Source organism: Streptomyces spiroverticillatus (genome assembly GCA_014650415.1).
GTDB lineage: Bacteria > Actinomycetota > Actinomycetes > Streptomycetales > Streptomycetaceae > Streptomyces > Streptomyces spiroverticillatus.
Map to the genome: position 1 here is coordinate 1 of BMUX01000026.1, position 86,715 is coordinate 86,715.

Consider the following 86,715-nt stretch of genomic DNA (forward strand, 5'->3'; position numbering starts at 1 on the left):
AGCAGTCGGGCGTAGGGCAGCAACTCGGCGTGGCGTTCGGCGGTGCCGGCCGGCAGGGGGCCGCCGGTGATGAGGACGGTGGCCGGTCGGTCTTCCGTGCCGCTTGCCGGTGGGACGTCCGTGAGCAGGGCTGCGTACTCGTCGGGTCCGTGTACGGAGGAAATGCCCGAGGAGCGTAGTTGCTTCGCGAACTCGGTTCCGCCTGTGGGGCGTGGTTCTTGGAGGCTGGTCCCGGCGGCGATCGCCCACCAGGCCGCCACCAGGTCCCGTGCGCTGCCGACTTGCGTGCCCGCGCTTATGCCGTGTCGGGCTCGGCCTGCACGACGCAGTCGGGCACCGGTTGCCAGCAGCCAGGCCCGGTGGTCTATGAGGTGTCCGGTCACGCTGCCGTCAGGGCTGAATTCCGGTAGCAGGTAGGCGACATCGGCTGCTCCAGACCGGGGCAGTGAACCGTCCGTCCGTAAGGGCGTGATCTTTGCCCATGTCCGTTCGTCGTCCAGTACGGCTGCGGGTAGCGACCAGTGTTCTCTTGTGGCGTTGCTGCACAGCACGAGCATGGCTCCGCTCAGCTCGGTGATCTGCCCGAGGAGTGCTGTGTCGGCATGGTGGGGCACCGGGACGCATACGCCGCCCAGCTTGAGCACGGCGACCTGGGCCACCAGCGCTTGGGCGTGGTCCGAGCAGTGGATGAGCACGGGGTCACCGAGTTGCACTCCGTGGCGCAGGAGTGCTGAGGCCAGGTGGTTGGAGCTGTTTTCCACGGATTGGTAGGTGAGTGTGCGTTGTGCGCTGTTGATGATGGTGTTGTGGGGGTGTTTGGTTGCCATCTGGCTGAACAGGTCGTTCAGGGTGCCCACTTGTGTGGTGCGTCCACTGTGTCCTGATGTGTCGGGCGTGCTTGTTCCGATCGTGTTGGCTGCGCTCATTCGGGCCCCCAGGAGTGATGTGCTCGCTCGGACAGGGGACCGGAATTTGGTGGAACGGTATTCCCTGGTCCGGACACCCCGTTNGGGACCGGAATTTGGTGGAACGGTATTCCCTGGTCCGGACACCCCGTTCAGTTTCGCCCGCCGGTTCTGGGCATCTTCTTAAGACGCTGTGGAGGTGGCGGTTACCAGCCACACGGCGCCTCGCAGGCGGATCCCTTCGGGGTACGTGTACGGCAGGAGTGATGCCCGCACTTGGTTGCGGGCCTGTTGGACGACCGTGTCCGGCAGTCCTTCGAGGTTGAAGCGGACTGGCCCCAGGGAGAAGTAGAAGTCGACGGCCTCGTCGATGTTTCGGCCCCAGACGATGGGCCCCTCGATCGATGTTGCGTGCGCCTCGCTGAATCCTGCGGCTGCCAGGATTGTCTGGGCGCGGGCGGGGTCGGAGAGGGACATCATGCCCCGCTGTGCGGGAGAGGGCTGTTTCATCAGCGTGTTGACGGGTGCGAAGACCTGGGTCGATTCGCCGTCGGGGGAAGGCTGTTGCGGGACGATGAAGGCGAGCCGGCCGCCGGGTCGCAGCGCGCTGCCGATGTTGCTGAACGCGGTGACGGGGTCGGCGAAGAACATGACTCCGCCACGGCTGACCACGGCGTCGTAGTGACGGCGGGGAAAGGTGTGGACCTGCGCGTCGCCCTGCTGGAAGTGTGCGTTGGTGATGCCTTCTTCGGCGGTGGCGGCGCGTGCCCGTTCCACCATGGGGGCGGCGATGTCGATCCCTGTCGTTTCCCCTGAGGTGGCAAGCTTCGCGGCGAGGCGGGTGATTTGGCCGGTGCCGCATCCGATGTCGAGCACGCGGTCGTGTGTGCCGATCGCTGCGGCGCGGAGCAGGTCGTCGTTGAAGCCGCTGTTGAGCCTGTCGAAGGCGTCGGCGTTGTCGGCCCAGTGCTTTCCTTCGTGACCGTTCCAGGCCTCTGCTTGCTGGGTGTTGGCGATCAGTTGCACGGGTGCTCCGCAATTCCGGTTTCGCTGGTGTGGGTCTCCCGTGTCCAACTCGACGCGCGGGGACGGGTAACGGTGCCACCGGAAGGTTGCGGAGCGTGCTGTGTGTGCTGTTGTCGTGCTGGGTGGTCAGACGCCGATCAGCTCGAAGGCGATGGCCGGGGTGCCGGCGAAGCGCTCGCCGAACATGCGCGCTTTTCGTTCCAGGAAGGTGCGTGCGTCGGCCATGGGGTGATCGGGTCCCAGGTGGTTCAGGTAGGTGCGGTGGGCTTCCAGGGCGGCGATTCCCTGGTCGAGGACGTCTGAGACGTCGACGGCGTGGTCGGCCAGCGGTGAGCCGCCGACGGCTACGTACCGGACGCCCTTCCACGGGTCCAGCCCTTGCTGGGCCAGTTCGGGGAATGTCCAGCGGTTACCGGCGTCGCCTGCAGCGTCCATGAGTGCCAGACCTGTGTTGCGGTGGTCGGGCGAGTTCCAGTCGCCGCTGCGCCAGCGTTCGTGGAAGTTGAGCGTGACGAGGATGTCCGGGCGGTGCCGGCGGATGGCTGCGGTGATGTCCCGTCGCAGGGGCAGTCCGTACTCGATGGCGCCGTCACGGTGGCCGTCGAGGAACTCGACTTCCTTCACGCCCACGAGGGCTGCGGCCTGGTGCTCTTCCTGTTCTCGGACGCGGGCTGCTTCCTGTGGGTCCATGGAGTCCATGCCGGCTTCGCCGCGGGTCACCATCAGGTAGGTCACGTCGCGTCCTGCGGCGGTCCAGGCAGCGATGGCGCATGCGGGGCCGTATTCCAGGTCGTCGGGGTGGGCGACCACGGCCAGTGCTCGCTGCCAGTCGTCGGGCATGGGGGCGTACGGTGCGGGCATGGGCGTCAGCCGTTTTCGGTGGCGGTGCGGGCCGGTGTGTAGTCGGCGTGGTCGATGCCGCGTTCCCAGGCGGCGTGGAATGCTTCGGTGCACATGCTGGCCACGTCGGCGTTGTCGGTGAGTTCGTGCGGACCCCATGAGCCGTCGCCTGCGAAGTGTGTGAAGCGGACGAGTTTGCCGTCGAACACCCAGAAGTCGTTGCCCGGGAGCAGCAGGTCGGAGGCCTGGCGGCGGGGCAGCCAGCGCACTTGTTCGCCGGCCGGGACGTTGACGATGGTCGTCGTCTCCCATTCGTACTGGATGAAGTCGGTGACCGGTTCCGACACGATGCGCAGTCGCCGCCAGTCGACGCCGCGGGCGACGGTTTCCTGGACGAGTTCGACCCAGTCGAGGTGCCGGTCGTATTCGATCGGTTTTCCGTCCAGCCAGTCCACGAAGACGGCGCCTTGTGGGGTGTACATGTCGCGCATTTCGAGGTGGATCGCCGAGTGCTTCGCCTGGGAGATCAGTTCTTTGAATGCGGGCAGATTGCTTGACATTGTGTGCTCCTCGGGTCGAGCCGAATTTCGTCGGCCGGGGCTGGGGTCATTTTCGTGGTGTCGTGGCGGGTGTTGCGCCTTGCAGATTGCTCTCTTCCGTGGCTGGGATGCGGGTGCGTGCGGCCCAGCGCACGGCGGGTCCGGCGACGGCCAGGGACACCGTGAAGAGGGCGGCGAGGGACAGCCAACCTGCGAGGCCGAAGCGGTCGGGGAGGGTCGTCACGAGTGCGGGGCCTGCGATGACCGCCAGGGCGTCGCCGGTGGCGAACACTCCGCCGTATTGGCCTTGGGCGTTGTCGGGTGCCAGCTCGTACCGCAGGCCCCAGCGGGCGGCTTCGCCCCAGATTTCGCCGAAGGTGAAGAAGACGGTGGCGATGACGAGTACGGAGGCGGCGGCCCATCCCGGGAGGCCGGCGGAGCAGCCTGCCACGATGCAGGCGACCGCGAGTACCAGGAAGGTCCAGCGTTGCAGGCGGCTGGCTCCGGGGACGGTGTCGGCGCCGCGGGCGACGTACACCTGGAGGAAGACCACCATGAGTGTGTTGACGAGCATCAGCCATGCGGCCAGCGCTCGTGGTGCTTCGGTGTGGGTCACCAGCCACAGTGGCAGGCCGAGTGCGAGTGCTGTCGGGCCGATTCTGGCCAGGCCTGAGACTTGGGCGACGGTGATGTACGGGAGGTCCCGTACTGCGGACGGGCTGCGCTTCGGGCGTGGTTGTCGGGGTTGTCGGGGTACGTGGGGCAGTCGCATGTACAGCGTGGCGACCAGGGCCATGGCGGCCGCGTTGCCCCAGAACAGGGAGAGGTAGAGGTCCGGTGAGTCGACGGCGATGACCAGGCCTGCCGCCAGTGAGGCGATGGCGAATCCTCCGTTGAACACGGATCGCATGTAGGCGGAGAGTTTCACTCTGCCTTCGCGGCCCATGACGCCTGACACGAGTGCTCCGCGCGCCACGTGGCCGCCTTGTTCGGCTGCGCCGAGCAGGGCGGCTATGACCAGGTAGGTGGTGAAGGACTGGACGAAGACCGCTGAGATCAGCATGGCGGCTTTGCACAGTGCGAGTGCTGCGGTCATGCCGCGTGGTCCGAAGCGGTCGGCGAGGTAGCCGATGGGGACGCCCAGCAGGAGGGCTATGACTCCGGCTGCCGAGAGGCCGATGCCGACTTGTCCGGGGGTCAGGTTCACCACGCGGACGAAGTAGACGGCGCCGCCTGTCATGTAGAGGCCGTTGCCGAGGCTCGCCACTGCCGTGCACAGCACGAGGAGGCGTCCCGGGCCGGGTTCCGGCAGGAGTTTGGAGAGGAGGGGTGTCCGGTTCGCTGTGTTTCGCTGCTCGGCATCGGTCATGTGCGAGCTCCTGCTTCTCCGGATGATTGACGTGTTGTCGGGGCGCGGGCATGATCGAAAATTCTCTGCCCTTTGCGTCGGGAGGAATTGCCGTGCAGCATGCGTTCGCCCCCATCGGTACTGTTCGCGGATCGCGGCAGGAGTCCGTTCAGGACAATTGGGGGGACACGGAATGCCGGATCGAACTCGACCCGGCGGAATTGGATGCGGACGCGACGCTCGGGCTGTCGGACTACTCGCATGTCGAGGTGGTCTTCGCTTTTGACCGAACCGATCGGAGCTGCCGGGGTGCGCAGCATCCGCGGGGAAATCCTTCGTGGCCGCGGGTGGGAATTCTCGCGCAGCGTGCGCCGAACCGGCCCAACCACATCGGTGTGACCGTGTGTGCCTTGGTGGCGGTCGACGGGCGGACGCTCACGGTGCGTGGGCTCGATGCCCTCGACGGAAGTCCGGTGCTCGACATCAAGCCGTATCTCCCCGAATTCGCTCCGCGCGGGGAGGTACGTGTGCCGCAGTGGTCGGTTGAGTTGATGCGTCACTATTTCTGAGCCACCATGTCGGCGCGTCCGGCCGCGATCAGTGTGTTGATCTCGTCCGTCGAGAGGTGCTCTGCGGCGAGCAGCACGACTGGGAGGGTCTGCTGGGTGGCGGTGAGCCGACCGGCCCTACGGGTGCGGGAGATGCGGCCTGTTCCGGGCTGTGCGGGTACGGCGAGGAAGTCGAAGCCCCGGGCTGCGGCGTCGGCCGCGTCGGTGTCCTCAGGCTCGGCTGCGGGCTCGTCCGGGTTCGGATCTTGTGGCAGGAGCAGTCCCACCGCACGTGCTCCGGCGGCGCGCAGTGCGTCCGGGTCGGCGGTGTTGTCGGCGACCGGGCAATGGATGATGCCGTGCGTGGTGCGCAGGGCCAGTTCGTGGGGGCGCAGTCTCGGCCCGTTGGTCTGCGCGATTCTGTCCGTCAGGGTCAGTGTGCCCAGGGCGAGTGGTACGTCGTGGGGTTCGGCTGTGGTCGGACCGCCTGCGAGTCGGGAAACCGTGTCCGCGACGAACTGCGGGTCGCGTTCGCGCAGTCGCTCGAAGGTGTTCAGTGTTCTGCGGCTGCGCAGGGCGAAGACCGTGCGGTGGCCGTCCGTGCGGTTGGCGCGGCAGAGTGTTTCGAACCACTCGGCGCTCTCTGCTGCCTCCGCCTGGGCGGCCTCGATCACTGGTTGCCGGGTTCGTGCGTACGTGTCGAACGCCTCGGGCACGGTTGCCGCTTCCGCGAGCGCTCCGGCGAGGCACAGTGCGTCGTCGATGGCGAGTGAGGTACCGGATCCGGTGGAGAAGTGCACGGTGTGCGCCGCGTCCCCGATCAGTACGGATCGCCCGTGGTGCCAGCGCTCGTTGACGATGGTGCGGAAGGGCTGCCATCCGGCGGTCTGGGCGTGCAGTGGGGTGCCGCGCAGGGTGTCGGTGAAGATCTCGGCGAGGGCTTTCTCGATCTCCGGGAGCGGTCGGTGGTCGAGGTCGTGGGTGGCCAGGACCGTGGGGTCCGCCTCGATGATGAAGGTGCTCTCGTCGGCGGCGTGAGGGTAGGAGTGCACGGTCAGCAGCCCTGGGTGGAGGTCCTTGAGTACGAAGGACGGTTCCAGCGCGATGGGTGTGGAGGCCCACAGGTATCTGCTTCGCCCGGCGGTGACACGGGTGCCGAACTCCTTGTGCCGGGAGCGCCGCAGTCGGCTGTTCGCCCCGTCGGCGAGGACGACCACGTCCGGTGCGTGTGGCCCGTCGGGCAGTTCGGTGACGGTCTGTCGCAGTGCGCGCACCCCGGGGGTGCTTTCTGCGAGTCGGCGTACGTGTGCGTGGAAGACGCGCCGTTGCAGGCCCACCGTGCCGTAGGCCCCGGACCAGATGTGTTCGTCGCCGCAGAGGGTGAGGGTGCGGTCCCACCGGCCGGCGGCCGTGTCCGGTACGGCGAAGGCGGTCGGGAAGGTGCGGCGCACCTGCTCCATGAAGTCCGTGGACATGACGATGCCGGCGCCCGGTCCTCGGCTGTCCTGGTCGTAGAGGTCGATGGTGATGTCCGGGCGCAGGCGGGCGAGTTCCAGGGTGAAGAACGCTCCTGCGGCTCCTGCCCCGACGACCGCGACCCGGTGGGGCGGTCGTCGGGTCATCGCGGTGTGCCGTCCCAGTGGAACCGTTCGCCGCGTGCCAGTGCCGCGCCCCGTGATGCGGCCATCATTTCGCCGCTGGCCACCTTCATGATCGTCATGAATTCGCCGAACTCGGGCTGTGCGGCGTCGAGGTCGTCTCCGGCCCGTCCCATCAGTTCCAGCCAGCGCAGGCGTTGCTCGCGGGTGATGAGGAAGTGGCAGTGGGCCTGGTGCAGGCCCGGTTCCCATGCCGCTGTCAGGTCGTTGTCGCCGTACATGCGGATGTAGTGGTCGGCGAGCCGTTGGGCGTGCTTCGTCCAGTCGGTCACGGCGAACAGCGGCCGCAGCACGTCGTCTTGGGCGACGAGTTCGTAGAACCGGTTGGTCAGGGCCGTGAAGAAGGGGGCGCCGCCGATCGCGGTGTAGAAGTCCTGGACCTTTTGGTCGACCTGTTCCGGGGTCATGCGGTCGCCGGTTTGGAGTCCTTTGTCGGCGACGAGCAGTATTTTGCCGTCGTGTTGCGGTGTCGGTTGTGGCGGCACGGACGTTTCTTCCTCTTCAGTCGAGCAGCAGTGCTGCTGCGGACAGCGGGCTGACGGTGCATCCGCGGAGCTTCTTCGCCTGGAGTGTGCCGAGGCCGTAGGCCATCGAGGTGATTCCGAGCCGGGGGGCGAGTTCGGCGGGCCGGTAGAACATGGTGGCGAAGTAGGTGAATGCGGCGTCCGGGTGGTCGTAGTCGGTGCCGCTCATCAGGATCGTCCACTGGGTTCCGTCGCGGACGAGAAGGCTGAAGGAGAGGAGGGCACCGTTTTGGCGTGCTTCCACGACCGTGACGTTCTCGGGGCCGAAGTGCTCGCGCAGGTGTCGCAGGGAGCCCGCTTCGCGTTGTGCGTCCGGGGTGCCGCCGTATTTGGTGACGATCTGTGCGCGCAGCCGGACCAGTTCGGGCTCGTCCTCGCGGACGCCGCGCTCGCTGATCTCGATTCCGCGCTGGGCGATGTCGCGCAGTTCTCGGCGTACGGCGAAGCGTCGTTTGCGTGGCAGGCCGGCGACGTAGCCTTCGAAGTCCTGCCAGGTGACGTCCATGTCGCAGCGGTCGACCATCGGTACGACGTCGAATCCGCGCTGGCGCAGTGCGTCGAGGAACTCGGGGAAGTCGGGCCTGAGGAAGAGGCCCGCGATGCTGCGCATGCCGTTGTCCCGGCACCAGCGGACCAGCGCGTCGACGTAGGTGAGTACGGCGGCGGGGTCATGGGCGTCCGGGCCGACGGGGGCCGTCTCGTAGTTGGGGAACATCAGCAGGCAGCAGGGGTAGACCGTGTCGGCGGAGAGCCCTTTCCAGGGGTGGGGGCCGTGTTCGGCCACGCCGTCTTCGGCGGATCCGCCGGAGAGGACCCGGAGCGGGTCGAAGCGCACGTGGCCGGTCGGTTCGTCGACGGGGCCGCCGACGAGGGCGACGGACGGCCCGGCGTCGCCGGTGAGTTCCAGGGTGCGCGCGCCGCCCGGGATGCGTCCTTCGGCGAGGGTGATCCAGCGTCGGCTGAGCGTCACCGGGGCGCCGGGGCCCAGGTAGGCGGCGTCCCAGTCGTCCGCCACACCGGTTCGTACGCCGAATCGGTTCTCGGGGGGCTGCACGGGGGCGGCAGCCGGTGGAACGTCCATCTGCGTCATGGGAGTGAATTCCTCACGGTTGTCGCTCGGCCTCCCGGTGTCCGGTGCAGGGCGCGGGGGTGCCGGGCCCTGCACCGGTCCGGAGCGGTCAGTCGCGCGGGGCGAGGTCAGACCTTCGGCCTGCGAGGTCGGATCTCGGCCGCGCGAGGTCAGGCGGTGGCCCGGTCCCAGACCTCGTGCTGCTCACCGGCCTCGTGGGCGTCCCAGACCTGGGTGATGTCCCAGACGGTGAGCGTGTCCCACACCTGGAGTTCGTCCCAGACGGTGAGTGCGTCCCACACCTGGAGTTCGTCCCAGACCGTGAGTGTGTCCCACACCTGAAGCTGTTCTCGAACCGGATGTGCTGGTACGTGCATGTCGTGTTCCTTCCGAAGAGTGCGACGGTCCGCTCACTCCAGGAGTCACCACCTCAGCCGTGGGCACCGCACGAGGGGCGAAAGCCGCTCGCAAGGAGAGGGGCCCTCCTGGCCGTGGTCGGCGGGGGCTTCGTCTTCCGCCCCCGGTCCGGTGAGTGTTGCAGAGCGGTTCGCCGCTCGTCTTCTCCCAGGTTGCTGAGCCTTCGCGCTGCTGTCCGACAACCGTACGATCCGGGAATACCGCAGGTCAGGGGCGTGGTGACGGTTCGTCTGGGCGTCAGGGGCGGGCCGCTTCGAAGGCGAGGACGACGTTGTGGCCGCCGAAGGCGAACGACGAGGACAGTGCGGTCGTCAGCGGCAGGGCGCGCGGTTGCGGGCCCACCACGTCGAGGCCGCAGTCCGGGTCCACCGCGTTGAGGTTGACGGTCGGTGGGACGTGTCCGTGCAGCAGCGCCTGGACGCACACCACCGCTTCCACCGCGCCGGCGGCGCCGAGGCTGTGGCCCGTCATCGACTTCGTCGCGGAGACGGGTGTGTGTGCGGCGTGGCTGCCGAGGGCCGAGCGGAGTGCCTTCGCCTCGGCGGCGTCGTTGTATCGCGTTCCTGTGCCGTGCGCGTTGATGTAGTCGACGTCGGCGGCGGACCATCCGGCGGAGCGCAGGGCCGCGCGGACCGCACGGGCGGCGCCGGCGCCTTCGGGGTGCGGGCTGGTGACGTGGTGGGCGTCGGAGGAACGTCCGTAGCCGCTGAGTGTGGCGAGCACGGTGGCGCCGCGGGCCCGCGCGTGCTCCTGCGATTCCAGGACCAGCACTGCGGCGGCCTCGGCGAGGACGAAGCCGGCCCGGTCGGCGGAGAAGGGGCGACTGGCGTGCCGGGGTTCCTCGTTGAGGGTGCACAGCGCCCCGGTCCTGGCGAAGCCGCCGACGAGCAGCGGGGTGACGGGGGCCTCGGCGCCGCCGGCCAGGACGACGTCGGCCTCGCCGCCGACGATCATCTGGTGGGCCGTCACCAGGGCTTCGGCGCCGGAGGCGCAGGCCGAGACGACGGAGGTGCTGGGGCCGGTGATGTGGAAGGTGAGGGCGATGTGGGAGGCGGAGCCGTTGGCCATCGACATGACGACGGACCGTGCCCCGATCCGGGTGGGGCCGGAGGTCTCCAGCAGGCGGGCGTTCCTCTCCCAGCTGGCTGCGCCGCCGGCTCCCGTTCCCAGTACCACGCCGACGCGGTCCCGGTCCTCGTCCGCCAGGTCCAGTGCGGCGTCGTCGAGGGCGAGGCGGGCTGCGGCGAGCGCGAGGTGGGTGCACCGGTCGGTGGTCCGTTCCTCCCGTCGTCCGGGGGCCAGTTCTGCGGGGAGGTCGACCTCCCCCGCGATGCGCACGGGGAGTCCGGTGGGGTCGAAGCGCGTGATCGGCCGGATTCCGCTGACGCCTTTGAGTTGTGCCTGCCAGAAGTCGTGTCCGCCGATGCCGATGGGGGTGACGGGTCCCAGTCCGGTGACGACCACCGTGCGGGCGGTCATTCCGTTTCCCCGGCTCCGTGCTCGACGAGGTAGGTGATGACGTCGCCGATGGTGTTCATCGCGTGGGCGGTGTCGTCCTCGACGGGGGAGCCGGTCTCGGCCTCCATGATCGTGAGTAGTTCCACCATGTCGAGGGAGTCGAGGCCGAGGTCGTTCGTGAACCGGGCCTCGGGGACGATCTCTTCGGGGAGCAGGCCGAGTTTGTCCTCCAGCATGGCCGCCACCCGTACGAGTATCGCGTCGGCCGACGTGGTTCCTGTGGTCACAGTGATCATCCTTCGTGGGGGGTCGGGTGCCTTCGCGTGCCGATTCCGACGGCGTCCGCGTGGAGGGCGAATTCGTGGCAGACCTCGCCGACCGCGGCGACGAACCTGTCCGCCTGTCCGGTGGTCAGCGAGAGGGGTGGCTGGATGCGCAGCACCCGGTTGTGGTTGGCGGTGAGGAAGGTGAGTATCCGGTGGTCCCGGGCGAGGCGGGCGGCGAAGCGCAGGCACAGCAGGTCGCCGAGTGAGGTTTCCAGTGCGGTGGCCGCTGAGCGGAACGCGGTACGGAGGTCGTCGGGCAGCCAGTCGACGAGGGTGTGCAGGTCGCCGGGGAGCCGGGTGAGGAGTTCGTCCGTCATGGCTGCGGAGGCGCCGGAGAAGTCGCCGTCGAATTCGATGGCGTTCATCAGGCCGATGCCGCGCACGTCACGGATGAAGGCGTACGGTTCGCACACCGCGCGCAGTGACGTCCGCAGGTGGGCGCCTGTGTCGCGGGCCCGTTCGGGCAGCTTCTCCGCCTGGAGGACGTCGAGTGTGGCGAGTGCCGCGGTCGCTGCGAAGTTTCCGCCGCCGAAGGTGGACGAGTGCAGGAGGGCGCGGTCGCTGCTGCCGTAGGCGGCGTCCCACAGTTCGGCGCGGACCAGGGTGGCGGCGACGGGCACCAGACCGCCGGAGAGCGATTTGGCCAGGCACAGCACGTCGGGCCGCAGGCCGTCGTGGTCGGCCGCGAACATGGCGCCGGTCCGCCCGAGGCCCGTCTGGATCTCGTCGAGGACGAAGACGGCTCCGGCCCGGGCGCACAGGCGTTGGGCCTCGCGCAGGTAGCCGGGCGGCGGCAGGACGACTCCGCCTTCGCCCTGTACCGGTTCGACGATGAAGGCGGCTGCCCCGTCGAGGGCGGCGGCGAGGGCTGCGGTGTCTCCGTAGGGCACTGCCACGACATCGGGCACCAGGGGTCCGAAGGGGGTGCGGTGCGTGTCGCGTCCGGTGACGGACAGGGCTCCCAGTGTCTTGCCGTGGTAGCTGTTGTCGGCGTGCACCAGGCGGGTGCGGCCGGTGGCTGCACGGGCGACCTTGAGTGCGGCCTCGACCGCTTCCGTACCGGAGTTGCTGAAGAAGACGCGCTCCAGGCCGCCGGGGGAGATCGCGCTGAGCCGTTCGGCCAGTTCGGCCGTCTGGACCGGCAGGGAGATGTACTGGGCGAAGGTGGGTGCGCCCAGGTCCAGGAAGTCGCGGAGGCGGGCGACGACGTCGGGGTGGTTGTGCCCGAGGCCGAGGGCCCCGTACCCGGCGACGAGATCCAGGTATTCGGTGCCGTCGGCGGTGGTGAGCACGCATCCTTGGGCGCGGGTGAACACCCGGTCCATGCCGTGGGCCGCGAACAGTTTCGCCATCGGTGGGTTGATGTGCTCGCGGAAGCGGCGCCGGGTGTCGGCGGTGGTGTCCTGCGGCGGTGTCGCGCGGTGTGCGGGACGGTGGTGGACGCCCAGCCGGGAGAGGTCGTCCTCGGGCAGGGTGCGGCCGAAGGAGGCGAGCGGTGTGGTGCGGAAGCCGTGGCGGGCGGCGAGCGTGCCGATCCGCCGGACTGCGTCCACGTCGAGGTCGCGGCCCAGGGACCAGCTCTCGGTGGTGCCCTCCAGGGCGAGCACGATGGTCTCGGCCAGGCAGCCGTTGAGCTGCTGGGTCGGTGCGGGCAGGTCGCCGTCGCCGAACACGACCCCGTCGACGGCGCTGACGAGGCCGCCGTCGACGACGGCCACGTCGCGGCGGAGCGGTGCTGACGGTGCGTCCTTCGGCAGGGCGACGTCCACGACCACCGAGCCGGGGTGCAGGCGGGCGGTGTCGATCACGCCTCCGGACGAGGATGCGGCGACGTACAGCCGGGGGCTCGCGTAGCACTGTGTGATGTCCTGGCACAGGGTGACCCGCTCGTGGTGGTCCGGCTCCAGGTGGGCGAGCAGGGCGGCGGCGGAGCGGCGGCTGGGGCGGGTGACCAGTTCCAGCCGGAAGCCGTCGGCCAGCAGCAGTCGGCTGACGGCGAGTGCGATCGAGCCGGGGTGGCCGACGACCACGACGGGGGTGTCCTCGACGGGCAGGGCGATGAGGCGTGCGACGGTGCGCAGTTGTTCGTGGGCCGCATAGGCGGTCAGGGAGTTGCCGCTGGTCACGGGGATGTCGACCTGTTGCGCGGTCCATATTCCGCGGTCGCCGACGATCGAGGTGGCGCCGCCCAGCCCGACGATGTCCGCGCCGGCCTCCCGCAGTGCCCGCACTTCGGCGACCACCGCTTCCCGTGCGGCGGTCGGGCGGCGCAGGAGCTGATCCGCGGTGTGGGCGAGGCTGCGGATCTCGCCCCGGCAGCGGCTGCCCGTGAGGGAGGTGACGGAACTGGGCATCGGCAGCGGGACGGAGAGGCGGGTGCCGGGGGCCCGTACGGTGGCGCGATGGTCGTCGAGGAGGCGGCCGAGGAGGTCGAGGCCCCGTATCTGGTTGCGGTGGGCCGGACTGACGGCGTGGGCCAGGAAGCCGAACTTCACCGGAGCTCTCTTTCCGTGGTAACGGGGCGCGGGTCAGCGTGCGGTGCGGGTGCGGGCCGGTGCGACGGGCCGGCCGGCCATGTCGAAGGTGAGCTCGGGGAGCCGGTCGCGCTGCCAGCCGAGGGAGGTCAGCAGGCTCAGCCCGTCGCCCTCGTTGTTGTGTGCCATCGGTACGGAGTAGAGGTCGACGGTGGAGGGCCTGCGCAGCCGGTTCACGAGATCGCCCGTGTCCACGTCGAGGAGGTGGCGGTGGCTGACGGTCAGCTCTCCGTAGGAGCGCTCCCACTCCGCGTCCAGCAGGTGCAGGACCTGTGTCTGGCGGCTCGCGCCGGTCGCCTGCCGGCCCTCCCGGTAGGTGCGGATCACCGAGTGCCCGCCGTCGATGAGCCGGAAGACGCTCAGGTTGCCCGGGATCCGGTGGCCGTTGACCGTCACCTCCTGCACCAGCGTCGGCAGGATGTCGGGGACCAGGGCGGCGGCTCCGTCCCCGACGAAGGCGAGGACATTGTCGTCCCTGGTGAGAGCCACTGCGGGCACCGCCTGGAGGGCGTCTCCCATCAGGGCGCGGCCGTACCAGCCGGAGAATCCCGGCCCGGTGCGCGGCAGGTTGCGGACGGCGGAGAGTCCGCCTCGGCCGACGTCGAAGATGCCGGTGTACGTGTACCCGTGGGTGGTGACGAGCTCGTCGAGGACGGCACCGAGGCGGTGGTAGAAGTAGGTGGGGCTCATCGGTGTCAGCGGCAGGGTGTGCACGACGTCGGACACGCTGTCGGCGCTCTGGGCGAGGGCCTGTCGCCGTCGTGCCAGCAGTGGTTGTTTGACGTCGAGGCGTCGGTGCACCTCGCGCAGGAACTCCAGGGCGTCGCAGCACAGGCGGTGGTCGGCGAAGGGCGCGAGGTGCTGTGCTTCCCGGCTGATCTGCACGATGTTCAGGCTGCGGGCCAACGCCCTGGGCGAGAAGGGCGTCGCGGCCTGCGTGATTCTGCTCTTGAGGAAGAACAGGCACTGTTCTTCGCGTGGGCGGAGCCGGCCGGCCCGGTGCAGGAAGTCGTGGACGCGGTCGGAGTAGCCGTACATGCCGAGGGTGCCGAGGTATTCCGGTACGAGGTGTCCGTCGCGGTAGCGGGCGACGGTTCCCGGGCGGGTGAGCGAGTCGGCGAGGGCGATGCCGGCGCGGGCGGCGATGTCGTGGACGAGGCCGCGTTCCTCGGTGCCGAGGCTGCCGCACTGCCACAGGATGCGGTCGGGGCCGTTGTTGACGAGGTCCATGACGGGCCCCATCGTGTCCTCGCGCACGGTGAGCCGGGGCCGGGGTGCGGTGTGGCGGCCCGCCCCTCGGGCGGGCACCACGGCGAAGTGTGCGGGGCGCGCCCCGGCCGGGGTGCGGGCGGGGGGTGCCGTGAGCGTGCGCAGGATCTCGGGTGTGGCGAGCAGTACGACGGGGCCGAGTGCGGCCTCGTACGCCTCGAATGCCCTGCTGAGGTCCTCCGGCAGTCGGGCGGGATCGTCGAGGTGGAAGAACACAACTCCCTTGGCCCGCAGGACTTCCCTGCTGTCCTCCGCCCCGTGCACGGTGCCCTGGAAGGGGAACCACGTGCCGTCGGCCGAGTCGGCGCAGAGGATGAATCCCTGTGCGCGGGCGTCGCGGAGGTTGGCCAGGGTGCCGCGGAACTCGTCGACCATCCCGCTGGTCACCACGATCAAGAACGGTGCCTCGTCCAGTTGCCAGCGGGCCAGCGCACCGCAGGCCAGGCTGTGTTCGCTGGGGCCGCGCAGCACGGGGTTGCCGCGGCGGGCCGCGTGGTCCTCCAGGTCGCCGATCAGCCCGGCGACGACGGAGCCGGTGTAGTAGTGCAGGCCCCAGCGGTCTCCGGCCCTTGCGTCCAGGAACCGGGCCAGTGCGTCGCCGAGGAGTGTGGCGGTGCCCGGGGCCGGGCTCCGCAGCGCCGCGCCGTGGTAGCCGAGCTGGACGAAGTCGGTGAATCCGCAGACGACGTCGCCCGCGAGCACCCAGGCCCGGTCGGGCAGGTGCCGGTGGGTGAAGGGGTGCGCGAGGAGGGCGGGGCCCAGGGGGGCTTCGTCGTACACGAAGACGGTGTACGGCGTGAACTCCTGGCGTACGTGGGGGCCCAGGGCGGCGCGCAGTGTGTCGAGGCCCGTGGCGAGGACGCCGCCGTCGTCCGGCGGTGCCGTCACGCCGACGGATGCGGCGTCGATGAGGACCAAGGCCAGCACGTCGTCGCCGTCGCGGTGTTCGCCGCCCGTCAGCCGGCGCAGTGCGCCGGCGGCGGCGGCGAAGGAGGCGGCGGTGACCAGCCGGAGTTCGGCGTCGGGCAGGGCCCGGTCGAGGAATCGGCGGGAGCGGGCCACGGCGTGGTGGTAGGCGGGGGTGCCCGGTTCGCCGGAAGGGGGGAAGGGGCAGTCGGTGACGAGTTGGCGCCCGGGTGCGGGCTCGTCGTGGGCGCTGCTCAGGTCCGCGAGCGCCGTGGCGATCGTCCAGTGGAACGCGGCGCGCCCGCCGACCGCGACCACGAGCAGTCGGGGCCGTTTGTCTTCCGTACCGGCACTGGCCACAGCCACCACTCCCCCGTCGCACGCGCAGGAACTGCCATGTCAGCAGTGTGCGGCGAGTGCGCTGAAGAGGATCTGCATATTGTCTGGAGACCCGTTGCCCTTCGGGACCTGTGCTTCGGCGGTGCGGCCGGAGGCGGTGCGGCCGGAGGCGATGGGCGACCGGGGGCCGGTCAGTGGCCGTTGTCGGTCAGGTGCCGGTACAGGCCTTCGTAGGCCCAGTCCTCCCACTGGTCCTGCGTCCAGTTCCGTTCGGAGACCAGGAGGTGGTAGAGCTCCGGTCCCAGCAGGGCGTAGCAGATGTCGACCGCCCGCTCGTGCGTGAGCCCGTCGGGGAGCGGGCCCTTGTCGGTGAGGGCGTCGACGAACCGGCTCTGGAGGAAGCGCCGTCGGTTCTTGTTGGACTGCCACATGTCCTGTCCGTCGTCCTGGGTGACTGCGGCGTTGCGCAGGACTTCCAGGAGCGGTGCGGCGCTCTCGTTGAGCGTGCGGGTGCGGTGGGCCAGGTGCCGGAGTTGTTGCCGCACGTCCCCTGCGGCGAGCACCTCGTTCGTCCAGTCGTCCGTGTCCCGGCTACCCAGGGCGTCGTCGCAGGGCAGGTAGAGGTTGATCAGGTCCGTGAGCAGGCGCTGCTTGTTGCCGAAGGCGAAGTAGACCGTTTGTGCGGCGACACCGGCTTCCCGGGCGATCGACGCGATGGTGGTGGCCTCGTAGCCGTGTTCGGCGAACAGCGTCATGGCGGCGTCGAGGATGCGCTGACGCGTCAGCTGTGCGCGCGCCCTCCTGGCGTCCGGCACTTTCGGGGTCAGCATCGCACCTCACTTGCTATAGTCAACGTCTAGAGTTGGCATATACTCACATCGACGGACAAGGAGTGCAAGCGTGTCGGTCGAACCGCGTGACGCAGCCCCGTCGGCTCCCGTCGCCTCCGCACCGCGCTCCCTCCTCCCGCTCGTCACCGGCGGCATGGGGCTGTCCATGTTCGTGCTCTATGCGCTCGGTGCGCTGGGGCCCTTCCTCATCGAGGACTTATCGCTGTCGGGCTCGCAGCTGGGGCTGTTGACCGCCGTGACCTTCGGCACGGCCACCGTGCTCTCGCTCTACGCCGGGCAGCTGACCGAACTGCTCGGCGCCCGCAGGGCGTTCACCCTGCTCCTGGTGCTCGTCGCCGCCGGGTTCACCGTGCTCGCCACCGCCGGTTCGTACGGGTTCCTGCTCGTCGGACTCGTCCTGGGCGGCGCCGCGCAGTCGCTCGCCAACCCCTCGACGAACAAGCTGATCGCCACGCACCTACCCATCGAGCGCAAAGCGTTCGCCGTCGGCGTCAAGCAGTCGGGGGTGCCGCTCGCCGCTTTCGTCGCCGGGTTGACGCTGCCCACGCTGGCCGGGGCGTTGTCCTGGAGCACCGCGCTCGCCCTGATGGTGCCGGTGGCGCTGGCGGCGGCGGCCGGGGCCGCGATGCTGCCCCGGGACGACCTGGTCCGGTCGGCGAAGCTCCGACCGGCCCTGCCCGCGGCGCCCAACCTGCCCACCCGGTGGCTGACGGCCGTGTCACTGTGCGTCGGCTGCGGGCTCGCCGCCCTCAACACCTATCTGCCGCTCTACGCGCACCAGCGGCTGTCCCTGGGCGAACGCGGCTCGGGTGCGCTGATCGCGGCCATCGGCGTGTCCGGCATCGCCAGCCGGCTCCTGTGGTCGCGGCTCAGCGACCGGCTCGACGTCACGCGGTCGCTGCTCATCCTGACCGCCGCCGCGGTGGTGTCCGCAGCACTCATCCCCGCCGCCACCGCCGCGAGTTGGCTGGTGTGGGTCGGGGCGGTGGGCCTGGGGTGCTCGGCGGCGGCGGCCAACGCCGTCTCCATGGTGGCGGTGACCAAGGGAAAGGGGTTCGGCACCACGGGCCACGCGTCGGCGATGGTCTCCATGGGGTTCTTCGCGGGGTTCGTGGTGGGTCCGCTGGCCTTCGGCCTGCTGGTCGACGCGACCGACGGGTTCACGGGCGGCTGGGTCCTGGTGACGGCCGTGTTCGCTCTGGCCGGCCTGTGTTCCTGGTTCGGGCGCAGGGCCGTACGGGACAGCATGTAGCGGACCCGCCCCACCGGGACGGGTCCGCCGTATGCCGCCCGCCGGGCGTCAGGACATGAAGTCGTAGTGCAGGTGGCTGTCCTCGGCGGCGTCGGCCCAGGAGCCGTAGCGCCGCATCCCGTACAGCAGGGGAAGCTGCAACTGCAGCTGGGTGATGGCCACTGCCCGTCCCATGACGACCGCGTGGTCCCCGACCGGCTGCACGTCCTTGACCTCACAATCGGCGATCGTGTGCGCCGCCTCGTGCAGGTGCGGGCCGCCGATCGGCCCCACCGTCCGCCAGGCCACCTTCTCGAACCGGTCCTTCGCGCCGGAGGCGAACAGCTCCGCCGTCGGACGGGCCTGGCTGTGCAGCAGGTTGACCGCGAAGCCCCTGCTGCCCTGCACCGCTTCCAGCGTGGGGCTGCCCTGGCGCAGGCAGACGAGCAGGGTCGGCGGGTCGAGCGCGACGCTGCACAGCGAGGTGCAGGTCATCCCCCAGGGGTGGCCGTCCGGCGCCAGCGTCGTGATGACCGCGACTCCGGTGGGGAATCCCGCCATGAGCGGACGGATGTCGGGCTGTACGGGTCCAGTGATCACGGTGTCGGCCTCCTGTGGGGCTCACGCTGACGTGCGTACGGAAGTGGACGTGCGGAGGGAAGAGGCCGAAGCCACGGACCACAGCGGCAGCGCGGCACTGACCTCGTCGACCAGGTCCGCCGCGAACGCCTCGAAAGCACTGCCGAGGAAGTGGAAGTGCCCTCCGTCGTAGGTACGTTCGGTGAACGGCCCCCGGGTCTGGCGGGCCCAGGCCGCCATCGACGCGATCGGGGCCCAGGAGTCGTGCGTCGCGCCGAAGGCGGTCAGCGACGCGGCCAGCGGCGGACGGTGCGCGTCGGGGCGGTAGTCCGCGACGGCCCTCAGGTCGCAGCGGACGAGCCGCAGGAAGCGGTCGCGGAACTCCGGTACCGCATCGAGCCGTTCGGGCATGCCGCCCATCTCCCGCAGCCGGGCGATCAGCTCGGCGTCCGGTCCTGCGTGGTCCGGGAGCCGTGTCAGCACCTCGTGCCCGGGCGCCCCGCGCCCCGAGACACCGACCCAGAAGGGCCCGTCGCCCCGGGCCTCCAGTGCCCTCGCCGTCTCGAAGGCGACGACGGCACCGAAGCTGTGCCCGAAGAAAGCCAGCGGCGTCCCGTCCGCCAGGGGCCGCACGTCGTCGGTCGCGGCGGCCACCACCTCGCGCATGTCCGCGAGGGCGGGCTGTGCATGGCGCTTGCCCCGTCCCGGCAGATCGAGCAGCAGCACGTCCCAGTCGGCGGGCAGGTACCGGGACAGCGGGAAGTAGGAGGCCGCCGATCCGCCGGCGTGGTGGAAGGCCACGAGCCGCACGGCGGGACGGGTGAGGTCTCGGGGGCGTACGAAGTGGCTCATGCGCCGTGCTCCTCACCCGGTGCGCCGGCCTGTCGGGCGATGTCCTCGGCCAGCTTGGCGAAGAGCTCTCCGAGCGGCATGTCCAGCGGCAGCTCCTCCGCGGTGAGCCCCAGGCGGTAGCTCTCCTCGACTTTTGTGATGAAGAGGACCGAGAGGAAGGAGTCGCCGCCGGCGTCGAGGAAGGACGCCTCCAGGTCCGGTTGTTCGGAAGCGTGCAGCGTCTCGACGAACTCGGCCATGAGGTACGCCCGGACCGCGTCCCGGTCCCCGGGCTCGGGTGCCCGCGACGCCCGCCGGACCGGTTCCTCACCGGCCTCCGTGCCGGTGCGCGGCTCCTCGATCCAGAAGCGCTTGCGCTGGAAGGGGTAGGTCGGCAGGTCGCCGAGCGACCTGGCGCCGGGCGCCGCCAGCTCCCCGAAGGAGAGATCCGCACCGGCCGCGAACAACGCGCCGACGGCGGCGAGGAAGGTCTGCGCGGCACTCCCCGGGGCGGCCCCGATCAGCGGCACAGTGGTCGTACCCGCGGCGGTCGTCCACTCCAGCACCGCCGGGTCCTTCGCGTCGGCGTCCCGCTCGGTACGGATCCGGACGCCGAGCCGGCCGACGAGGTGGGCCACCGTCTCGCCCGGACCCCGCGTTCCGCCGGCAGGCCCGACAACTGCGGCCGGGAAGGCGGCCCCCAGTTCGTCGAGGGCTTCGGCCAGCCGCGTGTCGGCCGCCGAGAGCCGTACGACGGCCGTACGGACCGCCGCCTCGCGCGGGACGGTGGTGCTGCGTTGGTTCAGCGCCGCCTCCAGTCCTTCCGCGAGGGTGTCGACGGTGGTCCCGGTGACGGCGATCCGATGCGCGAACGCCGCCCGCCCGGTGCGCAGGGTGTGGCACAGGGAGGGGAGCCGGGTCTCGTCCATCCGCTTGAGGTACCGGCCCGTCGCTCCGACGAGTTCGGCGAGCGCCACCGGGTCCTTGGCCGACAGCGTCAGCAGCTCGGGGCGGGCGTCGGCGGCCGGGGCGGGGGCGCCGTCCGGTTCGTAGGCCTCCAGGACGACATGGGCGTTGGTGCCGCTCATGCCGAAGGAGTTGACCCCGGCGACCTTGCGGGGCAGCGGCCAGGGCTGCGGGCGGCGCGGCACGGTGAGCGCCAGCCGGTCCCACGGAATGTGCGGGTTCAGCTCCGCGCCGTCGTCGGGCAGGGCGGCCGGTATCTCGCCGTGCTGGAGCATGAGTACGGTCTTCATGACAGCGGCGATCCCGGAAGCCGCCTCCAGGTGGCCCAGCCGGGCCTTGACGCTGCCGATCGGCAGCGGAATCCCGCGGGCGCGCACCTCCTCCCCCACCACCTCGTCGAGCGCGCCGACCTCGATGGGGTCGCCGAGCGCGGTGCCGGTGCCGTGCGCCTCGACGTACCCCAGCTGCCCGGCCTCGACGCGGGCGTCGGCGAGTGCGGCGCGGAACACCTCCTGCTGGGCGGGGCCGTTGGGGGCGGTGAGACCGGAGGCCGCTCCGTCGTGGTTGACCGCGGATCCCCGTACGACGGCCAGCACGGGGCGGCGTTCCGTCTCGGCGTCGTCCAGGCGCATCAGGACGAGGGCGCCGACCCCCTCGCCCCGCCCGTACCCGTCGGCCGTCGCGAGGAAGGACTTCGACCGGCCGTCGGGAGAGACCGCACGGGTCTGGGAGAGCGAGACCATCAGGCTGGCTGAGAGCAGCAGGTTGGAGCCGCAGACCAGCGCGTAACGGCACTCGCCGTTGCGCAGGGCCCGGACCGCGAGGTGCAGGGCGCTCAGCGACGAGGAGCACGCCGTGTCCACGCTCAGCACCGGTCCGCGGAAGCCCATCACGTGGCTGATGCGGCCGGCTCCGAAGCAGAGCCCTCCGCCGGTCGTGTAGTAGGGGTCGATACGGGTCATGTCGGAGCGGTCCTCCAGGCGCTCCCCGTACTCCGAGGCCATCATGCCCAGGTACACGCCGACGTCGAGCCGGTCGGAGCGGCGCACGGCGATCCCGGCCCGCTCCATGGCCTCCCAGGCGGTCTCCAGCAGCATCCGCTGCTGCGGGTCGAGGAGTTTGGCCTCGCGCTGGGAGATGCCGAAGAAGTCGGCGTCGAAGTGGGCGATGTCGGAGAGGAAGCCCGCCCGGTCGACGTACGAACGGCCGGGCCTGCCCGGGACCGGGTCGTAGACCGCGCGCAGGCCGGGGCGGTCCTCGGGTATCTCCGAGTCGGCCGTCCCCTCCCCGCGCAGGAAGTCCCAGTAGGCGTCGGGGGTGTCGAGCCCGCCGGGCAGCCGCAGGCTCATGCCTGCCACGGCGAGCGGTGCGTGGCGTGCGTCCTCCAGTTCCTGGATACGGGCCCGGAGGCGTCGGGAGTGCTTGAGCTGGTCCTGCATGAGCTGCCGGATCTGCTCGGGTTCCATGGACTGCGCCTTCATATCTCTGTCCCCACATCGGCTTGCACGGCAGTTAGGAGTTCTTCGAACGACAGCTCCTCCAGGGGCCGGCCGGCGTCGGCCGGTGCGTCCGGAGCCACGGGGCGGGCCGGTTGCCCAGGCTCGGCGAGAGCTTGTGGAGGCACGCCGGGTCCGTCCTGTCCATCGGGCCCGTCGGGTCCGTCCGGTCCGTCCGGGAAGAGGAGGCCGCCGGTGTGGGCCACCAGCCGGTCGACGGTGGGATGGTCGAGGGCCACCGTGGCTGCCAGGTCGACGCCGAGGTCGTGGGAGAGCCTGGTCCGCAGGTCGATCACCATGATCGAGTCGAGTCCCGTCTCGGTGAAGCCGAGGCCGTCGGCGATCGCTGCGGGGTCGCCGAGGACCTCGCCGGCCACGGTCCGTACGGCGTGGCGCAGCCGCTCGGTGCGCTCCTCGGGGTCGAGCCCTGCGAGTTGTTCCGCCAGCCAGCCCCGCGGGGCTGGCTGCGTTGCCGTTGCGCGCACCGGGCGGGTGGCCAGGGTGCGGACGAGAGCGGCGCGCGGGTGGTCCGCGAGGCGGCCCGCGTAGGTGTCCCGGTCCATGGCCACGGCGACCAGCCGGCCCGTGGGGGTGCCTGTCAGGACCGCGCGCAGCACCTCCTCCGCCTCCTGGTCGGCGAGGGAGCGCAGCCCCCGCTGTTCCATGGCCCGCTCGACGGCGGCGGACGCGGCCATGCCGCCGCGGGACTCCGGGGCCCAGGGCCCCCAGTTGACGCTGGTCGCGGGGAGGCCGGCGGCCCGCAGGGTCATGGCCAGGCCGTCCAGACAGCCGTTGGCCGCGGCGTAGTTGACCTGGCCTGCGGAGCCGAGGACGGCGGACGCCGACGAGAAGAACACGAGAGCGTCCAACTGGTGGCCTTCCAGGGCCTCGGCGAGGTGGGCCGCGCCCCGTGCCTTGGCGGCGAAGACGGTGTCGAAGGCGTCGGTGCCCATGCCGTCGAACGCCCGGTCGTCGTTGACGCCCGCCAGGTGCAGCACGGCGCGCAGCGGGGTCCGCTCGCCGGCCTGGGCGACGGCCTCCCGGCAGGCCTCGGGGTCGGTGACGTCGCCGCTGACGACGCTCACCCGTACGCCTCGGGCGGTGAGGTCGTCGATGGCCGCCCGTGCGGTGGCGTCGGGTGCGGAGCGGCCCATGAGGGTGAGTTCGGTGAACCCGCTGCGGGCGAGGATCGCGGCGGTGCTCAGGCCGAGTGCCCCGAGGCCGCCGGTGATCAGGGCCGCACCCCGCTCGGCGCCCGGCGTGTCGTCGGTCCGCCCGTCGTACGGGACCAGCCGGGCGACCCGCACACCGTCGGGGCCGACGGTGAACCGGGGCTCGGGGACGCCCTCGTCGAGGGACCGGGTCAACGCCCCGGCCACGGCGGCGGGTTCCCACCCTTCGAGGAGCCCGACCCGCAGCAGTCGACGCTCGTCCTGCTCCGCCTCCAGCGAGGTGAGCAGGGCCCACAGCGCCTCGCGGACCGGTGCGCCGGTTCCTCCCTCGGCGGGTCCGTCGCCGGTGGCGGCCAGGACGGCGTACGGGACGCTCCGGTCCGCGGTGTGCAGGGTGCCGTTCAGTTCCCGTACCGCGGCAAGCGCGTCCGCCGCGCCGCCGTCGAGGCCGGAGGCGAACCGGGCGTCCAGGATCAGGTCCGCGTCCGGCGTGCGGTGTTCTCCGTCCGCCCAGGTCGCCACCTCGTGTCCGTACGCCGCCAGGGCGTCCCGCACTGCCCGGCCGGTGTCGGTGGCGGCTCCCAGCAGGGTGATCCGGCGGCGTGGCACGGGGCCGGTGCCCGAGGCGGTGGCCGGTTTCTGTGCCGTCCAGGCGAGTTCGTACGTGTGGGGGGTGCCCTCGCGCAGCGAACGCTGGAGCAGTGCGCGGGGGGCGCGGCGGAAGCGGAAGTCGTCCACGGCGAGCACCGTGGCTCCGCTGCCGTCGAACATGTGCAGGTCGGCCGACTTCACCTGGAGGAGTCCCTCGCCGGTCCCTTCCTCGCGCAGGGCGCGGACGTGGCCCCAGAGGTCCTGGCCGGGGACGGGACGCCGCCGGAAGGACAGCCGGGCGATGGCGAAGGGGATGGCCAGCCCGTCCTCCTCGGAGACGGGGTCCCCCGTGACGGCGAACGCGACGGCGCTCTGCAGGCAGGAGTCGAGCAGCCCGGGGTGGATCTCGTAGCCGTCCGCGGACTCGTTCATCTCGGCGGGCTCGACGAAACGGACGAGTGCTTCGTCGCCGCGCAGGTACACCTCGCCGATCCAGCGGAAGGACGGCCCGAGGTGGTATCCGAGGGAGCGCAGGTGGGCGTAGAACGCCTCTCCGGTCAGGTGCCGGTCGGCGCTGCTCATGAACAGTGCGGGGTCGGGCGGTGTCCCCCCGCCCCGGATCTGGTCCGTCCGGGGATCCGTGGTCGCCACCCGGGCGGCCAGGTGTTCCTGCCAGCGTCCCCGCCCGCTGTCGAGGAGGCTGTGGACGGTGACGGCGGTCCGGTGGTCGCGGGTCTCCTCGACGATCTGGAGTTCGTAGTGCTCGCCGTCCCGCAGCACGAGGGCGCGGGGGAAGTGGAGGTCCTCCAGCACCACGGGGGCGCCGCCGGCGCCCAGGGCGGAGAGCACGGTGGCCGTCTGGGAGGCGCCGGGCACCGAGACCGTGCCGAAGAGCTTGTGGTCGGTGAGGTGCGCCGGGTAGTCGGAGCTGCGGACGGTGGCCCAGACCCGGCCGTTGAGGGCGGGCGAGCGCAGTGCGGTGCCCCAGGCGGGGCCCTGGGCCGGGGGCCGGAGGGCGGTGGCGGACGGCGTGGGGCCGGTGGTCCTGGCCCAGTGGCGGGTCCGGGCGAAGGGGTAGTTGGGTGCGTCGGTCCCGGGGCCGGGCCGGCGTGCGGCGACGCGTTGCCAGTCGATGTCGTGTCCGCCCAGGTACAGGGTCTGCGCGGCAGTGAGGAGGGCGACGCGGTCTCCGGTTCCCCGGCGGAGCGAGGAGGCGAGTTCGGGGGTACGGGCGAGTCCCGCGCCCTTGACGAGGTTGACCAGTGTGCGGTCGGGCCCGATCTCCAGGCAGATGTCGACGTCGAGGGCGCCGAGGGCGGCGGCCCCGTCGTGGAAGCGCACGGGGCGGCGTGCGTGGCGGCGCCAGTAGGCGGCGTCGTACTGGCCGGGCACGGCGAGCGCGCCCGTCACGTTGGAGACGAGGGGAAGGTCCGGTTCACGGAATTCCAGCGGGGCGAGGATCGTGTCGAACTCCGCCAGCGCCGGGTCCAGCAGCCGGGAGTGGAAGGCGTGCGAGACGCTGAGCCTGCGGGCGCGCACGCCCTGTTCCTTGAGTCGTGCGGCGAGGGCGTCGACCGCGTCGGGCGCACCGGACACCACGAGGGCTTCCGGGCCGTTGACCGCGGCGATGTCCAGCCCGGTCCCCTCGGTCCAGCGCTGGACGTCCTCCTCGGAGGCCATGACGGCGAGCATCGCCCCGCGTTCGGTGGCCTGCATGAGCCGGGCGCGGTGGGCGATCAGTTCGAGCCCGGTGGGCAGATCCATGACGTTGGCCGTCATGGCGGCCGCGATCTCGCCGACGCTGTGGCCCATCACGACGTCGGGCCGGACGCCCCAGGACTCCCAGAGGGCGACCAGTGACATTTCCAGGGTGACGAGGGCGGGCTGGGTCACCCGGGTCTCGTTGACGGCGGTCCGGTCGTCGCCGTAGTGCAGGAGGCCGACGAGGGACTCCCCCAGCAGTGGCGTGAGGATGCGGTCGCAGGTCTCGAACGTCTCCCGGAACACGGGCTCCGTCTCGTACAGGTGGCGGCCCATGCCGTAGTACTGGCTGCCCTGGCCGGAGAAGAGGAAGGCGACGCGGGGCGGGCGGGTGGCGTGCTGTACGGGGCTGTCCAGTTGGGCGGTGAGCTGTTCGGCGGTGGTGCCCAGGAGCGCGCGCCGGTGGGGGAAGTGGAAGCGGCCGGCTCCGGCGGTGGCGGCGAGGGCGTCGAGGTCGGGTTCGGCTGCGCTCGCCAGGCGGGTCGCCCACGCCTTCGTCAGGCGTTCCAGCCCTTCGTGGTCGGGGGCGGAGAGCGGGAGGAGGCGGGTGGCGGGCTTCGCCGGGGCCTCGGCGTCCGCCGTGGGTCCGGCAGGGTGGTCGGCGGGGGCGTCGCTGATCACGAGGTGTGCGTTCGTGCCCGTGAAGCCGAAGCCGGAGACCCCGGCGATCCTCGGTCCTTCGCCCCGCCGCCAGACGGTGGCGGTGTCGACGACACGTACGTTCATCGCGTCCCAGTCCACATGCGGATTGGGCTGTGTGAAATGGAGGTTGGCCGGTATCAGGTCGTGCTGGAGGGCGAGCACCGTCTTGAACAGGGCCGCCATGCCGGCCGCGGACTCGCAGTGGCCGATGTTGCTCTTGACCGATCCGACGTGCAGGGGCCTGCCCGGGCGCCGTCCCGGTCCCAGGGCCCGCCAGGCCGCGCCGAGTTCGACGGGGTCGCCGAGCGCGGTGCCGGTACCGTGCGCCTCCAGGTAGGAGACCTCGGAGCCGGCGACTCCGGCCTGGGCGAGAGCGGTGTGGAGCATGCTCTCCTGGGCCTTGCCGCTGGGCACGGTGAGCCCGGAGGAGGCACCGTCCTGGTTCACGGCGCTGCCGCGGATGACGGCGAGCACCCGGTCGCCGTCGCGACGGGCGTCGGACAGGCGCTTGAGGACGACGACACCGCAGCCCTCGGAACGCACGAACCCGTTCGCGTCCGCGGCGAAGGTGCGGCAGCGGCCGTCGGGCGAGAGCATGTGCGCCTGGCTGACCGCGGCCCAGGAGGCCGGGTCGAGCAGGACGTTCACGCCTCCGGCCAGGACGGCGTCGCTCTCGCCCGACCGCAGGGAGCCCACGGCCAGGTGCAGTGCGACGAGCGAGGAGGAGCAGGCGGTGTCCACCGCGACGGCGGGCCCGTTCAGTCCGAGCGTGTAGGCGATGCGGCCGGCGGCGGCGTTGAGCGCGGTACCGGTGCTGTAGTAGGCGTCGACCTCGTCGGGTCCGTTCTGTGCCAGCAGCCTCGCGTAGTCCCCGTAACTGATGCCGACGAAGACGGCTGTCCGGGTGTTGCGCAGCGACGTGGGGTCGATGCCGGCGTTCTCCATCGCGTGCCAGGCGGACTCGAGGAGCAGCCGTTGCTGGGGGTCGAGGTTCTCGGCCTCGCGGGCCGGTACGGAGAAGAAGCCGGCGTCGAACCGGTCGATGTCGTTGAGGAAGCCGCCCTGGTCGGTGGTGACCGTGCCGGGGCGGAGGGCTGCGGGGTCCCAGCGGTCGGGGGGCACCGTGGTGACGCCGTCGCGGCCGTCGCGCAGGAGTTCCCACAGGTCCTCGACGGAGTCGGCGCCCGGGAAGCGTCCGGCCATGCCGACGATGGCGACGGGCTCGCCCCCGGTGTCGGTGTCGGCGGGGGCTTGTTCGGCGGTACGGCTCGGTCGGGGTGCGGCGGTTCGTACCGGGGCCGGGTTCGGGCGTTCACCAGGGCGCGGGGCGGGTGCGGCGGTGGGCGCGGAGAGCAGGAAGGCGGCCAGTTCGGCGACCGTCGGGTGGTCGAAGACGTCCGCGACCTGAACGCCGGTGCCGAATGCTGCGGCGAGAGCCGCGGTCAGGTCGACCGCCATGATCGAGTCGAGCCCGAGGTCGAAGAAGCCGACGTCCTCGCGCACCGCACTGCTGTCGGCATGGCCGAGCTGGGCGGCGAGCAGGCGGGCCACTTCGGTGCGGGCCGCGGCGGGTTGCTCGCCCGGCGCCAGGCCGTCGAGGAAGGAGCGCACGGGGGTGTGCTGCGCGGCGGTGGCCGGGTCGTCGCCGAACAGCCCGCGCGGGCGGAGTCCGGACATCACCTCGCGCAGCCGGGGCAGGTCCAGGGGGCAGGCCACGATCCGGCCGTCCGCACCGGGCGCCCGGTCCGTCAGTGCCGCCCGTCCCTGTGCGGCGTCCAGGGTGCCGACGCCCATCCGTGCGGAGCGGTGGCGCAGTTCGTCGTCGGCCATGCCGTTTCCGCCCAGGGCCCACGGCCCGTAGGCGATGCTCACTGCGGGGAGGCCGAGGGTCCTGCGGTGTGCTGCGAGGGCGTCGAGGGCTCCGTTGGCGGCCGAGTAGGCCGCACAGCCCTCGGTGCCCCACAGTGCGGAGACCGAGGACGTCAGGACGAAGAAGTCCAGTGGCCAGGTGCGGCTCGCCAGGTGCAGCCACCAGGCGCCGGCGGCCTTGCCGCTCAGTGCCGCCTCGTACTCGCTGACGCCTGTTGCGGTGAGCGGGGTGCGGTGCAGTGTTCCGGCCGCGTGCAGCACGCCGCGTACGGGTGGCAGGTCGGCCAGTGCTTCGCAGGCGTTCTCCAGTGCCTGCGGGGTGTCGCAGCCGCCGCCCCGGTAGACGGTGCGGTCGGTGTTCCGGGCGAGGCCGTGCAGCAACTCGCGGTCTGCGGAGGTGAGTTGACTCTCCGGGCGGCGGCCGATGAGCAGCAGGTTGCGTGCGCCGCGTCGTACGAGGTCGCCGACGAGCTCCCGCCCGACCGCCCCGAGTCCGCCGGTGACGACGTACGTCGCGTCCTCGCGCACGGTCAGGTCGGCCGCGGGCAGGTCCTCCTCGGTCAGCCGGGCGACCAGGACGGAGCCGTCGCGTATCGCCGCGAGGTCCTCGGTGCCGGCTGCGGCCAGGGCGCACTGGCCGGTCACGAAGTCCACCAGGGCTCCGGTGTCGTGGTCCCCCGGCTCCGGCGGCAGGTCGACGATCCCGCCCCAGGAGGTGCCGAGTTCGAGTCCCAGGACGGGGGCGAGCCCGTGCAGCAGGCCGTGGCCGGTGCACCGGGCACGGTCCGCCTCCGAGGTGCGGACGGCGGCGCGGCTGACCGCGAAGGAGCGGGTGCCGTCCGGGGCGTGCCGGGCGGCGGTGCACACGGCGTCGGTCACTGCCGCGCAGAGCGCCGCGCCGTCGGCGAGCGGGCTGGGGTGCGGGCCGGGGTCCGGGAGGGCGTCGGCGGGAAGCCCCTCGCTCTTCATGGCCAGAAGGAGGGCTTGTGGTCCGCGGTCCTCGCGGGCCGACCAAAAACGTTCCCACTGGGGTACGTCGTCGGGCAGTTCGGCCGTATGCCAGCCGTCGGGCAGTGCGGCCCTCTCCCGGCCGTCCGGCAGTTCGGCCCTTTCCTGGCCGTCGGCCGGGCCCGGGGGTGCGGGGGTGAGCAGGGTCCCCCGCACCCCTCGGGTGGCCGCTTCGCGTGCGAGGTGCTCCAGGAGTTCCTGGTCGTCGCCCGCGAGGATGAGGGAAATTCCGGTCGGCGGCGGGGACTGCCGCAGGGAGTGCCACACCGTCCGGTGGGCCGTCGGCAGTGTGCCGGCGGGCACGTCGGTGGTGACGGGCCGCGTTGCGGACCCCGGTACGGCAGGCTCGGCCGCCGGTGGTGCGGGCAGGGTCTCGGGGGCGTGGCGGACGCGTTGCCAGGGGTAGGCGGGGAGGTCGACGACGTGCCGGGGCAGCGGGGCGGGCAGCGGTTCGGCGTCCATGGCGGCACCCTCGGACAGGGTCACGTCGGGGCTGGGCCGGCCGGCGGCCAGGGCCTGGAGGGCGCGGGCGGCCGCCGTGGGGTCGGCGCAGGCGATCCTGGCCCGGAACTCGTGCCGGGGGCGGCCGGCACCTGCGGTGTAGGCGAAGGCCGCGTACGTGTCGGGGCCGAGGGCCGTGAGGCGGTCGGCGTACCGGCCGGCGAGTGCGCGCAGGGCTTCGGGGGTCTTCGCCGAGACCTCGAACGCCTCGACGCCGACGGTGTCCTGGGGGCCGCTGGTGACGGGGGCGGGGGGATCGGGCGGCCCGAGGATGACGTGTGCGTTGGTACCGCTCATCCCGAAGGAGCTGACGCCGGCGTACTTTCCGCTGCCGGGGGCCCAGTCGGTGAGTTCGCCGGGCACGGTCATCCTGGTTCCCGACAGGTCGACCCGGGGGTTGAGCGTCCGGAAGTGGACGACCGGCGGAGCCTGCCGGTGCTTCAGGCACAGGATCGCCTTGAGCAGTCCGGCGACTCCGGCGGCCGCCTCCAGGTGCCCGAAGTTGCTCTTGACCGCGCCGACGGCGAGGGGGGCGCCTCCCGCACGGCCGAGCGCGGTCGCCAGGGCCTCCATTTCGATGGGGTCGCCGAGCGCGGTCCCGGTGCCGTGTGCCTCGACGTAGCCGATGTCCGAGGGCTGCAGGGCGCTGTCGCCGAGCGCCTTCTCGATGAGCGCCACCTGGGCGAGCACGTTGGGGGCGGTGAAGCCGCCGGAGCGGCCGTCCTGGTTGACGGCGGTGCCGTGGATGACGGCGTGCACCCGGTCGCCGTCGCGCACGGCGTGGTCCAGGCGTTTGAGGACCACCACGCCGCAGCCCTCGCCGCGGACGAAGCCGTTGGCGCGGGCGTCGAACGCCTTGCACAGGCCGTCGGGGGCCAGCGACCTGGTCTCCTGCACGAGCCGCGTGGACCGCGGCGACAGGATCAGGTTGGTGCCTGCGGCGAGTGCCACCTCGCAGTCCCCCCGGCGCAGTGCCTGGGCTGCGAGGTGGACGGCGACCAGCGAGGAGGAGCAGGCCGTGTCGACGGCCATCGTGGGCCCGTTGAGGCCGAGTGCGTGGGCGATGCGGCCGGCGGCGAAGTTGTGGCCGTTGCCGGTCGTCCAGTAGGCGTCGGGGTCGCCGGTGAGCCAGTCGCGGTAGTCCTGCCACATGATGCCGAGGTACATCCCGGTCTGGGTGCCGGCGAGTCCGCCGGCGGGCAGGCCGGCGTTTTCCACGGCCTCCCAGGCGACTTCGAGGAGGAGCCGCTGCTGGGGGTCGAGGTGGCGGGCCTCGCGGGGGCTGATGCCGAAGAACCCGGCGTCGAAGCCGAGTACGTCGTCCAGGAAGCCGCCGCGCCGGGGCAGTTTCTCCCATTCGTCGGCGAACGGCTCCTGGCGGTGGTGGGGCAGGGGGCGGATCAGGTCGCGTCCGGCCGTCAGCGCTTCCCAGTAGCCGTCGAGGTCGTCGATGCCGCCGGGCAGCCGCAGTCCGACGCCGACCACGGCGATGGGCTGGTTGCCCTCCTGCTCGTCGATGCGCTGCCGCAGGGTGCGGATCGTGGCGAGCGCACGGGTGAGCGGGGTCGTCCGGCTGTCGTCGGGTACAGGGGTCTCTTTCATGCGTCGGTATTCCTCGCTGTCGTACGACAGGACGTCGTGGGGAAGGGGCCGGGGGCCGGGCTGCGGGTCGGCCGGGGTCCGGGGCCGGGCTGCGGGGCGGCCGCTCAGGCGGGCGCGGACGGGTCGGACGTTTCGGCGAGCCGTTCGCACAGCGCGTCGGCGAGCGCTTTCGCCGTCCCGTAGGACCACAGGAGCGTCGGCGACAGCCTGAGCCCGAACGAGGCCTCCAGCCGGTTGCGCAGTTCCAGGCCCATCAGGGAGTCCAGTCCGAGCTGCTTGAAGGGGACTTCGCCGGTGACCTGTTCCTCCGCCAGCCGCAGGACACGGCCCGCGAGCCTGCGGACCTCGCCCTCGGCGAGGGCCGGCCGCTCCTCGGGCCCGGCGGCCAGCAGCTGGGCGAGGAAGTCGCCGCCCTGGGGGGCGAGGCTCCCGGAGCGTGCGGCGGCGTGCAGCCGTTCCCAGCTGCCGAGCGCCGCGGTGTCGGGATAGGCGTCGAACCATTGGCGGAGCTGGAGGGGGACGTATCCGGTGACGGGCTCGTCCCGTTCCAGCATCCGTACGAGCGCGGGCCAGGCCTCGTCGGGGCTGAAGCCGCCCATGCCGCGCTCCTCCAGGCGGGCCCCGCGCCGGTCGTCGCTCGCGGCGAGCCCCACCTCGGTGAACGGGCCCCACTGGACGCTGAGCGCGGCCAGACCGCGTCGCCGCCGGGCTTCGGCGAAGGCGTCCAGGTAGGAGTTGGCCGCGGCGTAGGCGGCTTGACCGGCGTTGCCGACCAGGGCTGCCGCCGACGAGAAGAGGACGAAGAAGTCCAACGGATCGTCCGTCGTCGCCGCCTGGAGGTGGTGGGCGCCCGCCGTCTTCGGGGCGAGTACGCGCTCCACCTGGTCCGGTGTCAGGTTGCGTACGGTGGCGTCCTCCAGCAGTCCCGCCGCGTGCACCACGCCGCGCAGCGGGGGCAGTTCGCCGCGCACCGCGGCCAGGACGGCGGTCACGGACCGGGCGTCGGTGAGGTCGCAGCGTTCGGTGCGGACCAGGGTGCCGGTGGCGCGCAGTGCGCCGATCCGGGCGGCTGCGGCGGGGGTGGGCTCGGAGCGTCCGAGCAGGACGAGCGAGCCCGCGCCGTGCGCGGCAAGGAATTCGGCCAGGCTCAGTCCCAGCGCGCCGAGGCCGCCGCTGATCAGGTAGCTGCCGTCGGCACGGAACCGGCCGTCGGCCGTCGGCCGGGGGGTCACCGCGTCGACCGAGGAGGCGTCGACCAGGACCGTGCGCCGTCCCCGGGCGCCCTGGGCCGCGGTCTCGCGGAGGGCGTCGATCACGTCGGCCATGGGGCGGGTGTGGACGTCGAGCGGCTCCAGTTTGCCGTCCGCGACGAGTTCCCAGACGGCCTTCAGGGCGGACGCGAACCGGCGTCCCTGGTCCTCAAGGAGTCCGGGCAGTGCGACGGTGGACAGGGCGATGCCCCGGCTGAAGGCCTCGGCGCCCAGTGCTCGGCCGCCGGTCCCGCCGAACGCGATGTAGCGGCCACCGGGGGCCAGGACGTCCAGCCGTCCGTCACCGGGCTGTCCGGAGGGGGGTGCGAGGACGAGGTCCACGCCCCGCCCGCCGGTCGCGGTGCGCACGGTCGCCGCCCAGTCGGCGTCCGTGGGTTCCACGACGGTCGTCTCCTGGCCGCTGCCGGCGGACGTGGCGATGATCCTGGCGCCCAGTACGCGGGAGACCTGTTCGACCGCGGTCCGGGCCGCCACGCCCGGCGGAAGGTCGATCAGGACCGCTTCTCCGGCTTGCAGCCGTCCGAGGTCGGACAGGGCGTACCAGGCTGCGGCCATGGGCAGCGGCAGGGCGGCCGCCTCCGCGTCGCCGAGGGCGTCGGGAACCCGTACGGCATGGTCGGCGCGGACCGTGAGGTGGCTGGCGAGAGCGCCGACGGCGCAGGCCGCCACCCGGTCGCCGGGCGCGACGGAGGTCACGTCCGGGCCGACCGCGACGACCCGGCCCGCGCATCCGGTGCCCAGGGACAGCGGGCCGCTCCCGGGCTGCGGCGTGCCGAGGGCCCGGAAGGCGTCGCCGTGGTCCAGGGCGACCGCGGTGATCTCGATCTCGATCTCGCCCGGCTGCGGTGAACGCCGCACGAGCGGCAGGTACTCCACCGGCTGCCGGGCTCCCGGCCGCCGGGCGGCGGCCCGAAACGGCTGCCGTGGCGTGCGTACGGGGGGCAGCAGGAGCGCGGAGTCCGCGTCCGGGGCGCCGCGGGTGAGCCGGGCGGCGAGCCGGCGGCCGGACCGCAGCGCCACCTGGTCCTCCGCGGTGTCGGTGAGGAGTTCGGCGGCCCAGTCGGCCGGTCCGTCCGCGTCGGCGGGGTCGATGTCGACGATCCGGGCGCGCAGTTCGGCGTGCTCGCGGCGCAGTACGCGGGTGAACCCCCAGAAGAGGGCGGCACCCGGGTCGGGGGTGTCGGTGGGGACGGCCGCCTGGGCGCGGGTGGTGACCACGGTCAGCAGGGGCGGGGCGGGCGCGTCGGAGCAGGCGCGGGCGAGCCCGGCGAGCCGGGTGAGGGCACGGCGCTGGGCCGGCTCTTCCGCGTCGGCGTCCGGGGCGACGAAGACCACCCGGTCGGGGAGGTCCTCGGGGATCCGGTCCGTGCTGGTCCGGGTGACGCGCGTCCCGGCGGCGGTCAGGGCGTCGGCCAGCCGGCCGGCCGCGCTGTCCCCGCGCTCCCTCGCGTCGTCGGCGTCCGCTGTGCAGACCAGCCAGTGGCCGGTCGCCGCGGCCGCTTCGCGGTCGGCGGTCAGGTCGGCCCACTCGATACGGTGCAGTCGCTCGGCGTCGGTGTTCTCGCCGATGTCCCCGCCCGGCAGCGGGGACAGTTCCAGTCCCTCCATCACCAGCAGGGGCCTGTGGTCGCCGTCGAAGATCTGGAGGTCGAAGCGGCCTTCCTCGCGCCGTACGACGTGCGACCAGACGCGGGTGACGGGCTCCTGGGGGGCCTCCAGCAGTTCGACGCGGGCGACGGCGGTGGGGACCAGTGCTGTTCCCGGCGCGTGGGAGTCGCTGAGGGCGAGGGAGGCCTGGAGCGCCCCGTCCCAGAGGGCGGGGTGCAGGGCGCGCCCGCGGTTGCCCGCGCGCAGCCGGTCGGCCAGGACGACCTCGGCCAGTGCGCGTTCGCCCGCCGGGTCCGTGAACAGGGTCCGGATTCCGCGGAAGGCGGGACCGTAGGCGATGCCCCGTGCGGCCCACGTCCGGTAGAAGTCCTCGGTGTCGGCCGGTTCGTGGCCGGCGTGCCACTCGGGGAAGCCGGGGGCCGGGCGCGGGGCGGTGCGTCGGTCGGCGCGGACGGTGGCGTTGACTTCCCAGCCAGTGCGGTCCCCGGTCAGTGTCAGCAGCCGGAAGGTGCTGCCCGCTCCGGTGCCCCGCCATTCGGCGGTGAGGCGGGTGATGTCCTCGGTCAGCGCCACCTCCTTGCGGAAGCGGAGCTTCTCCCACCGGTGCACGCCGGGGCCGGGGAGCGCCTGTGCCGTGTTGACGGCCACGGCGAGCATGCCCGCGCCGGGCAGTACGGGGGTGCCGTGCACCTGGTGGTCGGCCAGCCAGGGCAGGCTGTTGAGGGAGAGTTCCAGGGGTGCGTGCCATGCGTCGTCGTCCCCGGCAGCGGGCAGCAGCGGGGCGTCGAAGCCGCGTGCCGCGCCGGAGCCCCGGGGGCGTTCGGCGGTCCAGTGGCGGTCGTCGCGCAGCGGGTATCCGGGCACGGGGGCGTCGGCGGTGCGGGGCAGGTCGCCGAACGGTTCGAGGCCTGCCACGTAGGCCCGGCCGAGGGCCTCGGCGAGGTCGGCGGCGCTGCCGTGGTGGCGGCGCATAGTGGTGAGGACCGCCGCCGCACCGCTCCGGTCGGCGACCAGTTGTTCGACGGCCGGGGCGAGGACGGCGTGCGGGCTGATCTCGACGACGTGGGTGATGCCCTCGTCGAGCAGTGCGCCCATGGCGTCCGCGAACTGCACGGGGCTGCGCAGGTTCTCCACCCAGTAGGCGCCGTCCATCTCGGGCCCGTCCAGGCGCTGTCGCCGTACGGTCGACATCAGGCCGATGTCGGCGTTGCGCGGGCGTACGGGTTCCAGCGCGGCGAGCAGGTCCTCGCGCAGGGGGTCCATCTGCGGGCTGTGCGAGGCGTAGTCGACGTTGACCAGGCGGCAGTAGACGTCCTCGGCGTCGAGGAGTTCCCGGAGCGTCAGCACGGCCTCCTTCTCACCGGAGAGCACGCAGGAGTGGGGGCCGTTGTGCACGGCGAGGGAAACGCTGTCCTCGAAGCCTTCGAGTGCGGCCAGCGCGGCCTCCCGGTCCAGGTCCACGGCCAGCATCCGCCCGAGTCCGGACGTGCGGCGGGCGATGGCGCTGCGCCGGGCCATGACCAGGGCGGCGTCCTCGTAGCTGAGGACTCCGGCGAGTGTCGCCGCGGTGATCTCGCCCTGGCTGTGGCCCAGGACGACGTCCGGCTCGACGCCCGAAGCCCGCCAGAGTTCGGCGAGACCCAGCGACATGGCCCACAGGGTGGGCTGGAGCATGTCGATCCGGGTCGTCCACGCGTCGTCGGCCTCGCCGGTGAAGATCTTCAGCAGGTCCCAGTCGGTGTGGGGGCGCAGGGCCTCGGCGCAGCGGGTGACGACGGAGGCGAACAGCGGGCTGTCGCGGAAGAGTTCGACGCCCATGCCGTGCCACTGGGAGCCCTGCCCGGGGAAGACGAAGGCGGTGCCGCCGCGGGGCACCGCGGTTCCGGTCGTGAGGCCGGGCGCGGTGGGTGCGGCGTCGGGTGCGGCGGCGAGGGCGAGCAGGCCGGTCCGTAACTGTTCGGGGCCCTCGGGGGCGACCAGGGCGGCGCGGTGGGGGAAGTGGTCGCGGCGGTGGGCGAGGACACCGGCCCGGGCGGTGATCTTCTCGGTGGTCTCCGGCACCGGGTCCGCCAGTTCCGCGGCGCGCAGACCGAGGGTGTGGGTGTCCTTGGCCGACAGGGGCAGCACGGCGGGCAGCCCGGTGCCGGGGAGGGTGCGCGGGGTCGGGTCCGCAGTGGTCTGGGGCGGGTTCGTGATAACCACGTGGGCGTTGGTGCCGCCCCAGCCGAAGGAGTTGACCCCGAGGTAGAGGGGGCCGGTCGCAGGCAGGGGGGTCGCCTCGCGCACCACCTTCACGTGGAGGTCGTCGAAGGCGATGGCCGGGTTGAGTTCGGCGGAGTGCAGGCTGGGGGGCACCGTGCGGTGCTTGAGCGCGAGCAGGATCTTGAAGAGGCCGGCCAGGCCCGCGCCGGCTTCGAGGTGCCCGATGTTCGTCTTCACCGAGCCGATGAGCAGCGGGTCGCCGGCGCGGTCGGCGCCGAGGACGCGTCCGATGGCGGTGGCCTCGATCGGGTCGCCGCGCCCGGTACCGGTGCCGTGTGCCTCGATGTACGCGGGTGCGCCCTGCGGCACGACTCCGCCTCCGTAGGCGCGGCGCAGCAGGTCTTCCTGGCCCTCGGGGCTCGGGGTCACCAGGCTGTCGCCGCCGCCGTCGTTGTTGACGACGGTGTTGACGACCACGCCATGGATGCGGTCGCCGTCGGCGAGGGCGCGTTCCAGGGTCTTCACGAAGAGGGCGGCGACGCCCTCGCCGCGGACGAATCCGTTGGCCCGGGCGGAGAAGGCCTGGCACCGGCCGTCCGGCGAGAGCGCTCCGAAGTGGGTGAGTCCCACGGTCACGTGCGGATCGAGCAGAAGGTTGGTGCCGCCGACGACCGCGGCGTCGATCTCGCCGTCGCGCAGGGCCTGGCAGGCGAGGTGCAGTGCCACGAGCGAGGAGGAGCACCCGGTCTCCACCGCCATGCTGGGGCCGCGGACCTTGAGGAAGTAGGAGAGACGGGCGGCGATCACGTCGAGCGCGTTGCCGACGAGGCTGTGCGGGGTGGGCTGCGCGTCACGTTCCCTGCGCAGGAGTTCGTAGTCGTGCCAGGAGGCGCCCACGTACACACCGGTGCGGGTGCCGGCGAGGGAGGCGGCCGGCTGGCCGGCGTCCTCGAGGGCGCGCCAGCCCACTTCCAGCATCAGGCGTTGCTGCGGGTCGATGGCCTCGGCCTCCCGGGGGGAGATGCCGAAGAATCCGGCGTCGAAGCGGTCCACGCCGTCCAGGAAGCCGCCGACCGCCTGTATTTCCCTCTCGGGGTCGAGCTGTGCCGTGCTGTCCCAACGCTCGAGGGGCACGGGAACGATACCGTCCCCGCCTTCCATCATCAGATTCCAAAGGCTCTCGACATCGGGCGCTCCCGGGAATTTTCCGGCCATTCCCACAATGGCTACGAGGTCTCCCGGGGCACGTTCTGCATTCGCGTCCATTCGTTGTCCTCTTGCCTAGAATCCGAATTCTGAAGTGACTCCACGAATTTATATCAACCTGGAAAGGGGGAACACCCCTGATTCTCCAGGGGTGTTCCCCGTGCGCCCCCTAGACGCCCGGGGGCCGCGCTCCTGGGGCTACTTGAAGTCCCGCAGGCGCGTCCTGACGAGCCCCTTACTGGCGTTGATCATGCGCGGTCCGATCTCGGGCGGCGCCTCCCGGCGCGACCAGACGGCATTCACCGCCATCTTGCCCGGACTCATGGCGAAGCACCGCGTTCGCTCGTTCCCGAGCCGGAACGAAGGCGAGATGAAGTCGGCCTGCTCGATATGCCGGAGAATCTTTTTCGCCGCCTCCCCCGGCTCCATCTTTCCGTCCTCGACGGCTTCGCAGAGATCCCGGGTGAGAATTCCCATCTCATTGAATCCGGAACTGACCGGCAGCGGCGATCCGGGATGCTTGCTCTGTTCGAGGTCCAGGAACACCTGGGCGTCGCCCGTGGTGTCGTACCGGTAGTAGGCGTCCTCCAGCATCACGTTTCCGAGCATGGTGCCGAGCATCCAGGTCCGGTTGACCGCGTTCCACAGGTCGTAGTCGCGGAAGCCCACGAAAGAGCTGTAGACGAGGTTGTCGTGGAAGTCGAACAGCCCCTGCTGGAGGCTCTCCAGGTACGAGAAGCGCTCCAGCGACCAGTCGCCGTCGCGGGAGGCGGCGATCAGCCGCCAGCCGAGGGCGTTGACCAGTTCCATCGTGTTGGTCAGGCCGCGCGAGTAGAGCGCGTCGATGAACCCGGCGGCGTGCGAGGTGAGGCAGAAGCGCTCCCCCACGACCTGCTTGGCCGAGTACTGGAGCCGGCCGGTGGAGACCCACGGCCGGACCGCCTTGGCGCCCTGGAACTGCCAGGCGATCTCCGGGAACCGCTTCAGGAAGTCGTCGAACTCCTGCTCCGCCGTGGCCTCCCCCTTGGGGAACACGCGCGGGTCGAGGGTCAGGCCGACGCTGCACAGCGGATTGAGCGAGTCCTCGTGGTTGTCGAAGGGGATGACCCACAGCCAGCCGCCGTCGAAGACGTGGTGCAGGGTGCCGTTGTGCCACGGGTTGGGCTGCTTGTGCTTGCGGCCGTTGGGCGACTGGTCGTACGGGCGCACGCCGACCATGTGCGTGAAGAGGCTGCGCGAGTGGGTGCGTGCCCGGGTGGGCGTCTCCCGCAGGTCGAACTTCTCCGCCAGCGGGGAGCGGAAGCCGCTGCCGTCGACCACGTAGCTCGCGCGGAACTCCTTGCCCGCCTCGGTGCGCAGCACCGCGCCGGTGTCGGGGTCGATCTCGATGTCCGCGATGCGGGTGGCCAGTTGGGGTACGGCTCCGTACTTCACCGCGAGGTGGAAGAGGTAGGCGTCGATGTCCTGCCGGAACAGGTGCGTCTCGGTCCGCAGGAGCGAGGGGACGACCAGTTGGTTGACCTCCGCGGGATTCTGCGGCTGTCCCTCCCGGTGGTAGACGAAGCCGAAGTTCTGCTTCTGGCCGCAGTTGCGGGAGACTTCCTTGCGGATCCCCTTGAAGCTGGACAGGGCCTCCAGTTCGGGGACCTTGTAGCGGTCGGCGATCAGCCGGGTCATGCCCGAGGTGTAGGGAATGGTCGATTCACCGACGGCGAAGCGCGGGTGCGTGCCCGCGTCGAGCAGCAGGACCTTGACGCCGTTGCGGGCGAGTACCGCGCCCAGCATGCCGCCGGCCATTCCGCTGCCGAGTATCGCCACGTCGTACTGATCGCTCCGGGTGCTCTTCGAGTCCTTGCGCGGCAAGTCGCTCACCTGTCTCTCGTCGTTGTACGTGGTGCCTGCTCATCTCGCTGCCGCTTCCGGGAAGTGGGTCCTCGGCAGTTCCTTGCGGGTCCGGACGCCCAGCTTCCGGAAGGCCTTGGTGAGGTGCTGCTCGACTGTGCTCACCGTGACGGTGAGCAGGCCGGCGATCTCCCTGTTGGTCCGGCCGTGCGCGGCGAGGGCGACGACCCGCCGTTCGGCGCCGCTCAGCCGGCCCAGTTCCACGTCCCGCTCCGGGAATCCGGGGGCCCAGGACCCGGGGCAGGGAGCGGGCGCTCCGGTGCCGCACTCCCGCTCCAGGCGCGTCGACTCCTCCAGTACGGCGCGGGCCCGCGGGGCGTCCTTGGCGGCCGTGTACTCACGGCCCAGCTGGCCCAGGGCGCCCGCGAGCTGCAACCGGTCGCCGCTGTGGCGGAGGTTGGTCACCGCTTCCTCCAGCAGAGCCCTGCGGGCGCCGGGTTGGCGGGTGGCGGCGCAGACCCGCAGGGAGATTCCCCGCGCCCGGGAGAGCCCCGTCCCCGCGAGGGCGAGCTGTTCCTCCGCGAGCGCACGGGCCGCCCTTACGTCGGCGAGGGCGAGGTGGGCGCGGGCCGCGCTGCTGCGCCACGGCAGCAGGGTCGGCTGGTCGAATCCCCAGTCCTGCATCAGCTCGCCGCAGCGGGTGAAGTCGTCGAGGGCGGCGTAGGGGCGTCCCGTCTCCAGGTGGAAGCAGCCGCGGGCGTGCAGGTAGTAGAGACCGAACCGGCTGGAGAACATGCCGTCGGGTACGGGCTGCGCCACGTATTCGGCGGCGGAGGCGAAGTCGCGGGCGTCGACGGCGGCCTGGATCAGGTTGGCCAGCGGGCCCCCGATGCACACGCCCCAGCTGTCCGCGGGCACCTGGGTGAGCGCGGTCTCGGCCAGTGCCCGGGCCCGGGTCAGGTCTCCCTGCCGCAGCGCGATGCCGGCCCGCAGGGAGGCGAACTCGGCGGCCCACAGCGGGACTTTGCGGGCCCTGGCCTCCTCCAGCAGGTGGTCGCACCAGCGGCCGGCGCTGTCGAGCCGGTCACCGAAGGACAGCGCCGCCACCGCGCACATCAGCCACTCCTGTGTGTGCTTGCCGAGCCGCATGGCCCGCAGCGCCTTCTCCGCGTCGGCCACGGCGCTCTCGTCGGGCCCCTGTGCCAACACCCGAGAGAGCGCCAGGGCGCTCCGTGAGCGCGGTTCGTCGTACGAGGGCTCGCACCGGGCGGGGGCCAGCACCACCGGATAGGTGACGGACAGCAGTTCCCGGGTCGCGCGCACCTCTGCCGCGTACTCGGGGTCGGTGCACGCGTCCCGGTCGTCCATCGAGGCGACGGCCCGGACCGCCTCGTCGAAACGGCCGTGCCACAGCAGGTACTTGGCCAGCATCAGGGTGTGCCGGACGGACAGCCGCCCGTCACCGAGTGCGATCGCCAGCTCGCCCAGGTGCGGGGTGCTGATCGACGGGTTGAGCATCCAGGAGGTGGAGGCCAGCAGGGCGCGCAGGGCGACCCGTTCGCCGTCGTCGCCGCCGAAGCGCAGGGCGGCCTCCAGGCAGGAGTGGGCCTCTGCCACCTGGTTGCCGTTCAGGTGCCGCTCGGCCGCCTCCCGCAGCAGGGGGACCGCCCAGGGCAGCGTTTCCTCGTCGGTGGCGCAGTTGCGCAGGTGACGGGCGGTGCGGGTGGCGGCGACGCCGTCCGCGTAGCAGAGCGCGGCGGCCTCGCGGTGCAGCGCGCTGCGCTCCGTGGCGCTCAGGCCCTCCAGCACGGCCTGGGCGGCGACGGGGTGCCGCAGCCGGAACCCGTCCAGCAGTCCCGCGGACTCCAGTGCCCGGATGCCCCGGACGACGGCGGCCGGTTCGAGACCGCTCAGGCGTGCGAGCGGGCGGGGTGCGTGGATGTCGCCGTCCAGTGCGGCCAGCGTGCGGGCGATGCGCAGCAGGGCGGGCCGTCCACGGTGCAGGCAGCTCAGCAGCGTGTCGCCGAAGGTGTCGCCGACCACGACCGTGGTGGGGTCGCAGCCGGCGCGGGAGTCCTCCAGCAGTGCCCGTACGAGCAACGGGTTGCCCCCGCTGACCTGGTGGCACCGTTCGGCGAAGCCCGGGTCGGGTGCGGTGCCCCGGTGGGCGGCGAGGAGGGCCGTGGTCCCGGCGGGCGACAGCGTGCCCAGGGTGAGGCTGCGGTAGTGGGGTTGGCGCAGCAGTGCCGCGTGCAGTTGCGGATGGGTGGGGCGTGACAGCGGGCATTCGGTGAGCGCGAGCACCACCCGGGCCCGCCGCAGCCGGCGGATCAGGTGCAGCAGCCAGTGCAGCGAGAGGGAGTCGGTGAACTGGACGTCGTCCACGCACAGCAGGACGGGCACGCGTTCCGAGGCGCGGACCACCTCCTCGCACAGTTGGTGCAGGACATCGGTGGTGGCGGCGTCGAGGGGCCTCGACAGGTCGTCCGTCTCCTCCGCGGCCGCCTCGCCGGTTGTGCGGAGGCCGTCGAGGAGCGTGCCGGCCCCCGGCGGGGCGGAGGCGGAGCGGAGCAGTTGGCGCAGGACGCTGCCGGGCGACCGGCGCTCGGGCCACGAACCGACCGCGTCCAGGACCAGGAATCCCCGGTCCGCCGCCTCGGTCTTCAGTGCGGCGAGCAGTTCCGTCTTGCCGCAGCCCATGGCACCGCCGACGACGGTCGCGCCGCCCGCACCGTCGAGGCAGGTGCGGAGCAGTTCCACGAGCTCGGAGAGTTCCCGGTCGAGTCCGACCAGCCGCATGGTCTTCCCTCCTTTCCTGCGTGGGATTTCCTGCGTCGGATTTCCTGCGTCGATTTCCTACGTCGAAGAAGAGGTCATGAGCTCCGGCTTCGAGGAGCCCGGAGCCCGGGGAACCTCCACGGGTTTGCGGTAGACGAGCGACAGCAGCGGTCCGGTCATCGCCGTGGTGACCACGGCCATGACGACCATGAGGGAGTACAACCCGGTGTCGAGCAGGCCCAGTTGGAGCCCGACGCCGAGGATGACCAGTTCGGTCAGGCCCCGGGTGTTCATCAGCACACCGAGTGCGGTGGAGGGCCGTGGTGGCAGTCCCTGGCTGCGGGCCCCGAGGTAGGTCCCGCCGAATTTGCCGGCCACCGCGACCAGCAGGATTACGCCCAGTTCGGCCAGGTCCGCGGCGCGCAGCGAGCCGAGGTCCACCTTGAGGCCGGCCACCACGAAGTAGACGGGCAGCAGCAGGGTGGTGACCTGTGCCGTGCGGTCGTGGATCTCGGTCCGCAGGGCGAGGGTCTTCTCGCGGGGCATGACCGTGCCGAACAGGAAGGCGCCGAAGATGAAGTGCATGCCCATGGCCTCGGTCGCCGCGCCGGACAGCATGACGCCGATGAAGACCAGGGCCAGATGCCAGGGGGCGAAGGCGACGGCCTTGCCGTCCTTGACGAACAGCGCACGCAGCGCCGGTCGTACGAGGTACATCATCGCGACCAGGTAGGGCAGGGCGAGCATCGCCCTCCAGTGCTCGCCGCCACCGCCGACCGTCGCCTGGATGCCCGCGAGGGCGCTCCAGGCGACGACGTCCACGGAGGCCGCCGTGGCGAGGGCGATCCCGCCGACCGCGGTCTTGCTGAGACCGCGTTCGGTGAGGATCCTGGCCAGCACGGGGAACGCCGTCACCGAGACCGAGAGCCCCACGAACACCACGAACGCGGCGGTGTTGGTGACCTCGTGGGTGCGCATCAGATAGACGGCGAGCCCGATGCCCAGCATGAACGGCGCGACGGTGGAGCCGAGGATCGCACCGCCGGTGACCCGGCTGCGGCCCCTCAGGGTGGAGCCTTCGAGCTCCAGGCCGACGGCGAACATGAACAGAGCGACGCCGACGTCCGCCATGGCCGTGAGCATCGGGCGGACGGCGTCGGGGAAGAGCAGTTCGGAGATCGCTCCGTTGAAGAGTGTGGGGCCCAGAAGTACGCCCGCAACGATCTCCCCGACCACAGCCGGCTGATTGACCCGGGTCGCGAGGTGTCCGAGACCGCGTGCCAAGAAGAGGATCAACCCGAGATCGACGAAGAGTAGTTGCACCTGGTGGCTGCTCATGGGCGAGGCGTGCCTCTCATCCTTCTTCCGGAGGTGGTGGTCAGCCCTGTGCGGAGGCCGATTCGTCGCTCGGACCGACGAGGTCGTCGAGCGTGAGGGTGAGCATCGGGTGCTTTCCGCTGAGACCGGAGATCAGCTGCACGAAGTTGGCGGACGGGGTGCGCTCGCGGTCGGGGTCGACCATCTCCGTGGCGAGGCTGTGGTAGAACTCCTTGTACTTCGAGCGGTCGTAGAAGCGTTCGACGAAGGTGCGGATCTCGTCGAAGAAGGCGCGGTACGCCGTGACGTAGCGCTTGAGCGCCTGCTCCTCGATCTCCGGGTGCTGGATGATCTGGTCGACGATCCGCGCCAGGGTGCTGCCGGCCAGCGTCGCGAGCGCGACACCGGTGGAGAACAGCGGGTCCACGAAGGCGGCGGAGTCACCGACGCACACCCAGCCGTTGCCGGTGAAGCTGTTGCTCGTGTACGACCAGTCGCGCGCGGTGCGCCAGCCCGCGGCCTGGTTGGAGCTGGCGAGCATCTTCTTGAGCTTGGTGGACTTGTCCACCTCTTCCCAGAACAGGTCCTGGAGGGAGCGGCCCTCCTTGTTGGCCTCCTCGGAGCGCGTCACGTAGCCGACGCTGATGGTGCCCTTGTCGATCGGTATCGCCCAGAACCAGCCCTCGTCGAGGCCTTCGATGAGGATGTTGGTGTACTCGTCGCCGGGCAGGCGCTCGCAGTTGTCGAAGTACGTCCAGACCGCGACGTTGCGCAGTTCCTCGTGCCAGGTGACGTCCGCGTACTTGCGGCTGAGCAGGCGTGCCTGGCCCGAGGCGTCGATGACGAGCTTCGCCCGTGCCTCGTGCATGCCGTCCGCGCCCCGCAGCGTGTACCGGACCCCGGTGACGCGTCCGTCGGTCTCGATGGGCTCCTTGACGGTGGCCTCTTCGAGGATGAAGGCGCCCAGCTCGCGGGCCCGGTCCAGGATCAGCGAGTCCATGTCGGCACGCCGGGTGTGGTACGCGTACTCGTGGGCGGTGCCCTCGATGAAGGAGAAGTTCCACGGCACCTGTGCGTTGCCCCAGACCAGGGTGCCGCCGTACTTGCGTTCAAAGCCGCGGGCGTCCATGCGCTCGGTCAGGCCGAGTTCCTGCATGGGCCGCATGAAGGCGGGGATCAGTGACTCTCCGACGTGATAGCGGGGGAACCGGTCGCGGTCGAGCAGGAGGACGCGGTGGCCGCGCTTGGCGAGAAGTCCCGCCGTGGTGGAGCCGGCCGGACCGCCGCCGATGACGATGGCGTCGAATTCTTCCGGTACCCCGAAGAGAGTGGACGACATTAAGTTTCCTCTCCTTGCATGAACGAACGCTGCACCGCCTTGCGCGGAGCGCGCATGGGCATTCCTCAAAGTGTGAAGCCGGGGCCATGAACGTCTTCTGGAGTATTTCTGGATGTCCTTTTCGGACACGACTCCAGTGGCTTCCGACCATCCGCGGGAAGGCGCATATGCATGCCCGGCAACCCCCTGAACTGCCGTTTGGAAGCCGGGAGAACCGCCGCGCAGCACGCTCGCGGGCGCTGGGCGGCGACAGATTTTCACCGGTGCGGACTTCTTGTCCGGAATTTCATTCTTTTCGTCCCCGGAAATCCTGCCGTGCCCACCAAGTGTGGGACAGCGGCGCTGCCCGCGTCATCTCCCGTGTTGCTCTGAAGGACATCAACTAGACCGGTTGGCCGTGCTCCACCACTGGGGGTTCTCGCGGTACCAGGCGACTGTTTCCGCGAGTCCCTCGTCGAAGGGGACCTCGGGTTCGAAGCCGAGTTCTTCGCGGAGTTTGGACCCGTCCAGGGAGTACCGCCGGTCGTGCCCCTTCCGGTCGGGCGTCCGGCGCACCTGGTCCTGCGTTGCGCCGCACAGGGCCAGCAGACGTTCGGTGACCGCGCAGTTGGTCAGCGGCGTTCCTCCGCCGACGTTGTAGGTCTCGCCGCCCCGGCCCTTGGTGAGGATGAGCTGGAGGGCGCGGCAGTGGTCCGCCACGTGCATCCACTCGCGTACGTTCCTCCCGTCGCCGTACAGCGGCACGGACCGGCCCGCGAGCAGCCGGGTGGTGAAGAGCGGGATGAGCTTCTCCACGTGCTGGTGGGGCCCGTAGTTGTTGGAGCAGCGGCTCACCGACACGTCCAGGCCGTGGCTGTGCCAGTACGAGCCGACGAGCAGGTCGCTGCCGGCCTTGGTCGCGGCGTACGGCGAACTGGGGTCCAGTGCCCACCCCTCCGTCCACGAGCCCTCGTCGATCGACCCGTAGACCTCGTCCGTGGAGACGTGCAGGACTCGGGGCACCTCCGCGCGCAGGCACGCCTCCATCAGGGTCTGCGTGCCGGCCACATTCGTCCGCACGAATTCGGCGGGTGCTTCGAGCGAGCGGTCCACGTGCGACTCGGCGGCGAAGTGGACGACGGCGTCCTGTCCCGGCAGCAGTGCCAGGAGCGTCGCGGCGTCGCAGACATCGCCCTGTACGAAGGTGAGCCGAGGGTGGTCCAGGGGCAGGTTGGCCCGGTTGGCCGCGTAGGTCATCAGGTCCAGGACCGTGACGTGGGCGTCCTCGTAGCCCGCGTAGGCGCCGTCGAGCACTGCCCGTACGTAACACGATCCGATGAAGCCCGCCCCGCCCGTCACCAGGATTCTCATGGGGTCCGCCTCATCGGCTCGTCAGCATGTGCACGCTCGCGTGGTCGCCGACCATCAGCCGGTGGTGCCGGCCGCTGACCCCCGCGGACGCGATCTGGGCGGCTCTGCCGATGACCGAACCGTGCAGGTCCTCGACGTCGCTGATCGACGCCGCCTCCAGGACGATCGAGTAGGACACGCCTGCTCCGCTCAGCGTGCAGTGGTCGCCGACCGTGGTGTCCGGTCCCACGCAGCTGTCCTTGATGACGACGCCCCGGCCGATGCTCACGGGGCCGGTGATGCGCGAGTTGGTCACGCTGCTGCCCTCGCCGATCTCCACCGGTCCCACGAGCAGGCTGGCCCCGTCGACCCGGCCCTGCACCGAGGTGGTCAGGGAACGCAACAGTTCACGGTTGCACTCCAGTACGTCGTCGACCGTGCCCATGTCCCGCCAGTAGCCCTCGTAGCAAGAGGCCCGCACCTCGTGCCCCTGGGTGATCAGCCACTGGACCGCGTCGGTGATCTCCAGTTCGCCGCGTGCGCTGGGCGTGATCGCCGCGACCGCGTCGTGCACTTGTGGGGAGAAGACGTAGACGCCGATGAGCGCCAGGTCGCTGACGGGGCGGACGGGCTTCTCCACCACCCGCCGCACCCGTCGGCCCTCGCCCAGTTCGGCCACGCCGAAGGCCCTCGGGTCGGCCACGGACTGGACCGCGAGCTGGGCCGGGGCCCCTCCGGCACGGAAGTCGTCCACGACCGGCGCGATGCCCTGCGGCAGCATGTTGTCGCCGAGGTACATCACGAAGTCCGCGTCGCCCAGGAAGTCCCGGGCGACGACCACGCAGTGGGCCAGGCCCCGGGGAGCGTCCTGGTGGAGGTAGGTGATCCGCAGCCCGAGCGCGGAGCCGTCCCCGAGCGTCTCGGCCATGTCGGCGGCGTGTCCCCCGACGACGATGCCCACCTCGCTGATCCCCTGGGCCCGGATGTCCTCGAGGATGTGGACGAGTACGGGCTTGTTGGCGACCGGGATGAGCTGCTTGGGCATCGTGTGGCTGAAGGGCCGCAGTCGGGTGCCGGTGCCGCCGGCCAGGACGAGCGCCTTCACGACTCGACCCTCGTGGTCGGCTCCTGCTGCTCTGCGGGCCGGGCGTCCGAGGAGGCCGGGTCCGGTGGCACCGGCGCGGCCGCCCGCCCGCCGGGCCTGCCGTAGACGAGGCGGCGCATCAGCGCGTCCAACGGCCCGCGCAGGCCTGCCCGTTCCAGTACGACGGCCACGACGAGCACCGTGAGCCACGCGCCGATGCCGATGGCGGCCGCCCCGGTGGCCTCGATGCGGTCCCCGACGCCGAAGGCGACGCGTGCGAGGACCAGTGCCAGGAGGGAGGACTGGAGCAGATAGCACGTCAGCGACCGTCGGCCCACGGCCGCCAGGGCTGACGCCACCGCTCCCGGAGAGCGCCCCCGGTCCTGGAGCCGGGCGGCGAACAGCCCGAACGCGGCCGCGTAGGCGAGCCCGCCCGCGAAGCCGGTGATCACGTGCAGGGCGGTCATCGCCCCCTGGGCCAGGTCGCCCGCCTGCCAGGCACCGGCGCCGATCAGCGCCAGCGGTACGCCACCGGCCACCGAGACGGTCCCGCCGATCAGGACGGTGCGGCCGAGTACGGCGCGGTGGCGGGCCGGGTCGTCGAGGTAGCGCCTGCGCGCGGCCACGGCGCCGACCAGGATGGCGGCGGGGATGGGCCACGCCAGCAGGATGTGCAGCGAGGCGAGGGGCGCCTGGGACAGCCGTTCGACGACCGCGGCCCCGTAGTCCTGGGCCCAGACCGTCCCTCGGGGGTGCTCGCCGCTGCCACTGGCCTCCAGGGCGGTCGCCACCGCCATCAGGACCGTCAGGACGGTCGCCGCGACGGCAGTGATCACCACCCCCTTGTGCAGGGCCCGGTCGCTGCGGACGAACAGCCAGCCGAGGGCCAGCGCCGCGACACCGTAGGGCGCGAGGATGTCGGCCGGAAAGATCAGGACGAAGTGCACGAAGCCGAAGAGGAAGAGGAACACCCCGCGCCTGCGCAGCAGTCGGGCGGCGGCGGGCGCCGTGGTCCCGGCCGCCCGCTGGCGCATGACCAGCATCGCCATGCCGTAGCCGAACAGGGCGGCGAACATCGGGTACGCCCGGTTGTCGACCAGATCCAAGCTGAGGAAGGTGATCGTGCGGTCGAGGGCGTCGCCGCCCGTCGGGTGCGTCACCACGCCCGGGGCGCTGGTCGTCACGTACATCGGTGCGTGGGCCAGGGCGATGAGGAGCAGCATGAATCCCCGCGCGATGTCGGGTGCGGGAGAGCGCTCCGTGGCGGTCGCCTCTCGTCGTGCGATCGACGGACTCACCGTGTGGCGCGTCGACATGCCGGCCTCCTTCGTTGATGTCCTGCGGGTCCGGCCGGGCCGCCCCGTGCCGTCCGGCGGTGGTGTCCGGTCACCGGGTCCGCTCCCGGCACAGGGCGTAGTCGGGCAGCAGACCCGCTGCCTTCGCCTCGGCGAGCGTCGGCGCGGCGAGGTCGCGCGGCGACATGACCGGGTCGGCGCCCGCGGGGATCGGCAGGGCGAGCTCGGGATCGAGGGCGGAGAGGGCCAGTTCGTGCTCGGCCACGTATCCGCTCGTCAGCATGTAGGACATGACGGTGTCCTCCTCCAGTGCGACGAAGGCGTGCCCCACCCCGACCGGGAAGTACACGGCCCGGAAGTCGACCGGGTCGAGCCGCACGGCGTCCCACCTGCCGAACGTCGGTGAGCCGACCCGGATGTCGACCACGATGTCCAGGGCCGCGCCCCGGGCGCAGTAGACGTACTTCTCGGTCCCGGGGGGTGTCACGGTGTAGTGCACACCGCGCACCACTCCCCGGCGGGACCTGCTGTGGTTGGTCTGCGCCGTGCGGAAGCGCCGGTGCCCGACGGCCTTCTCGAAGGCCTCCTCCTGGAACGGCGAGACGAAGAGTCCGCGCTCGTCGGGGAAGATCCGCGGAGTGAACTCCACTGCTCCCTCGACGGCGAGTTCACGTATTTCCATGGCTCCTCCTGAACGGGTCCACTGGCGTGGGCGGGTGTCGGCGGTGCGCTACAACGTCGCCAGCACCTCGCGCAGCGCGCCGATCACCCGGTCCTGGGTGGCGGGAGACAGCGAGGGGTACATCGGCAGCGAGAAGATCTGTTCCGCGAGGGTCTCCGTCACGGGCAACGCCCCGGCCCGCAGGCCGAGATGGCGGAAGCCGGTCATGGTGTGGACGGGCCACGGGTAGCTGATGTTGAGCTCGATGCCGTGCTCCCGCAGCGCCCGCAGGATCGCGTCCCGCTCCGGGTGCCGTACCACGTAGACGTAGTAGACGTGTTCGTTGCCCGGTGCGACGGCGGGCAGGACGAGGCCGGTGCCGGCCAGGCCCTCGGCGTAGCGTGCGGCGATCGCCCGCCGGGCGGCGATGTAGCCGTCGAGCCGGGGCAGTTTCCGGCGCAGGATCTCCGCCTGCACCTCGTCGAGGCGGGCGTTGTGCCCCGGCGTCTCCACGACGTAGTAGCGCTCCTCCATGCCGTAGTAGCGCAGCCGGCGCATCCGGTCGGCGTGCTCGGCCTCGCGGAAGAGGGTGGCGCCTGCGTCGCCGTAGGCACCCAGCACCTTGGTCGGGTAGAAGGAGAAGGCCGCGGCGTCCCCGGTGGTCCCGGCCAGGACGCCGTCGCGGGTGGCACCGTGGGCCTGGGCGCAGTCCTCCAGCAGGCTCAGCCCGTGGATGTGCGCCAGCTCCCGCAGCGGCTCCACGTCCACGCACTGTCCGTACAGGTGGACGGGCAGCAGGCAGCGCGTGCGGTCGGTCAGTACGGCTTCGACCTGTGCGGTGTCCATGAGGTACGTGTCGGGGTGGACGTCGACGAAGACCGGGACGGCGCCCAGGGCGTCGATGGCCACGACGGTCGGCGCGGCCGTGTTCGACACGGTGACGACTTCGTCGCCGCGTCCGACGCCGAGGGCCTGGAGCCCGATCTTGATGGCGTTGGTGCCGTTGTCGACGCTGACGCAGTGCCGCACGCCGTGGTAGTCCGCGAACTCCCGCTCGAACCCCAGCATGCTGTCGCCCAGCACGAGGCGGCCGGAGCCGAAGACGGTGTCGACGGCGTCGAGGATGTCCTTGCGCTCCGCCGCGTACTCGTCCAGGTAGCCCCATACTCGGGTGGTCATGGACGCCACGCTCCTTCCTTCACACCGAGGAAGAGGCCCCGGCCCGACGGGACACCTTCGACGTACTGGGTGGTGAACCCCGCTGCGCGCAGGGTCTGTTCGTACAGGTCGCGCGGGAAGAGCCGGTGGACGTAGGACTCGACGAAGTGCCGGGCGCCCCGGGCGTCGGCGACGACGTAGTGGACGTCCATGTGGGAGGCGCCGTCCTCCAGCCGGGTGTGGGACACCCGGCTGATCGTGCGGTGGTCGGGCGTGAGGACGTCGGCGGCGACGTAGCCGTCGAGGAAGGTCTCGGGGAACCACCAGGGTTCGACGACGACCACGCCGCCGGGGCGCAGGTGGCGGGCGAAGCAGCGCAGGGTGCCGGCGAGTTCCTCGGCGCTCTGGTGCGCCACCGCGGCGAACAGGCAGACGACGGCGTCGAAGGTCCGGCCGACGTCGAAGGCGCGCATGTCCCCCTGGTGGAGCGGGATGCCGGGCATCCGGTCGCGGGCGACCTCCAGCATGGCCTCGGACAGCTCGACGCCTTCGACGTGCTCGAAGAGCCCGTCGAAGTGGCGCAGGTGCCCTCCGGTACCGCAGGCGACGTCGAGCAGCGACGCCGCTTCGGGCAGCCGTGCGCGGATCTCCTCGGTCACGTGCTTGGCCTCGGCCGGGTAGTCCTTGCCGCGCAAGGTGTACACGTGGTCGTAGATCTCGGCGAACTCCGGTCCGTACACGGCTCTCCCCCTCAGTTCGATGGCGTACGGGTCTGGGCCAGGGCGGCGACGGTCCGCTCCAGGGCCGTGTGCAGCGGGGTCCGGGGCCGCCATCCCGTGACCGACCGGAACGGCGAGGAATCGATGGTGACGCTCCGGAAGTCGGTGGCCGGCGCGTCCTTGGGCGGCGCGGTGGAGACCACCGGCACCGGCGGCTTCCCCAGCCGGTCGGCCACCAGGCGGGACACCGTGCGGCAGACGGCGCCGAGGGGGTCGCCCCGGCCCGCGCCGAGCAGCCAGTGGTTGCCGGACAGCTCGTCCGGGTGGTCGGCTGCCGCCGTGAACGCCTCGGCGATGTCGTCGACGTGCACCAGGTCCCGCGCGACCGTGCCGTCGTGCCACAGCGTGAGCGGCTCCCCGGCCAGGGCGCGGCGGATCATGAAGGCCACCACGCCGCGATCCGGGGCGTGCTCCCCGACGTGCCCGAAGACGGTCGGCAGCCGCAGGCTGACCCCCCGCATCACGCTGTCGGCCGTGGCCTCCTTCAACAGGCGTTCGGCCGCCAGCTTGTGGCGGTCGTACGCGGTCTCCGGGCGGTCGGGCTCGCTGCCGTCGACGGGGCGGTCCGGCGGCAGGCCGATCTGGGAGGCGGCGCCCGCGTACAGGACCAGCGGGCCCGGCCCGTCGCGCCGGCGATCGCTCAGGGCCTCGCACAGCATCTCCATGACCCCCACGTTGACGGCCCGGCTGGCGGGGTCGCTCTCGGCGGCCCGCCAGCCGCCGCTGTGCGTGACCAGGTGGATCACCACGTCCGCTCCGGCGACGGCGTCGGCGACCTGTCCGGCGCGGGTGAGGTCGGCGGTGCGCACCTGCGTGCGCGCGGCTCCCGTGGCGGGGACGTGGCTCGTGCGCCGCGCCACCGCCCTGAGCAGGACGGGCCGACGGGCGAACGCCGCCAGGACCGCCGATCCGACGAATCCGGATGCTCCGAGTACGGTCACCACCGGTAACGCGCCCGGTTCGCGCTCCTGCGAGGTCATGTCCGCGTGGCTCCTTGTCCGGGCGTCGGCACCGGCACGGCCGGGGCGCGGAGTGCGTGCAGGCAGGCCAGGAGGCTCCGGGCCTGCATGTTGACGTAGTGGCTGTGGCGCAGCAGTGCGGAGAGCTGGGCCGGTGTCATCCAGCGGAAGTCCGGGTGGTCGGGCCGCTGGTCGGTCTCGACGAGGAGGTGGCGGCTGCGGGTGCGGAAGAGCCGGCCGCCCTCGTCGGACAGGGTGACGTCGAGGAGGATCCGGTCCGCCGGGGCCTTCAGCACGTCGTCCAGGAACAAGGGGCGTGCGGCGGGCGGCAGTTGGTCGTAGTTGCGTTCCGTGCACTGGACCGTGGGGCCGAGTTCGACCACGTCCACGAATCCCGGCTCGACCCGCTGGTGCACCAGGACGTGGAGCTCGCCGTCGAAGCGGGTGGTGAGGAAGGCGACGACGCCGGTGCCGTGCGCGGCGATCATCGGTTGGGCCCACTCCCGCACCTCACGGCCGGACGCCCGGACGCGTACCCCGATGACGTCGAAGAACCGGCCGCTCTCGTGGGTGATCGCGGTGGGCCCGCGACGCCATCCCTCGAGTTCCGCGAGGGGTACCTGTTCGGTGCGCACCTCGATCTCGCTGCGCGCGGCGGTGAGCCAGCTCCGTATCTGTGCGGTCGTGACGGGTCCGCGGGGCACTCCCGTGCGCGTGATGGTGCGCGTGATGTTGCGCGTGCTGTGCTGTGCGTCGGCCACCGGCAGACAGGCCAGTACGCTGCGCAGGTCCATGCCGACCAGGTCGTCGATCCTCAGCAGCCCGAGCACTTCGGCGACGGGCAGCCAGCGGAAGCCCTCGGTCGCCGCGATGTCCTCATGGGTCTCCACGATCATGTTGCGGTTGCGCTTGCGCAGGAACCACGAGGCCTGCTCGGACTGCCGCACGTCGACGATCACGCGGTCGGCAGGGGCGTTCTGGAAGTACGCGAGATAGGGAACGGATTTCCCGCGGTGCACTCCGGTGAAGTTGCTCCGCGTCGCCTGCACGGTGGGCGAAAGCTGAATTCCGTTGATGTTTCCGGGTTCGGCCTTGGCCTGGACGAGGCAGTGCAGAACACCGTCGGTCCACCGGACGAGAATTCCGAGTATCCCCGTTTCGGGCTGATTGATGATGGGCTGGTCCCAACAGGGGACGGCGCCTCGAGAATGACTCGTACGGAGCCCTTCGACCGAGAAGAAACGTCCGCTGCGGTGGGTCAGCGCCGGCGCGTCGGGCCCGCAGTCCCACCCCTGTACGGAGTCCAGCGGGACCCGCTCCACCTGGGCGTACCCGGTCTTTCGGGCGGCCTCGAACCAGCGACGGAAGCCTTCTGGAACGTACGGCGAATCGGCGAGTAATTCCTTCATCGGCAACTCTCGGACTAGGTTGGCCTCCAGGCGACACTTTCGCTGGCAATTCATTTTCTCCCAGCGTGCCGCCCGTGGCGTCTCCCAGATTGCTCATCACACTCGCCGCGGGATGAGAAATTCAGAGCTCTGGCAATGTCAGGCCTTCTCGCCGATGAGGTGCTGGCAGTGGCTGTCGAACACCCACTGCTCCCACTCGTCCATGGACCAGCCGCGTTCGGTGACCAGGAGGTGGAAGAGCTCGGGGCCGAGCAGCACGTACGAGATGTCGACGGCGCGGTCCACTCCGAGCCCCTCCCGCAGCGCGCCCTTGCTCTCCAGCGACTCGACGAAGCGCCGCTGGACGACCAGCCGCTGGCTCTTGTTCGCCTCCCACAGCTCGGCCCCGTCGCCGCTGGTCGCCGCGGCGTTGCGCAGCACCTCCAGCAGCGGACCGACGCGTTCGAGGACGACGCGGGTCAAGTGCACCTGGAGCCGCAGCTGCTGACGCGGGTCCTCCGCCTCCAGCGCTTCGATCACCTGGGGGCGCTCCAGGGTCGGTACGGGGTTCTCGTCGCCCGCGATGTGGACGTCGATGAGCTCCTTCAGGATCCGCTGCTTGTTCCCGAACGAGAAGTAGATCGTCTGTACGGCGACGCCGGCCTTGCCGGCGATGGACTCGATGGTGGTCCCGCCGTACCCGTGCTCGACGAAGAGAGCCATCGCGGCCTCCAGCATCCGGTTGCGGGTCTGCTGCGCCTTCAGGCGGCGGCCGGGATTTTCCTTCGCCATTCTGGATCACTTCCTACTCACTGCTACGGCGTCTCGGGCCTGCTGAACGTATCGGTGTCCGTACGCCCGGCAGGCCTGGGCCAAGTATGACTGCCGCTCCCGTCAGCCGGGCACGCAGCCGTGCCGTACCGGCAGGTGCGGGCAGGTGCGCGAGCGCCCGTGCCGGTCAGGGGGCGGCCGCCGCCGGTCCGTCGTACGCCGGGTGGGCCGGGGAGCGGCGGGCGGCGATCAGTGCGCGGACCACCCGGTCGGGCCGGAGCACCGCCGGGGGCCTGGCCAGCAGGTGCTGCAGGTCGAGCATGACCCGGTGTGCGGGGACCGACACATGACTGGCCATCATCACCTGCCGCACATAGCGGTTCAGGAGGTCGGTGCCGAACCCCTTGGCGCCGACCGTTTCGGGATACATGAAGTCGCTGCTCGTGGACATCTGCCAGGGGATGTCGATCACGCGGGCCGCCGCCCGGTAGAAGCGGCGCGCCATGGCCTCGTCGGCCTTGCCGTGCCGGTCGAGGCAGCGGCCCAGTTCCACCGCCTCCAGCGTGGCCACGGTCATGCCCTGGCCGTAGAGGGGATTGAAACTGCAGATCGCATCGCCGAGGGCCACGTATCCGGCGGGGAGCTTGTCCAGCTTCTCGAACCACCGGCGCCTGGCCGCCGGATACAGGAAGCGCTCCGCGTTCTCCTCGCTCACCGGTTTGGTCCGGGCGAGCAGGTCGGCGACGTGCCGGTCGGGCAGGTCGTCGGCGAAGGCGGCGAAGCCCTCGGGGTCCACCGGTGCGTGCGAGCGGTGCCAGCCGCCCAGGGTGACCATCCAGCGGTTCCCCTCGACGGCGAACACCGCGGCGGCACGCTTGTCGTGCGGCGGCACCGCCGACATCAGGTAGAGCAGCGCGTCGTCGTGCAGTTCCCCGCCCTGCCGGTGCATGACACGTGTGGTGTATCCGACGTCGATCTTGACGGTCGTGGTCCTGGGCGCCGGGCAGTCGAGCAGCTCCAGCCATCGCTCCGTCCGTCCGGCGCTGCGTCCGGTGGCGTCGACGACGAGCTCCGCGCCGAGCCTGCGGCCGTCGTCCAGGTCGACCCCGAGCACCCTGCCGGACACGCCGAACAGCCCGCTCACGGCGGTACGGTCGAGGATGCGGACGTTGGGCAGCGCGGCGACCCTGCGCCGGACCGCGTGCTCCAGGTAGGCACGGGTGAGGCTGATGCCGAGCCGGCCGCTGCGGAACCTGACGCGCAGCGCCCCCATCTGATGGAAGAGCAGGTCCTGGCCCGGGTCGAAGGGAACGGCCCCGCCGGCTATCAGCTCCTCGGTGAGACCGGGGAAGAACTCCTCCAGCTGCTTGCGGCCGCTGATGAGCAGGGCGTGGGCATGGGGGCTCTGGGGCACGCCCTTCCGGTCGTACGGACCGTCGGGCAGAGCGTCCCTGTCGACGACGGTCACCGAGGTGAATCTGCGGGAGAGCGCCCGGGCCGCGACCAGTCCCCCGATCGAGCCCCCGACAATCACTGCGTGTCCGCCGACCACACCCACGTGCCCTCCTCATAAAGACAGCAATTGCGGTGCGGACCGCACCGTCGTGCCATTCTCGAGGGGGCCGGGATTCATGTCTTCTCCAAGATTGCTCAACCGGCCCGAGAGGCCTGCCTTCAGGAAAAGAGCTCAGGAAGTTTGGCACCGATAGTGGCGCGCTCCCTGTCGAACACCTGCGTCTGCGAAGGCGATTTCAGCACCAGATCCACGTCGACCGTGGAGCCCGCTGCGACATAGAAGGGCCCTGCGCTCGCAATCGCAATGGGCCGTTTCCCGCCACCGGTCCTCCGGGAAACCGCCTGAAGGTACCAGACGCCCTCGGGAACGAAGTCGATGTTCCAGAACCCTTTTCCGTTGCAGATGCGACGGCATCGCGACGGGTGCTCATTCCGGGTGAGCGGAGGAATCGCCGCGACAAAAACGGGTTCGTCGTCCTGCCCGTCGCTCCGGCGGAGCCGCCCGCAAAAGGATCCGTACGCGAACGGTGCGTCGTCCGTCCGGCCGGCCGTGAATTCGATGGCCGTCTGCCCGAGCAGTGCCAGCCGACGAAATCGCCCCGGTGACACACCGACGCTCTTGGTGAAACGTGTCGTAAAGCTGCCGAGGCTGGAATAGCCCACCTGAACGGAAATATCCGCGACCCGGTCCGAGGTGCAGAGCAACTTGCGCTTCGCCACCTCCTGCCGCACGGCGGAGAGGAATCGGGCCGGCGGCAGGCCGGTCTCCTGGTGGAAAAGCCGTGACATGTGAAAGGAACTCAACCGGGCCGTATCAGCAAGCACATGCAGAGAAAGATCTTCGTCGTACCGGTCACGCATGACCTCGACGACGCTCTCGATTTCCGACCGCATCAGCACTCCCCCGCGAAGTGGACGATCCCGACTCAGAGCAACCAGAGCACTTGACTCGTCAACGTAGTCTACATCTAGAGTACCACTTGAGATAGAGACTCTAGAGAGGGACTTGACATGACGACCGTCCGGATCACTCGCTTCAGGACCGAGCCCGCCAACGAGCAGGCGATGATCGAGAAGCGGGCCGTGCTGATCGCCGCCGTCCGGGAGTCGTACCCCGGTCTCACCGAGGCCCGCCTGGGCCGCTTGGACGACGGCAGCTGGGTCGACCACTGGTACTGGGAGAGCGCGGAGCACATGCAGAAGGCCCTCGCCGCGGCGCCCACGATCACGGAGGCGCACGCCGCCTTCGCCCTGACGACCGACTCGACGGCGGAGTCGGCGGAGATCGTCTCCGTGATCTGACCGCGCGGCCGAAGCACCACACGCACTCCCAGGGCCCCTGCTCGTACACGGCACCGGAATCCGGTTGCCGCCCGCGAGCAGGGGCCCTTTTCGCGTGCCCGGACGTACGTCACCGCCGGCCGGCCAGCCGAATTCCCGGCGCCCTCGTCCCGCCGGAGAAACCGCAAGAACGAAGAAGACAAGGGTGCACGCCGTCTGTAATTCTCCTGAAGACGTCGACCACCACCGGACAAAGGACACACCGAAGAGAATCCCGCACCGGCTCCCCACAGCCGTTGGATTCGTCCCGGAACACTCCACAACCGGCTGGCCGTACGGTGGCAAGTTGGCCGACCGTGCTTTGCTTCCGCCGTATCACGTCCCGAAAAATCTGCGATTCACCACCCAATGAACCGCGAGGTCTACGCGTGACACACGGACGTTTCGCCAGTGAAACCCTCACAGAGGGAAGCAGTATGGAGCACATTATCCGATGTGCCGTGAGAACGATACGCGAGCGATATCACGAACCTCTCACGCTCGACGAATTAGCCCACACCGCAATGGTCAGCAAATTTCACTTCCTGCGCACGTTCCGGCGTATTACGGGCGTCACGCCCGGCCGTTTCCTGAGCGCCGTGCGACTCCACGAGGCGAAGATCCTGCTGGCGTCCACCTCGCTGAACGTGAGCGACATAGGAGCACAGGTCGGATACAGCAGCACCGGCAGCTTCACACGCCGTTTCAGCGAGTCGGTGGGGTGTCCTCCCACGCAGTACCGACGCAGCTTTCCCGCAACCCCGCAGCCCGATTCCTGTGGAATCCCGATCGCACCGAAAGACACGCGGGCGGAGCGCAAGCCCTCGATCTCGGGCATCGTCAGGAATCCGTACGGCACGGACTCCATCATTCACATCGGCGTGTTCGAAAGCCCCATCCTGGAACGCTCTCCCGCCGCCCGCGCGACGATCGCGCGCTCCGGCAGGTTCCACATCACCGATGTCCCGCAGGGGACCTGGTACGTGCACGCGGTGACCGAGGAGGCCCACCCGCACGGCACAGCGGCGGGCGGTCCTCTGCTCGTCGGTACGGCGGGGCCCGTCACCGTCGGGCCGGAGGGCTGCCCGACGGTCCAGATGACGCTCCGCCCGCTCGGCTGGGCCAACCCGCCGATCCTCTTCACGCTGTCGGCCGGGTCGAGGGCCCTCGCCTGCTGACCGGCAGGGGCCGGCCCCCGGCAGCCCCCGCTCGCATCGGGCGTCAGAAGCTGTGGCGTCAGAAGCTGTACGGACCGAAGCGCCCCCAGGCGACGAAGGCGGCCAGGGCCAGCAGCACGACGTTGAGCCCGATGGCGGAGCCCTCCTTGCGGCGCGCGTGGACGACAGCCGCTCCCGCCATCGTGACGGCCAGCCCGGTGGCGGCGAGCGGCACGAGGACGGGGGCGATGTCGACCAGCGGGGGCAGCACGAGCCCGATGGCGGCGAGCACCTCGACCGCTCCGAGCGCCTTCACCACGCCCGACGAGAAGTCGCCGACCCACGGCATGCCGCCGCTCGCCAGCTCCTCCTTGGGCTTGGCGACCTTCATCAGGCCGACGAGGGCGAACGCGAGGGCGAGAACTCCCGCAACGATCCACAGGGCGACGTTCATGGTGTGACTTCCTTTGCTTTCCGAGAGGTGATCAGGGGTAAAACACCCGGGCGCCGGCAGCGCCCGGGAGACAGAAGGGGATCTTCAACCCGTCGACCTGGCAGCTGACGCGTAGTCATGTGGCCTACGTGGCAAGGAAGTTGACGCACAACCGGTGCGATCGGCCTGCGCCTGCCGGCCGATCGCACCGGCTTGCACACGCCGCGGTCATCCGCTCCCCGGGACCGGCGGCAGGCTCCTCACACCTTCCCGTCGATGGGGGCGCGGACGAAGGCGTAGGCGCGGTCCCCGACCCTGCGCCCCATGTCCCAGGACACCTCGACGGCCGCCACCACGGACGAGCCGGACGGGTACTCCGGGTGGTCAGGGGTGTTCAGGCAGCTCGGCCACGGGTCGGCGGGTATCCGTACGGTGCGGTGGTCGCGCGCCAGAGGGCCGAGGACTGCGGCAGGAGTGCGGCGTACATGCAGTAGGTGGTGTACATCAGCGCGATGTTGCGGTGCTTGGTGGTCGCCCGCTCGCTTACCGGACGGTGTCCGAGGCCCCCGTGGATGCCGGTCGCGGTCGGCGGCCGGGGCCGACTGTGCCGCCGGGCCCAGGGCATCGGCCGCGAGAAATCCGGCGCCTCCGGCAATTCCGAACAGCACCTGACGGCGCGGTGCCGTTTTTCTTCGTAAGCCTTTTCCTTGACTCATGTGAATCTCCTGAGTTGCCGCGGACGTCGGACGTACCGCTGTACTGCTGTACCGCCGTACTGCGCGACGACCTTCACGGGCGAGGCTCGGGATGTCTTCGCTTCCCTTGCTCAGGGCAGGCTGACAGTCGCCTTCCGGGATTTCCGCCCACGCCCGAATAACCGCGACCGAATATCTCCCTCCGCACCTCGCGCGTACGGATATTCCGGCTGCCGAGAGGGGGCGCGGGCGGCGAGGGGGCCGCCCGCACCCCCCTCGGGGCAGGCACTCGCCCACTCACAAGAGGGAGACACTAGAGCCATCATATAGTAACGTCTCCCCTCGCCGCAGGGGGCGGCGGCTGCACCACGCCCACGAGATGGACGTAGACCACGGACGAATTGACACCGTCGAGCGCCAGCGCCTCGTTCACGGTGTCGTCGTAGAACCCGCCGAGCCCTACCGAGGACTTGCCCAGCCACGTCGCGACGAGTGCCAGGTTCTGTGCGAGGTGGCCGCTCTCCTGCAGGACGAGACGATAGGAGCGCAGCCCGTAATGGAGACGCTGGAACGTCAGGTCCGCCACCGTGAAGATCCACAGCGGGCAGTCGTCGACGTGCAGGTTCCCGCCCGCCTTGGGCGGAAAGCTCACCCTGGGGTCCGTGGCGGGCGCCATCCGCATCAGATCGGCGCAGATGTCCCGGTCGCCGAGCTGTTCCAGGGCGTGGCCCTGCGGGTCGTACAGGTACGTCCCGCGCGGCAGCCCGGCGACGTCATGGCAGTAGAGCAGGACGCGCAAGGGGTAGCGCGTACCGCCACTGGGGTAGGGCCGCACCGGGTACGCCTCGTCCGCCCCCGGCATGGTCTTCTGCGCGGTGACGCCCGCCGCGTGGTGGAGCAGCGTGCCGAGTTCGCCGAGCGTGACCGGGCCGCCGTAGTAGCCGTACGCACTGCGTCGTTCGAGGAGCACCTGCTCGAACGGCAGGACGTCCGGGCCGGACGGAACGTGCCGCTCCAGTTCGATCCGCGCCAGCACCGGCCCGAGCTCCTGGCGTCCCACGTCCCTGGCGCCCGGCATGTCGGGGCGCTGGTCCATCAGCCGGGCGCCGAAGTACTTGCCGTACTCGTGGGTCAGCCGGTCGACCGCGGCCGGGGAGTCGGCGAAGTAGGGCTCGCGCGGCCCCGGCGAGACGAGGTCCATCGACACCAGCCAGGCCGCGTACGCCTCGTCGAGGGCGTCGAGGCCGAGCTGGCCGAAGAGCCGCCGGGCGAAGGCCCGCAGCACCTCGCCGGGAGGCAGCTCCAGCTCGCCCGCCTCCCGCAGCAGCCCCAACGGGGCCAGCAGCGCGCATTGTTGCTGGTACCACGCCCCCGTCGTGGTCGTGGGCCTGGCGGTCTCCTCGCGGGTGACGGCGTGCCGACGTCGCCACTCCGCCTCGTTGCGGAAGTGGTCCTGCTCGGCCCGGCCGCGGGCGTCCGCCACGTCCACGGTGCCGGCCAGCACGGACGCGTGGCCGCGCAGCCATGCGACGGCGGCGCGCGGCTCGGGCTCCGCCGCCAGGGCCGAGGCGAGCAGCAGTGCGGCGGCGGCGCGCAGCCTCTTCTCCCGCGAGGGCGCAGCCCGGATCACCTCGACGGCGACGCGCGTGGCAGCCCCGAAGTGCGGTGCGCAGAGCGCGAGTCCGGCGGCCCCGCCGAAGGGGGCCGCGTCCGGCTCGTAGGGGAACTCGGAGGACTCCGGGACCCGGCCTTCGGCGTCCGCGGCCGCGCGCACCGCCTCGGCAAGATCTGCCGCGCACTTCTCGTCCGTACTGAGGAGGTGTACGCACAGTCGGCCGCCGTCGAGGGCCGTGCGCTCGGGGAACCAGCCCGTCAGGTCGCCGGCGGCGGTCCGGGCGGCCGCCCAGGGGGCAACGACGGTGAGGAGCAGGCGTTCGGCACGCCCCGCCTCCTCACCGAGGTCCTTGCCGACGCCCACGTCGTCGTTCTTGTCGATGTCCTTGTCGAGGGCTATGTGCAGAGAACGCCAGGAAGTCGGTGCATTCTCCGGTCCGCGAATTCCGGCCACGGTTGTCATTCCGTCATCCATCCCTGGTGCACAGATACACGCGCAATGGATCGATTGCGCATCGGAATGGGTGACGATAGCCCCGTCCGCGACGGCACCACAAGGGCTCCGGACCTTCGACGAGAAAAGCAATCTGGGATATTCCCGCAAGAGTTCCGTCATGCAAAACTGCCCGTCAGGGCACATGGGGGGTGATGTTTCCTCGAAAAGGCCCGGGCTCGATTTCCGGAAGGTTTGCACTCGCCGAGTCCGGCGGCGATGAACGTGGCAGAAGACATCTTCCCTGGCTCTCCAGGAGAGGGCCCGGAACACCAGCTCGGGGAGAAACGCGGACATGAAGTCGATCAAAGTAATCATCGTCGGCGGAGGGATCGGCGGGCTCGCTCTCGCCGTCGCCCTGCGCGAGCGGGGCATCAGCTCCGAAGTGTTCGAGCGGGCGGGCGATTTCGGCAACACCGGCTCCGGCATCGAGCTCACACCCAACGGCGTCAAGTCGGTGGACTGCATCAGCCCCCGGCTCGGCGAAGAGGTACGGGCCTCGGGCTGGTCCAGCGAGCGGCACTGCCAGGACATGCCGATCATGTCCTGGGACGGCAAGCTCCTCAAAAGCCGGGAGGTCGCGAACTTCCCCGCGAAGTGGGGTGCGCCGATGATCGGCATCCGCCGTGCCGACCTGCACCGCATCCTGGCCGAGGCGGTGCAGCGGCCGGGCCGGGCCGAGGTGACGGTCCATCACCGGGCCAAGGTGTGCGAGGCGTACAACACGGGCGACACCGCCACCGTGCTGCTGTCCGACGGGCGCAAGGCCACCGGTGACCTGGTGGTCGGCGCGGACGGAGTGCGCTCCACCCTGCGGACGCTCGTCGCGGGTGATGTGCAGCCGCGCTACCTCGGGTTCACTTCGATCCGCGGCATATCCAAGCGGCCTGCCCAGCACGGCGACGGCTTCGTCTTCGTCGGACCGGGCGGGCACTTCTTCGCCGAGGCGTTCAGCGACACCCGGCTCTTCTGGACGGCCACCGTCAACGCCCCCGAACACTCCTGGCCCCGCAAGCCGATGGAGCAGGCCAGGGCGGATCTCCTGCGGCTGTGGGGCGACTGGTCGCCCCCGCTGGCGGAGACGGTCGAGTCCTGCGCCGTGGAGGACATGGTCGTCACCGATGTGCACGACTGTCCGCCCCTCAAGCGCTGGCACACGGGCAGGCTCGTCCTGCTCGGTGACGCCGCGCACCCGATCGGCCCGGTCCTGGGCCAGGGGGCCAACATGGCGCTGGAGGACGTCGCGAGCCTGGCGAGTCTGCTGGCCGAGCACCACGTGCCCGCCGCGCTGCGCCAGTACGGGCGCGTCCGCTCCCAGCGCGCCAACAAGATCGTCCAGCACTCCCGGCTGATCGCCCGGCTGGGGCACACGACCAATCCCCTGGTGGGGCGGGTCCGCGACGCGCTGATCAAGTCCATGAAGCGGCGCGAGGACACCTACCGGGACAAGGAACTCTTCAACTACAACCCGTGAGGTCCTCCGGGAGCCCCCGCACACCCCACCCCGACCACCCGCTCTGCGACCACGGAGGAAGACCATGACCAACCTCGCCGACTACGTGTTCCACAACGTGCCCGCCCAGCTGACTCCGCTCCAGGAGTTCCTCGACCCCTTCACCCGCGGCGAACTGGCCGAGATCCAGCCGGCTGCGGGCGGCCACTTCCTCGACGTCGGCGCCGGGGGCGGCTCGGTGACGCGGATGCTGTCGGAGCTCGCGGGCGAGTCCGGCCGTGTCGATGCGGTCGACCAGGACACGCACATGGTGCCCGAGGGCCCCAACATCACGATTCACACGCAGGACCTCAGCTCGGGCGAGCCGTTGGCGGCGCAGGGCCCGTTCGATCTCGTCCACGGCCGGCTGCTGACCCATCACCTGGAGAACCGGGTGGAGTTCGTGCACAGGCTGGCCGGTTCGCTGAAGCCGGGGGGCTGGCTGCTGCTGGGCGAGTTCGTCCGCTCGGCCCCCAAGGTGGTGTCCGCGCCGAGCGAGCACCACGCCGCCGTCTTCCAGCGGGTGCTGGACGGTCTGTACGACGTGATGACGGCCCGTCACACGCACGGCGGCTGGGGGCACGAGGTCCACCGGACCATGCTCGACGCGGGCCTCACCGAGGTGCGCACCCGCTGGCACTACGAGAGCTGGACGGGTGGCGGCTACGGCTGCCGGCTGTTCGAGAACAACGTCAGCCAGAAGCGCGACGCCATGATCGAGGCAGGCTTCGACGCGGCCGACATCGACCTGTTCCTCAAGGACCTGATGCACAACCCCGACATGGTCGTGCGCAGCCACGAGTTCGTCTCCATCCGCGGCCGGCGGGCCTGACATGGGCAGCCGAAGCCGTCACATCGCCTTCTTCAACATCCCCGCGCCCGGGCACCTGGCGCCCACCCTCGCGGTGGTGGAGGAGCTGGTCCGCCGGGGGCACCGGGTGAGTTATCCGGCGACCAAGGAGTTCGCCGAGGAGGTCGCGTCGGCGGGCGCGACCGTCGTTCCGTACGAGTCCACCATCGACGTGCAGCGCGATTTCCCGCCGGGTACGGACAACTGGCTGGCCAAGGTCCTGCTGGGCGGGGTGCGCGAGGGCATCGCCACCACCGCGCTGTTCGACGCCCACTTCGCGAACGACCGCCCGGACGCGGTCGTCTACGACGGCTTCGTACGGTGGATCGGCGAACTGCTCGGGGAGAAGTGGCGGGTGCCCGCGGTACGGCTCTTCCCGGTGGGGTGCGTCAGCCAGCACGTCACGCAGGCCGCCATCGGCGAGGCCGCCCACACCGAACTCCTGGGCGAGATGCAGCGGTACGCGGCCCTGAACGGGGTGGATCCGGACGTGGCCTTCCACCAGCTGAGGGGCGATCCCGAGGCCCTCAAGATCGTCTTCTATCCGCGCAGGTTCGGCTACGTCGATGCCGAGACCGACGACAAGTTCGTCTTCGTCGGACCCTGCCTGCGCACGGAGGCTCCGCAGGAGGCGTGGCAGCCGCCGTCGAGCGGGAAGCCGGTGGCCCTGGTCTCGTTGGGCACCAGTTTCAACCAGCAGCCCGAGCTGTTCCGGAGGTGCATCGCGGCCTTCGAGGGGCTGCCGTGGCATGTGGTCGTCGCGGTGGGACCCAGGGTCGACCCGGCCGACATCGGGACCTTGCCGCCGGACGTCGAGACACACACCTGGCTGCCGTTCCAGTCCGTGCTCGCACACGCGGCCCTCACCGTCTGCTCCGGCGGAACCGGGACCGTGATGCAGGCACTGCACGCGGGCACCCCGCTGGTGGTGCTCCCCCAGTTGGGCGCCGCGGACAAGCTCGCGCAGCAGCTCGCGGACTTCGGTGTCGCTCGCGTGGTCGGCCGGGACGAGACGTCCACCGCCGCGATACGCGCCGCGGTCCTGGACATCGCGGCCGATCCCGGCGTCCAGGCCGCGACCCGGGACCTTCAGGAGCACATCCGCGCGTCCGGCGGAGCCGTGCGGGCGGCCGACGAGATCCTTGCCCACGCCGGACGCGGGGTCGCCGCACGTCCGTGACGGCACCTGTCCGCAGCGGTTCCTGAGCCGGGCTCCACCCGGCTCAGGAACCGCTGTATTCGGCGCCCGAAAGCTGTTGGGCGAAGTTGATCAGCTCGGTCTCGAAGAGGGCGCCGCTGTCGGTCACCGCCCAGGCCATGTGCCCGAAGATCTCCATCGCGATGATGCCGTAGAGCCTCGCCCACACGGCGAGGAAGGCGAAGACGACCGGCAGGTCCAGCCCTTCCTGGCCGTCGAGGTAGTCGCGGAGTCCGGGTGCGAGCCGGCCCTCGATGAGCTCGACGGACGGGACCCGCAGGCCACCGCGGCGCTCCAGCTCCGCGATCTCCGCCAGGAAGGTGACGCCCACGCACGCGGGGGCGTAGTCGGGCTCGTCGGGGTCGGGGCCGTCTTCGCCGCTCTGCGGGGGTGGTCCGAGCATGAGGCCGAACTCCGCCCGGTGGTCCAGCCCCCAGGCCCGGAAGGCGCGCGCCATCGCCATGATCCGCAGCAGCGGATCCCCGTCGGGCACGCTGTCGCGCGCCTTGGTGGTGGCCTCCCCCAGCTCCTTGAAGAGGTCGCTGCGCAGGCCCGCCACCAGCGCCTCCAGGTTCGGGAAGTACCGGTAGAGCGCCGAGGGCGTCATCCCCACCTCCCGTGAGATGGCACGCAGGGAGATGGCTGCGGGGCCCCCCTTGACCAGGAGTTCCCGGGCAACTTCCTTGATCTCCGCCACGGCGGAGGCCCGCCGCTTCTCACGCCAGTTCGTTGCCATCCGTTGCCCACTCCATCGGGTCCGACCTTCGGCAAGCATTCCACGAGAACACCCTTGACACCAGAGTACACCGCATGCAAAGTGAACAGCGTTCTCGTTTAGGAGCGCTGTTTACCCGATGAAGGTGCGAATGTGAGTACGCAAACCCAGGCACCCGCCGGTTCCGGCCGGCCGGAAGCAGTCACGACAACGCCCGCAATCGAGATCAGCGGGCTCACCAAGACCTACGGCGGCGCGGACACTCCGTCCGTCGACAACGTCTCCCTGTCGGTCCCGGCCGGCACGGTCTTCGGCTTCTTAGGTCCCAACGGCGCCGGGAAGACGACGACCATCAAGATCCTGTCCGGGCTGCTCGCGGCCTCCTCGGGCAAGACCCTGCTCAACGGCTACGACGTCACCCGTCAGCGGGCGGCGGCCATGCAGCAGTTCGGTGCGGTCCTGGAGGGCTCGCGCAACGTCTACTGGACGCTCTCCGCCTGGCAGAACCTGCTGTACTTCGGCCGGCTGAAGGGCATGACCGCGGCCCACGCCGCCGCCCGCGCCGAGGAGCTCCTCAAGGGCCTCGACCTGTGGGAGCGCCGCGAGGAGAGCGTCGGCGGGTACTCGCGCGGCATGCAGCAGAAGGTCGCCGTGGCCGCCGCCCTGATCGCCGACCCGCCCATCGTGCTGCTGGACGAGCCGACCATCGGACTGGACGTCGAGGCGACCCGTACGGTCATGGAGTGGATCCGCACCCTGTCGCGGGAGCGCGGCAAGACGGTCCTGCTCACCACCCACCAGATGAACGTGGTCGAGGAACTCTGCGACCGGGTGGCCGTGATCCGCAAGGGCAAGGTCATCGCGGACATGTCGACCGACCAGCTGCTGTCCCAGTTCCGCGAACGGGACGCGTACGAGGTGCGCATCGAGGGCGACCTGCCCGAACTGTCGCTCCCGCCGAACTTCACCGCCCGCCGGGTCGACGACACCACGATCGTCTCGGGCCGCGTGAGCGACCCGCAGGAGGTCTACACCCTCGTCGACCGGCTGCGGGACCAGCGTGCCGTGGTGCAGTCGCTCGCCCAGGTCCAGCCGGACCTGGAGGACGTCTTCATGGGTCTCATCAAGGGGCCCGCCCATGACTAGCACCGCGTCCCCCGCCGTCGTACGGCCGGTCCAGCCCGTGCGTACGGACTGGAAACTGACCCCGCTCAGCGCGCTGCGCATCCTGCGGGCCGAGGTCCGCAAGGGGCTGCTGTCCCAACTGGCCCACCCCATGGGCCACATCATCATGCTGGTCATCAGTACGGTGCTCTACCTGGGCATGCAGTACGTGATGGGGCAGGGCACGCTCCGCAGGGAGCTGATCCCGCAGACGCTCGTGGCCATCAGCGGCTACTGGTTCCTGCACTACGGCAGCCTGGTGATGGTGGCGGACCTCGTCGAAGAGAAGCGGGGCGGCACGTACGCGCAGAGCCAGATGTCGCCCGCGCCGCCCTGGGTCTTCATGCTGGGCCGGCTGGTCACCGCATCCCTGGCGGGTCTCGCGGTGGCCGTGGTCGCCACGCTCGTACCGATGCTGGTGACGGGCGTGACGATTCCGCTGAACGCCGCCGCGCTGGTGCCGTACGCGCTGGTCGTCGTCAACGTGCTGGCGTTCACCTTCGTGCTGGCCGCCGTGGCCGTCAGCTCGCCCATGGTCGGTGCGCTGCACTCGCTGTTCACGTCGCTGGTCATCCTGCTGAACGGTTCGATGATGCCGCTCGCGCTCTACCCGGACTGGCTGGCGGTGGTGGCCCGGTTCCTGCCGACCACGCTGGGGGTCGAGGCGACCACGAAGGTGCTCTTCGACGGGAAGTCCCTCGGGGACATCTGGTCCGAGGGAACGCTGCCGTGGCTGCTCGCCTACACCCTTGCGCTCGTCCTCTTCGGAGGATGGCTCTTCTCCCGAAACCACCGCCGCGCCGTGCGTGACGGCCGGCTCGGCCAGTACTGAAACGAGCGGTGACCGATCATGACGACGCTCACTCCGACAGCCGACCGCGCAGCCCCGGCGAACATCGCGCAACGCCCGGGCGCCGCCACCTACTTCAACGGCTTCCGCAACGAAGTGCACAAGGGCCTGCTGAACTTCAGGGCCGGGTGGCGCGAGGTCGTCATCCAGATGATCACCTTCCCGGTCTTCTTCCTGCTGCTCGTCCTGTTCATGGGACGCGGGCAGTTGCGCGACGAGTTCCTCCTGCCGGGCCTGCTCGGCATGGTCTCGCTCACCTTCATCCACGAACAGGTGAACCGGGCCTTCTGGAGCTACCTCGGCGACATGCAGTCCGGCGTGCTGGAACAGACGTACCTCACCCCGTTGCCCTCCTGGACCCTCATCCTCGGACGGCAGGTGGCGGCCGTCGTCTCGGCGCTGCCGAGCGCGCTGGCCGTCCTGCTGGTGGGGGTGATCACCATCGAGGTGCGGGGCGGGGACACCCCCTTCGACGTACAGATCCTGCTGCCCGTCGCGTCCATCGTCCTGGGCACCTGCGGACTCGCGCTGATCCTCTGCGGCCTGACGCTGGTGTACAAGCGCATCCAGATCATCACGCAGTTCTCGATGGCCGTGTGGTTCATCGCGGGAGGCACCTTCGTCCCGCTGAGCAACATGCCGGACGTGACGGCGTTCCTCAGCCGGCTGCTCGTACCGATCGCGCCCGGCCTGGAGGCCATCCGCGACATCCTCGTGGGCGGTGACTCACTGCTCGGCCTGACCACCGGGTGGGGCCTGTGGTGGGTGATCCTCCAGCCCGTCGTGCTCATCGGGATCGGTGTGGTCCTCTTCGGCCGCCTGGAGCGGGTCGCCAAGCGCCGGGGAACCCTCGGCCGGTACTGACCGGCACGCCCTCGGCCGGTACCGACCGGCCGAGGGCCCCCAGACCTCCGGGCCTCGGAGCACGGTGCCCGTTGCCTCGGCCTCGCCGTTCAATCCCCCGCGACGGCAAGCCAGCGACCGACCCGTTCTCCGATGGTCCGGAGCCCGCCGTCTGACACGATCGAGTAGTGGTCCCCCTCCAGGACCTCCACCTCGGTCCGCGGGCACAGCGCCCGCCAGTCGGCGCCCGGCCCCTGCGAGTCCCCCTGCCCCGTCCCCGCGACGAACAGCAGGGCAGGCACTTCGCAGGGGCCGGGGCGATGTCCGCCCAGCACCGCGAGGTTGTGGGCGTGCGTACCGGCCAGCCTCGCGAATTCCTCGCCACCGATCTCCGGAGGGAGCAGCCCGTGCCTGATCGCCGCGTCCCTGGCCGCGCCCGCCTCGTCCCCCGCACCGGCCCGGCGCAGCTCCTGCGCCAGGCCGGCGGGGGGACGGCCGCCGGCCAGATCGGCCAGGAACTCGAAGTAACCCTCGGCCACGGTCCGCGGCGACCGGCCCTCCCCCACCAGGCTGTCGATCATGAACACCCGGCAGTCGTGGCCCTCGGCGCTCAGCCGACGGCCCACCTCGTACGCCAGCACACCGCCCATCGACCAGCCGCCCAGCAGGTAGGGCCCCTCGGGCACCAGGGCCAGCAGCTCCTCCCGGTAGGCGGCGGCCATCGACTCCAGGTCCGGTGCAGCCGACTCGGCTTCCCCCTCCACGAGTTGGCGGCTCTGGAACGCGAGCACCGGCCCCGGCCAGAAACGGGCCAGCGGGAGATAGCTGGTGACCGAGCCGCCCACCGGATGGAAGAGGACGAGCCCGGGCCCGCCGACCTCCCTTCCTTCGGAGAGGCGTACGGCGCAGGAGACCGGGCGGGCGTCGCCGTGCACGGCCCCGGTGAACTCCCGCAGGGTCGGGGACTCGAAGATCCGGCCGAACTGGATCTCCGCCCCGAGCTCCGCGCGGACCCGGGTGACCAGGCGCAGCGCCAGCAGGGAGTTGCCGCCCAGGGCGAAGAAGTCGCTGTCCGGGCCGACCGGGCCCGCCTCCAGCAGTTCCTCCCAGAGTTCGGCGACGCGGCGGGACACCTTGTCGTCCGGGACCGGCGTGCCCGGCAGCGGCACGTCCCGCACCGCCGCCTCTTCCACCCGTGCGGGATCGACCTTGCCGTTGGCGGTCAGCGGCAGCCGTTCCACGATCCGCAGGTCCCCCGGGACCATGTACGACGGCAGGTGTTCCCGCAGGTGCCGCCGGACGTCCGCGGCCCGTGCCACAGCGCCGTCGGCGGCGACCACCAGGGCCACGAGCCGGGGCCGGTCCGGCGCACCGGCCGTCGTGACGGCGCACTCCCCCACGGCCGGATGGCTGCGCAGCGCGGCCTCCACCTCGCCGGGTTCCACCCGGAAGCCCTGGATCTGGACCTGCCGGTCCTCGCGGCCCAGGAATTCGATGGTGCCGTCGGGCCAGTAGCGGCCCAAGTCGCCCGTCCAGTACAGGCGTTCACCCGTGCGCGGGTGCCGGACGAACCGCTCGGCGGTGCGCCCGGGGTCCTTGGCGTAGCCCTGCGCCACTCCCGCGCCGCCGATGTGGATGCGGCCGGTCGCCCACGGCTGCCTGACCTCCATGGCGTGGTCGAGCACCCGCATGGTCTGCCCGCTGAGCGGCCTCCCGTACGGAATGCTCCGCCAGGCGGGGTCGACGCGGTCGATTTCGAAGATGTTCGACCAGATGGACGCCTCCGTGGCGCCGCCCAGTCCCAGCACCCGCACGTCGGGCCAGAGCGCGCGCATCCGGTCCGGCAGCGACGTGGGGATCCAGTCCCCGCTGAGCAGGAAGGCCCGCAGGGGCGGCGGCTGGGTGCCCGGCCGGCCCGCGAAGACCTCGACCAGCATCTCGGCGAGGGCCGGCACGGAGTTCCAGACGGTGACGCGGTTCGCGCGTGCCGCATCGGCCCATGCCTCGGGGTCGGGGTGCTCGCCGGCCTGCGGCAGCACGAGTGCGGCACCGGCCGCCAGGGTGCCGAACACGTCCCAGACCGACAGGTCGAAGCTGAGGGAGGAGATGCCGAACACCCGGTCGTCGCAGACCAGACGCAGTCGCCGGTTGAGGTCGGCGACGGTGTTCAGGGCGGCGGCGTGGTCGATCATGACGCCCTTGGGGGTGCCGGTGGAACCCGAGGTGTGGATGACGTAGGCCAGTTCACCGACGTCGCCCCGCGGCGCCTCGGGGACCCGGTCGGTGGCCTCGACCTGGTCGACGTACAGCACGGGCAGTCGCCCGGCGAGGTCCCCCTCCGGTGTCCGGTGGGACTGGCACAGTGCGGCCCGGGCGTCCGTGGCGTCGAGCAGTTGCCCGATGCGTCCGGCGGGCAGGGCGGCGGACACGGGGCAGTACGCGGCGCCGCTGCGCAGTACGCCGAGCACGGCCGCGACCTGCTCCCAGCCCTTGTCCATGACGACGGGCACCACGTCGCCGCGGCCGATCCCCCGGTCGCCCAGCCACACCGCGACGGCCCGGGAGACCGCCTCCAGTTCGCCGTAGGTGACCGTGCGGTGCGCCGTCAGGATCGCCGGGCCGGACGGGCGTTGTGCGGCCCGCGCGAGGAAGCCGTCCTCCAGCCGTCCGCGGGGCGGGGCCTGCGTCGGCCGGTTCAGCGTCTCGACCAGCTCCCGGTGTGCCGCGCCCGGGAGTTCGGGTGCGGACTGCGCCGCGTTCGGCGACGTCAGGGACTCCAGCAGGGTGCGGTAGGCGTCGAACATCGCGTCGGGGAGCCCTGCGGGGAACGCGTCGTCGACGATGTCCCACACGCACTCGACTCCTCCGTCGGGGGCTCCCATGACCTGCTGGTCGATCAGGACCTGGGGGGTGCGCAGCGCGGTGTTCAGCTGTCGGCACACTCCTCGGCCCTTCGCGGGCCGCCGCGCCGGGCCCAGCATGCTGTTGAAGACGTACGGCAGCGAGGCCCGCGAGGTCCAGCCGCGGCGGGCCGCCAGCTCCCGGGTGACCCGGATCGCGCTGACGTCGGAGTGTTCCAGGTCCTTCCAGAGCCTCTTCTGGAGCCGGGCCGCGCGGGCGAAGAAGTCCTCGTCCTGCGCCAGGTCGACCTCCAGGGGCAGGGTGGCGCTGAACTGGCCGACGACGCCCGCCGCTTCGGAGTGCCGGAGCACCCAGTTCTGGTGCAGGACGTTGAGGCAGAACGCCGGGTCGGCCGCCCAGGACCCGAGGACCTCGGCGTACACGTGCAGCAGGCCGGTCGTGGGGAGCACCCGGTGGGCGCGCAGGGTGGCGCAGAACCGCTGCCACTGCTCACGGCTCAGCCGGACCGAACGCCGGGTGAGGCGGCCGGACTCGATGCTCCCGGCCGGGCGGGCGAGCGGCAGCCGGGGGGCGGGCGGCAGCGAGTCGAGCCGTGCCTCCCAGTAGTTCCACTGCGCCCGGCCGTCCTCGGTGTCCGTCCGTGCGTCACGGGCCCGCACACAGGTGCGGAACGTGCCGGGCACCGGCGCGAGGGCGGCGTCCGGGTCCTGCTGGAGCTGCCACCACTCGTCCTGGAGCAGGCGGGTGCTCGCCGCGTCGAGAAGCAGCAGGCTCATGGCGAAGTGGATGCGGGTGCGGTGCGGCCGGATGCGGTGGGCGGTGATCTCGAACAGTGGCCAGTCGGTGGGGGCCGGGCCCTGGTCCCGCATCCGTTCGCGGGTGCGGGACAGGTGCGCCTCCTGTTCGCGCGCCGGCAGTCCCGTGAGGTCCTCGAAGTGCAGGCGGAACGGGGGGAGTTCGCCGGTGTCGCAGACCCGTTGGACGCCCTCTTGCGTGATCACGGTCCGCAGGGGCTCGTGGCGGGCGATCAGGGCGTCGACGGCGCGTGCCGCCCGCTCGGGGTCGAACCCCACCAGGTCGATCTCGGTGTAGAGGACCGGCCGGAATCCGCCGAGTTCCATCAGCGGGCTGGAGCCGACCAGGTACGCCTCCTGGAGGTCGGTCAGCGGGAACTCCGTGTCGGCGGCGGGCCGGGCGTCGTCGGGGTCGGGTCGGTGCGCGTTCACGGTCGCCTCCCAGCGAATACGGGGCCCAGCAGCGGCAGTTCGGCGGCGAGTGCCGCCAGGACCTGCTCGTGGGCCTCCTCGTGCAGGTAGAAGTGGCCGCCGTCGAACATCCGGATCTCGCAGGTCCCGGCCGTACTCTCGCGCCAGCCCGCCAGTTCGGCCGGTGTCGTCAGGGCGTCGTCGCGTCCGCCGAGGACCGACACCGGGCAGTCCAGGGGGCGCCGGGCACGCCATTGGTACGTCTCCGACACGGCGAAGTCGGCCCGGACCATGGGCAGCAGTGCCGCGAGGGCCGCGGGGCTGTCCAGGACCGCGGCGGGAGTGCCGTTCAGCTCCCTCAGGTGGGCCACGAGGTCGGGCGTCGGTGCGTCGTGCACCCGTGGTTGGCGCGAGGGCAGGTGCGGGGCCCGGCGGCCGGACACCAGCAGCCGGCCGGGCTCGCGCAGCCCGCGCTCGCGCAGCGTGTGGCTCAGTTCGTGGGCGATCAGCGCGCCCATGCTGTGGCCGAACCAGGCGTGCGGCCGGTCCAGCAGGGGCTCCACCGCGTTGGCCAGTGCGTCGACGAGTGTGTCGAGCCGGCGGTGCGGGGTTTCGCGGAAGCGGTTCTCGCGGCCGGGCAGCCGGATCGCCACGACGTCGACGGCCGGGGCCAGTCGCTGTGCCCAGGCCCGGTACAGGGCCGCCCCGCCGCCCGTGTGCGGCAGGCAGAACAGCCGTACCGGAGCCTCTTCGCTGGCCGCCCACCGTACGCACCAGGCGTTGTGGGGAGCGGGCTGCGCTCCGGTGCGTCCGGTGCGGAGACCCGCTGCTAGGTGCTCCATGACGCCGCCCTCTCGCCGAGCATGATCGTGGTGAGGTTGGTGGGTGCGCTCGGCATGGTCGGCATCACGGAGGCGTCGACGACGCGCAGTCCGTTCAGCGAGTGAACGCCGAACCGTTCGTCGACGACCGCCGTGCGGCGGGCGGCCGGGCCCATCACGGCGGTCCCGGCCGGGTGCCAGGAGGGGCAGACGAAGCGGGAGACGGCGCGGCGCAGCATGGCCTCGTTCTCCACCGTCCGGTCGGTCCACAGGAACACCCGCTCCAGCAGCGGTGCGAGGTGGCTGCCGCGGACCATCCGCCACAGCATCCGCACGCCCGTCATGAGCCGTTCGACGTCCCACGGATCGGAGAGCAGCCCGAGTTCGATGACGGGCCGGGCGTCGGGTCCGGTGCCCCGCAGGGTGACGGAACCCCGGGAGCGGGGGGTCAGCAGGCAGGCGTGCAGGGCGCATCCGGTCCGTCCGCGCAGGACGCCCCGCATGACGGGGACGTCGAGGTCGCAGACGCTGTTGACCAGGGTCAGGTTGAGGTCGGGCGGGCCGCCGTCGCTCGACACCCGGGCCAGGGCCTGGTGCATCGGCTCCCCCGGGCGGCAGCAGCCGGCGTCGGGGATCCCCCACAGGGCGACGATGGGGTGCTCCATGAGGTTCGCGCCCACTCCGGGCAGGTCGGCGACCGGCCGGATGCCCAGCCGGCGCAGGGCGTCGGCCGGTCCCACACCGGAGCGCAGCAGGACGACGGGGGTGCCGATGGCCCCGGCCGACAGCGTCACCCGGTCGGCGCCGATGCGTACCGTCCGGCCGTCGGCGACGGCCTCCACGCCGATGGCCCGGTCGCCGTCGAACAGGACCCGGGTGACGGTGCGGTGGCCGGCCACCGTGAGGTTGCGGCGGTTGCGGGCGGGGCCCAGGTAGGCGTCGGCCGTCGAGATCCGCCGTCCCTGCCACTCGTTGCGCGGGACGGGTCCGGCTCCGGTGCGGCAGTCGGCCGCGTTGAGGTCGGCCACGCCTGCCACGCCGAGGCTGTGGCAGGCGCGCAGGAAGGCGGCGGTCAGCGGCCCGAACGCGTCCGGCGGCTGCCTGCGGATCGGGAGCGGTCCGTCGCCGCCGTGCTCGGGGCCCTTGACGTCGTGGTCGGTCTCCATCCGTACGAAGTGGGGCAGCACCTGCTCCCACGACCAGGCGGGGTTGCCTGCGGCCGCCCAGGCGTCGAAGTCGCCGGGCAGCCCGCGCAGGGCGAGGGCTCCGTTGACGGCGGAGGAGCCGCCGACGGTTCTGCCCACCACGTACGGGTAGCGGCGGCCGTCCTCGGACTCCTGGGCCACATAGGCGCTGTGGTCCCAATTGGCGCCCGAGAGAACGGGGTTGTCGGGCGAGCCGGGGACGGCGCCGCCCTCGTCCGGTCCGGCCTCCAGCAGCAGGACCCGGCGGCCGGGGTCCTCGGAGAGCCGCCCGGCGAGCGTCGCGCCCGCGGACCCGGCGCCGACGATCACCTCGTCCCAGTGCCCGTCGGTGTGCACCGTGTCGTGCGCGGCGCCGCTGCGATCGGTTCCCGTCATGGTGTCACTGCTTCCGTGGTCCCGTGAGCAGGCCGGCGAGTTCGGCGATGGTGGGGTGGTCGAAGAGCATCCCCAGGTCCTCCTCGGTGGCCTGTTCGAGGCCGGTCTCCTGGCGGATCATCGTCAGGATGCGTACGGCGTGCAGCGAGTCGCCGCCCAGTTCGAAGAAGTTGTCGTCGACGCCGAAGTCGTCGCGTTCGAGCACTTCCGTCCACATCGCCAGCAGGCGTTCTTCGAGTGCGTCACGCGGCGCGGTCTGCTGCTGGGGTGCCAACTCGGCCCAGGGGGTCGGCAGGGCGCTCCGGTCGACCTTGCCGTTGCTGCTCAAGGGGACCGCGTCGATGCGCAGGAAGTGGTGCGGAACCATGTAGCCGGGCAGGAGCCGCTCGACGACGTCGCGCACGCCCTCGACGGCGGTGGTGTTCGCGTGCTCGGGGTTCTCGGTGTGCTCGGGCACGAGGTGGGCGACCAGCTGGCGCCTGCCGGTCGACGGGTTGCTCTCGACTCCCACCAGGGCGTCGGCGACGCCGGGAGCGGTGCGCAGCGCCGCCTCGATCTCGCCGAGCTCGATGCGGTAGCCGTTGAGTTTCACCTGGAAGTCCGCACGCCCGAGGAAGTCGATGTCCCCGCCCGGCAGATAGCGGCCCAGGTCTCCGGTGCGGTAGAGCCGTTCACCGGTCCCGGGGTGGACGACGAAGCGCTCGGCGGTGAGTCCGGGATCCCCCCAGTACCCTCGGGCCACTCCGACCCCGCCGATGCAGATCTCGCCCGTGGTCCACACCGGGCAGGGTGCGAGGTTGCGGTCGAGCACGTGCAGCGTCTGGTTGGCCAGCGGCTTGCCGTACGGAATGCGGGTCCAGTGCGGCGGGACGTCCTCGATGGGGTGGTGCACGGACCAGATGGACGCCTCGGTGGCCCCGCCCAGGCTGATCACCCGGGCTCCGGGATGCTGGGTACGTACGGTCCCGGGCAGGGCCACGGGTATCCAGTCGCCGCTGAGCAGGACCAGCCGGACCGGGGAGTCGCCGCCGGGTTCCCGGTCGGCACGGGCCTCGGTCCACGCCTGCATCAGCGCGGGTACGGAGTTCCAGACGGTGACGCCGTGGCGGCGCACCAACTCGTCCCAGTGCAGGGGGTCGTGGCCGCGGTCCTGCGCGGGCACGACCACTGCCGCTCCGGCGGCGAGGGTGCCGAACACGTCGTAGACGGAGAGGTCGAAGCTCAGCGCGGACAGGGCGAGCACGCGGTCGGACGGGCCGACCGCGAAGCGGTCGTTGAGGTCCTGGAGGGTGTTGGCCGCGGCCCGGTGGTCGATCATCACGCCCTTGGGCTGCCCGGTCGACCCGGAGGTGAAGATGACGTAGGCCAGGTCCCGGGGGCGGACGTCGACCTGTGGCGGAGCGGTGTCCGCCGCCCGCACCTCGGGGTCGGCCTCGGTGACCGGGCGGACGCCGTCGGGCCAGGCGAGTGTGTCGCGCGCCTCGGGGGACGTCACCACGATGCGTGCACCGCCCCGCTCCAGCAGTTGGTGGCGCCGGGCGGTGGGCCAGTCGGGGGCGACCGGCAGGTAGGCGCTGCCGGAGAGGGCGACGGCGAGGACGGCGACGACCTGCTCGACGCCCCGGTGGAGGACGACGCCGGTCAACGTGTCGCGGGCGGCGCCCAGTTGGACCAGCCGGTGGGCCAGGCGGGCGGCGCGTTCCAGGACTTCGCGGTAGGTGTGTGCGCCGTGCTCGTCGATCACCGCAGTCGCGTCGGGGCAGGTGCGGGCCCGGGAGACGACGAGTTCACCGAGGGTGCGGGCCGGGATCGCGGCGGCGGTGTCGTTGGCGGCGCGGCGCTCCGCCAGCTGGCGGGCGGGCGGTTCCGGGCCCGTCGACGGATCGGCCCAGGAGGCGGGGTCCGAGGCGAGCCGGTCCAGGACGGCACGGTAGGCGGCGAACATGTCGTCCAGCAGGCCGGCGGGGAACAGGTCCTCGACGGCGTCCCAGTTGAACAGCAGGTCGCCGCGCTCCTCGGTCACCTGGTGGTCCAGCCACACCTGGGGCGTCTGGGTGATGCCGTACTTCTCCTCGCCGAAGAACCGGATGCCGTCGGAGGGGTCCGCCTCGCCGGTCCCCAGCACGAGCGCGCTGGTGAAGACGACCGGCATGGACGCGCCGGGCCCGCCGCCCTCACGGCGGGAGCGTTCGCGCATCACCCGTACCCCGCTGAACTCGGCGTGCTCCATGTCCCGCATGAGCTGCTGCTGGAGGCGGCGGGCCCGGGCGTCGAACGCCTCGCCGGGCCGCGCGGGCACCGCGAGGAGGTTCACGGACGTGAAGTCGCCGATGAGTTCGCCCATCCGCGGGTGGGACTGCGGACGGTTGAACAGGGTGAGGTCGAGCGTGAAGTCCGGCTCGGCGGACCAGGTCCGCAGGACGTCCGCGTAGGCGGTCAGGAGTACGGCGGACGGTGTGATCCCGAGCCGCCGCGCGGAGTCCTTGACGGCCGACCACTGCGCGGCGGGCAGCCGTCCCCCGCGGTGTCCGAAGACGGGCCGGCCGATCGTGCCGGGCCGCACGGCGAGCGGCAGGGCCGGTGCGGGCGGCAGTTCGGGCAGCCGGTCGGTCCAGTACTTCTCGGCCTCGCGGTAGCGGTCGCCCTGCTGGGCCCGCACTTCGGCGAGCACGTGGTCGCGGTAGGAGAGGTCCAGCGGTTCCGGCGACCAGTCGGGGTTCTCGTAGAAGCGGCGCCAGTCCCGGAACAGCAGGTACATGCTGTAGCCGTCGAGGATCAGGGTGTCGAGGCTGATGTGCAGGCGCAGGACGGTGTCGTCGAGCCGGGTGGCCCGTATGTCGAAGAGCGGCCAGCGGTCCGCGGGCAGCACCTGGTGGTCCATCTCCTCGCGGAGGTTGCAGATCTCCCGCTCCTGCTTCTCCGGTACGAGTCCGCGCAGGTCGGTGACGGCCATCCGGTACGCGGGCACCTCGGGCAGGATGCGCTGCATGCCGTCGTGGCCGATGACCGCGCGCAGCATGTCGTGCCGGGCGATCACCGCGCGCAGGCTGCTCTCCAGCCGGTCCTGGTCGAGCCCTTCGCGTTCGAGCTCGAAGTAGATGTGGGTGGAGACCCCGCCGAGTTCGACCGCGGAGCCGCGGCCGACCCAGTAGGCGTGCTGGATGTCGGTGAGGGGGAAGGGCTGGTGGCGGTCGGCCGGCCGGGGTTCGAGCCGGTCGGGTTCCTCGCTGGTCGTGGTGTGCGAGAGCATCGCGAGGAGTTCGTCGCGCCGGTTGCGCAGTTCGTCCCTCAGCTGCGGCGTCAATGCGCCTGCCGGGGCCACCACGTTCAGCCGGCCGTCGGTCAGGCGCAGTTTGATGCCGCGCCGGTGCAGTTCGCCGAGCAGGTCTTCCGTCACTGTGCGTCCTCCTCCGTTGCCTGCCGCGTTCACCGGACGGGCCGTTCGCCGCGCGCGGTGCCGTCCAGGGCGGCGGCGACGGTTTCCACCGACGCGCCGGCGAGCAGTGTGTGGTGGGTGCCGGGAACGGTCAGGACGTCCAGGGCACCGGTGGTCAGTGCGGCCCAGCCCCAGTCGGGGGCGTCCGCGCAGGGGTGGTCGGCGAATTCGCTGACCTGTCCGTCCCTGGCCCGCAGCACGGTGATGTCGGCCGCTACGGGGGAGGCGGTGTGGCGGTCGCAGCCGTCGACCACGGCGCGGAACACCGTGAAGGTGTCGGCCAGTTCGTCGGGGTCGAGGCCGGTGGCGAGGCCGCGTTCGCGCAGGGCTTCCAGCGCGTGGCGCAGCCGCTCGGCCGGTGCGGGGCCTTCGGGGCCGGTCAGTGCCGCCGCGCCGGGGGCGTGCGGGTCGAAGCCGAGGTCGAGGTCCTCCAGGAACCAGAGCAGCAGCTGTGCCTCGTCGGCCGGTGCGTGCGGGGCCGTGGGGGCGGGCGAGTCGACGACCGCGAGCCGCTCGACGCGGTCGCCGCGCGCCTCCAGCAGCCGGACGACCTCGGCGGCGATCACCGCGCCCGAGGACCAGCCGCCGATCCGGTACGGGCCGTGCGGCCTGGCCTGCGTCAGGGCGGCGACGTAGAGCGCGGCGAGCTCCGGGACGCTTGCCACCGGGGCCTGGCCGGTGGCGGGGCCGGGGGCCTGGAACGCGAAGAACGGGCGGTCGCGCGCCTCTGCCAGGGCGCGGTAGCACAGGACGTTGCCGCCTGCCGGGTGGACGAAGAACCAGGGGTTCGCGTCGTTGTCGGTGGACCTCAGCCGCACCAGCGGTGTCCAGTCGGCGGGCCGGGTGTCGAGCCAGTCGGCGAGTGCGGCGATGGTGGAGTGTTCCAGCAGGGTGCCGAGCGGGACGCGCCGTCCCTGTCGCCGGGCGATCTGCCCGATCACCCGCAGTGCGGTGAAGGACTGGCCGCCCAGGTCGAAGAAGTCGTCGTGCACACCGAGGGGGGCGAGTCCCAGTACGGACTGCCAGATCTCCAGCAGGAGTCGCTCGGTGGCGGTCCGCGGTGCGGCGGGGAGCCGGGCGCCGCCCGCCTGTGCCGGGCTCCGCAGCTCCAGGGCCTTGCGGTCCACCTTGCCGTTCGAGGTCAGCGGCAGGGCGTCGAGCACGGCCACGTGGCTGGGCACCATGTAGCCCACCAGTTGCTCGGCCAGGGCGGCGCGCACGGCGGCCGGGTCCGGCACGGGACGGCCCTCCTTGGCGGTCACGTAGGCCGCCAGCTGCTTGCCGGAGTCCGTCGTGCGGGCCACGACGGCGGCCTGGCCGACGTCCGGGAGGCCGGCCAGCGCGTGCTCGATCTCGCCGGGTTCGACCCGGAAGCCCTGGATCTTGACCTGGAAGTCCATCCGGCCGAGGAACTCGATGTCTCCGTCGGGCAGTCGCCGCCCGAGGTCGCCGGTCCGGTACAGCCGCTCGCCGGTGTCGGGGTGGCGGACGAAGGCCGACGCGGTCTTCTCCGCGTCCCCGAGGTATCCGAGGGCGATGCCCGCGCCGCCGATGTAGAGCTGTCCGGTGACCCAGTCGGGGACCTCCCGGCCGACGGAGTCGCGGACGTACCAGCTCTGGTTCGCGAGCGGTTTCCCGTACGGAATGCTCGTCCACTGCGGGTCGGTGCGGTCGACGGGGTGGCAGATGGACCAGATGGACGCCTCGGTGGCGCCGCCGAGGCTGATCACCCGGGCGTTGGGCGCGACCGCGCGCAGCCGGTCGGGGAGTCCGACCGGAATCCAGTCGCCGCTGAGCAGCACCGTGCGCAGTGACGGGAACTCCAGTCCGGTGGCCTCGGCCTCCTCCACGAAGAGCTGCATGAGGGCGGGTACGGAGTTCCAGACGGTCACCCCGTGGTGGAGGACCGTGCGGGTCCAGGCCGCCGGGTCGGGCCGCCCGGGCTCCGCGAGGACCAGGGACGCGCCCGCTTCCAGTGCGCCGAAGATGTCGTAGACGGACAGGTCGAACCACAGCGACGAGATGCCGAACAGCACGTCGTCCGCGGTGATCTTGAAGCGTCGGTTGATCTCGGTGACGGTGTTGAGCGGTCCCCGGTGGTCCAGCATGGCGCCCTTGGGGCGGCCGGTGGAGCCCGAGGTGTAGATGACGTAGGCGAGGTCGTCCGGCTGCCGGTGGTGCGCCGGCGTCGGCGGTGCCTCGTGGTCGGGTCCCGGTTCCTGCTCGTCGACGGCGAGCACGGATACGTCGGTCAGCGCGGCGAGGGCGTGGCGGCGGTCCGCGGTGGTGAGGACGGCTGCGGCGTCGGTGTCCTTGAGGAGGTAGCGGAGCCGGTCGGCCGGCCAGTCGGGGTCGAGCGGCACATAGGCGGCCCCGGCGGTCAGGGTGCCCAGTACCGACACGACCTGTGCCGGGCCCGGCGGTGCGGCGACGGCCACCAGGGAGCCCGGCGGAACGCCGAGGGAGTGCAGTGCGCGTGCGGTCCGCGCGGCGGCTTCGAAGAGTTCGCCGTATCCCAGGGTGCGGTCGGCCGTCACCAGGGCGGGCCGGTGGGGACGGCTCGCCGCGTGCCGGGCCAGGGAGTCGTGCAGCAGGCCCGGCGGCACCGGCCGGGCCGGCGCGTTGAGTTCGCCGCGCCGGGTCCGCTGTGCCTCGGGGAGCGGTGCGAACGCCCTTTGCTGCCAGGCTTCTTCGCTCTCGGCGAGCTGGGTGACGATGCTGCGGTAGCCCGCTTCCATGGCGTCGATGAGCCCCGGCGGGAACATGTCCTCGATGACGTCCCAGATGACCCAGAGACTGCCGTCCCGCAGGTCCCAGAACTCGCAGTCGATGAGGGTCTGCGGGGTCTCCAGCAGGCTGTGCACGAGGCGGTCGGCCGCTCCGACGAACAGTGCGCTGCCGACCGCGTACGGGCAGACGGCCCTGCCGGTGGTGCGGCGGTGCTGGTTGAGCGCCTGGAGCACCTTCACCCCGCTCCAGTAGACGTGTTCCACGTCGGCGAGCACCTGCGTCTGGAGGCGGCGGACGCGGCTCTCGAAGCCTTCCTCGTGCCGCCAGTCGACCTCCAGCGGGTAGAGGGAGGCGAAGTTCCCGAAGACCTCGCTCATCTGCGGGTGGAGGGGCAGACGGTGGGTGATCATGTTGTTCAGCAGGAAGTGGCGGGACCCGCTCCAGTACGCCAGCACCTCCGCGTGCACACCGCACAGCACGTTCGTCGTGGTGAGGTTGCGGGCGGCGGCCTTCTTCTTGAGGGACCCCCAGACGTCGGGCGGGAAGAGCATCTCCCGCCGCACCAGGTGCGAGCGCCGGCGCGGGTCGGCGCCCGCCGCGAGCGGCAGTTCCGGTGCGGACGGCCAGTCGGCCAACCGGTCGGTCCAGTACTTCTTGGAGGCCTGTCCGAGCGGGGACTCCTCCAGCTCGGCCAGGGCGAGCACGCAGTCCCGGTAGCTGATCTCCAGTTCGGGCGGGGTCTCCCCCGGGTTCTCGTAGCGACGTAGGACCGCGCTGATGAAGCCCAGGGTCGCGGGGGCGTCGCTGAAGAGGTTGTTGTTGTTGTAGTGGAGCTTGGCGGTGCCGTCGGGCAGCAGGCTGATCCGCATGTCCACCCAGGGCCAGCGGTCGTGCACGGGTTCCTGGCGTTTCATCGCGTCGCGGACCCGCTCGACGTGCTCCTCGGCGGCGGTCTCGTCGGCGTGCCGGACGTCGTACACCTCGATCCGGGCGGGCTCCGGGTCGCGGACCGTCTGGAGCCGCAGGTCCTCGCGGACCACGACCAGGTTCCGGCGCTGGTGGTGCAGTTCCTGGTTGAGCGCCTCCTCCAGACGTGCGGGGTCGGCGGTGGCCAGGTCGTACTCCATGTACTGGTGGGGCCGTACGTAGTACTCGAACCCCTCCTTGCCGCCCATGATGAACGACAGTTGGAGGTCCGACGGAGCGAACGGCTCGTACAGCTTCTCCGGGTCGGGTGTGACGACGGGCAGTTCGAAGTCCTCCTCCCGGCGGATGCGGGCGCTGCCGAGCCAGGCGATGAGTCCCTGTTTCTGGCTGCCGAGGCGTTCGCGGAGGTCGGTGGTGAGCGCTCCCTTGGGGGCGCTCACCTCGATCCGGTTGTCCGGTGCGAGCCGGAGCCGGATGCCGGCCCGGGCGAGGTCGTCGAGCAGGATGGTGACCGATGGGGTTCCGCTCTGGTCCACCGCGGTTTCTCCTTGTCCGTCGGACGACGGTTCGAGGGGGGTGCCCGCTTCCGGGCGGGGCGGGGGCGTCACGCCGGTCACAGCGTCAGCACCTCGGTGTCGTCGTCCGGCTCGTCGTCGCCGGCGAGGACGCTCCTGGCGGTCAGCTGACGGCAGATCAGCTCGGCGATCTCGTCGGCCGTGCCTCCTCCGAAGAGGAAGTCGGCAGGCACGTCGGCGCAGAGGTCGGCGCGCAGCCGGTTGCGGAGCCTGATCGTGGACAGCGAGTCGAAGCCGAGCTCGTTGAGGTGCTTGTGCCGGAAGGTGGGGAGCATCGCGTCCCGTTCCTTCGTGGACATCCCCAGCAGCACGACCACCAGGTCCAGAAGGCGTTCCAGGACGTCCTCCCGGGCTTCCTCGGGCCGGTCGAGGGCGAGGGCGGCGAGGTCGGGGACTGCGCCCGGGGCGCTCGCCGTACCGGGGTCGGCGGTGATCGTTCCGTCGTCCGGCGAGGCCGCGGGCCCGCGCAGGTCGGCGAGCAGGGTGTCGGGGTGCGGCCGCGGGTTCGCGGTGTCGTACCGCTGCCAGTCGACGGCGGCCAGCGCCACCCAGGCGGGACCGTCCGCAGGGATGCGGCCGAGGGCGTCCAGGGCCTCGGCGGTCTGCATTCCCGGCAGGCCGGCTTCGGCGAACCGCTCCACGAGGCCCGCCCCCGCCGCCATTCCGGTGTCCGCCCAGGTCCCCCAGCCCACGCTCAGCGCGGGCAGGCCCTGGTGCCTGCGCAGGGCGGCCAGGGCGTCCAGGAACGCGTTGGCCATGAGGTAGCCCGGCTGTCCGGCCAGTCCGGTGGTGGCGCCGAAGGCCGAGTAGAGGACGAAGAAGTCCAGGTCCAGACCGTGTGTGTGGTGGTGGAGGTTCCAGGCTCCCTTGACCTTCGGGTCCAGCACCCGGCTGAGCTGCGACCAGTCGGTCTGCTCCAGCACGCTCTCGCCCGTGACTCCGGCAGCGTGCACCACCCCGCGCAGGGGCGGCAGTTCGCGTTGTGCGTACGCCAGGACCCGTTCGACGTCGGCGGTGTTCGCCATGTCCGCGGGCAGGAGTTCGACGCGCACTCCGCGCGACCGCAGCGCCGTCACCTCGGGCGGCACGGCAGCGGTCGGCGTACGGCCGACGAGCAGGAGGCACGCGGCTCCCCGTTCGGCGAGCCAGGAGGCGGTGGCCAGGCCGAGGCCGCCCAGTCCGCCGGTGATCAGGTACGAAGCGCCGTCGCGGACGGGCAGCGCGGGGCGCGTGGCGGCCTGGTGTGCGGCGGTCTGGTGCGCGTCCGGTGTCGCTGCTTCGTCGTGCGGTGCGACGGCCGTCGGCGTTCCGGCTGTCTCCTCTTCGCGCAGGCGCAGTTCGTACCAGCGTCCTTCGCGTACGGCGAGATGGCCCGGCCCGCCGAGTGCTGCCAGGTGTCCCAGCAGCTCGCCGGGGTCCGGGGCCTCGGCACCCGGTTCGAGGTCGACCTGTACGCAGGTCAGGTCCGGGTACTCGGCGACGACGGACCGGGTGAGGGCGAACAGGACGGACTGGGCGGGGTCGGGAGCCGCATGCACGTCCGCAGGTCCGTCGCCTCCCGTGGAGCACAGGACGACGGTGGGGTTCTCGGCTGCGGAGCCGCGCAGGAAGCCCGCGAGCACGGCCGTGCTCCGACGGGCCAGTTCGTACGTGCTCCCGACGGTCGCGTCGTCGCCCGGTGCGTCCGCTGCGTCCGCTGCGTCCGCGAGGAGGATGAGCCCGGCAAGGGGCCGCTCGGTCCCGCCGCGTGCCGCATCGAGCACCTGCGGTACGTCGTCGGCCGACCCGGCGTCGACGTGGAGCGTGCCGGATTCCGGTCGCGGTGCCTGCGCACCGATGGCCACTGCGGTGGCCGGGACGCCGAGGGCGGACAGCCTCTCGCACCAGTCCTCGGCCGCCCGGGGGTCGGTTCCACAGACCAGCCACGCACCGTCCCCGTCCCGTGGGGCGACGGGCGTCACCGGCAGGTCCGGCCGGGGCTGCCAGCCGCGTGTGTAGCGGCGCGGGGCGGGGGCCGCCGGGGCGAGGGCGGACCGGGGCACCGCGCGGAAGAGCAGTCCCTCGACGGTGACCAGGACTTCCCCGCTCTCGGCGGACACCTCCAGGTCCAGGGTGATGCTTCCCGGGACCGTGGTGTCGTGCCGTCGGGCCCGGCAGACGACCCGGGCCGGGAGAGCCCCGTACACGTCGATCCGGTCGACGGCCGCGGGAACATGCGGCGCGGTGTCCTCGGCGAGGAAGGCTCCGACCAGCTGGAAGCAGGCGTCGAGGACGACCGGGTGCAGCAGGTAGGCGTCCTGGTCCCGGGCCGCCTCGTCGGCGACGACGAGCCCCGTCGCCCGGTCGCCGTCGCGCCGGAGGCTGTGCAGGGCGCGGTAGGGAGGGCCGTAGTCGAGGCCCGTCCGGCGGAAGGAGTCGTAGAAGGGACCGGTGGGCAGTTCGGTCGTCGGCTCGGTGGGTCCGGTGAGGTGCCCGGGTACGGGGCGGGGCCGTTCGCCGGGGCCGACGCTGCCCACGGTGGCGTGCTCGGTCCAGTCGCCCACCCCTGCCGCGCTGCCCGCGAAGTCCCTGCTGTAGCAGTGCACTTGATGGGTGTTGTGCGTGGTGGCCTGCACGGCCGCCTGCACAGTGATCGGGGTTCCGTCGTCCGGAAGGGGCAGGAAGGCGTTGAACGTCAGGTCCCGCAGCGTCCACGCGGTGCTCTCCATCCGGGCCGTCGTCCGGGCCGCGGCCAGCGCCCATTCGACCATCGCGCTGCCGGGCAGCACGGACCTGCCGAGGACGCGGTGGTCGCGTACGAGCCAGGGGCGATCGGCCGAGAGCTGCCCGCCGAACCACCGCTCGCGGGTACCGGCGACCTCCACGGGTGTACCGAGCAACGGGTGCCCCGTGGAAGGCTCCGGCTCCCGGCCGGCGGACGGGCGGCGGACGGTGGCCTTGGCCTCCAGCCAGTACCGGGTGCGCTGGAAGGGGTACGTCGGCAGGTCGACCTGCGTCTGCGTGGCGTCGCAGCCCAGGAGGGGGCGTGCCACGGTGGAGTTGGCCACGTGGGCCTCGGCGAGGGCCGTCGCCAGGGTGCGTGCCTCGGGCCGGTCGCGCCGCAGTACGGACGTGAGGGTCGGCGTGGGCCCGTTGCCCGCGACGCAGGCCTCGGCCAGGGCGGTGAGGGTGGCGTCGGGGCCGAGTTCGACGAAGGTGGTGACCCCCTCGGCGAGCAGACTGCTGACGCCGTCCATGAACCTGACGGTGTTGCGCAGTTGGCGGGCCCAGTAGTCCGCGGTGCACAGTTCGCCGGCGGTGGCGGGCCGACCGGTGACGTTGGAGACGACGGGGATACGCGGCGGGGCGAAGGAGACCGTCTCGGCCACGGCGCGGAACTCCGCCAGGACTCCGTCCATCATGGCCGAGTGGAAGGCGTGGCTCACCCGCAGCGTGGTGGTGCGTCGCCCCTGAGCCTCCCAGTAGGCGGCGACCTTCTCCACGGTCGGGCGCTCGCCCGAAATGACCACGGACTGCGGTGAGTTGACCGCTGCGACGGCGACACTTCCGTCGAACTCGCCGATGCACCCGCGGATCTCCTCCTCGTCCGCCTCGACGGCGATCATGCCGCCGGAGTCGGGTGCCGCTTCCATCAGCCGGGCGCGGGCGGCGACCAGCTTGCAGGCGTCGGCCAGCGTGAGGACTCCGGCGGCGTGTGCCGCGCTGATCTCGCCCACCGAGTGGCCGATCAGGAAGTCGGGGGCCGCCCCGAGCGACCGCACCAGGCGGTAGAGGGCGGTCTCCAAGGCGAACAGGGCGGGTTGCGCAAAGCCCGTGCGATGGAGCAACTGCCCCTCGTCCGATCCCGGCGACGCGAACACCAGTTCGCGCAGAGAGCGGCCGAGAAGTGCGTCGAAGTGACCGCAGATCTCGTCCAGGGCCTCCGCGAAGACCGGGTACGTACGGTACAACTCGGCGCCCATTCCCGGCCGTTGAGACCCCTGCCCGGAGAAGAGGAACGCCGTCCTGCCTCGACCGGGATCGGCTTGGACCAACTGCGGAGCCTGTTCGCCCCGGGCGAGTGCCTCGAGTCCGGTGAGGAGTTCCGCCCGGTCCTCCCCCACCACGACCGCCCGGTGGTCGAACAGCGACCGCGTCGACACCAGCGACCACCCCACCTCGGCCGGTGACGCTTCGGGGTGCTCTTCCATGAACACCCGCAGCTGTGCCGCCTGCGCCCGTAATGCCACCCCGGACGCCGCAGAAACACACCACCCCACCAGCCCCGAATCCGCACCAGAATCCCAGCCCGTATTCCGCCCTGTTTCCGCGACGGAAATCACCTCACGCCCCGAAACCGAATCCCCCCGCTTATCCGCGACAGACTCCGGTGCCTCCTCCACAATCACATGCGCATTCGTCCCACTGATCCCGAACGCCGACACCCCCGCACGCCGACGCCCACCCA

At 71.4% G+C, this 86,715-nt stretch carries 54 protein-coding genes; 10 read left to right on the forward strand and 44 right to left on the reverse strand.

The window, feature by feature from the left end; translation table 11 throughout:
• The 5 genes from IE269_RS38640 to IE269_RS38660 form a co-directional block, all read right to left on the reverse strand.
• Positions 1 to 926 (reverse strand): class I adenylate-forming enzyme family protein (locus IE269_RS38640; protein WP_189828009.1); only part of this gene is annotated, 926 nt, incomplete at its 3' end.
• A 162-nt stretch (positions 927 to 1,088) separates the two neighbouring features.
• Positions 1,089 to 1,931 carry a class I SAM-dependent methyltransferase gene (locus IE269_RS38645; RefSeq protein ID WP_189828010.1) on the reverse strand — a complete coding sequence of 281 codons (843 nt, stop codon included), beginning with the start codon at positions 1,929 to 1,931 and terminating at the stop codon, positions 1,089 to 1,091.
• A gap of 126 nt (positions 1,932 to 2,057) precedes the next feature.
• Positions 2,058 to 2,792: a PIG-L deacetylase family protein gene (locus IE269_RS38650; protein ID WP_189828011.1), complete on the reverse strand. Its 735-nt coding sequence runs from the start codon at positions 2,790 to 2,792 to the stop codon at positions 2,058 to 2,060.
• Positions 2,793 to 2,797: 5 nt separating this feature from the next.
• Positions 2,798 to 3,331 (reverse strand): DUF6879 family protein, encoded by a 534-nt coding sequence (locus IE269_RS38655; RefSeq protein WP_189828012.1) that lies wholly within the window; start codon positions 3,329 to 3,331, stop codon positions 2,798 to 2,800.
• 46 nt (positions 3,332 to 3,377) lie between these two features.
• Complete coding sequence (locus IE269_RS38660) at positions 3,378 to 4,679, reverse strand: MFS transporter (protein ID WP_189828013.1); 1,302 nt, start codon at positions 4,677 to 4,679, stop codon at positions 3,378 to 3,380.
• A 50-nt stretch (positions 4,680 to 4,729) separates the two neighbouring features.
• Between IE269_RS38660 and IE269_RS38665 the strand changes: the two genes are divergently transcribed.
• Positions 4,730 to 5,227 (forward strand): SAM-dependent methyltransferase, encoded by a 498-nt coding sequence (locus IE269_RS38665; RefSeq protein WP_189828014.1) that lies wholly within the window; start codon positions 4,730 to 4,732, stop codon positions 5,225 to 5,227.
• Here IE269_RS38665 and IE269_RS38670 read toward each other — a convergent pair.
• The 9 genes from IE269_RS38670 to IE269_RS38710 form a co-directional block, all read right to left on the reverse strand.
• Positions 5,218 to 6,828, reverse strand: coding sequence for an FAD-dependent monooxygenase (locus tag IE269_RS38670; RefSeq protein WP_189828015.1), 1,611 nt, complete (start codon positions 6,826 to 6,828; stop codon positions 5,218 to 5,220). The two genes, IE269_RS38665 and IE269_RS38670, sit on opposite strands and share 10 nt — an antisense overlap.
• Positions 6,825 to 7,271: a truncated hemoglobin gene (locus IE269_RS38675; protein WP_189828016.1), complete on the reverse strand. Its 447-nt coding sequence runs from the start codon at positions 7,269 to 7,271 to the stop codon at positions 6,825 to 6,827. Before IE269_RS38675 ends, IE269_RS38670 begins: the two co-directional genes overlap by 4 nt.
• 94 nt (positions 7,272 to 7,365) lie before the next feature.
• A complete protein-coding gene (locus tag IE269_RS38680) occupies positions 7,366 to 8,478 on the reverse strand; it encodes a GNAT family N-acetyltransferase (RefSeq protein ID WP_189828017.1) in 1,113 nt (370 codons plus the stop codon).
• A gap of 149 nt (positions 8,479 to 8,627) precedes the next feature.
• A complete protein-coding gene (locus IE269_RS38685; protein WP_189828018.1) occupies positions 8,628 to 8,834 on the reverse strand; it encodes a hypothetical protein in 207 nt (68 codons plus the stop codon).
• Between the two features lie 277 nt (positions 8,835 to 9,111).
• Positions 9,112 to 10,353 carry a beta-ketoacyl-[acyl-carrier-protein] synthase family protein gene (locus IE269_RS38690; RefSeq protein WP_189828019.1) on the reverse strand — a complete coding sequence of 414 codons (1,242 nt, stop codon included), beginning with the start codon at positions 10,351 to 10,353 and terminating at the stop codon, positions 9,112 to 9,114.
• Positions 10,350 to 10,619 carry an acyl carrier protein gene (locus tag IE269_RS38695; RefSeq protein WP_229898561.1) on the reverse strand — a complete coding sequence of 90 codons (270 nt, stop codon included), beginning with the start codon at positions 10,617 to 10,619 and terminating at the stop codon, positions 10,350 to 10,352. The genes IE269_RS38690 and IE269_RS38695 overlap by 4 nt, the downstream gene beginning before the upstream one ends.
• Positions 10,620 to 10,624: 5 nt before the next feature.
• Positions 10,625 to 13,153, reverse strand: a complete 2,529-nt coding sequence (gene pigE / locus IE269_RS38700) for a prodigiosin MAP biosynthesis aminotransferase PigE (protein WP_189828021.1) — start codon at positions 13,151 to 13,153, stop codon at positions 10,625 to 10,627.
• A 33-nt stretch (positions 13,154 to 13,186) separates the two neighbouring features.
• Positions 13,187 to 15,733: a hypothetical protein gene (locus IE269_RS38705; RefSeq protein ID WP_189828022.1), complete on the reverse strand. Its 2,547-nt coding sequence runs from the start codon at positions 15,731 to 15,733 to the stop codon at positions 13,187 to 13,189.
• Positions 15,734 to 15,897: 164 nt separating this feature from the next.
• Complete coding sequence (locus IE269_RS38710) at positions 15,898 to 16,536, reverse strand: TetR/AcrR family transcriptional regulator (RefSeq protein ID WP_189828023.1); 639 nt, start codon at positions 16,534 to 16,536, stop codon at positions 15,898 to 15,900.
• A 70-nt stretch (positions 16,537 to 16,606) separates the two neighbouring features.
• On the opposite strand from IE269_RS38710, the gene IE269_RS38715 reads away from it, so the two are divergent.
• Entirely contained in the window at positions 16,607 to 17,809 is a 1,203-nt protein-coding gene (locus tag IE269_RS38715; RefSeq protein ID WP_189828024.1) for an MFS transporter, read from the forward strand.
• A gap of 48 nt (positions 17,810 to 17,857) precedes the next feature.
• On the opposite strand, the gene IE269_RS38720 is transcribed toward IE269_RS38715, so the two are convergent.
• The 20 genes from IE269_RS38720 to IE269_RS38815 all read right to left on the reverse strand — a co-directional run bounded on the left by IE269_RS38720 (position 17,858) and on the right by IE269_RS38815 (position 56,202).
• Positions 17,858 to 18,388, reverse strand: coding sequence for a flavin reductase family protein (locus tag IE269_RS38720; RefSeq protein ID WP_229898562.1), 531 nt, complete (start codon positions 18,386 to 18,388; stop codon positions 17,858 to 17,860).
• 21 nt (positions 18,389 to 18,409) lie between these two features.
• Complete coding sequence (locus IE269_RS38725; protein WP_189828025.1) at positions 18,410 to 19,219, reverse strand: thioesterase II family protein; 810 nt, start codon at positions 19,217 to 19,219, stop codon at positions 18,410 to 18,412.
• Positions 19,216 to 21,630 (reverse strand): beta-ketoacyl synthase N-terminal-like domain-containing protein, encoded by a 2,415-nt coding sequence (locus tag IE269_RS38730; RefSeq protein ID WP_189828026.1) that lies wholly within the window; start codon positions 21,628 to 21,630, stop codon positions 19,216 to 19,218. The genes IE269_RS38725 and IE269_RS38730 overlap by 4 nt, the downstream gene beginning before the upstream one ends.
• Before the next feature lie 11 nt (positions 21,631 to 21,641).
• On the reverse strand, positions 21,642 to 30,806 hold the full coding sequence (locus tag IE269_RS38735; RefSeq protein ID WP_189828027.1) for a type I polyketide synthase: 9,165 nt from the start codon (positions 30,804 to 30,806) through the stop codon (positions 21,642 to 21,644).
• Between the two features lie 104 nt (positions 30,807 to 30,910).
• Positions 30,911 to 37,153: a type I polyketide synthase gene (locus IE269_RS38740; protein WP_189828028.1), complete on the reverse strand. Its 6,243-nt coding sequence runs from the start codon at positions 37,151 to 37,153 to the stop codon at positions 30,911 to 30,913.
• Positions 37,154 to 37,291: 138 nt separating this feature from the next.
• The gene (locus IE269_RS38745; RefSeq protein WP_229898563.1) at positions 37,292 to 38,965 is read right to left on the reverse strand and encodes an NAD(P)/FAD-dependent oxidoreductase; all 1,674 of its coding nucleotides are present in this window, start codon (positions 38,963 to 38,965) and stop codon (positions 37,292 to 37,294) included.
• Positions 38,966 to 38,995: 30 nt separating this feature from the next.
• Positions 38,996 to 41,734, reverse strand: a complete 2,739-nt coding sequence (locus IE269_RS38750) for a BREX system ATP-binding domain-containing protein (protein ID WP_189828029.1) — start codon at positions 41,732 to 41,734, stop codon at positions 38,996 to 38,998.
• 57 nt (positions 41,735 to 41,791) lie between these two features.
• On the reverse strand, positions 41,792 to 43,051 hold the full coding sequence (locus IE269_RS38755; protein ID WP_189828030.1) for a cation:proton antiporter domain-containing protein: 1,260 nt from the start codon (positions 43,049 to 43,051) through the stop codon (positions 41,792 to 41,794).
• A 40-nt stretch (positions 43,052 to 43,091) separates the two neighbouring features.
• Positions 43,092 to 44,369 carry an NAD(P)/FAD-dependent oxidoreductase gene (locus tag IE269_RS38760; protein ID WP_189828031.1) on the reverse strand — a complete coding sequence of 426 codons (1,278 nt, stop codon included), beginning with the start codon at positions 44,367 to 44,369 and terminating at the stop codon, positions 43,092 to 43,094.
• A gap of 378 nt (positions 44,370 to 44,747) precedes the next feature.
• Positions 44,748 to 45,719: a dTDP-glucose 4,6-dehydratase gene (rfbB, locus tag IE269_RS38765; RefSeq protein ID WP_189828032.1), complete on the reverse strand. Its 972-nt coding sequence runs from the start codon at positions 45,717 to 45,719 to the stop codon at positions 44,748 to 44,750.
• Positions 45,720 to 45,729: 10 nt separating this feature from the next.
• Positions 45,730 to 46,803, reverse strand: a complete 1,074-nt coding sequence (locus IE269_RS38770) for a glucose-1-phosphate thymidylyltransferase (protein WP_189828033.1) — start codon at positions 46,801 to 46,803, stop codon at positions 45,730 to 45,732.
• Complete coding sequence (locus IE269_RS38775; protein ID WP_189828034.1) at positions 46,800 to 48,098, reverse strand: DUF418 domain-containing protein; 1,299 nt, start codon at positions 48,096 to 48,098, stop codon at positions 46,800 to 46,802. Before IE269_RS38775 ends, IE269_RS38770 begins: the two co-directional genes overlap by 4 nt.
• A 70-nt stretch (positions 48,099 to 48,168) precedes the next feature.
• Positions 48,169 to 48,759 (reverse strand): dTDP-4-dehydrorhamnose 3,5-epimerase family protein, encoded by a 591-nt coding sequence (locus tag IE269_RS38780; protein ID WP_189828035.1) that lies wholly within the window; start codon positions 48,757 to 48,759, stop codon positions 48,169 to 48,171.
• A 48-nt stretch (positions 48,760 to 48,807) separates the two neighbouring features.
• Positions 48,808 to 49,917, reverse strand: coding sequence for a DegT/DnrJ/EryC1/StrS family aminotransferase (locus IE269_RS38785; protein WP_189828036.1), 1,110 nt, complete (start codon positions 49,915 to 49,917; stop codon positions 48,808 to 48,810).
• Positions 49,914 to 50,636: a class I SAM-dependent DNA methyltransferase gene (locus IE269_RS38790; protein WP_189828037.1), complete on the reverse strand. Its 723-nt coding sequence runs from the start codon at positions 50,634 to 50,636 to the stop codon at positions 49,914 to 49,916. Before IE269_RS38790 ends, IE269_RS38785 begins: the two co-directional genes overlap by 4 nt.
• Positions 50,637 to 50,647: 11 nt before the next feature.
• A complete protein-coding gene (locus IE269_RS38795) occupies positions 50,648 to 51,655 on the reverse strand; it encodes an NAD-dependent epimerase/dehydratase family protein (protein WP_189828038.1) in 1,008 nt (335 codons plus the stop codon).
• A complete protein-coding gene (locus tag IE269_RS38800; protein ID WP_189828039.1) occupies positions 51,652 to 53,043 on the reverse strand; it encodes an NDP-hexose 2,3-dehydratase family protein in 1,392 nt (463 codons plus the stop codon). The genes IE269_RS38795 and IE269_RS38800 overlap by 4 nt, the downstream gene beginning before the upstream one ends.
• A 138-nt stretch (positions 53,044 to 53,181) precedes the next feature.
• Positions 53,182 to 53,814: a TetR/AcrR family transcriptional regulator gene (locus tag IE269_RS38805; protein ID WP_189828040.1), complete on the reverse strand. Its 633-nt coding sequence runs from the start codon at positions 53,812 to 53,814 to the stop codon at positions 53,182 to 53,184.
• 166 nt (positions 53,815 to 53,980) lie between these two features.
• A complete protein-coding gene (locus IE269_RS38810) occupies positions 53,981 to 55,345 on the reverse strand; it encodes an FAD-dependent monooxygenase (RefSeq protein ID WP_189828041.1) in 1,365 nt (454 codons plus the stop codon).
• Positions 55,346 to 55,467: 122 nt separating this feature from the next.
• Entirely contained in the window at positions 55,468 to 56,202 is a 735-nt protein-coding gene (locus IE269_RS38815) for a helix-turn-helix domain-containing protein (RefSeq protein WP_189828042.1), read from the reverse strand.
• A gap of 117 nt (positions 56,203 to 56,319) precedes the next feature.
• On the opposite strand from IE269_RS38815, the gene IE269_RS38820 reads away from it, so the two are divergent.
• Both IE269_RS38820 and IE269_RS38825 read left to right on the forward strand, forming a co-directional pair.
• Positions 56,320 to 56,610 (forward strand): antibiotic biosynthesis monooxygenase, encoded by a 291-nt coding sequence (locus tag IE269_RS38820; protein ID WP_189828043.1) that lies wholly within the window; start codon positions 56,320 to 56,322, stop codon positions 56,608 to 56,610.
• 479 nt (positions 56,611 to 57,089) lie between these two features.
• Complete coding sequence (locus tag IE269_RS38825) at positions 57,090 to 57,806, forward strand: helix-turn-helix domain-containing protein (protein ID WP_189828044.1); 717 nt, start codon at positions 57,090 to 57,092, stop codon at positions 57,804 to 57,806.
• Between the two features lie 58 nt (positions 57,807 to 57,864).
• On the opposite strand, the gene IE269_RS38830 is transcribed toward IE269_RS38825, so the two are convergent.
• The 3 genes from IE269_RS38830 to IE269_RS38835 all read right to left on the reverse strand — a co-directional run bounded on the left by IE269_RS38830 (position 57,865) and on the right by IE269_RS38835 (position 60,990).
• Positions 57,865 to 58,239 carry a DoxX family protein gene (locus IE269_RS38830; protein WP_189828045.1) on the reverse strand — a complete coding sequence of 125 codons (375 nt, stop codon included), beginning with the start codon at positions 58,237 to 58,239 and terminating at the stop codon, positions 57,865 to 57,867.
• A 373-nt stretch (positions 58,240 to 58,612) separates the two neighbouring features.
• Positions 58,613 to 58,843, reverse strand: coding sequence for a DUF6851 domain-containing protein (locus IE269_RS43905; protein WP_368861153.1), 231 nt, complete (start codon positions 58,841 to 58,843; stop codon positions 58,613 to 58,615).
• Positions 58,844 to 59,235: 392 nt separating this feature from the next.
• A complete protein-coding gene (locus tag IE269_RS38835; protein WP_189828046.1) occupies positions 59,236 to 60,990 on the reverse strand; it encodes a SagB family peptide dehydrogenase in 1,755 nt (584 codons plus the stop codon).
• Positions 60,991 to 61,315: 325 nt separating this feature from the next.
• Between IE269_RS38835 and IE269_RS38840 the strand changes: the two genes are divergently transcribed.
• From IE269_RS38840 to IE269_RS38850, 3 genes are all read left to right on the forward strand, one after another.
• Positions 61,316 to 62,494, forward strand: coding sequence for an FAD-dependent oxidoreductase (locus IE269_RS38840; RefSeq protein WP_189828047.1), 1,179 nt, complete (start codon positions 61,316 to 61,318; stop codon positions 62,492 to 62,494).
• 64 nt (positions 62,495 to 62,558) lie between these two features.
• On the forward strand, positions 62,559 to 63,344 hold the full coding sequence (locus IE269_RS38845) for a class I SAM-dependent methyltransferase (protein WP_189828048.1): 786 nt from the start codon (positions 62,559 to 62,561) through the stop codon (positions 63,342 to 63,344).
• 1 nt (position 63,345) lies between these two features.
• Positions 63,346 to 64,542 (forward strand): macrolide family glycosyltransferase, encoded by a 1,197-nt coding sequence (locus IE269_RS38850; protein WP_189828049.1) that lies wholly within the window; start codon positions 63,346 to 63,348, stop codon positions 64,540 to 64,542.
• 43 nt (positions 64,543 to 64,585) lie between these two features.
• On the opposite strand, the gene IE269_RS38855 is transcribed toward IE269_RS38850, so the two are convergent.
• Positions 64,586 to 65,296, reverse strand: coding sequence for a TetR/AcrR family transcriptional regulator (locus IE269_RS38855; protein ID WP_189828050.1), 711 nt, complete (start codon positions 65,294 to 65,296; stop codon positions 64,586 to 64,588).
• A 132-nt stretch (positions 65,297 to 65,428) separates the two neighbouring features.
• On the opposite strand from IE269_RS38855, the gene IE269_RS38860 reads away from it, so the two are divergent.
• The 3 genes from IE269_RS38860 to IE269_RS38870 are packed head-to-tail and all read left to right on the forward strand — an operon-like array spanning position 65,429 to position 68,153.
• Positions 65,429 to 66,421, forward strand: coding sequence for an ABC transporter ATP-binding protein (locus IE269_RS38860; protein WP_189828051.1), 993 nt, complete (start codon positions 65,429 to 65,431; stop codon positions 66,419 to 66,421).
• Positions 66,414 to 67,271, forward strand: a complete 858-nt coding sequence (locus IE269_RS38865) for an ABC transporter permease (protein ID WP_189828052.1) — start codon at positions 66,414 to 66,416, stop codon at positions 67,269 to 67,271. Before IE269_RS38860 ends, IE269_RS38865 begins: the two co-directional genes overlap by 8 nt.
• An 18-nt stretch (positions 67,272 to 67,289) precedes the next feature.
• Positions 67,290 to 68,153, forward strand: coding sequence for an ABC transporter permease (locus IE269_RS38870; protein WP_189828053.1), 864 nt, complete (start codon positions 67,290 to 67,292; stop codon positions 68,151 to 68,153).
• Between the two features lie 89 nt (positions 68,154 to 68,242).
• On the opposite strand, the gene IE269_RS38875 is transcribed toward IE269_RS38870, so the two are convergent.
• The 6 genes from IE269_RS38875 to IE269_RS38900 form a co-directional block, all read right to left on the reverse strand.
• Positions 68,243 to 72,220: a non-ribosomal peptide synthetase gene (locus tag IE269_RS38875; RefSeq protein WP_189828054.1), complete on the reverse strand. Its 3,978-nt coding sequence runs from the start codon at positions 72,218 to 72,220 to the stop codon at positions 68,243 to 68,245.
• Positions 72,217 to 73,041, reverse strand: a complete 825-nt coding sequence (locus IE269_RS38880) for a thioesterase II family protein (protein WP_189828055.1) — start codon at positions 73,039 to 73,041, stop codon at positions 72,217 to 72,219. Before IE269_RS38880 ends, IE269_RS38875 begins: the two co-directional genes overlap by 4 nt.
• On the reverse strand, positions 73,029 to 74,600 hold the full coding sequence (locus tag IE269_RS38885) for a GMC family oxidoreductase (RefSeq protein WP_189828056.1): 1,572 nt from the start codon (positions 74,598 to 74,600) through the stop codon (positions 73,029 to 73,031). Before IE269_RS38885 ends, IE269_RS38880 begins: the two co-directional genes overlap by 13 nt.
• 4 nt (positions 74,601 to 74,604) lie before the next feature.
• Entirely contained in the window at positions 74,605 to 77,997 is a 3,393-nt protein-coding gene (locus IE269_RS38890) for a non-ribosomal peptide synthetase (protein WP_189828057.1), read from the reverse strand.
• A gap of 29 nt (positions 77,998 to 78,026) precedes the next feature.
• Positions 78,027 to 82,229, reverse strand: a complete 4,203-nt coding sequence (locus IE269_RS38895; protein WP_189828058.1) for a non-ribosomal peptide synthetase — start codon at positions 82,227 to 82,229, stop codon at positions 78,027 to 78,029.
• Between the two features lie 77 nt (positions 82,230 to 82,306).
• Positions 82,307 to 86,692: an SDR family NAD(P)-dependent oxidoreductase gene (locus IE269_RS38900; RefSeq protein WP_474200937.1), complete on the reverse strand. Its 4,386-nt coding sequence runs from the start codon at positions 86,690 to 86,692 to the stop codon at positions 82,307 to 82,309.
• Positions 86,693 to 86,715: the final 23 nt, after the last annotated feature.

Coding starts and splice junctions, on each gene's coding strand:
- IE269_RS38880 (WP_189828055.1), bottom strand. CDS start 73,041: ATGGAGCACCTAGCAGCGGGTCTCCGCACCGGACGCACCGGAGCGCAG.
- IE269_RS38845 (WP_189828048.1), top strand. CDS start 62,559: ATGACCAACCTCGCCGACTACGTGTTCCACAACGTGCCCGCCCAGCTG.
- IE269_RS38660 (WP_189828013.1), bottom strand. CDS start 4,679: ATGACCGATGCCGAGCAGCGAAACACAGCGAACCGGACACCCCTCCTC.
- IE269_RS38655 (WP_189828012.1), bottom strand. CDS start 3,331: ATGTCAAGCAATCTGCCCGCATTCAAAGAACTGATCTCCCAGGCGAAG.
- IE269_RS38730 (WP_189828026.1), bottom strand. CDS start 21,630: ATGGAACCCGAGCAGATCCGGCAGCTCATGCAGGACCAGCTCAAGCAC.
- IE269_RS38780 (WP_189828035.1), bottom strand. CDS start 48,759: ATGGAAATACGTGAACTCGCCGTCGAGGGAGCAGTGGAGTTCACTCCG.
- IE269_RS38680 (WP_189828017.1), bottom strand. CDS start 8,478: ATGACGCAGATGGACGTTCCACCGGCTGCCGCCCCCGTGCAGCCCCCC.
- IE269_RS38775 (WP_189828034.1), bottom strand. CDS start 48,098: ATGTCGACGCGCCACACGGTGAGTCCGTCGATCGCACGACGAGAGGCG.
- IE269_RS38690 (WP_189828019.1), bottom strand. CDS start 10,353: ATGACCGCCCGCACGGTGGTCGTCACCGGACTGGGACCCGTCACCCCC.
- IE269_RS38670 (WP_189828015.1), bottom strand. CDS start 6,828: ATGACCCGACGACCGCCCCACCGGGTCGCGGTCGTCGGGGCAGGAGCC.
- IE269_RS38755 (WP_189828030.1), bottom strand. CDS start 43,051: ATGAGCAGCCACCAGGTGCAACTACTCTTCGTCGATCTCGGGTTGATC.
- IE269_RS38650 (WP_189828011.1), bottom strand. CDS start 2,792: ATGCCCGCACCGTACGCCCCCATGCCCGACGACTGGCAGCGAGCACTG.
- IE269_RS38840 (WP_189828047.1), top strand. CDS start 61,316: ATGAAGTCGATCAAAGTAATCATCGTCGGCGGAGGGATCGGCGGGCTC.
- IE269_RS38685 (WP_189828018.1), bottom strand. CDS start 8,834: ATGCACGTACCAGCACATCCGGTTCGAGAACAGCTTCAGGTGTGGGAC.
- IE269_RS38740 (WP_189828028.1), bottom strand. CDS start 37,153: ATGGACGCGAATGCAGAACGTGCCCCGGGAGACCTCGTAGCCATTGTG.
- IE269_RS38835 (WP_189828046.1), bottom strand. CDS start 60,990: ATGACAACCGTGGCCGGAATTCGCGGACCGGAGAATGCACCGACTTCC.
- IE269_RS43905 (WP_368861153.1), bottom strand. CDS start 58,843: ATGCCCTGGGCCCGGCGGCACAGTCGGCCCCGGCCGCCGACCGCGACC.
- IE269_RS38830 (WP_189828045.1), bottom strand. CDS start 58,239: ATGAACGTCGCCCTGTGGATCGTTGCGGGAGTTCTCGCCCTCGCGTTC.
- IE269_RS38760 (WP_189828031.1), bottom strand. CDS start 44,369: ATGTCGTCCACTCTCTTCGGGGTACCGGAAGAATTCGACGCCATCGTC.
- IE269_RS38855 (WP_189828050.1), bottom strand. CDS start 65,296: ATGGCAACGAACTGGCGTGAGAAGCGGCGGGCCTCCGCCGTGGCGGAG.
- IE269_RS38750 (WP_189828029.1), bottom strand. CDS start 41,734: ATGCGGCTGGTCGGACTCGACCGGGAACTCTCCGAGCTCGTGGAACTG.
- IE269_RS38865 (WP_189828052.1), top strand. CDS start 66,414: ATGACTAGCACCGCGTCCCCCGCCGTCGTACGGCCGGTCCAGCCCGTG.
- IE269_RS38795 (WP_189828038.1), bottom strand. CDS start 51,655: ATGACCTCGCAGGAGCGCGAACCGGGCGCGTTACCGGTGGTGACCGTA.
- IE269_RS38675 (WP_189828016.1), bottom strand. CDS start 7,271: ATGACCCCGGAACAGGTCGACCAAAAGGTCCAGGACTTCTACACCGCG.
- IE269_RS38735 (WP_189828027.1), bottom strand. CDS start 30,806: ATGAAAGAGACCCCTGTACCCGACGACAGCCGGACGACCCCGCTCACC.
- IE269_RS38870 (WP_189828053.1), top strand. CDS start 67,290: ATGACGACGCTCACTCCGACAGCCGACCGCGCAGCCCCGGCGAACATC.
- IE269_RS38850 (WP_189828049.1), top strand. CDS start 63,346: ATGGGCAGCCGAAGCCGTCACATCGCCTTCTTCAACATCCCCGCGCCC.
- IE269_RS38710 (WP_189828023.1), bottom strand. CDS start 16,536: ATGCTGACCCCGAAAGTGCCGGACGCCAGGAGGGCGCGCGCACAGCTG.
- IE269_RS38725 (WP_189828025.1), bottom strand. CDS start 19,219: ATGAGCCACTTCGTACGCCCCCGAGACCTCACCCGTCCCGCCGTGCGG.
- IE269_RS38815 (WP_189828042.1), bottom strand. CDS start 56,202: ATGCGGTCGGAAATCGAGAGCGTCGTCGAGGTCATGCGTGACCGGTAC.
- IE269_RS38805 (WP_189828040.1), bottom strand. CDS start 53,814: ATGGCGAAGGAAAATCCCGGCCGCCGCCTGAAGGCGCAGCAGACCCGC.
- IE269_RS38800 (WP_189828039.1), bottom strand. CDS start 53,043: ATGAAGGAATTACTCGCCGATTCGCCGTACGTTCCAGAAGGCTTCCGT.
- IE269_RS38785 (WP_189828036.1), bottom strand. CDS start 49,917: ATGACCACCCGAGTATGGGGCTACCTGGACGAGTACGCGGCGGAGCGC.
- IE269_RS38820 (WP_189828043.1), top strand. CDS start 56,320: ATGACGACCGTCCGGATCACTCGCTTCAGGACCGAGCCCGCCAACGAG.
- IE269_RS38665 (WP_189828014.1), top strand. CDS start 4,730: ATGATCGAAAATTCTCTGCCCTTTGCGTCGGGAGGAATTGCCGTGCAG.
- rfbB (WP_189828032.1), bottom strand. CDS start 45,719: ATGAGAATCCTGGTGACGGGCGGGGCGGGCTTCATCGGATCGTGTTAC.
- IE269_RS38885 (WP_189828056.1), bottom strand. CDS start 74,600: ATGACGGGAACCGATCGCAGCGGCGCCGCGCACGACACGGTGCACACC.